Annotated in this window: 89 protein-coding genes and 2 tRNA genes (1 of these 91 only partly in view); 51 read left to right on the top strand and 40 right to left on the bottom strand. The window is 43.7% G+C overall.

The annotated features are described in order from the left end of the window. Positions 1-168: 168 nt before the first annotated feature. The gene (locus K339_RS0117895) at positions 169-648 is read right to left on the bottom strand and encodes a C40 family peptidase (protein ID WP_028524821.1); all 480 of its coding nucleotides are present in this window, start codon (positions 646-648) and stop codon (positions 169-171) included. 124 nt (positions 649-772) lie between these two features. Between K339_RS0117895 and K339_RS0117890 the strand changes: the two genes are divergently transcribed. Further along, positions 773-1,099 carry an ArsR/SmtB family transcription factor gene (locus tag K339_RS0117890; RefSeq protein ID WP_028524820.1) on the top strand — a complete coding sequence of 109 codons (327 nt, stop codon included), beginning with the start codon at positions 773-775 and terminating at the stop codon, positions 1,097-1,099. Between the two features lie 48 nt (positions 1,100-1,147). Next, positions 1,148-2,482 (top strand): arsenic resistance N-acetyltransferase ArsN2, encoded by a 1,335-nt coding sequence (gene arsN2 / locus K339_RS38070; RefSeq protein WP_157607642.1) that lies wholly within the window; start codon positions 1,148-1,150, stop codon positions 2,480-2,482. A 58-nt stretch (positions 2,483-2,540) separates the two neighbouring features. On the opposite strand, the gene K339_RS0117880 is transcribed toward arsN2, so the two are convergent. After that, entirely contained in the window at positions 2,541-4,052 is a 1,512-nt protein-coding gene (locus K339_RS0117880; protein ID WP_028524819.1) for a hypothetical protein, read from the bottom strand. Positions 4,053-4,199: 147 nt separating this feature from the next. Here K339_RS0117880 and K339_RS0117875 point away from each other — a divergent pair, with 147 nt between their 5' ends. Beyond that, positions 4,200-5,357, top strand: coding sequence for a hypothetical protein (locus tag K339_RS0117875; protein WP_028524818.1), 1,158 nt, complete (start codon positions 4,200-4,202; stop codon positions 5,355-5,357). Positions 5,358-5,368: 11 nt separating this feature from the next. Here the strand turns inward: K339_RS0117875 and K339_RS0117870 are convergent, their stop codons facing one another. The 4 genes from K339_RS0117870 to K339_RS0117855 all read right to left on the bottom strand — a co-directional run bounded on the left by K339_RS0117870 (position 5,369) and on the right by K339_RS0117855 (position 8,538). Continuing rightward, positions 5,369-5,773, bottom strand: a complete 405-nt coding sequence (locus K339_RS0117870; protein WP_028524817.1) for a YqhG/Tai3 family protein — start codon at positions 5,771-5,773, stop codon at positions 5,369-5,371. Positions 5,774-5,796: 23 nt separating this feature from the next. Then, the gene (locus K339_RS0117865; RefSeq protein ID WP_028524816.1) at positions 5,797-6,705 is read right to left on the bottom strand and encodes an SH3 domain-containing protein; all 909 of its coding nucleotides are present in this window, start codon (positions 6,703-6,705) and stop codon (positions 5,797-5,799) included. Between the two features lie 7 nt (positions 6,706-6,712). Further along, entirely contained in the window at positions 6,713-7,390 is a 678-nt protein-coding gene (locus K339_RS36075; RefSeq protein WP_028524815.1) for a hypothetical protein, read from the bottom strand. Positions 7,391-7,893: 503 nt separating this feature from the next. Continuing rightward, positions 7,894-8,538 (bottom strand): hypothetical protein, encoded by a 645-nt coding sequence (locus K339_RS0117855; RefSeq protein ID WP_028524814.1) that lies wholly within the window; start codon positions 8,536-8,538, stop codon positions 7,894-7,896. Between the two features lie 359 nt (positions 8,539-8,897). Between K339_RS0117855 and K339_RS0117850 the strand changes: the two genes are divergently transcribed. The 7 genes from K339_RS0117850 (at position 8,898) to K339_RS0117820 (ending at position 14,447) form a co-directional block, all read left to right on the top strand. After that, positions 8,898-9,746 (top strand): AAA family ATPase, encoded by an 849-nt coding sequence (locus K339_RS0117850; protein ID WP_028524813.1) that lies wholly within the window; start codon positions 8,898-8,900, stop codon positions 9,744-9,746. A gap of 45 nt (positions 9,747-9,791) precedes the next feature. After that, a complete protein-coding gene (locus tag K339_RS0117845; RefSeq protein ID WP_028524812.1) occupies positions 9,792-11,000 on the top strand; it encodes a vWA domain-containing protein in 1,209 nt (402 codons plus the stop codon). Between the two features lie 151 nt (positions 11,001-11,151). Further along, positions 11,152-11,859, top strand: a complete 708-nt coding sequence (locus tag K339_RS0117840; RefSeq protein ID WP_028524811.1) for a 16S rRNA (uracil(1498)-N(3))-methyltransferase — start codon at positions 11,152-11,154, stop codon at positions 11,857-11,859. Between the two features lie 58 nt (positions 11,860-11,917). Continuing rightward, positions 11,918-12,376, top strand: a complete 459-nt coding sequence (locus tag K339_RS0117835) for a LytR/AlgR family response regulator transcription factor (RefSeq protein WP_157607641.1) — start codon at positions 11,918-11,920, stop codon at positions 12,374-12,376. 15 nt (positions 12,377-12,391) lie between these two features. Then, entirely contained in the window at positions 12,392-12,820 is a 429-nt protein-coding gene (gene yiaA, locus K339_RS0117830; RefSeq protein ID WP_028524809.1) for an inner membrane protein YiaA, read from the top strand. 76 nt (positions 12,821-12,896) lie between these two features. Beyond that, entirely contained in the window at positions 12,897-13,568 is a 672-nt protein-coding gene (locus tag K339_RS0117825) for a DUF4159 domain-containing protein (RefSeq protein WP_028524808.1), read from the top strand. A gap of 90 nt (positions 13,569-13,658) precedes the next feature. Continuing rightward, complete coding sequence (locus K339_RS0117820) at positions 13,659-14,447, top strand: acyl-CoA desaturase (RefSeq protein ID WP_028524807.1); 789 nt, start codon at positions 13,659-13,661, stop codon at positions 14,445-14,447. Positions 14,448-14,532: 85 nt separating this feature from the next. On the opposite strand, the gene K339_RS0117815 is transcribed toward K339_RS0117820, so the two are convergent. Continuing rightward, entirely contained in the window at positions 14,533-15,063 is a 531-nt protein-coding gene (locus K339_RS0117815) for a 5' nucleotidase, NT5C type (protein ID WP_028524806.1), read from the bottom strand. 209 nt (positions 15,064-15,272) lie between these two features. Further along, the gene (gene porX / locus K339_RS0117810; RefSeq protein WP_028524805.1) at positions 15,273-16,835 is read right to left on the bottom strand and encodes a T9SS response regulator signal transducer PorX; all 1,563 of its coding nucleotides are present in this window, start codon (positions 16,833-16,835) and stop codon (positions 15,273-15,275) included. Positions 16,836-17,028: 193 nt separating this feature from the next. On the opposite strand from porX, the gene K339_RS0117805 reads away from it, so the two are divergent. The 4 genes from K339_RS0117805 (at position 17,029) to K339_RS0117790 (ending at position 20,392) form a co-directional block, all read left to right on the top strand. Then, positions 17,029-17,841: a universal stress protein gene (locus K339_RS0117805; RefSeq protein ID WP_028524804.1), complete on the top strand. Its 813-nt coding sequence runs from the start codon at positions 17,029-17,031 to the stop codon at positions 17,839-17,841. 183 nt (positions 17,842-18,024) lie between these two features. Continuing rightward, positions 18,025-18,666 (top strand): orotate phosphoribosyltransferase, encoded by a 642-nt coding sequence (gene pyrE, locus K339_RS0117800; RefSeq protein WP_037300879.1) that lies wholly within the window; start codon positions 18,025-18,027, stop codon positions 18,664-18,666. A gap of 51 nt (positions 18,667-18,717) precedes the next feature. Beyond that, positions 18,718-19,464, top strand: a complete 747-nt coding sequence (gene pgeF / locus K339_RS0117795) for a peptidoglycan editing factor PgeF (protein WP_028524802.1) — start codon at positions 18,718-18,720, stop codon at positions 19,462-19,464. Positions 19,465-19,483: 19 nt separating this feature from the next. Beyond that, positions 19,484-20,392, top strand: coding sequence for an EamA family transporter (locus tag K339_RS0117790; RefSeq protein WP_028524801.1), 909 nt, complete (start codon positions 19,484-19,486; stop codon positions 20,390-20,392). A gap of 114 nt (positions 20,393-20,506) precedes the next feature. On the opposite strand, the gene K339_RS0117785 is transcribed toward K339_RS0117790, so the two are convergent. Further along, positions 20,507-21,307 (bottom strand): ferritin-like domain-containing protein, encoded by an 801-nt coding sequence (locus K339_RS0117785; protein WP_028524800.1) that lies wholly within the window; start codon positions 21,305-21,307, stop codon positions 20,507-20,509. A 15-nt stretch (positions 21,308-21,322) separates the two neighbouring features. Next, a complete protein-coding gene (locus K339_RS0117780) occupies positions 21,323-22,087 on the bottom strand; it encodes a ferritin-like domain-containing protein (protein WP_028524799.1) in 765 nt (254 codons plus the stop codon). Between the two features lie 266 nt (positions 22,088-22,353). Here K339_RS0117780 and K339_RS0117775 point away from each other — a divergent pair, with 266 nt between their 5' ends. From K339_RS0117775 to K339_RS0117745, 6 genes are all read left to right on the top strand, one after another. Then, complete coding sequence (locus K339_RS0117775; RefSeq protein WP_028524798.1) at positions 22,354-22,968, top strand: DJ-1/PfpI family protein; 615 nt, start codon at positions 22,354-22,356, stop codon at positions 22,966-22,968. Between the two features lie 116 nt (positions 22,969-23,084). Further along, on the top strand, positions 23,085-23,579 hold the full coding sequence (locus K339_RS0117765; protein WP_028524797.1) for a hypothetical protein: 495 nt from the start codon (positions 23,085-23,087) through the stop codon (positions 23,577-23,579). Positions 23,580-23,672: 93 nt separating this feature from the next. Beyond that, entirely contained in the window at positions 23,673-26,213 is a 2,541-nt protein-coding gene (locus K339_RS0117760; protein ID WP_028524796.1) for a putative Ig domain-containing protein, read from the top strand. A gap of 74 nt (positions 26,214-26,287) precedes the next feature. Next, a complete protein-coding gene (locus K339_RS0117755) occupies positions 26,288-29,347 on the top strand; it encodes a putative Ig domain-containing protein (protein WP_169731873.1) in 3,060 nt (1,019 codons plus the stop codon). Between the two features lie 69 nt (positions 29,348-29,416). Next, on the top strand, positions 29,417-30,421 hold the full coding sequence (locus K339_RS0117750) for a M28 family peptidase (protein WP_028524794.1): 1,005 nt from the start codon (positions 29,417-29,419) through the stop codon (positions 30,419-30,421). 225 nt (positions 30,422-30,646) lie between these two features. Beyond that, entirely contained in the window at positions 30,647-31,039 is a 393-nt protein-coding gene (locus tag K339_RS0117745) for a hypothetical protein (protein ID WP_229598763.1), read from the top strand. 8 nt (positions 31,040-31,047) lie between these two features. Here K339_RS0117745 and K339_RS0117740 read toward each other — a convergent pair whose 3' ends face one another. Continuing rightward, entirely contained in the window at positions 31,048-31,785 is a 738-nt protein-coding gene (locus K339_RS0117740) for an alpha/beta hydrolase (protein ID WP_028524792.1), read from the bottom strand. Positions 31,786-32,029: 244 nt separating this feature from the next. On the opposite strand from K339_RS0117740, the gene hppD reads away from it, so the two are divergent. From hppD to K339_RS0117715, 5 genes are all read left to right on the top strand, one after another. Further along, positions 32,030-33,163: a 4-hydroxyphenylpyruvate dioxygenase gene (gene hppD, locus K339_RS0117735; protein ID WP_028524791.1), complete on the top strand. Its 1,134-nt coding sequence runs from the start codon at positions 32,030-32,032 to the stop codon at positions 33,161-33,163. A gap of 18 nt (positions 33,164-33,181) precedes the next feature. Further along, a complete protein-coding gene (phhA, locus tag K339_RS0117730; protein WP_028524790.1) occupies positions 33,182-33,907 on the top strand; it encodes a phenylalanine 4-monooxygenase in 726 nt (241 codons plus the stop codon). 114 nt (positions 33,908-34,021) lie between these two features. After that, a tRNA-Ser gene (locus K339_RS0117725) sits at positions 34,022-34,108 on the top strand. 21 nt (positions 34,109-34,129) lie between these two features. Further along, positions 34,130-34,204 (top strand) — tRNA-Pro (locus tag K339_RS0117720). Positions 34,205-34,584: 380 nt separating this feature from the next. Further along, positions 34,585-35,139 carry a fasciclin domain-containing protein gene (locus tag K339_RS0117715; protein WP_028524789.1) on the top strand — a complete coding sequence of 185 codons (555 nt, stop codon included), beginning with the start codon at positions 34,585-34,587 and terminating at the stop codon, positions 35,137-35,139. Between the two features lie 77 nt (positions 35,140-35,216). On the opposite strand, the gene K339_RS0117710 is transcribed toward K339_RS0117715, so the two are convergent. Next, on the bottom strand, positions 35,217-35,693 hold the full coding sequence (locus tag K339_RS0117710; protein WP_028524788.1) for a methylated-DNA--[protein]-cysteine S-methyltransferase: 477 nt from the start codon (positions 35,691-35,693) through the stop codon (positions 35,217-35,219). A gap of 88 nt (positions 35,694-35,781) precedes the next feature. Here K339_RS0117710 and K339_RS0117705 point away from each other — a divergent pair, with 88 nt between their 5' ends. Further along, on the top strand, positions 35,782-36,999 hold the full coding sequence (locus tag K339_RS0117705; protein WP_028524787.1) for a pyridoxal phosphate-dependent aminotransferase: 1,218 nt from the start codon (positions 35,782-35,784) through the stop codon (positions 36,997-36,999). Between the two features lie 127 nt (positions 37,000-37,126). Here the strand turns inward: K339_RS0117705 and K339_RS0117700 are convergent, their stop codons facing one another. The 4 genes from K339_RS0117700 to K339_RS0117685 all read right to left on the bottom strand — a co-directional run bounded on the left by K339_RS0117700 (position 37,127) and on the right by K339_RS0117685 (position 40,656). Then, complete coding sequence (locus K339_RS0117700; protein ID WP_028524786.1) at positions 37,127-37,591, bottom strand: hypothetical protein; 465 nt, start codon at positions 37,589-37,591, stop codon at positions 37,127-37,129. A gap of 66 nt (positions 37,592-37,657) precedes the next feature. After that, the gene (locus K339_RS0117695; protein ID WP_169731872.1) at positions 37,658-38,527 is read right to left on the bottom strand and encodes an AraC family transcriptional regulator; all 870 of its coding nucleotides are present in this window, start codon (positions 38,525-38,527) and stop codon (positions 37,658-37,660) included. 52 nt (positions 38,528-38,579) lie between these two features. Further along, entirely contained in the window at positions 38,580-39,497 is a 918-nt protein-coding gene (locus tag K339_RS0117690) for a serine hydrolase (protein WP_028524784.1), read from the bottom strand. 169 nt (positions 39,498-39,666) lie between these two features. Then, complete coding sequence (locus K339_RS0117685; protein WP_028524783.1) at positions 39,667-40,656, bottom strand: 2-hydroxyacid dehydrogenase; 990 nt, start codon at positions 40,654-40,656, stop codon at positions 39,667-39,669. Between the two features lie 120 nt (positions 40,657-40,776). Here K339_RS0117685 and lysM point away from each other — a divergent pair, with 120 nt between their 5' ends. Then, positions 40,777-41,238 carry a peptidoglycan-binding protein LysM gene (gene lysM, locus K339_RS0117680; RefSeq protein ID WP_028524782.1) on the top strand — a complete coding sequence of 154 codons (462 nt, stop codon included), beginning with the start codon at positions 40,777-40,779 and terminating at the stop codon, positions 41,236-41,238. Positions 41,239-41,461: 223 nt separating this feature from the next. After that, positions 41,462-42,406: a polyphosphate kinase 2 gene (gene ppk2, locus K339_RS0117670; RefSeq protein WP_084332247.1), complete on the top strand. Its 945-nt coding sequence runs from the start codon at positions 41,462-41,464 to the stop codon at positions 42,404-42,406. Between the two features lie 51 nt (positions 42,407-42,457). On the opposite strand, the gene K339_RS0117665 is transcribed toward ppk2, so the two are convergent. Continuing rightward, positions 42,458-43,423 (bottom strand): GNAT family N-acetyltransferase, encoded by a 966-nt coding sequence (locus tag K339_RS0117665; RefSeq protein WP_157607639.1) that lies wholly within the window; start codon positions 43,421-43,423, stop codon positions 42,458-42,460. Further along, the gene (gene dnaA / locus K339_RS0117660; RefSeq protein ID WP_028524779.1) at positions 43,416-44,843 is read right to left on the bottom strand and encodes a chromosomal replication initiator protein DnaA; all 1,428 of its coding nucleotides are present in this window, start codon (positions 44,841-44,843) and stop codon (positions 43,416-43,418) included. The genes K339_RS0117665 and dnaA overlap by 8 nt, the downstream gene beginning before the upstream one ends. A gap of 238 nt (positions 44,844-45,081) precedes the next feature. Here dnaA and K339_RS0117655 point away from each other — a divergent pair, with 238 nt between their 5' ends. The 13 genes from K339_RS0117655 to K339_RS0117595 all read left to right on the top strand — a co-directional run bounded on the left by K339_RS0117655 (position 45,082) and on the right by K339_RS0117595 (position 66,550). Then, positions 45,082-46,452, top strand: coding sequence for a methylmalonyl-CoA mutase subunit beta (locus K339_RS0117655; protein ID WP_028524778.1), 1,371 nt, complete (start codon positions 45,082-45,084; stop codon positions 46,450-46,452). Between the two features lie 12 nt (positions 46,453-46,464). Next, on the top strand, positions 46,465-47,499 hold the full coding sequence (locus K339_RS34045) for an AI-2E family transporter (protein ID WP_037300873.1): 1,035 nt from the start codon (positions 46,465-46,467) through the stop codon (positions 47,497-47,499). Positions 47,500-47,760: 261 nt separating this feature from the next. After that, positions 47,761-49,914: a methylmalonyl-CoA mutase gene (scpA, locus tag K339_RS0117645; protein WP_028524777.1), complete on the top strand. Its 2,154-nt coding sequence runs from the start codon at positions 47,761-47,763 to the stop codon at positions 49,912-49,914. 179 nt (positions 49,915-50,093) lie between these two features. Continuing rightward, positions 50,094-50,693: a hypothetical protein gene (locus K339_RS0117640; RefSeq protein ID WP_157607638.1), complete on the top strand. Its 600-nt coding sequence runs from the start codon at positions 50,094-50,096 to the stop codon at positions 50,691-50,693. A gap of 84 nt (positions 50,694-50,777) precedes the next feature. After that, positions 50,778-52,088 (top strand): AAA family ATPase, encoded by a 1,311-nt coding sequence (locus K339_RS0117635; RefSeq protein WP_028524775.1) that lies wholly within the window; start codon positions 50,778-50,780, stop codon positions 52,086-52,088. Next, complete coding sequence (locus tag K339_RS0117630) at positions 52,085-52,699, top strand: HNH endonuclease family protein (RefSeq protein ID WP_028524774.1); 615 nt, start codon at positions 52,085-52,087, stop codon at positions 52,697-52,699. Before K339_RS0117635 ends, K339_RS0117630 begins: the two co-directional genes overlap by 4 nt. 11 nt (positions 52,700-52,710) lie before the next feature. Beyond that, entirely contained in the window at positions 52,711-53,505 is a 795-nt protein-coding gene (locus K339_RS0117625; protein ID WP_028524773.1) for a thymidylate synthase, read from the top strand. A 142-nt stretch (positions 53,506-53,647) separates the two neighbouring features. Beyond that, entirely contained in the window at positions 53,648-55,543 is a 1,896-nt protein-coding gene (locus K339_RS0117620) for a helix-turn-helix domain-containing protein (RefSeq protein ID WP_028524772.1), read from the top strand. Between the two features lie 189 nt (positions 55,544-55,732). Then, positions 55,733-58,762, top strand: a complete 3,030-nt coding sequence (locus K339_RS0117615; RefSeq protein WP_229598762.1) for a SusC/RagA family TonB-linked outer membrane protein — start codon at positions 55,733-55,735, stop codon at positions 58,760-58,762. 17 nt (positions 58,763-58,779) lie between these two features. Further along, entirely contained in the window at positions 58,780-60,375 is a 1,596-nt protein-coding gene (locus tag K339_RS0117610) for a RagB/SusD family nutrient uptake outer membrane protein (protein ID WP_051398084.1), read from the top strand. 121 nt (positions 60,376-60,496) lie between these two features. Then, the gene (locus K339_RS0117605; RefSeq protein WP_028524769.1) at positions 60,497-61,807 is read left to right on the top strand and encodes a SusE domain-containing protein; all 1,311 of its coding nucleotides are present in this window, start codon (positions 60,497-60,499) and stop codon (positions 61,805-61,807) included. Positions 61,808-61,910: 103 nt separating this feature from the next. Further along, complete coding sequence (locus tag K339_RS0117600; RefSeq protein WP_028524768.1) at positions 61,911-63,746, top strand: glycoside hydrolase family 13 protein; 1,836 nt, start codon at positions 61,911-61,913, stop codon at positions 63,744-63,746. A gap of 20 nt (positions 63,747-63,766) precedes the next feature. Beyond that, positions 63,767-66,550, top strand: coding sequence for an alpha-amylase family glycosyl hydrolase (locus K339_RS0117595; protein WP_028524767.1), 2,784 nt, complete (start codon positions 63,767-63,769; stop codon positions 66,548-66,550). A gap of 1 nt (position 66,551) precedes the next feature. On the opposite strand, the gene K339_RS0117590 is transcribed toward K339_RS0117595, so the two are convergent. The 3 genes from K339_RS0117590 to K339_RS0117580 are packed head-to-tail and all read right to left on the bottom strand — an operon-like array spanning position 66,552 to position 69,554. Next, positions 66,552-68,540, bottom strand: coding sequence for a hypothetical protein (locus K339_RS0117590; protein ID WP_028524766.1), 1,989 nt, complete (start codon positions 68,538-68,540; stop codon positions 66,552-66,554). A 5-nt stretch (positions 68,541-68,545) separates the two neighbouring features. Continuing rightward, on the bottom strand, positions 68,546-68,920 hold the full coding sequence (locus tag K339_RS0117585) for a MerR family transcriptional regulator (RefSeq protein ID WP_051398082.1): 375 nt from the start codon (positions 68,918-68,920) through the stop codon (positions 68,546-68,548). Continuing rightward, positions 68,907-69,554, bottom strand: a complete 648-nt coding sequence (locus K339_RS0117580; protein ID WP_028524764.1) for a hypothetical protein — start codon at positions 69,552-69,554, stop codon at positions 68,907-68,909. Before K339_RS0117580 ends, K339_RS0117585 begins: the two co-directional genes overlap by 14 nt. 177 nt (positions 69,555-69,731) lie before the next feature. On the opposite strand from K339_RS0117580, the gene K339_RS0117570 reads away from it, so the two are divergent. From K339_RS0117570 to K339_RS0117540, 7 genes are all read left to right on the top strand, one after another. Beyond that, positions 69,732-72,092: a TonB-dependent receptor gene (locus K339_RS0117570; RefSeq protein WP_028524763.1), complete on the top strand. Its 2,361-nt coding sequence runs from the start codon at positions 69,732-69,734 to the stop codon at positions 72,090-72,092. A gap of 11 nt (positions 72,093-72,103) precedes the next feature. Continuing rightward, positions 72,104-72,862: a type III pantothenate kinase gene (locus tag K339_RS0117565; RefSeq protein ID WP_028524762.1), complete on the top strand. Its 759-nt coding sequence runs from the start codon at positions 72,104-72,106 to the stop codon at positions 72,860-72,862. Further along, a complete protein-coding gene (gene bamG, locus K339_RS0117560) occupies positions 72,855-74,123 on the top strand; it encodes a BamG family beta-barrel-assembly machinery protein (protein WP_051398081.1) in 1,269 nt (422 codons plus the stop codon). The genes K339_RS0117565 and bamG overlap by 8 nt, the downstream gene beginning before the upstream one ends. Before the next feature lie 272 nt (positions 74,124-74,395). Continuing rightward, positions 74,396-74,953: an LPS export ABC transporter periplasmic protein LptC gene (lptC, locus tag K339_RS0117555; RefSeq protein ID WP_051398090.1), complete on the top strand. Its 558-nt coding sequence runs from the start codon at positions 74,396-74,398 to the stop codon at positions 74,951-74,953. An 88-nt stretch (positions 74,954-75,041) separates the two neighbouring features. Continuing rightward, positions 75,042-76,748 carry a hypothetical protein gene (locus K339_RS0117550; RefSeq protein WP_028524759.1) on the top strand — a complete coding sequence of 569 codons (1,707 nt, stop codon included), beginning with the start codon at positions 75,042-75,044 and terminating at the stop codon, positions 76,746-76,748. Positions 76,749-76,785: 37 nt separating this feature from the next. Then, the gene (locus K339_RS0117545) at positions 76,786-78,105 is read left to right on the top strand and encodes a Gfo/Idh/MocA family protein (RefSeq protein WP_028524758.1); all 1,320 of its coding nucleotides are present in this window, start codon (positions 76,786-76,788) and stop codon (positions 78,103-78,105) included. 68 nt (positions 78,106-78,173) lie between these two features. Continuing rightward, complete coding sequence (locus K339_RS0117540; RefSeq protein ID WP_028524757.1) at positions 78,174-78,944, top strand: MerR family transcriptional regulator; 771 nt, start codon at positions 78,174-78,176, stop codon at positions 78,942-78,944. Between the two features lie 33 nt (positions 78,945-78,977). Here K339_RS0117540 and K339_RS0117535 read toward each other — a convergent pair whose 3' ends face one another. The 17 genes from K339_RS0117535 to K339_RS0117450 all read right to left on the bottom strand — a co-directional run bounded on the left by K339_RS0117535 (position 78,978) and on the right by K339_RS0117450 (position 96,820). After that, the gene (locus tag K339_RS0117535; protein WP_028524756.1) at positions 78,978-79,391 is read right to left on the bottom strand and encodes a c-type cytochrome; all 414 of its coding nucleotides are present in this window, start codon (positions 79,389-79,391) and stop codon (positions 78,978-78,980) included. 7 nt (positions 79,392-79,398) lie between these two features. Further along, complete coding sequence (locus K339_RS0117530; protein WP_037300868.1) at positions 79,399-80,043, bottom strand: SCO family protein; 645 nt, start codon at positions 80,041-80,043, stop codon at positions 79,399-79,401. Further along, positions 80,040-80,471: a hypothetical protein gene (locus K339_RS0117525; protein WP_028524754.1), complete on the bottom strand. Its 432-nt coding sequence runs from the start codon at positions 80,469-80,471 to the stop codon at positions 80,040-80,042. The genes K339_RS0117530 and K339_RS0117525 overlap by 4 nt, the downstream gene beginning before the upstream one ends. A gap of 6 nt (positions 80,472-80,477) precedes the next feature. Continuing rightward, positions 80,478-82,190: an ATP-dependent nuclease gene (locus tag K339_RS0117520; protein ID WP_028524753.1), complete on the bottom strand. Its 1,713-nt coding sequence runs from the start codon at positions 82,188-82,190 to the stop codon at positions 80,478-80,480. Positions 82,191-82,194: 4 nt separating this feature from the next. Further along, on the bottom strand, positions 82,195-83,871 hold the full coding sequence (gene recN / locus K339_RS0117515) for a DNA repair protein RecN (protein WP_028524752.1): 1,677 nt from the start codon (positions 83,869-83,871) through the stop codon (positions 82,195-82,197). Between the two features lie 77 nt (positions 83,872-83,948). Further along, complete coding sequence (locus K339_RS0117510; RefSeq protein WP_028524751.1) at positions 83,949-84,176, bottom strand: hypothetical protein; 228 nt, start codon at positions 84,174-84,176, stop codon at positions 83,949-83,951. Beyond that, entirely contained in the window at positions 84,176-85,108 is a 933-nt protein-coding gene (porD, locus tag K339_RS0117505) for a type IX secretion system protein PorD (RefSeq protein WP_064750989.1), read from the bottom strand. Before porD ends, K339_RS0117510 begins: the two co-directional genes overlap by 1 nt. A gap of 52 nt (positions 85,109-85,160) precedes the next feature. Beyond that, the gene (gene coaBC, locus K339_RS0117500) at positions 85,161-86,369 is read right to left on the bottom strand and encodes a bifunctional phosphopantothenoylcysteine decarboxylase/phosphopantothenate--cysteine ligase CoaBC (RefSeq protein ID WP_028524749.1); all 1,209 of its coding nucleotides are present in this window, start codon (positions 86,367-86,369) and stop codon (positions 85,161-85,163) included. Positions 86,370-86,451: 82 nt separating this feature from the next. Next, complete coding sequence (locus K339_RS0117495) at positions 86,452-86,766, bottom strand: DNA-directed RNA polymerase subunit omega (RefSeq protein WP_028524748.1); 315 nt, start codon at positions 86,764-86,766, stop codon at positions 86,452-86,454. 23 nt (positions 86,767-86,789) lie between these two features. Next, positions 86,790-87,710, bottom strand: coding sequence for an outer membrane protein assembly factor BamD (locus K339_RS0117490; RefSeq protein WP_037300866.1), 921 nt, complete (start codon positions 87,708-87,710; stop codon positions 86,790-86,792). Positions 87,711-87,795: 85 nt separating this feature from the next. Further along, positions 87,796-88,419: a T9SS type A sorting domain-containing protein gene (locus tag K339_RS0117485; protein ID WP_028524746.1), complete on the bottom strand. Its 624-nt coding sequence runs from the start codon at positions 88,417-88,419 to the stop codon at positions 87,796-87,798. 164 nt (positions 88,420-88,583) lie between these two features. Then, on the bottom strand, positions 88,584-90,281 hold the full coding sequence (locus tag K339_RS0117475; RefSeq protein ID WP_051398080.1) for an OstA-like protein: 1,698 nt from the start codon (positions 90,279-90,281) through the stop codon (positions 88,584-88,586). 234 nt (positions 90,282-90,515) lie between these two features. Further along, a complete protein-coding gene (gene argC, locus K339_RS0117470; protein ID WP_028524744.1) occupies positions 90,516-91,493 on the bottom strand; it encodes an N-acetyl-gamma-glutamyl-phosphate reductase in 978 nt (325 codons plus the stop codon). Positions 91,494-91,525: 32 nt separating this feature from the next. Then, positions 91,526-91,867, bottom strand: coding sequence for a gliding motility protein GldC (gene gldC, locus K339_RS0117465; RefSeq protein ID WP_028524743.1), 342 nt, complete (start codon positions 91,865-91,867; stop codon positions 91,526-91,528). Positions 91,868-91,981: 114 nt separating this feature from the next. Continuing rightward, positions 91,982-94,474, bottom strand: coding sequence for an endopeptidase La (lon, locus tag K339_RS0117460; RefSeq protein ID WP_028524742.1), 2,493 nt, complete (start codon positions 94,472-94,474; stop codon positions 91,982-91,984). 312 nt (positions 94,475-94,786) lie between these two features. Next, positions 94,787-96,427, bottom strand: coding sequence for a chaperonin GroEL (gene groL, locus K339_RS0117455; RefSeq protein ID WP_028524741.1), 1,641 nt, complete (start codon positions 96,425-96,427; stop codon positions 94,787-94,789). A 114-nt stretch (positions 96,428-96,541) separates the two neighbouring features. Beyond that, positions 96,542-96,820: a co-chaperone GroES gene (locus K339_RS0117450; RefSeq protein WP_157607636.1), complete on the bottom strand. Its 279-nt coding sequence runs from the start codon at positions 96,818-96,820 to the stop codon at positions 96,542-96,544. Positions 96,821-97,150: 330 nt separating this feature from the next. On the opposite strand from K339_RS0117450, the gene K339_RS0117445 reads away from it, so the two are divergent. Further along, the gene (locus K339_RS0117445) at positions 97,151-97,867 is read left to right on the top strand and encodes a hypothetical protein (protein ID WP_028524739.1); all 717 of its coding nucleotides are present in this window, start codon (positions 97,151-97,153) and stop codon (positions 97,865-97,867) included. On the opposite strand, the gene K339_RS0117440 is transcribed toward K339_RS0117445, so the two are convergent. Together K339_RS0117440 and K339_RS0117435 are read right to left on the bottom strand one after the other, a co-directional pair. After that, positions 97,864-98,460: a TetR/AcrR family transcriptional regulator gene (locus tag K339_RS0117440; protein ID WP_028524738.1), complete on the bottom strand. Its 597-nt coding sequence runs from the start codon at positions 98,458-98,460 to the stop codon at positions 97,864-97,866. The genes K339_RS0117445 and K339_RS0117440 overlap by 4 nt on opposite strands. A gap of 162 nt (positions 98,461-98,622) precedes the next feature. Then, positions 98,623-99,090: a redoxin domain-containing protein gene (locus K339_RS0117435; protein ID WP_028524737.1), complete on the bottom strand. Its 468-nt coding sequence runs from the start codon at positions 99,088-99,090 to the stop codon at positions 98,623-98,625. A 126-nt stretch (positions 99,091-99,216) separates the two neighbouring features. On the opposite strand from K339_RS0117435, the gene K339_RS0117430 reads away from it, so the two are divergent. Together K339_RS0117430 and K339_RS0117425 are read left to right on the top strand one after the other, a co-directional pair. Next, entirely contained in the window at positions 99,217-100,143 is a 927-nt protein-coding gene (locus K339_RS0117430; RefSeq protein WP_028524736.1) for an ROK family protein, read from the top strand. Between the two features lie 50 nt (positions 100,144-100,193). Further along, positions 100,194-100,505 carry the 5' portion of an EVE domain-containing protein gene (locus K339_RS0117425; protein ID WP_028524735.1) on the top strand. It continues 105 nt past the right edge of the window, so the window shows 312 of its 417 coding nt (coding positions 1-312); it begins with the start codon at positions 100,194-100,196; the stop codon falls past the right edge of the window.

Genomic DNA, 100,505 nt, shown 5'->3' with positions numbered 1-100,505 from the left:
GGGTTGTGAGCAACCCTTTGCACAAGGGTCGGGTTTTGAGAAACCCTCAGCACAAGCACTCAGTACATTGCGCAGAGAGGTCGGGTTGTGAGCAATCCTTTGCACAAGGGGCGGGTTTTGAGAAACCCTCAGCACGGTTATTCGACCCTCTGCATTCGACCCTCGACACTACTTAATCACTCTCCTCACCCCCACAAATCTCTTCCTATAATAATCGGCATGAAGGACGTCGTAACGGATGCCGCCTTTCCAGGCTGAGTGGATGAATTTGACGTAGCCATCACTGACTGCGACAATCATTCCGACGTGGCCAATACGGGCGCTTTTTGAGTTGCTTCCTTTGAAGAAAATTAAATCACCTGGACGTGCTTCGCCAAGGGCGATTTCTACCCCGTGAGAGATTTGGGCGGCGCTAGAATGGGGGAGGAGCATCCCAAATTTAGAAAAACAATATCGTACAAAACCTGAGCAGTCAAAACCTTTGGGGGAACTCCCACCTGAGCGGTAGCGGTAGCTAAGGTGTTTTTTTGCAAATGACAGAATATCAGTTGTTAACGAAGTGTTTTGGGTCGAATCGACAGCCGTTTTTTGGGCAAAAGAAAAGGTCGATAAAAGGCATAATCCTAGAACAAAAATCCACTTTTTCATCAGTTAGGTACTTTTTTATAGGGTTGAACGCTTCCCCAAGTAAGGAAAAAAAGTTTTTTTTACCAAATTTTTGGAATTAAAATATTTATCGTAATATTGCGATGAATTAGTGTTTTATACCAAAATGGGAACAACAAAATCGGAAGTTTTTACCGAAGAAGAAAATCGAATTTCGGACTTAGCTAAGGCGTTTGCGCATCCTGCAAGGGTCGCAATTTTGCGGCTTTTGGCGGAGAAAAAAGCCTGCGTTTGTGGTGATTTGGTGGATGAATTGCCGCTTTCTCAAGCTACGGTTTCGCAACATTTGAAAGAGTTGAAACGCATCGGAATCATCAAAGGAGACATCGCTCCGCCGCGCGTTTGTTACTGTATCGACGAAGTCGTTTGGAACGAAGCAATGCAGTCGTTCGGATTGTTGTTTTCGTCGTACCTTAAAAATGGTTGCTGTTAAAATTTTTTGCTTATATTTATCGTAATATTACAATTAAAAATGCTTACAATGATGACAACAGACGAATCGCTCAAAAACTTGGTGCGCGAAAAATACACCGAGGTGGCTAATCAATCGAAGGACTTCAACGCGGCTTCGTGCTGCGGCTGTGGCCCAAGTTGTGAAACTGATGGAGAATTTTTGGGAATCATGGCCGAAGATTATACAAAATTAAGCGGCTACGTGGCTGATGCTGATTTAGGGTTGGGCTGCGGTCTTCCGACTCAATTTGCTCAAATCAAAGAGGGAGATACCGTCATTGATTTAGGCAGCGGGGCTGGTAATGATGCGTTTGTGGCACGGGCGGCTACTGGCATTACGGGCAAGGTAATTGGCGTGGACTTTACCGAAGCGATGATTACCAAAGCGCGGGCAAACGCTGAAAAATTGGGGTTCAATAACGTGGAATTTCGTCAAGGGGATATTGAAGCGATGCCCGTTAGTGATAATGTCGCCGACGTGGTTGTGAGCAATTGCGTATTGAACTTAGTGCCGAACAAAGCCAAGGTTTTCAAAGAAATTTACCGTACATTAAAACCTGGAGGGCATTTTAGCATTTCGGATATTGTGTTAGAAGGCGAACTGCCTGCGGGACTGCAACATGCCGCCGAAATGTACGCGGGATGCGTGTCGGGGGCCATTCAGAAATCAGACTATTTGGGGTTGATTGAAAAAACTGGGTTTGTAAACATCACACTTCAGAAAGATCGTGAAATTGTCCTTCCAGATTCGATTTTGGCTGAATATATTTCCGTTGAAGAAATTGAGGCGTACCGCAAAGGAAATTTGGGAATTTACAGCATTACAGTTTACGCCGACAAACCGTCGCCTGCTACCGCAGAAATCCAAATTCGTAGCGCAAAACCAGCTGACAAAGACGCGGTTGTTGGATTTTTGCAGTCGGTGGGCTTGCCTACGGAAGATTTGAACCCTGAGTTAGCTAATTTCTTGCTTGCGTTTGTGGATGGTCAGTTGGTAGGTACGGCAGGTGTAGAGATAACGGGTGAAATCGGTTTGTTGCGTTCGGTAGCGGTAAAGGAGTCGTTTCGGAACTTTAAAATTGCGCAACGCTTGGTCAATGATGTAACCAAACAAATGCGTTTGCAGTGGGTAAAAGAATTGTATTTGATCACAACGACGGCCGAAGACTATTTTGCGAAACAGGGTTTTGAAAAAGTGGAACGAGACTCTGTCCCTGCTGAAATTGCACAATCGCAGCAGTTTAGCGGCCTATGTCCGAGTTCGGCCACGGTGATGAAGAAGTCGGTAGAGAAAACCAAAATCAAGCTGTTGGATTTAGAGCAAGCATCCGATTGCTGTACGCCAGGCTCGGGCTGTTGTTAGGGTGTGGTTGCAAACACGGGTTGAATAGATTAAACGGGTTTTTGTGGATAAAATCCGTTTAATCAAAATCGGTTTGATAGACCATTTTTCCTGAGTAAGAGTTGGATATTTTGACCCAATCTACCGAACCCGTTCCTTTAAACGTAAAACGAATATCGGTTAGGTTGTGAAAGTTTTCTCGGCCTTCATACTCGCCCCGAAATACCGAAATTCCATTGACATACACTTCGACTTGTTGGCCCTTCAATTGGAGTTTAAAGGTATTCCATTCGTTGTGGTTTATCCCAAAATTATCTAAATCTATATTTTTGCCCTGTTGGAGGTTACCTTTCCTAAAAATCGTTTTACCTACCATCAATTTGGCATAATCGGAGCAGCCTTTCATTGTAAATTCAGCCTCTGCACTGTTGAGATGATTATCAGTCAGGACAATATCTGTGTTAAAACAGCTTTCGCCGCCCTCGCTTTCGGGATTTTTCAGGCGGGCTTCTAAGGTCACACTGTCAAGGTGAACGCCGAAATCTTGCGTGAGTGCATACACAGAGTGGCGATAATCGTCTTCTCCTTTTATTTCGTTGGGCAATTCGCGCGGGTCCAAGTGAAGTACCCCTTCGTTGATGTAGTTTTTAATAGTGCTGATATTGGTCGTCCAATTTTTTTCGTACGCTACCCCAAAACCCCAAGCTGCCCATTGATTTGGATAAGAAAAGACTGTATGGTAGTCGGTTTTGATGTTGTGTTTATTGACCAATAAATTGAGACGATAGACCCCAGGGTAAAAATACGTTTGAGAAACTGTGTCACAGGGCTTGGCACTGCTTGTGATGTAACTGACGTAATTATTTGCGGATACAATTCTCCCAACCCCCAAAATCAATGCTATGTCTCGAACGCGTTTAAGCGACTGCACATCGTACATAATACGAACCGATTGAGGGTATTTTCCCACCGTTTTGATGACTTTGAACTGTACTTCTTTGACTTCTTCAGATGAAAAAGGACGGCTTTGCCACCAATCCAAACTAAAATAAATAAGCGCCGACACGGCCACGATTCCCAATAAAATGGGCACAAATCTTGGGAGAGTGAACTTTGGTTGTATGATTTGAAACGACGTATGAGCCTCATCAGAGAGTGGAATTATCTGAGTTTTACGAAGCGCGGGCAAGAGAGATTCTTCGATGTTGACGTAGCTAATGTGGATATTGTGACGGTCGAGGTCGTTGTTTTTTTGTTGAAAGTCATCCCAATCGGTATAGCCTAAATAGACTGCAACGACGTTGCGGAAGCGGGTTTGGATACGAACTTCTTTGATGCCGTACTCAAAAATAAAGCGGCGTAGAAAATCCTTACTGAAGAGCTCGGTTGGGGTTTCGATGCTGCGTTTCTGGTGCAAAACCTCCTCAATATCAGCAAGTAGGGCTTCCAAAAACGCATTTCTACTTTTTAGCGCCTCAAAACTGCTGAACTCCTCAAAGTCTTTTTGCCATTTGGTAGGCCATTCATTGATAAGCTGTTGCAAGAATTGTTCGCGAAGCTCGTGTAAATAAATTTTGTCTTTAAGGAGCATAAACCAGTGAGTAATAGGGTAAAGGTGAATAAATATACCTTTTGCAAAATCTTTTGCAAAAATAAATTCTTGGCAAACCTGATTTTGCTAAGGAAATTTTCGGAGGTGGTTTTTACTTCATGTTTTAAAACCTTACACAATCTTCCCATGAAAAAAACAGCTACTTCCCTCTCTATTCTAATTTTATCCGCTTTTACGGTTTTGGGGCAAAGTGTGACACTAACCCCTACCACGGATAAGCAGCTTACCTTGACTGCGGCTGGAGTAACAGTACCCAACATTACTGGACAACGATCGAATGGAACCTCGAATGCGCCCACTGCTTTGCCCAGTGGCGCGTGGATGATGAGTATCTATGGACGAGGCTATAATGGTAGTGGATATTCTAATAACTATAGCGCTGCCATTAATTTTGGCGCGGCTCAAAACTTTACCCCCACGGCAAACGGCTCCAATATTCAATTTTATACTACCTCTCTGAATACGCTCTCTACACTGGAAAGAATGAGGATTGACCACAATGGCAATGTAGGTATTGGGACAACTACGCCTGAAACAAAGCTACAGGTTGGAGATTATAATACCTTAAATAATCAATCTATTACTGTGGCAACAGCCGGTGGCAATCAATTTGTTTCTGAATTAAAACTTAGGCATTTTAATCAGAATTATGGTTGGTCAATCCAAAGCGATGAAAGGCTCGTTAATGGGGGGCAGGCTGCACTGTTGTTCAGAAGCCATTTTAATAATGCTGATGGAGATATTAGGCTTGCAATACATCAATTCAGTGGCAGTGTAGGTATTGGTACCACTTCATTCTCAACGGGAGAAAAATTTGCGGTTAGAAATGGCACAACGCAGTTTGGAATATTTCCGGGGTATTTTGGTAATATCCCCGACGCCAACTGGACTACTTTCAATAGCACGGGCTTGAGGATTTCCAGTGAAATTTCGGTGACTGGTAATATAGCCACCAATAGTGCAGTAGATGTAGGTGGATTTTCAAAATTAGGCGCTGATGCCCCTTTCATCAAAGTGAAGAAATTGACGGGTACTACCGGAGCAGCCCAAGGAGAGATAATTCCTGTTCCTCACGGGCTTACGAGTACAAAAATACTGTCAATCACCGTTTTGGTTCAATTTGAATTAAATGGACAGTATGTTCCTCATTCTTATACGAATACGAATGGGTATCAATTCGATTTTTATTCAGACGCAACTAATATTCAGATCCGAAACCACCCCACAAACAGTGGTCAAATTTTATCAAAACCTATTAAGGTTATGATTACGTATGAGCAGTGATATAAAAGGGGTTATTGAACCCCTTTTATATCATCAATCAGCCATTGATTGGCCACATTGTTGAGTGTGACGGTTGCGGCTTTTCCGCCAAACATCCACAACTCAAAAATCGCTTTGGTAGTCGTACTTGAAACGGGTTTGATTTTAAATTGATCATCAAAATCTTGCGCCTGAACGATGGGGTCGTAGCCGCCTTCGTTGTCTTTTTCCATTTTTTGGTAAAATACGGTCAAACGTTTTCGAAAAGCAGGACTAAATTCAGGTCGTTTGAGCACCTGACGCCATTCGAGCATGGCACCTTTGGCGGTGTACCATTTATAAAAGTCCTGAACCGTTTGAGCGGCGGTTTTGATTTGCCCATAAGAGGTGTTGACAAAGTACCCCAAAACGAAAAATAATACAAGAATTCTGCGCATTGTGAATAAACAAAAGGATAAAGTTAAAACTTGTTTAAAATTGCAATAAGTTGCTTTTTGTCAGCACTATCGGCGGTTTTACTAAGAATATTTTTCCAATCATTTGCCGATTTTTTTACCATTTTTTTATCAGCGGCATCGTACGTTTTGGTTTCTGCTGGGTCTGAGTACTTAAACTCTTCGAGAACAGACTGAACCAGCGCGTTGGCATTTTTCCCTTTTGGATGTCGTTTTAGGTATTCACCTGACTTGGACAAAGCACGGTCTAACACACAGACCCAATAGCCTTCACATTCGCCACCCGTTTCGAGTTGGCTTGCTTCGTAGGCGATTCGTTCTTTGAGTGGGTCGGTGGCAGGGACAGTCGCTTCCAGTTTCCATAAAAGGTCTTGTTGTAAAAAATGCCCTGCGTTCCCATAGTCGCTGTAATAAACCTCTTTTTTGTGGCTATCGGTCCATGCTTTCAGTTGATTGGTACCAAACGGAATGCTGCGAGCAATGCGCTGAATCGTCACTAAACGGAAGAATTCAACCTCCGCGGATTCAATAGGAGTTAGCGTTTTGTCCGCTTTTAGCGCTTTCAGCCAGTTTTCTACTTCGACGTTGGCCGTGCCACTTTCGCTCGGTTTGGCATTGTAACTTCTTGCTACGGCCAACGCTACTTCTTTGGTCGTAGGTTTGTTGAGGGGAACAGCTTGAGTAGAAGTTATCCAACCCGTCGCGCCTTTGTCTTGGCTAACTTTGTAAAACTTTCCATTTGCCGATTTTTCGACCAGCTTTACTTGAGAGCCAATTTTGTAAGAACCCGCGCTAGGACCCGAAGCGGCCGCGTTTTTGTACGAAGTTACTTTGGGGCTGGCAATCATTAAATCTTGGGCGTGCAGCAAAGAAATACTACAAACCGTGAGGAGTGAAGAGAAGAGGGTTTTCATAGGAAGTTTAAAGGTAAATGTCTTTGTAAATCGCGTACTGAACAGGTTTAAAAGTTTTGAGTTTCAAGAGAGGCTTCTTGCCAATGTTGAGCTTCGTAACTTTGTCTTTTGGCGTATTTCCTTTTTCGTCTTCACCTGCTCCTTTTGAAATTTCGGTAGTGCCTGTGATGAGGTTAAAGTCGTATTTTTCGTAAGAACCATCATGGGTTGAGCTTGCCGTGTAGGTAGCGCCAATCAAAAACCAGTCGTTGTTTTGAAATCGCCAGCGGTAGGCGTAGTTCCAGCGACTGGAGCTACCGCCATAAAAACGTACCAAAAGGGTGCCTCTTTCAACCGAAAGCCCCTCCCACGGGTCACCAAAAACACCGCCTTCGTTGGACAGCATGATTGATTCGTTGGATTGAATCGAAAGTTTATAACTTCCATCGGCTTGTTTGAAAGCGACGAAAAGTAGGCGAGGGGTCTGTTCGTTGTCTGCCTCTTTTAGATTTTTGACGGGTTTGTCGGCCTCAATAACTGCCGCAAGGTCGGGAAGGTTATCTTTGTTAAGGTCGCCTTCGGCTTTTTCGTGGATGTGCCAGCCTTTAGGCACAAACGACTCGACTTTGGTACCCGAAGCGGGTAAAATGGGGTACTTGTAGGATTGAAAAAATAGAGTAACTGAGAGTAAAGTGGTTAGGAGCATTTCTAATAAGTTTTGCCCAAAAGTAAACAAGTTTTGACGCTTTTAAAATGGTATTTGTAACTTAGCCCACTTAGGGAGGAGTTGCCACATTTAGCGACGAAAACAACAGTGCTTGATGGTACGAAAAGTCTTTTTCCGAACTGCTGTAGGAGGGTATGGTTAGTTGAATTTTAGTGAACTTTTAGGCAATAGCCTACTTTGATCTGTTTCATAACACAGTTGGGTCTAAAATTGTTGACCCAAAAGTAGAATGAGCGCTACAAGGACTAAAAAGTAATGAAGTGAGCCAGGAAAATGGTGTAGTGAAGCCAAAAGTTTAAAACATCGCTGTGAAACTTGAGTAGTAAATGTTTGGGATGATAGCTGAGTTTTGGCTTCGCTAAAAATAGAAGTGATAGAGTCAAAAAGTGCTAAATTGTGACTCAAAAAACTTTAAAAATGGATATATTGTAATTTTTTATGGCAATTATTTTACTAAAAATAACTGCCATAAAAAAGGAAATCTAAAAGAAATAAGTACCTTTAATTGAAGCGTAGCTTCGACCTCTATATTCTCCAGAGTCACCCCACCAGCTTCTAAATTTCCCATGTTCATTATTTTCCCATAGTGGGTTTACTTCGGCCATAAAAGAAAACTTAGAAGAAGCTAACCCAGCTCTAAAGAGAAGTCCAGAACATGTGCCTAATGCCACTTCCTTATTGTTGTAGGCCATTAGCTGTCCTTGTCCTCGATAAAATGTACCTATTCCAGCACCAACAAATGGAGCGAAAGTTTTCAGGTCATTCTTAAAGTGTTTCTCAATGGTTAATGCCCAAGAAAATAATGAGTTAGCTTTGATTTGCCCATACTCATTGCTCGTTTTTGCATCAATTGTATAAGTAGCTCGGTAGTTCTTTAAGAAAGAGTTTTCTAGCCGTAATCCTACGTATAGGCCCTTTGAAATCCTATATTGAGGCTCTACATGAATTGAAGGAGCCATTTTTGCTAACCAAAGCCCCCCGTATCGATAGGTGGAGCCGATGCCTAAACCAATACCTAGTCTCAGCTTTCTGGGTGTAGAAGCGCTTTCTTCCTTTTTTAAATCGTTCTGGGATATTGCCGTTAGTGAAATGGCAATAAATGCAAAAAAAAGTGGTAACTTTTTCATAATAATTGATTGTTTTTGTTTTTTAGTATAGAATAAATGTTCTTAAAAATTATCTTTTTTGGTATGAGTTTTGTTGCCTTTAAAACACTTATTCTATACTGAGACGGCCATTTTATAAAAAGTAACACAATTTTTATTTTATAATAATTAATGATATATTAAAAGTGTAAAAATGAAAATAATAGTATCTAATTTTTTGAAAAATTTCTCGTTTGCTTGTGTTGTTAGTTTTAATGGCGCTGTCAACATTGGGTATGCGTAAAAAGAGACAGGCGTGATTGGTAGTTGAATAGGTTTATGGAATTTCTCAAAAAAACGTAATTTGCGTTGGTAAAAGAAAACTAGGAACCCCTACACACATGACGCCTCAATTTGAAGGAACCGAAAAGTACGTCGCAACGCGTGAGTTGGCTGTGGCCGTGAATGCCTCGGTGAGTTTGCAAAAACCGCTGCTGCTCAAGGGCGAACCTGGTACGGGCAAAACCATGCTTGCCTATGAAGTAGCGAAAGCATTGGGAAAACGACTTATTACGTGGCACATCAAATCAACAACGCAAGCGCATCAAGGTTTGTACGAATACGATGCTGTTTCGCGATTGCGAGACTCACAACTCGGCGACCAACGCGTGTATGAGGTTGAAAATTACATCAAAAAAGGGAAACTGTGGGAGGCGTTTGAGGCGGAAGAGCAGGTGGTTTTGTTGATTGATGAAATCGACAAAGCCGATATTGAGTTTCCCAATGACTTGTTGCAAGAACTCGACCGAATGGAGTTTTTTTGTTATGAATTGAATCGAACCGTTGCGGCAAAAAATCGTCCGATTGTCATCATTACATCCAACAACGAAAAGGAATTGCCCGATGCGTTTTTGCGGCGTTGCTTTTTCCATTTTATTCGTTTTCCTGATCGGGAAACGATGCTTCAAATTGTCAATGTTCACTATCCTGACCTTGATAAAGAATTGTTGGAACGGTCGTTGAAAATGTTTTTTGCCGTGCGTGACGTAAAAGCGTTAAAGAAAAAACCCTCCACCAGCGAATTGATTGACTGGATTAAGCTGTTGCTTTGGGCAAAAGTGTCGGCAGATGATCTAAAAGACCTTGAATCTATGCCCGAAGTGCCGCCGTTTTTGGGGGCATTGCTCAAAAATGAACAAGATAACGACTTGTACGCGGCCTTACGTTCCAAAGGTTTTCGGCCTTATTAAGCGCTTGTGATTATCCACTAACTCTTTACTCTGTCGCTCACAAAGATGTTTTTAGACTTCTTTTTATTGCTCAAAAAACACGCACTTCCTGTATCAGTGGGGGAGTATTTGAACTTATTAGAAGGACTCAAGCAGCAGGTCATTCAGATGAGTGTGGAAGAGTTTTATTACTTCAGTCGGACGGTATTGATTAAGAATGAAATGCACTACGATTTATTCGACCGACTGTTTGCAGAGTATTTTAAAAACGCCGAAACCGTCGAAGCCAAATTATTAGAAGTCAATGTTCCACCCGATTGGTTTGAAGACGCACTCAAACGAGAATTGACCGAGGAAGAAAAAGAATTGATTGAAAAAATGGGTGGTTTGGAGAAACTCTTTGAGCGTTTTCAACAATTACTGCGTGAGCAAAACGAGCGCCATTCGGGAGGAAATACGTGGATTGGGTCGGGGGGGACGTCGCCTTTTGGCAATAATGGTTACAATCCTGAGGGATTTCGGGTGAAAGGCCCTTCGGCAGGAAACCGAACGGCGTTGAAAGTGTGGGAGCAACGCGAGTATAAGAACTACGATGAAGACGTTGAATTGAATACCCGGAATATGAAAATGGCACTTCGGCGGTTACGAATCCTGACGCGCGAGGGAACCGACGAAGAGCTAGACATGAACGCCACCATCGAAGGCACAAGCCGAAATGGTGGGATTTTGGATATTCATTTGCACCCGTCGCGAAAAAATAACGTAAAGGTGCTGTTGCTACTCGACGTCGGAGGTTCGATGGACGACCACATTGATTTATGTTCGCAGTTGTTTACGGCGGCTAAATACCAGTTTAAGCATATTGAGTACTTTTATTTCCACAATTGTATTTATGAAACTCTTTGGCGGGATAACAGTCGGCGTGCGAGCCGAGTGCCGACGCTGGAGGTCTTACATAAGTATAACAAAGACTACAAAGTGATTTTTGTGGGGGATGCTTCCATGGCGTCCTACGAAATTACCCATCCCAAAGGGAGTGTGGAACATTATAATGAAGAAGCGGGAATTACGTGGTTGAATCGTTTTAAAGAACAATACCCTCATTTTGTGTGGTTAAATCCGATTGCGGTAGCAGACTACTGGAAATATACCCATAGTATCAGTATTATTCGAGAATGGTCCGAAAATAGGATGTTTCCACTTACCCTAAATGGATTGACGCAAGCCATGAAATGTTTGAAAAATCCTAAAATCAAATTTGAAACTAGCGGATAATGCCAACTATTTTAAAATACATAGCGCATAATAGAATGAACACATAGAAAACATAAGTATCCGTGTTCATCTGCGACATTAAATCTGGGCTCATTTGTGTGAAAAATTTTAGATAGTTTAAAGGCATTACAGCAAAATTCAACTCCAATATATGCATTTATTTTTCCAGCCTAATTTCTCTTCTATTTCGGCCCTTACCGACGACGAGGCATTCCACGCCGCCAAAGTGTTACGCCTTCGCGAAGGAGAAGTGGTGCAAGTAACCGATGGTCAAGGAAGTTGGTACGATGCCCAAGTGCGTCAGAGTACGCCCAAGCGTTGTGATTTACAGATACTAAAACAAACTACCTACGAGCCACGTCCCTATTCGATTGAAATTGCTTTAGCCCCTACCAAAAACATCGACCGCATTGAATGGTTTGTCGAAAAAGCGACCGAAATGGGAATTGATAAAATCTCTTTTTTCTATACCAAACACTCAGAACGACGTACGATTAAACTAGACCGCTTGCAAAAAATAGCCGTTTCGGCCATGAAACAGTCGTTACAAGCTTACCTGCCTCAATTAGAAGAAGTGGGCGATTTTGAAAAATGGTTGCCCAAAGCGTCGGAAGTAACTTCGCAAAAATTTATTGCCCATTTACCCGACGATGCTCTTCCGCCGCATTTGTTGAAAAGTGCTCTTCCAAAACAAAGCTACCTCGTGTTAATTGGCCCTGAGGGGGATTTTACGACCAAAGAAATCGAATTGACGCAACAACTTGGGTTTCAAATGGCGGTGTTGGGCAATACCCGCTTGCGGACTGAAACCGCAGCGTTGGTGGCGTGTCAGACCTTGCATCTCGTAAACATACCATAAAGCAACACGGTTTAGGTCGTGTTTGCTACGGTTTACTTACTTAATATCCCGATTCACTGTGACATTTTTTTTAATGGTGGCTACTTTCCTGAATTTTGGAATGTTGATTTTAACCCTTAAAAATGCTACATCCATTATGTCACAGGCATCGTACTTTTCGCTCCCTCCGTTAAAAGAAAGCCGTTTATCGCATATATTTGTGCATGTGGGCGGTATTCCTAGACCTATCGACAAATTTCAAATCATCTATATGCAGTCGGAGGTAAACTATACTCGTTTTTTTCTGAGAAATGGGAAGTCTTATTTGGAGTCAAAAACCTTGAAGCATTTCAATGAAGTCTTGGGAAACGTTGATTTTGTACGTATTCATAAGTCGTATCTCGTCAATGCCAAACATATCGTAACGATGACTCCTGACAATGTGCTGTTACTCAACGGCGAAGAATTGCCCATTTCGCGGCGCAAACGTAGGGCTTTAAAAAAAGATAATGCACTGACAAAATTTTGGGAAAATTAGTAAACCAGACAAATCATGAATCAAAAACCATCTTCGGCATTTATTGGCGCTTCTTGGGTCGCATTGGGCGCAGGCATGGCAGGTTACATTATTGGACTTTGGAGGGCCGAACTCCCACTTAATGAAAAGGGATATTATTTTACGGTTTTAATGTACGGGCTATTCGCTGTTGTGTCAGTACAAAAAAGCGTGCGCGACCGTTTGGAAGGTATTCCAGTGACGGATGTGTATTATGGAATCAGTTGGTTTTCAACTATTTTGTCCATTTCTCTTTTGGCCATTGGATTGTGGAATGCAACCATGCTTCCAAGCGAAAAAGGATTCTATGCTTTTGCGTTTCTGTTGGCACTATTTGGAGCGATTGCCGTTCAAAAAAATACCAGAGATAGCCAAGACGGCTCTTCTTCTAAAACTGGTACTAAATTTGATAAGGATTCGTTGTAATTGGTGTACAAACTTGCGTGATTGAATCGTTTACGTTAAGTTCGTGCAACGGTTCATTCATCAAGACACCCCCATTATGCGCCTCCTTCAAAAGCTGTTTCTATCCCTGTTGCTTAGTGCCTTTATATTGACCACCGCTTCGGCCCAATATTCTTATAAAATCGCAAAACTCAAGTACGGTGGTGGGGGCGACTGGTACGCCAACAAAACATCGGTACCCAATCTCATTAAGTTCTGCAATCAGAACTTACGCATGAATATTTTTCCCGAGGAAGACATTGTAGAGCCAGGAAGCCCCGATTTATTTTCGTACCCTTTTGTTCACCTGACAGGGCATGGAAACGTTCTTTTTTCTGATTCGGAAGCCCGAAATCTTCGTAAATACCTTATTGCAGGAGGTTTTCTTCATCTTGACGACAACTATGGGCTGGATAAGTTTATTCGTCGGGAGATGAAAAAAGTCTTTCCCGAACTGGAGTTTGTCGAGGTACCTTTTAATCATCCTGTTTATCACCAAAAATTCAATTTCACCAACGGACTTCCCAAAGTTCACGAACACGACTCTAAACCTCCCCAAGGTTTTGGACTGTTTTGGCAAGGACGTTTGGTATGTTATTACAGCTACGAATGCGACTTGGGCAACGGCTGGGAAGACCAAAGTGTCTATAACGACCCCGAAGAACTCCGCCTACAAGCCTTGCGTATGGGAGCGAATTTGGTTCAGTACGCACTTACTGTCAACCAGTAAGCGGAAATTCGCTTGAAAAGGTTGTTTGTCAGCAAAGCTTTTCTTAGTTTTGTACAAGTTTATAATAAGTTTAAATAATCCATTTGCTTCATGTACGCAGTTTTGGTTGCCTTTTTTGGACATTGGTATCTTTCATTGTTTTGTCAAACATTCTTTTTGCACCGTTACTCTGCCCATAAGATGTTCACTATGAACAAGTTTTGGGAGAAGTTCTTCTACGCCTTGACTTACATTTCGCAGGGATCTTCGTACTTGAGTCCACGTGCTTACGCCATTTTACACCGTATGCACCACGCTTTTAGCGACACGGAAAAAGACCCACATTCGCCGCATCATACCGAAAACGTGTTTACGATGATGTGGAAAACCAAAGATATTTACAATGCAGTTGTGCAGCGTAAAATGAAAGTAGAAGCGCGTTTTGACCGTGATTATCCATATTGGGAAAAACTTGAAAAATTGGGTGATTCATGGATTTCACGCGTTGGTTGGGGAGTATCATACTTAGTTTTCTACATTTTTGCTTTTATCTATTTGGATATGCACTGGGCGTTTTTCTTGTTGTTGCCTATCCACTTTTTGATGGGGCCTGTTCATGGTGCTATCGTCAACTGGAGTGGCCACAAGTACGGTTACCAAAACTTTGACAACCGCGATGAGTCAAAAAACTCATTAATTTTTGATTTGTTGATGATGGGCGAATTGTTCCAAAACAACCACCACAAATTACCAAATCGTGCCAACTTTGGTACTAAATGGTTTGAATTTGACCCAACGTATCCAGTTATTAAACTCTTGAGTTGGACCAAAATCATCAAACTTCGTGAATCGAAAGTGGGTGTTGAGGTACCAGCTCCAGCGCACGAAAGAGAGGCATAAGAAGCTAACGATATTTCCAATAAAAAAGCGGGCTAGTTGAAACTAACCCGCTTTTTTATTGGTGAAAATCGTCAAATTAATAAACTTACAAGAGACGTTTTAAAATTTCTTCCCAGTTCATGACGCGCTCAAATTCCGTTTCTTTGAGGTTATGAGGTGCGTTGAAAAGTAATCCTTTACCTTTGAATGTCTTTAGGTTGCGGGGCATATCGTCAATGAGGTAATCGCCATTTAGGATACTTTTATCGCCACAAAAAACGATGTTTGACCAAGAAATAAACCCAAAATGACGGTGAAGCCAATCGTACTTTTCGCGAAAGGAATTGGGAAATTCCATCGCAGCCGTTGCCACAAAAATTTCGTATTTTTTACTCAATTCCAACACGGCTTCTTGGGCATTCGGAATGAGTGGAATATCTGCAAAAAAGCCAGGTTCGTGGAGGATTTTGTAAAGCCGCTTTTGGTCGGCTTGCGACAGGGTTTCGTAAAAAGAATCTTGGTGAAGTTCTTCCGAAGTTAATTGAGTGTCAAATTCACGAAGAACGATGTCTGCAAGTTTGCCATGGGTATCGGCCAATACGTCGTCTTGGTCTAAAATGAGGCGGGGTTTTGTCATATTTTTAAATAAAGGCGATTATAAAAAGTCAACTCCGATTTCAACAGAAAAATTCAGATAATTAGAAAGGTAATTAATGGAACTGGTCATTGAATAGACGTAAAAGCAGAGGTAATTTGTTGATAATCACTGGAAAAAAGAGGGTGAAGAATGCTTAAAAACATCCTTCACCCTCTTGCAGTTCGACATTTTACATTCGACATTCCCGCTTATCCTTTCGGCTTCAAAAACACAAAAGGAATAATCATTTCTTCGATAGAGACGCCTCCGTGTTGGAACGTATCACGGTACATATTTACGTATTGATTGAAGTTGTTGGGATAGGCAAAAAAGTAATCGCCAAGGGTGAAAACGTAGGCAGTTGAGACGTTGAGTTTGGGTAAAAACAAGCGCTCAGGACGGCGGCATACGTAAAGGTGGTTATCGTCAAAACCAAGGTTTTTACCCTGTTTATAGCGTAAATTGGTATTCGTTTCGCGGTAGCCGACGATTTTTACTGGTTTTTTTACGCGCGTCATGCCATGGTCAGTGGTGATGATGATGCGGCCTTTTTTCTCCGCAATTTTCTGAATCAAATCCATGATGGGCGAGTGCTGAAACCACGACTTGGTAATGGAGCGATAGGCAGCTTCGTCAGGTGCTAATTCTTTGATCATCATCATGTCGGTTCGGGCGTGGGAGAGCATGTCCACGAAGTTATATACGATGACGTTCAAGTGGTTTTTCCAGAGATTAGGAAGGTTATCAACCAAGTTTTTGCCCTGATTTTGGTTGATGATTTTGTTGTACGAAAACCGTACTTGCATACGATTACGCTCAAATTGCTTCCGCAACAAATCTTCTTCGTGCTTATTTAACCCTTCTTCGCCTTCGGGGGTGTTTTCGTCGTTTACCCACCAATTTGGGTATTGTTTTTCGATTTCACTGGGCATCAATCCCGCAAAAATAGAGTTACGTGAAAAACCCGTCGTTGTAGGTAGTATTGAATAATAAGAGCCTTCTTCTTCAATGGTAAAGTATTCATTCAGAAGAGGTTCTACTACTTTCCATTGGTCAAAGCGGAAGTTATCGATGAGAATAAAAAAGAGCGGCTCACTGGGTTTCATCAACGGAAATACTTTCCGTTTCATTAATTGGTGCGACAGAATAGGTTTGTCGGAATGCGGGTCGTTGAGCCAGTCTTCGTAATTGTCAATGATAAACTTGCAAAAGTTGTTGTTTGCTTCTTCTTTTTGGGTGTAAAACACCTCTTCCATGCTTTTGTCTTTGCTTTGCTCAAGCTCTAACTCCCAGTATATGAGCTTTTTGTAAAGTTCTACCCACTCAGAGTGGCCGATGCGGTCTTGATATTGCATCGCCAACTGGCGGAACTCCTGCATGTAGCTGTGGTTGGTTTTTTCGCTGACAAGGCGCTTGTTATCCAAAATCTTTTTGACCGACAATAAAATCTGATTCGGATTCAGCGGCTTGATAAGGTAATCGGCAATTTTAGAACCAATGGCTTCCTCCATGATACGCTCTTCTTCGCTTTTGGTAATCATAACCACGGGAAGGTTTGGGCGACTTTGCTTAATTTGAGCTAAGGTTTCAAGCCCCGTGAGCCCAGGCATATTTTCGTCTAAAAAAACGACATCAAAACGCTCTTGCTCTACTTTTTCGAGGGCGTCTGCGCCGCTATTGACAGGAGTAATGTTGTAACCTTTGCCCGTTAAGAATAAAATATGGGGTTTAAGTAAGTCTATTTCATCGTCTGCCCAGAGGATATTTGCCATAGTGAATTGTGTTGAATTGATACAAAGGAGTTGGTGAGTACAAGAGTTCTTGAAACTTGACTTTTCTAACGTGCGAAGGTGCGAATAATTGTAGAGAAGTGACAATTATCAGCCAAGATAAATGCGTTTTATCATATTTTTTAGTGGGTTGAATAAAGAAATTTGACCTGTTCACCAACTAATTCTCCCTAAAATGAAAACGATCCTTGTCCCCACCGACCTGAGCGATGTCTCTGAATATGCGCTTGATGTAGCCGTAGAAATTGCAAAAAAACAAGGAGCAACGGTGTATCTGTTGAAGAAAATTGTTTTTCCAACGCTCGAATACACCATGATTGACAACGAGTTTTATGAGTCGAAAGATGAATTTTATAAGTACCTAACGCAAGACTCGAAAGATCGCCTCAAAGACATGGTGGACAAGCCAAAGTATGATGGGGTGAAGTTTCGTTTCAAAATCATGCGGGATACTGATACGCTGGCGTCGATTGTGGCGCAGCAAAACGTTGACCTTATTGTGATGGGTTCTACGGGTGCAACGGGCTGGAAAGAGTGGACGAAAGGTTCTAATGCAGAGCAAGTTGTGCGATATGCTCATTGTCCAGTGTTGGTGGTAAAAGCGCCTACTGTGGCGTTTAAACGCGTCGTAGTAGCCATTGATTTTGAAAATATTGGATTTATTAAAACGTCATTGGCCTTGTTGGATACCGCGCAAATTGAACCATACTTTGTGTATGTTGATAACGGAATGGCAAAATTTGACGGGCCGCAGTTGAAAAATGAGATGGGAAAACTGGCACTTGAGTTAGGCTTAACAAATTACGAGTTTACCATTTTTAATGATGATACCGTTGAGCAAGGAATTTTGGATTATGCCAAGGAAGTGGAAGCAGATATTATAGTGATGTACACGCACGGCCGCAAGGGCTTTGATCACTTTATCAATGGAAGTATTGCCGAAGACGTTGTCAATCACGCGGATATACCAGTCTTGGTGAGTCATTAACATACCGTCAGACGATAGTCAGACAGCATTATGCCAAACAACTGTCTGACTATCGTCTGACAGGGACATATAAAATCAGAAAAGAATGGTGCGCGGGGCGTGCCATTCTTTTTTTATGCGTAATTTTGCCCCACAAAATAGCGTATCTAGTAACTTCAAACTCGTGCATTTGCACGCATTTTCATGCAAAACCACTCGGATGTATCGCGTCAGATTGCGGCGCACTTACTCAATATCGAGGCCATTCGTCTTCGTCCCGACCAACCTTTCAAATGGAGCTCGGGCTGGAATTCACCCATTTATTGTGATAATCGCCTTTCACTTTCGTACCCCGAAGTACGGACTTACATCAAAAATGCCCTTGCAGATGCCATTCGAGTTGCTTTTCCCGCAGCCGAACTGATTGCAGGAGTAGCAACGGCAGGAATTGCTCAAGGAGCGCTTGTTGCAGATGTACTTCATATGCCTTATGCGTATGTACGTCCAGAACCCAAAAAGCACGGCATGGGCAATCAAATCGAGGGGCGTATTTTGCCAGGCCAAAAAGTAGTGGTTTTGGAAGATTTGATTTCGACGGGCGGTAGTTCATTGAAAGTCGTGGATGTATTACGTGAGGCAGGAGCTGAGGTGTTGGGAATGGCGGCAATTTTTACCTATGGTTTTGCGCTAGCCGATGAAAACTTTAGCCAAAAAGGAGTAGAGCTCATGTGTTTAAGCAATTACGATAGCTTATTACAGGAAGCTTTAAAATTGGATTATGTAACTGAAGGTCAATTAGAAACGTTGGCTCAGTGGCGTAAAGACCCAGGAAGCTGGGGCGTATAACAAATTTGTCTCGCCTCGGCATTTTGTCGAGGCGTTTTTAATTCTTCTCGTATGAGCTCTGTGATTATCCCATCTATATTCTCTCCATTTAGTCACCTAATTGCGGCCGAAAGCACCCGCCTTGGCGGAGTAAGTAGCCCGCCGTTTTCGTCGCTGAATTTGGGAATTAATACCCAAGATGCTGTTGAAAATATTCAGGCTAATCGAGCTATTTTTTTTCAACAATTAGGCATTGAAGAAACTCAGTTTGCGTCGTCATTTCAGGTACATGGTGCTGAAGTGCAAATTGTTGAAAAAGGTGGCCGTGCCGAAGGGTACGACGCACTGGTGACCAATGAACCAAATGTATTTGTGGGAGTGACGGTGGCAGATTGTACCCCGATTTTGATTTTTGATTCAAAACAGTTGGCCGTAGGGGCTGTTCACGCGGGTTGGCGTGGAACTGTCGCTGAGATTGTTCGCAAAACCTTGACAACCATGGCCGAAACTTACGGGACACAAGCCAAAGATTGTTTCGCCTACGTGGGAACCTGCATCGACGAGTGTTCGTTTGAAGTAGGAGAGGAAGTAGCTGAACAATTTGAGACCGAATTCAAACGCTTTGATACAGGGCTTAACAAATACTTAGTCGATTTAAAACGTGCCAATGCTGCTCAATTAGTAGCTTTTGGTATTCCAAAAAATCAAATAGAGATTTCCTCATTTTCAACCATTACGCACAACGAGACCTTTTTCTCGTATCGACTAGAAAAGGGGCAAACAGGCCGAATGTTGGCAGTTATTGGGCGAAAAGAGTAAACTAGAGAATTATTCTACAATGCAACATTCTTCATCTTCGTTAAAACTTTGGGTTAATCTTCTGTTGGTGTACGTGATTTGGGGCTCTACTTTTTTAGGTGTTCGCTATGCCCTCGAAACGTTACCGCCTTTGCTGACCAATACCATTCGATTTTTAGTGGGCGGTGTCCTTTTATTTGCCTTTACCTTGCTCAGAGGATATGGCATTCCTTCGCTTAAACAATGGTTATCAGCGGCTTGGGTAGGCGTTTTGTTGAGCGGCATCGGAAACTGCGCCGTGGCGTATGCCATTGGTTATATGCCGTCGGGGTTAGTGGCTTTGTTGGTGGCAACTTTGCCAGGCTGGATGGTGGGTTTGGATTATTACTTCTTTGCTCGCCAAAAACCCTCATGGACAACTGTATTGGGTCTAGGTGTTGGGTTGGTTGGAATGTATATTTTGCTAAACCCTTTTGGGCAAGAACACACCCGTGAAATCCCTCTTTGGCCAGCATTTATGGTATTTATTGGGTCAATCACTTGGGCGTGGGGTTCGTTACAATCCCCTTATTTGGACATGCCACCGCGTATGCAAACTACTGCCATTCAGATGCTGGGGGGGGGCGTTTTTTCGCTGATAATGAGTTTGGCATTAGAGCCAAAAATGAGTGAGTCCTTGTCGCACATGACAACCCAAACCTATTTTTCTCTGGCCTACCTTATCGTTATGGGGTCGTTTGTGGGGTATTCGGCTTATGTGTGGCTGCTGCACCATGCGCCCCCAACCTTGACCGCTACCTATGCTTATGTCAATCCTGTTGTTGCCATCATATTGGGAGCATTGTTTATTCACGAAGTGCCAAGTAGCCGATCTTTAGTAGCCTCGGCGGTGGTGTTGGCGGGAGTGGTTTTGATTACGTTGGGGCGTCGCTTTTCGGTGAAAAGTTAGGTGGCTTTCTTATTAAATTACATTAGCCTTAGTCTCGACGCCATTGCATTAAAATGCTTAGGCGTCAAGGCTAAGGCTGAAAAAGAATCCCACGCGCGTTTTTGATTCAAACGCTTATTTTATAAACGGCCCAGCAATGGCCAATACTTCTTCTTTTGTCAAAGGCTCATCAAACGAATCTTGCGCAAACTTCATAGCTCTCATTTGAGAAGCACTATTTTGGAACAGCAATTTTGGCTGAGATAGCGCCACAATGTCAACCCCTGCTACGTGGGTTGTGTTGTTTTCACGCGCATAGATAGCGGCAGGAACCCCACCCGTGTTCATTTCACTGGCATAGGCCGACATACTACGAATGATTCTAATTTCCCCAGCGTGACGAGCTTCTACGGAGTGAATACGAAGCGCTGCCTCTAAAATATCTCGGTTGCTTGCCAAATTGGGAGCTTGTCCCTTGTAAGCACGAACCCCTGTGTCTTCAAAAGCTTGTGCTAGGGTAAGAAATACAGGATAGTTGGTGTAAGGGTTGGGGAAAGCACCTTTTGCAGTAAAATCAAACTCAGGTTTTGCTACTGCACTAGCTCCCAATGCACTTTTAAGAAAGGCGACGTGTTGGGCTTCGTGCTTCGCAATTTCGTTGATGAGTCCTCGGTCAGGGCCAAAATTGAGGCTTGATTGCATCCCTTTCATGTAAAACTCTGCTTCGAGGTATTCGAGCACAAGTGCAAAGTTCAATACGTCGGTTATTGTGTTACTTTGCCCATAGGCTTTATTTAGTACACCTGCAAAAAAAAGGCTACTTGTTGCCGCTGCAACAGAGGTTGTCTTTAACATTTTGCGGCGAGAGTGATTGAACTTTTCGGTGGCATCACCGTCAATTTTTTCAATGTCAGAAAGAATATTGAAGATATTCATGGTTTTGCTATGATTTTAGGCGTTGGTGGTTGGTAAATTGGCTCCGCTTAGTTTTTGTTTGATAAACCCTTGCGCTACAGGAAGTACTTCCGATGGCTTATATACGATATCCAAACCATTTGAATCAGTCGTACCGAATCCGAAAGAGTAAGTAGAACCAGGCAATGGCAAGTACATGTGCCCTGTAACTGAAGCGTGGCGGGCTTCTACCGAAACAATTTTACCCGCAATTCCTATAATATCCGCGTTTTTGATATAACGTGCCGCGCCATTATAAGCGCCCACTCCAGTACTTTCGAGGATGTTAGCAACTTGAAAAACGTTGTTACGGTCGTTGAAATTAACCCCCGAAAAGTCAAAGTCTAGGTCAGGAATGGCATTTGCCCCCAATACTGCTCTGAAAAATTCGCGGTGTACTAATTCATGCTCTCTAATTTCCTGCAAGATTTGAAGTTCATTAAAGGTTAGCCCTGCCGTTTTTTCCTGAGCAACGGTGTAAAAAGCGGTTTCGAGTTGTTCCAAAGCATAAGCATAGTTGAGAATGCCAATGTCGCCTGCTCCCAAATCAATAGAGCCATCAGCATTTATCCTTGCCCCAGAATGGGCCACCGAGCCACCAGTAGGTGTAAGGTCGAGGCTTTTCGAACAAGCCATCAAAAACGAAGTAGTAGATGCGGCAAAGATGCCTAAGTGGCGCAAAAATAATCTTCGCTCTGCAGAAGGAATGCTAGGAACTGTTGGTCCTTTGGCTTTTGTTTCTGAAATAGTTGATTTTTCCATAGAAATAAGGCATTGTAACGTTTAATTGCATTTGGAAATCAAATACATCCGTATGTACGGTTGGCTTTTATGTGACGGATTTAGGAGAAAAAAAACAGCAGAAAAAGAAGAGAATATAAAAAATATTGCAAATGAAATTTTTAAAAGAATACTGTGTACTTACACGCAGATAACCAGGTTGTTATATTAATTCGAGTTGTGTTTTTGTTGTATTAAAAACATATAAAAAATAATTATTTTTTGTTGAAAATCTTTAAAATAAAAAAATGATGACACGAAGCGTAGCCATTTTTCTCTTTGACGAGGTCGAAGTGCTTGATTTTGCAGGGCCTTATGAGGTCTTTAGTGTAGCAGGTTTACGGACGCTCCCGCAGAAACCTTTTGATGTATTTACGGTGGCCGAAAAATCTTCCATTGTAGCAAGAAACGGCCTGAAAGTTACTCCTGACTATACCTTTGATACCATGCCCAAAGCCGACATCGTACTGATTCCTGGTGGAGGAGGTTATACATCTGATGGGATAGCCTTTGGTAGCCGACGTGAAATGAATAACCCCGTAGTGTTGGAGTGGGTTAAAAAACAGGCGACACAAGTAGAACTCCTTTTGTCGGTTTGTACGGGGGCGTTGATTCTGGGACAAGCGGGTTTACTAAATGGCTTAAAAGCAACCACTCATTTTATGGCGCTTGATTCGTTGCGGGCTATTTCTACTGAGATTGAGGTAGTCGAGAAAGTTCGGTACGTGGATAATGGAACCGTAATTTTATCGGCGGGAGTTTCGGCGGGCATTGACATGTCCTATTACGTAGTTAGCAAGTTGCTAGGGGCAGAAATTGCCACCGAAGCTGCCCGCTATGCACAATACGACTATTGGCCTTGAGCAGAGATATACCAAAACAAAAATGCCCTTATTTGTAATTTTTCCAAAGATTTAATACTTTGCCTAAGAATTCCCAGTTATACATAGAAAAAAGCCACTTTAACATTTCAATCACCATGAAAAAATACCTTTACGCATCTCTCTTTTTCGCAGTAGCACTTTTGGCAGGCTGCTCGAAAACGGAACCAGAACCAGAACCTGCCGAACAGGTGATTGGAACATACAATGTTGACAAAATAACAGAGTCAATCAAATATGCTACTGCGACGTCTGAAATTTCTGAAACCATTTCTTTACCAATCAAAGGCAACGGTTATGAACTAACGGCCGTATTGGACGTTGCCAAAAAAGCGTCGAACATTGTTACAATTGCCTTTGTTCAAACCGTAAAATATACCAACGGTCAAACTGAAAAAGACAGCGATGCGTTTGACAGTATTGAATTGAAAAAAGTTGAAGGTACATCTGAATACGAAATGTTGGATACTGGCGTGAAGATTGGTACAATTGGAAACAATACCATCACTTTCGAGAACGTCTCAAATGAAAAAGATAGCTTGGGCAGAGCTTACACTTATACTTTCCGTATGACGGGTAAAAAGTCGATTTAAGTAACCTTTTAATATTTTTGAAGGTTAGGAAGTTAGGAAAACGTTGCTTTTCTTTACTTTCTAACCTTTTTTCATTTTAATAATCCACATCTTATGAAGCGTCAATGGTGTTTGTGGTGGTTGGGGATGATGTTGATGGTTTCGGGAGTATATGCCAACGACCAGCAACGGTATTTGGCTTATCTTCAACTCAATTTGAGTCGGGCGGCGGATGCTGAACTCGATATGATGGAAGAGGCCGTAAAGGCAGGCTGTAATGCAGTTCACTTAACGATACATTGGGATTATGTGTATCCTTCGGCCACCTCTCAGCCCGATTGGAAAAAATACGATAGCCAAATTGCCTTGGCCCAAAAATTGGGCGTAAAAGTCGCGTTGCGTATTTATTTGGGCCGCAATGAGGGCAGAATTGCAGGCTTTATGTCCAATGAAGAACGGCAGCGCGACCAGCAAGGCCGTGCGTTGGTATCGGGTTATGCGAGTACGTATTTTAGCTTTGCAAGTCAGCCAGCGGTTGATAAAGGCAATAGTTTTATCAAAGAAGTATGCGAGCGATATAAAACTGCGCAAGAGCAAGGCATTATTTCTTGGGTATCGGTCTGTTTAACTCCTACGCAAGAAACGGGTTATTTCTTCGAAAATTCGTCGGAAGGGTATCCTCACCCCACTGTGTTTGATTATTCGCCCGCCATGAAGCGAGAGTTCCGAATTTGGTTAAGTAGAAAATATACCAAAATTGTCCGTCTCAATGTCTTTTGGCAAACCGAATACAAGGATTTTCAGGAAGTAGAACCACCTACGGCTTTGGCCAACCGCGACCAAGTGTTTTGGGGGCAGGCGGGAAAAGATTGGTACGTGTTTCGGCACGCTATTTTTAAGCAGTTTATTGAACAAACAACCCGCACCATCAAAAATGTGCATTCGGGCTACCGCGTTATTACCGATTTTGGTTCAGTCTTTGACCAACTCAGCGCGGTTTGTGGCAGTGTTGCGTTCAGAGATTTAAACTCAGGAACGGATGGGGTTAAAATCAACAACGACGTTCGCTATGACCACCGTTTTTCGATGGATATTTTGCGAAGCAATGTATTGCCAAATCAGTGGATTTTGAATGAAGTTTTTCCTGATTTTAAGGCACAAAAAGCGAGTGATCTTATTACCAAACAGTTTGACGAAAGCTACGCCCACGGCGCACGCTGGATTAGTGTGGTGCTCGGTACAAAAGAAGTATTAGAGCAAGCCAAACCTATTCTAAAAAGTACAGCTACTAAGTGGTTATCAGCTCCTTTTGTCGATGTTTTGCCCAAGGATTACATGACCTACAATCTTTCTCGTGTGTTAGAGTTTGGCTATTTTAGTGGAGGGGTTTATGGGGAATGGGCCAATCGCGCAGGGCCAGAGTCAAACCGAAGTCCAGTGAATATTCGGATGGTCGAAGATATTTTGGCTGATTCGCTGCAAGGAGCGATTAACCGCCCGCCTTATGTCAAAAACGCACTACCTACCAAGACCATTAAAGTAAACTCTCCCTTTTCTTATCGCTTGAGCTCAGAGGTATTTGTGGATGTCGATGGTGCCATAAGCAGTGTCGTATTGCAAGGACAACCGTCGTGGCTTAGGTTTTCTAATGGTATTTTTTCAGGAACGCCTACCCAAATGGGAATTTATACTTTTACCGTTCGAGCCACCGACGACGACGGGGCGACGGTTGAAACAACTTTTACGATTATCGTCGATAATTTAGGCCGTTTTAATCAGGCACCGACGCTTCGCAAACGTATCTCCAATGCTGTAGGGTTGTACAAGCAACCCTTTATTTTTTCAATTTCAGACAGCACGTTTGTTGATTCAGATGGCTTTATTAGCCGAATGGAAGTCATTGGCTTGCCCGAATGGGCACAGTACCGCAAAGGTGAAATTCGTGGTTTGGCGGATACTGTTGGTGTGTATTCGTTGCGGGTAAGGGGGTATGACGACGAAGATGCAGTTGTTGAAACAGCTTTTACCATTACCATCAATTACCCCACGGTTTCCTTTGATTTAATCCAAGCGGGAAAACCTGGACAGCGATTTTTGATCAAACGGTTGCAGCCCAAAGAGCAATTGCTGCAACATCAGTTGCCAACGGCGGTCAATGTGTATGCCAATTGCGATGCCGTTTTTGATGCTTTTGATTTGGAAATTACGGGTGCGCAGTACCAAAAAACGTACACAACAAGCTCTCCCTTTTCGCTTTATGAAGGAGACGCTGGCCTTCCAGTGACGGCAGGGAAGTATTTTTTGAGAGGTAAGGCTTATTTTCGTAAACAACTGATTGCGTCAACAGAATATGAATTGGAATTTTTGCCCTCAGATCCAGCCTCAAAACAACCTATTTCGGTAGAAGATTGGTCGGTATTCCCAAATCCAGCCACTGATTTTGTCCATCTCAAACACCCCTTGGGCAAACTATCATCGCCTCGTTTTGTGACGCTTTTGGGCCAAGAAATCACTGTGCCTGAAGAAACAATGTACCGCTCAGGGACGCAGATTTCGTTCAATTTGCGGCAGTTGCGACTTGGGGCAGGCATTTATTTCTTAAAATTACAACTCGAAGATGCCACATGGAAAGTGTTTCGAGTCGTCAAGTATTAATCAAGTGTAGCGGGTTACTCTCAACCCGCTTATCAGGTGTAAAGGGTTATAAGCAACCCACTTATTATTCCAAAATGATAAAAATAGTAGGTATTTGGTTAGGAGTGATTTGGGCTACGATGGCGGTTGCACAGCAGGGAGCGCAACAGCGATACGTAGGTTTGCAGTTGTTGAATCTAAATGCCGAACCAGATTATGGTGCCGACATCATTGAGCAGTCGGTGGGGGCGGGAGCCAATTTGGTCGTACTGACGATTTATTGGGATGAAGTGTATAAAACGGCAACCTCACAACCCGACTGGCGGCAGTCTGACCGCCAAATGGAACAAATTGCGCGGCTGGGTGTGAAAGCGGGAATCCGAATCATGCTTGGACGGAAAGCGGAACGCCTTCAAGGTTTTTGGACGTCGAATGAAACCATGAATGACGATTTGGGCAGACAACTTTGGGGTGTATATGGGCGAACCTGCTTTAGCTTTTCCCACGCTCCAACGGTGGCCAAAGCCCAAGGTTTTTTAAAAGAAGTATGTCAACGTTATAATGCCTACCAGTCGCAAGGAAATATCTTGTATGTGACTTTTGTCAATACCCCAACTCAAGAACTTGGCTACCACTATGAAACAGAATTAAACGGCGATTATAAACAAGCATACCCTACGGGTTTTGATTATTCGTCGCCCTCTTTGGAGGTATTTAAAAGTTGGATTACCCAGCAGTATAAGCGCATCAATAAGGTCAATTACATCTGGGGAACCAAATTTACATCACTAAACGACATTCGACCTCCAACTACCGCTTATCGCCCTTTACCTGCATACCGAACCCGCGCGGGGAAAGATTGGTATTTGTTTTCTCACCTCCAGCTCAAAAACTTTATTGATCAAAGTATTCGTACCATTAAACAGGTGAATCCGTCGTATAAAGTGGTCAATGAATACGGCGCGGTCATTGATGTACAAGCGGCTGTTCGGGGTACGATTGCCTTTAAAAATTTGGACGAAAACGCCGACGGAACCAAGGTGCATAACGACCTTTATTGGAATCATCGTTTTATCACGGACGTGGTTCGGTCTAATCGTCCAGGAAAATGGATAATGAACGAAACGTTCTTCTCTGATGCTTATTCAAATGATTTACTCATCAAACACTTTGATGAATGTTTTGAAAACGGCTGTAATGTCGTGACCATGGTGGCAAGTACAAAAGATGCCCGCTTGTCGTCCATTTTTGGCCCAGTGGCAGCACGATGGAAAAATAACCCTTGGGGGGAGGTGAGGAGCAATGCGAGCATGAGTTATAAGGTGACAGAAGTCCTTGACTCGACTTCCGTAATAGTAGAGAAAGCGTGGAGAGCCAAGGCGCAGCCATCGCCTATTGATGTGAAATTAGAAGAAGATATTTTGGGCGAAGAATATTGGCGAATTTTGGCGGCCAATGTCTATCCAGTCGTGGCAAATCCAATCATTGACCGCGCTACGAAACCTAAAAAGACGTATTCTTACACCTTACCCAAAGACGTTTTTTTAGACCCTGATGGTGAAATCGTGACCATCGAAGCGCTTGAAAAACCGCAGTGGTTGGCTTTCTCAAATGGTACATTTACGGGTACAGTGCCCGATCAACTTGGAGAGTCAAAAATTACTTTGCGAGCAATCGACGATGAAGGAGCAACGGTGCAAACGAGTTTTTTGCTTAAAATAGTGAATGTCAATCAAAAACCCGTCGTGAAGCGAACTCTTCCCGATTTTGAATCGTCACTCAATCAAACCATTTCGTACCCAATTCAGGGCGATATTTTTGATGATCCCGACGGTGTGATTGTTCGCACTCAAGCCATTGGTTTACGCCCCTGGATGTCGTTCAATTCAAAAGAGTTTTCGGCTTATCCACAAGAACAAGGGACGTTTACGATAACGTTGCGCGGCATTGACGATGACAGTGCTTTTGCCGAAACCTCCTTTAAAGTCAAAATTTTGAACCGTCCACCGATTGTCAAACAATTGTTGCCCGAAAAAACAATTGCCCAAAATAAAGCCTTTCGTTTCAGAGTCCCGACTTCTATTTTCACCGATCCTGATGGACAAATCATAAAAGTAAAAGCCGTAGGACTTCCTTCTTGGCTTACCTACGATGCCGTTACAAGCACGTTGAATGGAACGCCCACGCAATTGGGAACCTATAAATTAGGAATACGTGCTTACGACAATGGGGGCGATTCGGTCGAGACGGCTTTTGTTATCAAGGTTGATTTGTACGGAACTCAAAATGTGCCTCCTGTGCTCAGATACACGCCTCCCAACGCTCAATTGTACGTAACCCAGCGTTTTTCATACAAAGTTTCTGACTCACTTTTTTATGATACCAATGGGTACGTCGATCGAATCGAAGCGCCGAATTTGCCGTCTTGGCTCACCTTTAAAAACAACGAAATTTCGGGAATAGCGAACGCCGCAGGGATATTTTCTGTGACATTACGGGCAGTGGACGATGACGAAACTTCAACTACAACTACCTTTAACATAGAAGTAAAGCAGGCTCAGTTGAGTTTTGAGCTGATTCAAGCAGGAAAAGCGGGGTTGCGAAAAAGCTTGGGGATTTTGAAAAATGACGATGTTTTAACAGAAGCTACGCTGCCCCCAAGCATTACCGTGTATGCCAATAGTGAAGCCCCCGCGACCAAAGTGAATTTTGTACTTCGAGGGCCATATTCAAAAAATTATACAGCAACGCGCTTCCCTTTTACCCTTTTTGATGAAGAAATTGGTTTTGTACCAATCGCAGGTCGGTATGTTTTAGAGGCAGTTGCTTTTAATGATTCGGCCAACGTGAGTGCAGCCACTATCCAATTTACGGTAAAATCAGGCCAAACATTGCAAGATTGGGAAGCTTATCCAAACCCGTTTGATCGAGTATGTAATGTGAAACTGCCCAAAGATTTGGAATTGTCATCGGTCGAGTACCAACTGGTGACGGCTGCGGGAAGTAGTTTTTCGTTGAACAAGTCAACCATTACAGTGGTAGAAGAGACAGCCTATATTGACATGATGTCATTGGCTTTGCCCAAAGGAACCTATTTTCTCAAAATCTTAGAAAGTGGTTCTCTTAAAAAAATCATTAAAATCCTCAAACTGTAGCAAAAGTGAGCATTTACATGCCAAACTTGCCTTACTTTTGTACTTTCAAAAAAATAGAAAATCAACTCCATGTTTAAATCAACCAAGTGGGTGGTAGCTGCAATGGCGTCAATAACGCTTTGGAATTGTGGCACCAGTACAGATTCATCGACTTCAGAACAAACAACCGCATCTTCGACGGCCAGCCTTGTAAAAGCTCCTGCGTTTAACGGAGATTCGGCCTATAAATACATTGACAATCAGGTAAAGTTTGGGCCAAGAGTGCCTAATTCGTCGGCCCACGTGAAGTGCGGAGATTACTTGGTTGCGGAGTTAAAACGACTTGGGTGTACGGTGACCGAGCAAAAATTTACGGCAACGCATTACGATGGCTCAAAGCTCAACGCTCGCAATATCATTGGAAGTATCAATCCGCAAGCCACCAAGCGAATTTTATTGGCGTCGCATTGGGACAGCCGCCCAGTGGCCGATGAAGACCCGACTAACAAAAAAGGAGCCATCGACGGTGCCAACGATGGCGCTAGTGGCGTAGGAGTACTAATTGAACTAGCTAGGGTGATTCAGCAAGCAGCTCAAAAGCCATCGGTGGGGGTTGATATTATGTTTTTTGACGTAGAAGACGGTGGCAATGCTGAAGTTGCCAAAGATAAATTTACGGGTTTTTGCCTAGGCTCGCAGTATTGGGCGGCCAACAAACACGTTCCGAACTATACAGCATATTACGGGGTATTGCTAGACATGGTGGGGGCAAAAGGTGCAACGTTTCCTAAAGAAGCATTTTCAAATCAATATGCGGGAGAAATCACGCGGAATATTTGGAACATCGCAGGCCAGCTTGGGTACAGTGCGTATTTTATTCAAGAAGATGGGGCGGCCATTACTGACGACCATTTACCAGTGAACGAAACGGCTAAAATTCCAATGGTGGATATTATTCATTTGCAAATGAATAACCCTACTAAAACCTTTTTTGACGCCTGGCATACCCACACAGACGACATGCGGAACATCGACCCAACAACGCTCAAAGCCGTCGGGCAAACCTTAGTGCAAGTGCTGTACCAAGAACAATAAAACCAATGTGCTTTCGGTTGCTCACAACCGAAACCGTGGTTACTCTTTGTTTATTAATACAGTTCATAACCACGAAAACCAAGAAAACATAGTTTAATCAGGTTGAACGCATTAAAATATAGAGTGGCTATTGATTGCCTTTACCCCTTTTTTCTACTAAGATTTAGCCTCGCTGAGGCTACTTTTTTAATGCGTTTAACCTGTAGTTTAATTCAAAAAATACCAATGAAAATCAATAATAATAGCTTTTGGGCGGGAGTGTTGTTTGTGTGTGTAATAGGATGTACCTCGGCCCCTGACCGAATTGGCGATTTAGACCTAAAAAAATGGCGCAGCGACCGTGGAGGTTGTGAAGAAATTCGTAAAAACCAGCTTGCAGATTTCAAAAAAATTGAGTCACAACTCCTAAATAAGCACATAGATGAAGTAGGTCAGCTATTGGGGCGTCCTGATATTCATCAGCTAGGAGGTCGTGATCAAAAATTTTACGTCTATTTTTTTGAAAAAGGTACTCATTGTAACGACATCACCAAAAAGTCGGAAGGGCCTAAAGTGATACTTCGCTTTAATGCCATCGGCTACTTAGCCGAAGTAACACACCAGACGAAACCGTTGTAGAATGACGGTTACTCCTTCAAAAAGCTCAACACGTAAGCAATGATTTCTTTTCGTTGGCTTTCATTGGCGCTGTCATCCATGTTATTGTGGATGGTATTGGGAAGTTTTACTACCGTTATTCCGAAGGCTGCCTGTTCCTCAAGAGTGGGCAGTACCCCATCATCGGCAGGCTGGTCACTCGAACGCAAGGAGTAGATTTGTGGGTGACGAGTGCGTGGAAATGGCATTCGTCGATTATCCAATGAAATTACTTTGGAAATTAACGTGGGGTGTTGGTGAGCAAATAACATGGACATGTCGCCCCCGTTTGAATGTCCAATCAACGTTACATGTCGGTAATCAGCCTGAGGAAGGCGTTTTTTGAGCTCGCTTATTACAAAAAGAATGTTGGTAGCACCTCGCTCCCAATTAGGACGTCGTACCACTTGAGGTACCCCCGTCAGAGGTAATAAATCATCCGTAGGAAGCTCATGCTGGATGCTAGCAACTAGGTAGCCAGAGGCAGCCAAAGCCTCGGTTAAATAAGAATAGGCTCGATTATCTCCCCCTTTATTGAAGCCATATCCGTGGCTAACAATGACCACTTTCGCTTTTTTTTCCTTGCTAGGCACGTAGAGTTCGACAGGAATGGCGCGGTTTCTAGTTGCGTCAAAAAATACGACACTGTCTTGCTTAAAAGGAGTGGATTGGGCGAAAGCAGCAACTGAGAGGACAATAACACTTAGAAGTGAAACAAAATATCGCATGGAACAAATGAGCAAATGACTGTTTTGGGGCGAAGATAGCATTTGCTGAAATTCAGTGAAAGTTGATGAATTGGTTTTACCAAAATTTAATGCGTAGGTCAATTAAAAAGCACTAGACATTTGCAAATGTTAATAATTGTCTATAAAATTGTAAGCAAAATAATAATTAGTAAAACAAATAAATATTTTGCACTTCATCAACAAACGTAAATTTTGTATTCAATAGTCTAAAAATCAGAAAGATATGAACAGTGTAGCAGCAGATTTTGAACAAGCAGTAAAACCAACCACCGATTTTTTGCCCCTCAATGGCACTGATTATGTGGAGCTGTATGTCGGAAATTCGAAGCAAGCAGCCCATTTTTTTCAAACGGCTTTTGGCTTTCAACCGCTTGCGTACGCTGGTTTGGAAACAGGCCTTCGCGACCGTGAGTCGTACGTGTTGGTTCAGGACAAGATTCGATTGGTGCTGACTTCACCCTTGAAAGGTGACACCGAAATTGGAAGACACATCGACAAGCACGGCGATGGTATCAAAGTGGTCGCTTTGTGGGTGGACGATGCCCAATATTCGTTTGAAGAAACCGTCCGTCGTGGAGCAAAACCCTATTTTGAGCCCGTGGTGGAAGAAGATGCATTTGGAAAAGTAGTACGTTCGGGTATTCATACGTATGGAGATACCGTTCATATTTTTGTAGAAAGAAGCCAATACAAAGGCGTTTTCTTGCCAGGTTTTAAATCATGGAATCCTGCCTATCGTCCCGCCGAAATTGGGCTAAAGTACGTGGATCACATGGTCGGCAATGTGGGCTGGAACGAAATGCTACCTTGGGTGAATTTTTATGCCAACGTGATGGGATTCAATCAGTTGGTGTCATTTGATGACAAAGATATTTCGACCGATTATACTGCGCTGATGAGCAAAGTGATGAGCAACGGAAACGGACGAATCAAATTTCCCATCAACGAGCCAGCCGAAGGAAAGAAAAAATCGCAGATAGAAGAATACCTAGATTTTTACGGTGGAGCAGGGGTGCAGCACATTGCGGTAGCTACTGACAATATCATTGAAACGGTGACCGAATTACAAAACCGTGGCATTGAATTTCTGCGAGTGCCTTCTACGTACTACGATGATTTGCTGTCGCGCGTGGGGCATATTGATGAAGACCTAGCACCTTTACGCAAGTTAGGAATCTTGGTGGATCGCGACGACGAGGGGTATTTACTCCAAATTTTCACCAAACCCATCATGCCTCGCCCGACCCTGTTTTTTGAAATCATTCAGCGCAAAGGAGCGAAGTCGTTTGGTAAAGGAAATTTTAAGGCACTGTTTGAAGCCATCGAACGTGAGCAAGAATTAAGAGGAACGTTGTAGCACCTAACAGGTAAAACAATGCAGCAGGATTTTAATAACTATTCGCCCAGCGACCACCACGTATGGAGGACGTTGTTTGAGCGGCAGATGGAACAATTGCCGCTTATGGCGAGCAAAACATACCTAAAAGGAATCAAAAGAGTGGGCTTTGTCGCCGACCGTATCCCTAATTTTGAAACCGAAACCAACCCACGCCTGCGCGCGCTGACGGGTTGGGAGGTGGAGCCTGTGACGGGCTTGATTCCCAAACGTGATTTTTTTGAATTATTGGCCAACCAAAAATTTCCAGCTTCAACTTGGTTACGAACACCCGAGCAATTGGATTATTTGGAAGAGCCCGATATGTTTCACGATACATTTGGACACGTGCCACTGTTGGCGCACCAGCCGTTTTGTGATTTTATGTCGGAGTTAAGTAAAGTGGCGTTGCGGTGGCTGGACGTCCCCGAAGCCATTGAGCAAATCGGGAGCTTATACTGGTACACGGTGGAGTTTGGGTTGATTCAAGAAGAAAACCGACTCAAAATTTATGGGGGAGGTATTTTGTCCTCGATTGGCGAAAGTACCTATTGCCTCCGCGCGGATGTTCCCAAAATTCGTTTTGACGTCAGAGAGCTTTTAGCTGCTTCTTATCATATTGACCGATTTCAGGACCATTATTTTGTCATAAATTCTTTTGAAGAATTGTATCGTTCAGTGCCTGATATTGAGGCTGTTTTAACGGAAACGCACTTTTTGGTGTAAAAAAAAGTAAGTTTTTTTGTGAAAAATTTGTTTTAAACATTTCAGAACCGCTATATTTGCGCCTCGATAAACAACAAACCAACGCGGTTTTAACTTATCGTTCAGCCTTTAAACGGAGAGATGGGTGAGTGGCTGAAACCAGCAGTTTGCTAAACTGCCGTACTCGCAAGGGTACCGAGGGTTCGAATCCCTCTCCCTCCGCTTGCTTGAAATAGCAGGAATCGGGATGTAGCGTAGTCCGGTCATCGCGCCTGGTTTGGGACCAGGAGGTCGCAAGTTCGAATCTTGCCATCCCGACAAAAAAGCCTTCCAAATTGGAAGGCTTTTTTATTTTCTGACTTCTTCTAAATAGTTTCATTTTTTATCCGCAGAAGCCGCTGACTAATACAAAGGCAAATTTTCGCTGAAAAAGGGCTTCGTAAAGCGATTCATCTGCGGAAATCTGCGACATTAAATCTGTGATAATCTGCGGGGAAAATTTTAAAGAAACGCAATCAACGCTCTACTCGTTTATTTTTTTTGATTAATAAAATACTGATAATCAATATTTTGAAAAATAATTTCAAAGAAACTTCAAGAAAAATAATCCTCTTCAAATCTAAGCGCTGACCAATGGCCGTAAGTCTGTTTGTAATTCACATTTGAACAATCCATAAAAAAACCAAATTACAAACAGAATGAAAAAGCTAGTAATGTTGCTCGTGTCAGCGTTTATTTTCAACGCATCTTTTGCACAAGAAAAAACAGTTGAAGTAGGTGGAGCTCCGATGTATCCGTCGAAAAACATCGTGCAAAATGCAGTTAATTCTAAAGATCATACGACGCTAGTCGCAGCCGTGAAAGCCGCTGGGTTGGTAGAAACTTTGCAAAGTGCAGGTCCATTTACGGTTTTTGCTCCTACGAATGCCGCTTTTGACAAATTGCCTGCGGGAACAGTTGAGACGTTGGTAAAGCCAGAAAACAAAGGTACACTTACTACGATTTTGACGTATCACGTAGTGGCGGGTAAAATGGACTCAAAAGCCATCGCAGATGCCATCAAAGCTGGTGGCGGAACGGCCACTTTCAAAACTGTACAAGGGGGCTCACTCAAAGCAATGATGAAGGGTAAAAAATTGGTACTTACCGACGAGAAAGGCGGAATGTCAATGGTTACTATTAAGGACGTATATCAAAGTAACGGCGTCATTCACGTGATAGACACTGTGGTTATGCCAGGTGCAGGTTCGTAGTAGAAAGGTAGGCTCGCTTACAGTTAGGCTTTACAAGTTTCAATGGCTTGTAAAGCCTATTTTTTTATGAGAGGAGGTTAGAACAGGCTTCCCTGCAATCCTCCTTTTTCAAACTCAATGAGCCATTTTTTTCGCCAAAGTCCACCTGCGTAGCCCGTAAGGCTACCGTCGGAGCCAATGATGCGGTGGCAGGGTACAATGAGCCAAATGGGATTTTTGCCATTGGCGGCGGCCACGGCACGGATGGCTTTTTCATCGCCTAGTCGCCTCGAAAGTTCTAAGTAAGAGTTGGTACGACCAAAAGGAACAAGCACTAGTTCTTGCCAAACCCGTCGTTGAAATTCGGTTCCTTTGGGGTTTAGTTTTAAGTCAAAGACTTGGCGTTTCCCCTCAAAATATTCTTTTAATTGGGCTACACAGCTTTGAACTACCTCACAGATTGGGGCTTCGACGGAAGGGAAGGCGTCGTTGGTAATGGTTACTTTTTGGATGCCTTCGTCGTCACCTTCAATGTGAGCTACTCCGAGGGGCGTTTGCAAATACGCAATAGACATGGGTTGTAGTTGATAAAATTGAAATAAAAATAGGTTTTTTTTGCATATAATCGTAATTTTGCGCGCAAATTTTTTAAAACAACTTACTATGTCTGCTGTTGTAGAAACGGCCAGTGTTTTGGCCGACCGCATTAACGCGTTAGAAGAGTCTTCTACGTTGGGAATGACCAAAAAAGCGCGCGAACTAGCCGCACAAGGTCATAAAGTGATTAGCTTGAGCGTTGGTGAGCCCGACTTCAAGACCCCCAAGCACATCTGCGAAGCTGCAAAGCAAGCCATCGACGAAGGCTATCACGGCTATTCGCCAGTGGCAGGTTATGCCGATTTGCGCAAAGCCATTGCTGATAAGTTCAATAACGAAAATAACATAAATTGGAAACCTGAAAATATTGTGGTTTCAACGGGTGCAAAACATTCGTTGGCTAACGTGATTCAGGTATTGGTAAACCCAGGCGACGAAGTGCTGATTTTGTCACCTTACTGGGTGAGCTATTCCGAAATGGTGAAGTTGGCCGAAGGAAAATCGGTGATTGTGGATGGTAGCTTTGAAAATGATTTTAAAGTAACACCTGAGCAACTGGAAGCGGCTATCACGAGCCGTACCAAAGTAGTAATGTTTGCTTCTCCTAACAACCCAACGGGTTCGGTATATAGCGAAGAAGAACTCCGTGCATTGGCAGCGGTGATTGCCAAATACGAAAATGTATATGTGTTGGCCGACGAAATCTACGAATACATCAACTTTACACCACAAGGCCACTTTAGTATTGGTTCGGTAGCCGAAATCCACGACCGTGTGGTTACGGTTAACGGAGTAGCGAAAGGCTATGCCATGACAGGATGGCGTATCGGTTACATCGGTGCCGCTAAATGGATTGCCGATGGGGTAGAAAAATTGCAAGGCCAAGTAACTTCAGGAACGGGTTCAATTTCACAGCGTGCTGCTTTGGCTGCCATCACAGGTCCTAAAGATGCCGCCAAAGAAATGTGCGAGGCTTACGACCGTCGCCGTCATTTGGTGGTTGGTTTGTTGAAAGAAATCCCAGGCTTTAAAGTAAATATGCCACAAGGAGCGTTTTACGCTTTCCCTGACATTAGCTACTATTTTGGCAAAACTGACGGTAAAACAGCCATCAACGATTCAGATGATTTCTGTATGTGGTTGTTAAACGAAGCGTTTGTTGCAACGGTAGCTGGTTCGGGCTTCGGTGCTCCTAACTGTATGCGTATTTCTACGGCTGCTTCGGATGAGAATTTAACAGAAGCTTGTCGTCGTATCGCAGAAGCCGTAGCGAAGTTGTATTAATCAACGGCGTTAACGAATATATTTTTACCCCGAAAAGGCTCAACAGTTTTTTCGGGGTATTTTTTTGTCTAACAAGCCGTAGCCGACCTACCGAGGTCGTAATGAATGATTTCATACATAATTAGGGTTAGAATGTTCTGAATAAAGGCCGAGAAGAAAGCGGTGAAAATGGCCAAGGGATGGCAACAAAAATGAGTAGGAGGGTGAGCGCAAACCAAAACAGCATGGTTCTAAATTTCTCTCTATCGCTTTGTTTACGTTTGGTTAGGGCTGAACCTATCGTCACAACTACAACGGCCGCGAACATCAGCAAAGGATGAATCAATCCAAAAAAAGATACATCCAGCGAGCTGAAACTGGCTTTTACATGCTTCAAAAAGTAGGTACCAATCGGACTTTCGCTGTAAAGCCATAGCCCGAGCATCAATTGAATATGAGCGGTAGTAGCTGTCCAGTGGCGAAGCGCATTGTCGGTTTTGGTGAATACTTGCAAGTGCCTAAGCCCTAAAATGGCTCGAATGATGGAAAATACTAAGGTTAGAACAACCAGCCAACGAATGGCCGAATGTAAAAAAAGGAGTGATGAATACATACGTCATTTATTTTTGGCAAAGGTCGTTTAAACGTTCCTCGGAAAGTAGGACGAGCTCGTTTAGAACTAGGATAAATCAATCATTTGCCGAAAAGAAGCGGGAGAGGTTCCTACGTACTTTTTAAATAATCGGCTAAAATAGGAAGCATCGTAAATACCAAGCTCCGCGCTAATCTCGCTTATGGAATATTTACTCTGAAATAGCAATACTTTCGCCTCCAACACGAGGGTTTCGTCAATCCACTTAGAGGGCGATTTGGACGTAACTTCTTTCACTATTTTGTTGAGGTGATTGGGGGTAACGTGGAGCAGATGTGCATAATCACTCACGCGGTGTTTACTTCGAATGTGTTGATAGAGCAATGCTTTAAATCCGTTGGTTAACTGAATGGCAGAGCTGCTTTTTCCTTGAGCGAGAGGTTGATAGGCTGTATTAAGTTCACACAATATCGAAGTGAAAAACGGCTGAATAAGTGGGCTTAGTAAGCCATTTTGCTGATATTCTTTCAAAATCCGTTCAAACAATAGGCGAAGGAGAGGGGCACTTTCGGAGCTAGGCTTAATCTTAGGGTTGCCCCACAGCGTAAGAAATTCAAACTGTTCTATCAGCTCTTTACTGCCGATTTTTCCAATCAAGAAGTCGGTGCTAAAAACGGTGATAAATCCTTCATTAACTTCATATTGCTCAAACGAAAATACTTGTCCTGCGGGCACAACGAGGCATTGATTAGCTTCAATTTGAACCTCATGAAGACCGATTTTCATGGTGGCAACCCCCGAGGTAAGATAAATAAGAATGTGGGTAGTGGAGCGTGAGGGAGGTACGGGAAGTTTGGATAACTTGATTAACTCTTGTACCTCCATACTAAAAAAAATGCCGTACTCTGGGCGCTTCATTACTTGGAGTTCGGGTTCAGGAACGAAAAACCTGTCCATAAACTCATGGGTAGAAAACGTTTTTATTTTCTTCGATACAATCATTTTGTATTTATTCAACGGCCTCTTGGTACCATTTTTCAAAATTCAAAGGAGGAGTCCAATTGTACTTAGGTTCGTAATACGTCCAAAGCGCTTTTGCTACTTTTCGAAGTAAAACATAGCCTGCGTTGTTGGACGTCCAGCTCTCGTCTTTGTTGTTTTTGGTAATGACGCAGTAAACGTATTCACCGTGCGGCGCGTGAACCAACACCGCCTCAGAACGCGAACGGTTGACGGCTCCATTTTTACAAGCGGTTTTGATTTCGGGAGGAAGTTGAGAGAGGCCTTCCCCATCCCAGTACTGACGAGTAAGGTTGCGGTACATTCGGTCGGAGGCGTCGGGGCTGACGGCTTTTCCCGCGCGAATCATCGCGATAAGTTCCGCCATTTCGCGTGGACTGGTTTGCCCCCAACCGTAGCGCGTACGATTGGCTTCGCGGCCAGGCGTGCGCGAATTGACACGGGTGGCCGTGAAGCCATTTTTGTCCAACCATTCGTTGATACTTTTTCCGCCTCCCGCTAAAGCTTGGCACCAAAGGCTGCCCGTATTGTCGCTGACGGTTTCCATAAGCATTACCACTTCGCTTAACGGAATTTTTGCGCCGTCTTTGAGTGAGCCAACGATCCCATCATCGTAGTGTAACGAATCTTTGTAGGTAAGAATGGCGTTGTATTTTAATTCACCTTTACTGATTTTGTCAAACAGTCCGCACTGAATAGGTACTTTAATCATGCTGGCCGTTGGAAAAAGGGTATCGGCGTTGATTTCGACGATTTTGTTGGTTTTTAAGTTCCGAACATAGACTCCCACGTTCCCCTCGTGGCCTTTGATTGCTTGTTGCAAGAGGGCCGTAAGTTTTTTGTCAATTTTGGTATTGGGAACGTTGGGTTGAGCTGAAGCTAGGTGGTAACAAGTTAGCAACAACATAAGAGTAGCGATAAGAAAGTAGCGAGGGTTGGTTGATGAAAACATGGGTTGAGGTATTGGGAATTAAGAATGGGGAATTAGGAACGTGCAGGTCGGGTAACGTGTGGGTCGGGTTACTCCTAACCCGACCGCTGACGAGCGAATGGGGTTACTCCTAACCCCGAACAGATTAACTCACTAAAGTCGTTGTTTCATTGAGTTGACCCTGTTCAAAATCCGCTAGATTTTGCAACGTCACTTGAGCGATTTGGGTGAGGGCTTCTTCGGTAAAAAAGCCTTGGTGCGCCGTAATCAGCACATTTGGGAAACTCATTAGCCGCATCAGCATGTCGTCTTGGATGATGCTTTCCGAAAAATCATTAAAAAACAAATCGGCTTCTTGTTCATAGACATCAATGCCCAAATAGCCCAATTTGCCATTTTTCAATGCATTAATAACCGCTTTGGTGTCGATAAGCCCGCCGCGACTTGTATTGATGAGCATGGTATTGGGTTTCATTTTTTCGAGCGACTCGCTGTTAATGAGGCGATTGGTTTGGGGCGTAAGCGGGCAGTGGAGTGAAATAATATCCGATTGGGCAAATAGCTTGTCTAATTCCACAAATTGAATTCCTGCATTGATAAGGACAGGGTTGGGATGAATGTCATAAGCCAGTACTTTGCACCCAAACCCTTTCATAATAAAGGCAAAAGCCTCGCCAATTTTTCCCGTTCCGACGACACCGACGGTTTTTCCGTACAAATCAAAACCTGTGAGGCGTTCCAACGAAAAATTGCCTTCGCGGACGCGGTTGTAAGCTTTGTGCGTTTTACGATTAAGCGTCATGATGAGCGCCACGGCGTGTTCGGCCACGGCGTGAGGTGAGTAGGCAGGGACACGAACGACAGCAATGCCGTGTTTTTGAGCGGCTTGCAAGTCCACGTTGTTGAAACCCGCACAGCGTAGGGCGATGATTTTGATGTTTCGCGCGGCGAGTTGTGCAATGACTTCGGCGTTGAGTTGGTCATTGACAAAGACGCATACCCCGTCGTAGCCGTTGGTCAAATCAACACTTTCGGCATTGAGGGGATTTTCAAAGTATTTTAACTCATGGTATGTATTGTAGCGGTTAAAATAGATTTTATCGTAGATTTTTGAACTGAAAAATGCAATTTTCATACCTTTTGTGTGACTTAAAACTAAAATAACGGTCTAACGATTTGCAAGGACTTAAAAAACACTTAGATTTGAGCCTTGTGAATCAAATATAGTATAAACCAAACAAAATCTTTTTCAACCATGGGACTCATGTCATTTTTTAAGGGTGTTGGAGAAAAAATCTTCGGCAAAGACGAACCAGCAGCAGCACCTGAAAAAGTTGCGGAACTCAAAGCAGGCGCGTTGTTACAACACGTAAAAACGTTGGGCTTGCCTTACAATAAACTTATTGTAAAAGTAGCGGGTCACACCGTTATTATCGAAGGTGAAGTTGCGAAACAAGAAGACGCCGAAAAAATCGCGTTGGCAGTAGGAAACGTTGAAGGCGTGGAAGCTGTTGACAACAAGATGGAAGTGGCAGAACCAGCACCAGAGGCTCAGTATCACACAGTTGTAGAAGGCGATTGGCTTTCTAAAATCTCGGCTAAGTACTACGGAGACCCAATGAAGTACGAAATTATCTTTGAAGCAAACAAGCCAATGTTGACTCACCCTGACAAAATTTACCCAGGTCAGGTGTTGCGCATTCCACCGCTTTCATAATTCAACATTCCGAACGTTTCAACCCAACCTCCCAAAAATTTTGAACTTTCGGGAGGTTATCCTCAAGCCCTTCTCAGAATCATTTCTGAGAAGGGCTTTATTGTTGTTACCACCCCCAAAAAATGAAACTGATTTTTGTCATGGTTTGGGTTAACAAAAAGTCATAGGAGGTCAGTGAAAAAGTGATTGTTTTGAAAACAAACATTTTAACCATCGTCGCACTATGACAAAACGTATTTCTTCCTCGACACCCATTGCTGCCCCAAACCCAGCGCCAGAGCCTGTAGCTGCTAGTTCTTCTGTTGATGTAAACGAAGTGGATGCTTCCATTCTATTGTCTGAACTGCGAAACCTTCGCACTAAAAAAGACTTGTCCGATTTATTTAAACGCAACAATTCAGACCCACGTAAAGTGCTGGAAACCATTCGCTACGAAGAGGAATTGGAGAAATTACAAATCGAATTAGTAAAACTTCAACGTTGGGTACAGGCAAAGGGAAAACGGATTGCAATTTTGTTTGAAGGGCGCGATGCGGCTGGAAAAGGAGGAACCATTCGGCGATTTACGGAACACCTCAATCCCCGTGCGATGCGGGTTGTGGCCCTACCCAAACCGACCGAGGAAGAAAAAGGCCAATGGTATTTTCAACGCTATGCCAAGCAACTTCCTAATCGGGGTGAAATTGTGTTTTTTGACCGAAGTTGGTACAACCGCGCGGTGGTTGAACCAGTCAATAACTTCTGTACGGAGGGGCAATACGATATTTTTATGCAGCAAGTGCCTGAATTTGAGCACATGTTGTACGAAGACGGACTTATCATCATCAAGTTTTGGTTTTCGATTTCGAAGGAAGAACAGTTGAATCGGTTTAAATCACGCAAAGCTAATCCGCTGAAACAGTGGAAATTGAGCCCCGTAGATATGCAAGCACAAGAAAAATGGACGACCTACACGAAGTTCAAAGAACAGATGTTTAGCAAAACGCACACCTCGTTTAGTCCGTGGATTATTGTGAAGGCTAATAACAAACAAAAAGCGCGTTTAGAAAGTATTCGGTACGTATTGTCCATTATTCCTTACGAAGGAAAAGACAAAAGCGGTGTTTCGCTCTATCCCAATCCTAATATCATTACGCGTTTTCACCGAAATGCTATGACGGTGGATTAACGCCTGGCTCTCCTTCCCGAAAGTTCAAAACTTTCGGGAAGGTATTATGTTTCAAACTTTCGGAAATGATTTTTTTCTACGATACGCCTGCCATTGTTTGAGCGGAAAAGGCAACGCATTGTAATGAAGTACCCAATATTCCTCGGACTGCGCACCGAAGGAGGCATAAAAAGACGCAATGGACTCCTTTTCGGGGCTTTCAAAATCAAATACATAGCCCGAGTTGGCGAAGTCTTGAAAACATTGGTCAATCAACAACGTGCGGGCGTTGCCTTTACGTCCGACGGCAGAAGCGGCGTTGAATAAATAGACAATGCGTTGGTCATAGGTGGCAAACAGCGCCCCCGCTTCTATCTTTCCGTCTTTGTGCGCGTACACGATGCGAGCGGCGTTGCGGTGCTGCAAGGCTTCCACCACTTTTCGCAGCAATTCGTAAGCCGTTTCGGCCACGCCCCCTTGAATGTTGGCCGCGTGGTTTTCCTGAAACAATTGGAGCATCGGTTTAATGTCTTCGCTCTCGGCGATTTCCCACCCAAAACGAAACGCACGCCCCAAGTTGATGCGGCGGTCGGTGGAGTACCGTTGGTGGAGTTGTTCGTAAGGAACGTCGAGGGGGAAGAGGTGGGTAAAACACCGTTTCGCCTCCCACGGCGCAGGAAAAAGGTCTTCGCCAAAACGCCCCGAATAGCTCGACACGTACCGAAAATGCGTAGAAAGCGCTTCTACAAAAGCAGTTTGTACCGAAGCAAGTTCGACCGAAGGTGTCGTAAAAATCCCTAAAAACTGACAAAAAAACGGCTGTTGGACTACGTTTAACCTCCATTTTTGCTGCGTAGGTAGAGGCATCACGGCCTTCCAAATCCCTTCTTCTTCCAGCACCAACGCCTGCCATTGCGGCGAAACCACGTCCAAATACCACGAGTAAGCATAAATTACCCGCTGCGAGGAAGCCGCAATAAAAGTATCCCAACGGCTATGGGAAAAAGATGTATGTGGGAGGAGGAGTAATTTACCCAAAATTACTCCGAATTTTTTGGAGTGCTTCTTTTACTGCTTCGTCTTGTTCCATCAAGTCGCTGATGGTCTGTACGGCGTGGATGACCGTGCTGTGGTCGCGGCCGCCAAAGTGATACCCAATGGATTTTAACGACAAGTCGGTGAGTTCTTTGGCAAAATACATCGCTACCTGACGCGGGAATACCAGCTCTTTTTTACGGCTCTTGCTTTTTAAATCGGCAATGGTCACGTCGTAAAAATCCGACACAATGTCCTGAATGGTGTCGATGTTGACTTCCTTTTCTTCGGTTGAAACAATGTTTTTTAACACGTTTTTGGCCAATTCGAGGTCAATATCGCGACGTACGAGCGATGCCTGCGCCATGAGCGAAATAATAACTCCCTCAAGTTCGCGAACGTTGGTGTTGACACTATGCGCCACGTACTCAATCACACTTGCTTCGATGTAAATCCCTTCGGCTTGCAGTTTGCGTTGAATGATGGCAATCCGCGTTTCGAAGTCGGGTTGTTGGAGATCAGCCGTGAGTCCCCACTTAAAGCGGGAAAGCAAACGGTCTTGAAGACCTTGCAATTCACTCGGACGGCGGTCGGAGGTCATGATGATTTGACGTCCCGACTGGTGCAAGTGATTAAAGATATGGAAGAAGGTATCTTGCGTTTTTTCTTTGCCCGACAAAAACTGCACGTCGTCCAAAATCAACGTATCCACCCGCATGTAAAAATCGGTGAAATCTTGCAGGGTGTTGTTTTTGATGGCGTTGATAAACTGATTCGTAAATTTCTCCGAAGAAACATACAGCACCGATTTATCGCCAAAATGCCCTTTAATGTGGTTGCCGATGGCTTGTACCAAGTGCGTTTTGCCTAAACCAACTCCGCCATAAATCAGCAGCGGGTTGAACGACGTCACCCCCGGGCGCTGTGCCACGGCCATACCTGCCGAGCGGGCCAAACGGTTACAATCTCCCTCAATGTAGTTGTCAAAACTGTAATTGGTATTGAGAAACAAATCCAGTTCTGAGGTATCGATGCCTCTAACGGGCGGTGGAGCAGGCTTTCGGGGTTCAGAGGCTGCTTTCTGACGGGCCTCGGCCGCTACGGGCGAGTTGGTCGTCGGAACGTGTACCTTAATCGGCGGTTGACGGTCGGTGCCAGTGTCAACAATGATAGAGTATTCGAGTTGTCCTTCGCGGCCAATGGCGAAATCGAGTGCGCGTCGAAGAACGTGAATGTAGTTTTCTTCGAGCCACTCATAAAAAAACTGACTAGGTACTTGTATGGTCAAAGTTTTCCCATCAAGCCGAAAGGGGACAATCGGCTCAAACCAGGTTTTAAAACTTTGTTCGGAGATATTTGCCTTGATGACTTGCAGGCATTTCTCCCATACCTCATCGACTTCGCGGCGTAATTGATAGTTCACTCAACTCTATTTTTTGGACAAAGGGCTGCAAAATTAGGGAAAACTTACGCATAAACAACAAGCTATAGGTGCTGATTTTTGTCAGAAATGCAGTTTTTTTGCAAAAAATCATGGGTTTTTTGCGCATCTATATCTATATAGCAGCAAATCCAGCACAAGGCTTGAAACGGAAAGTTATTCCCTCTATTTTTACCCCATCGTTATAAAATTATTTTTTCTTTAAAAAGTACAAGACTTCATGAACTTACCTCTTTTCTCCGAATTTTCCCCCGCCTCCAAAGAAATTTGGAAACAACAGACCCTCAAAGACTTAAAGGGAAAGGGTTTTGAGGCAACCCTGTTGTGGAATACAGCTGAAGGGATTGTGGTCGAACCTTACTATGCGGCGGAAGACCTTGTGGATGAGCGTTTTGTGAAAATACAGACCTGCCAAGTCAAAAATATTGGGTGGCTCAATCAGCCACAAGTAGAAGTAGAGGAAGAAAAAGTAACCAATGCACAACTCAAGGCATTACTTCAAAAAGGAGTGGATGCGTTGATGCTGGATTTGACAAAAAATAAAAAAATAGAACTGACAAAATTGCTCGACGGGATAAAGTTGAGTGAAACGCCCGTTTTTTTTCAAACTGGAGGACGAGAAGAGGCCACCGTTTCGGAATTACTCCGATTTATTCCTTACCAAATGAAAGGCGGTTTGGCCGACGACGGTTTGGCGCGTTGGGTGCAAACGGGAGAACTATCTGCCACGTATTTTAAAGAATTAGCCAACTGTATTCGACAAACTCAAACATCGCCGCAGTTTCGGACGGTGTGCGTCAGTAGTCATGCGTTTCATAATGCAGGGGCAAATATTGCGCAAGAATTGGCCTTTACGCTCTCGTCGGCAGTGACCTACTTAGATAAACTTACCGATGAAGGACTTACGGTCGAAGATATTTTGCCTAAAGTATATTTCTCGTTTTCTATTGGTACAAATTATTTTCTGGAAATCGCAAAACTGCGGGCACTGAGGTACTTGTGGCAGAAGGTGAGCGGGGAGTTTTTGGCGGGGTATCACAATTGCTACATCCATGCCCAGACATCAACATTTTATGATGCCGCCACCACGCCCAACACTAACATGTTGCGTGCCACAACCGAGGCGATGAGTGCCGTTATGGGTGGATGTGATGCGTTGACAGTTCACGCGTACGATGTCGCTTTTCAGCCTTCGGATGATTTTTCGGAGCGTATTGCCCGAAATATTTCTGTTTTGTTGAAGGGGGAAAGTTATTTAGATAAAACCGTTGACCCAGCGGCGGGAAGTTATTACCTTGAAAACTTAACGCTACAATTGGTTGATGCGGCGTGGGCATTATTTCTTGCCATCGAAGAAAAAGGTGGTTTTATGGAAGCCATCGCTCAAAATTTTATTCAAGAGGCCATTGAAGAAAATTACCAACAAACGCTCCGTGCGTTACAAGAGGGGAAACGTGTGATGGTGGGCGTCAATAAATTTAGGTTTGACGAAGCTGACTTTGTAACACCTCCCACCATTGATGAAAAGCCCATTCAATCAGCGTTTAAATTACTTGCCAACCGTCGAATTGCCCAATCTTTTGAAGCATAAAAATAGGATAGGATGACTACATCAGATAAAGTAAGTCGGTATTTGCAAATCCTGCTGATGGGAGCAGTGATTATGTATTTCACCAAAGTGATTAGTATTCCGATGATGTTTGGGTTACTGATTGCGATGGTGTTGTACCCTTTATGCCGATGGCTCGAACGTCGGCGCTGGCCACGAAGTGCCGCGATTGCTGCCTGTTTGGCCATTGTGTTGGTGATTGGCGCGGGCTTGGTTGGAATTATGGTGTGGCAGGTGGTTGAGTTACGGCAGGAGCTACCGCGATTGACGCTGAAAAGTGACAAAATATTGGTTGATTTTCAACAGTGGCTCACGACGCAATGGCATATTTCGCTTGATATGCAAATCAATTGGCTACGACAAACGGCTAATAATTTGGGCAGTCGATTGGGGGCAGTGTTGTTAGGAACGGTCAATGCCACGGCAAGTTTACTGTTCAATTTGGTGATGATACCGCTTTTTACGGCCTTGTTTTTAAGTTACCGAGAACTATTGATGCGGGGCTTATATGAACTCTTTGGCGATGCTAATCGCGACCGAGTAAGGGTGGTAGCGATGCAAACAGTAGATACCTATTATAACTATATCAAAGGATTGCTCTTGGTATATTTGATTGTAGGCATTCTCAACAGTGTGGGCTTGGCCATTGTGGGGTTGAACCAAGCAATTTTGTTTGGTTTTATTGCGTCGATTTTGACCATTATTCCCTACGTAGGAATTGCAATTGGAGCATTGTTGCCAATTTCGGTCGCATGGATGCTGCACGATTCTATTTGGTATCCGTTGGGAGTGGTGGCGGTTTTTGGGATTGTTCAGTACTTAGAGGCCAATGTCATTTTTCCGTGGGTGGTAGGCGTCCAATTAAAGGTAAACATGTTGGCGTCGGTGGTGGCGTTGTTTTTGGGCGGGGTCATTTGGGGAGTATCGGGCATGGTGTTGTTTCTGCCTTTTGTGGCAATCTTAAAACTCATTGCCGATAATGTGGACGAGTGGAAGCCCTTAGCGACGTTTTTGGGGCCTGATAAATGAACACTCATCTGTGCACATCTGCGAGAAAAAAGGCTTTTCACAGAAATCCACAGATGCAAATCTCAGATGTTCGCAGAGGTTATCCGTGTTTTCTGCGTGGACTTAATCTGTACTCATCTGCGAGAAAAAAGGTTTTTCACAGAAATTCACAGATGCAAATCTCAGATGTTCGCAGAGGTTATCCGTGTTTTCTGCGTGGACTTAATCTGTACTCATCTGCGAGAAAAAAATACTTTGAATTAAAATTTTGAGATATAAATTATGAAACCCAACTTCCTCAACATAAAAAAAGAACTAGATGTCTCCTTGCGTCAGTATGATAAACTGTGGGAGGGAGCGAAACCCTTCGTAACCGCCGAAGGCATTAAAGTAAAGACGACGTTTACCAAAGCAGACGTAGCCGATGCCGAGCACTTGGGGTTTGCGGCGGGGATTCCTCCCTTTTTGCGAGGGCCTTACAGCACCATGTACGTGATGCAACCTTGGACCGTACGGCAGTACGCTGGTTTTTCAACGGCGGAGGAGTCCAACGCCTTTTACCGTAGAAACTTAGCCGCAGGCCAGAAAGGACTTTCCGTGGCGTTTGATTTAGCAACGCACCGTGGGTACGATTCCGACCATCCGAGGGTAGTGGGTGACGTAGGCAAAGCAGGGGTGGCCATTGACAGTGTCGAGGATATGAAAATTCTTTTCGACCAGATTCCCCTTGACCAAATGTCGGTTTCGATGACCATGAACGGGGCTGTGGTTCCGATTATGGCCTTTTATATTTTAGCGGCGGAAGAACAAGGCGTTTCTCCCGAACAGTTGGCGGGGACGATTCAGAACGATATTTTGAAAGAGTTTATGGTGCGCAATACCTACATCTATCCGCCAGCGCCTAGTATGCGCATTATCGGGGATATTTTTGCGTACGCAAGCCGTTTTATGCCCAAATTCAACAGCATCAGTATCAGTGGCTACCACATGCACGAAGCGGGCGCACCAGCTCACATTGAACTTGCCTACACGTTGGCCGATGGGATGGAATACATTCGGACGGGATTGGCGGCGGGTATGGACATTGATGATTTTGCGCCGCGTTTGTCGTTCTTTTGGGGGATTGGCATGAATCATTTTATGGAAATTGCCAAAATGCGCGCAGGGCGGTTGTTGTGGGCAAAAATTGTGAATCAATTTTCTCCCAAAAACAAAAAATCGCTGGCATTGCGTACCCACTGCCAAACCTCAGGCTGGTCGCTGACCGAACAAGACCCGTTCAATAACGTCGCGCGTACGGCGATTGAAGCGATGGCGGCGGCCTTGGGGCATACCCAAAGTTTGCACACCAATTCGCTCGACGAGGCGATTGCCCTCCCTACCGATTTTTCGGCGCGGATTGCTCGGAATACTCAATTGTATCTTCAAAACGAAACGGATATTTGTCGCGTGGTGGATCCGTGGGGGGGAAGTTATTATGTCGAATATTTGACCAAAGAACTGACGGAAAAGGCGTGGGCGTTGATAGAAGAAGTGGAGCAAATGGGTGGCATGACCAAGGCGATTGAGGCAGGTTTGCCCAAAATGCGCATCGAAGAAGCGGCAGCCCGCAAACAAGCCCGCATCGACAGCGGAAAAGACATCATTGTGGGCGTTAATAAATTTAAACCTGATTCCGAAAAAGCCCTTGATATTTTGGAGGTGGATAATCAGGCGGTTCGAGAGTCGCAAATTGCGAGGTTGAATCGCCTAAAAGCCGAGCGTGACCCCGAAAAAGTAAGGGAGGCATTGGAGGCCATTACGGAGGCGTGCCACAAGCAAGGAGGAACGGATTTTGACTCTAATTTGCTCAGTTTGGCGGTAAAAGCAGCGCGTTTGCGCGCCACGTTGGGAGAGATTTCGGAGGCAATGGAAAAAGTTTTTGGAAGATATAAAGCCGTGATACGTTCAATTTCAGGAGTATATAGTGCGGAGGTTTCGGATGATGAAAACTTCCGCGTGGCCCGCGAAATGGCTGACCGTTTTGCCGAACTTGAAGGGCGTCGTCCGCGCTTGATGGTGGCTAAAATGGGACAAGACGGCCACGACCGTGGTGCCAAAGTAATTGCAACCAGCTTTGCCGATTTGGGTTTTGACGTGGACATGGGGCCACTGTTCCAAACCCCCGAGGAGACAGCGCGCCAAGCGGTGGAAAACGACGTACACGTGGTGGGTGCGTCTAGTTTGGCGGCAGGTCACAAAACCCTCGTTCCGCAACTAATTGAGGAACTAAGAAAGTTAGGCCGCGAAGATATTATGGTGATTGCGGGCGGCGTGATTCCTCCTCAAGATTATGATTTCTTGTATAAAGCAGGGGTAAAAGGCGTTTTTGGCCCAGGGACAATTATTTCCATTGCTGCTCAGAAAATCTTGAAGGAGTTGATGGGGGAGGGATAACGCTTTTGTAAACACTGAGGTGTGAATCAAAACTAACCCATTGTTTTCTGTACTAAAAATATAAGTTACTCGTTCGTAGAATAGGTTACCTATCGCGGACGAGTTTTTTTGTTTAACCTTATCTCCTGCAAGCAATGCAAAGTAAATGGATGCCTCTAGTTTTGACATTGTGTTTAGCGATGGTATTAATATTTCTTGTCTCAAAATTTAAGAACTGGAAGTCGAGAGAAAATTTCGGGGCTGGATATAACGACGAACGAGAAGGTTTGGGGATTCCTCCCATTGGCCGTAAATGGTATTTTTCAACAGATACTGTAAAAGTCCATAATATCATCAACTTACATTGGTTTAAATATGAAGACCAAGAGAAGGTAATTTATAATTCTACCATACTACCCCAGCATATCAGTAAAACAGTAGTACTCACCAACGGCAAACGTTCGTTGGAACGCGACACTTACTATTTCAAAAGCAATGGGGTGTTTCAAACGTTGACTTTGAGTTATGATTTAGACGAAAAAAAATGGAGTAGTTCGCTCGAAGTAGATTACAACGCGGATATTTTGATGGAGATGAATATTGAATTAGAAGAAAAATTATTTGAAGCTTCATCCAATGGCGAAATTAGCGTTGAAACCAGAAACCGTGTGATGGACGAAGTGTCCAAAAGATACCAACCCCAAATGAAAGCACCTTCCAACACGTATTTTGAAGCAAATGCCTTACAAAAAGCCGATAGTATCTTGGCTAGTTGGAAGCTGCGGCGGGTTGAAGGTTAAACTATGCAACTCTCAAAACCCGAGCCCTGCTAGCAATAGCGGGGCATTTTTTGTTATTTTGAGACAGATTTAATCGCAAAAACTATGGAAAACTTTCGGATTGAGAGTTTAGAAATAAACGAAATTGGGCCTTTTAAGCATCTTAAATTAGATTTTCCACTAAAAAAAGACGTTGATAGAGCCGAAATTCATATTCTGACGGGGGAAAATGGGACGGGTAAAAGTACAATACTTGAAGCTTTAGCCGAACCAACTAATATTTCTTTTCAAGTATACAATTTACTTAAAAAATTTTGGAAAGTTGATGAGATAAGTAAGTCTTCTTTTAAGATAAAGTATTCTGAATCTATATATCCTATTACTTGGGTTTTGGGAGGTCAGCCTTATGCTCAAACTGGAGATTATTTGCCAGCAGCTTTGGATGAATATGTTAGAGCCGCACCTTTACCAAATCTATTTATAAGTGATATGTATTTTGGGCTTGCATTTTTTGGTTATTCAGGCTACAGGAGGGTATCAAATATTAAAATAAAAGGAATTAATGAAATTGAAGAATCACCTATAAAAAATGCTACAGACTTTAATGCTTCTATTAATCCACAGAATCTTATTCAATGGTTAGTAAATATTCAAACTCGTGAACTGATAGCCAAAGGAAAGGGAGATTATAGGAGAGCAAAGCAGTATCGTTCAACTATTGAAACTTTAGAAAATACTCTGAGTGAAATTACAGAATCAGAAATTAACTTTGACTTAGAGGAAGAACTATTAAGAGTTAAAATTACAATAGATGGCCAAACCTTGAATTTCGACCAACTCCCCGACGGCCTGAAATCTATGGTAAGTTGGATGGGGGATTTGTTGATGCGGATGGATCGGCTAAAATGGGTCAATGATACTCCCGTTTTGGAACGAAATTTTATCTTGCTACTGGACGAAATCGAAGTCCATCTGCATCCCGCATGGCAGCGAAAAATTTTACCTGTTGTCCAAAAACTATTCAAAAACGCTCAAATATTTATTTCAACTCATTCTCCTTTTGTAGTGGGTTCGGTGGATGGCGCTTGGGTGCATCGTTTTGAGAAAAAAGATGGCTACAGCGTGTTGGCAGGGCCGCCTATCTTGTCGGAAGACGCCAAAAGTTATGATTATATTTTGGAGGAAATATTTGGAGTAAAAGAACGATTTGGGGTTGAAGTAGAAAGGAAATTACAGGATTTTCAGGCGTTAAAAACGTCTTTTTTGGCTGAACAGCGCCAAGATGACGCTCTTCGATTGCATCAACTGGTGAAAGAACTTTTAGGACAAAGTACAGAGTTAGACAGTATCGTGGGAATGGAACTTCGTCAGTTAAAGCGCCTTACGAATCAGGATTTTTCGTTTACTGAAGTATGAGAAAGTTTGAAGGTAAAGAAGTGCCAGAAGTGTTGTCAAAAACCGTCGAAGGAAAGCCTCGGTGGGAATGGTTTGGGGAACGCTACGCTCAAAATCGGGCTCAAAACCCTTCTTTCACGTTTCAATGGCCACAAATCGAAGGTAAAAAGCTGAATCAGCATCTTTTGTCTGATTTGATGGAAATGACTGATAAACATTGTTCTTATTGTGACGGTTTTCCGTTAAAAAGAGGGGATGATACCATTGACCATTTTCATCCCAAAACACATCCAGCGTATTATCAGGAAGTTTGTAAATGGGAAAACTTATACATTGCTTGTAAACACTGCCAAGACTCCAAAGGAAGTCAATTTGAAATAGTCCTTTTAAGACCTGATGCAATTGACTATGAATTTTATCGGTTCTTCGTTTACGACTATAACAGTCATATTCTAATACCCAATCCTCAAGCCTCAGAGGAGGAAAAAGCCAGTGCAGAGGCTACCATTCGGATATTTGATTTGAATCACCCTAGTATGTGTGTCAGTCGTCGTCATGCCTTTGAGCGTTTTAGAAAAGATGAAGAACCATTTTTGTCGGATTACAATTTTAGATTTATGTTTGACGATTAATTAAACCAACAATGCAACAATACCACGACTTACTTCGCCATATTTTAGCCAACGGAACCCGCAAAACCGACCGCACAGGGACAGGCACTATTAGTGTATTTGGTTACCAAATGCGTTTTGATTTACAAAAAGGTTTTCCATTGGTTACGACCAAAAAAGTGCATACCAAATCAATCATCCATGAATTACTTTGGTTTTTAAAAGGCGATACCAACATCAAATACCTCAAAGACAACGGCGTAAGTATCTGGGACGAATGGGCCGACGCCGACGGTAATTTAGGCCCCGTCTATGGAAAACAATGGCGTAGCTGGGAAGCCCCTAACGGACAGGTGATTGACCAGTTTATGGATGTCTTGAAACAACTCAAAAACAGCCCCGATTCGCGTCGGATTATCGTTTCGGCTTGGAATCCTGCGGATTTGTCAAAAATGGCACTCAGCCCTTGCCATGCTTTGTTTCAGTTTTATGTGGCCGATAATAAACTTTCTTGTCAGCTATACCAACGGAGTGCCGATGTGTTTTTGGGCGTGCCCTTCAACATCGCTAGTTATGCGTTGTTAACGATGATGATTGCCCAAGAATGCGGCTTTGAGTACGGTGATTTTATTTGGACAGGCGGAGATACCCACATTTATCTTAACCATTTGGAACAAGTTGAGTTACAACTTAGTCGAGCGCCTAGAGAGCTGCCAAATATGAAGCTCAATCCCGACGTGAAGAGTGTATTTGACTTTACATTTGAGGATTTTACCCTCGAAAATTATAATCCATGGCCAGCTATTAAAGCTCCCGTGGCTGTTTAATTGGACTTAAGTACTTACGCAGAATTAGACGAGACTTTGCGGTCCGCCGCCGCGGCAAGTTTATAATTCTCCTGATTGTCAATAGTATAAGCCTAAAACTTGGAAAGTCTATTTTTGCATTATTACTTAATACTAAATCGTGATGAAGAATTGGTGGCGCTGTTTGATGGGTATCTTGTTTCCTTTGTTTGTCGTGGGACAAGTAAGGATTGAAGTGCTACGTCATGCGCCGTTCAAAACCGCGAACCAGCGCCTTTTTCTCGCAACTGATTTTAATAATTGGCAACCAGGAGATTTAGCGTATGAGCTAAAGCGCTCGGAATCAGGTGTATATTATATTGATTTGCCCGATACCCTCACCGTTTTTAAATACAAAATTACCCAAGGGAATTGGGGACTGGTGGAAGGGGACGATAAAGGAGGAAGTCGGGCAGATAGGGTATATTATCGTTTTAAAGAAAAGAATCCGAAACTGGTTCAGCTTACCGTTGACGGGTGGGAGGCAAGGGCGACTTATCATTTTGTGGTAACCCAAATCCCCGAAAATACCCCCAAAGATGCCAGTTTGTTTATTGTGGGAAATTTTAACAATTGGCACGCTGGCGATGAAGATTTTCGTCTTAGAAAGCAAGTCGATGGTACGTACCGCGTGACGGTAGCTTCTGACTTACCGAGACTTGAATATAAGTTTACCCGAGGAGATTGGAACAGCGTTGAAGGACAAGAATACGGAAAAACCCGTCCCAATCGCCTGCTTTATCGTGGTAAAGTGCTTAACAATGAGAATATTGAAGCAGAAATTCAGTCTTGGGAAGATCTTTCGGGGACGTTTCGTTCCATTTCTATTTATGATCTTCTGCTGTTGTTTTCGGCTTTTCAAAGCATTTTATTAATCATTGCCATTACTTCTATGCAGGACTACAACCGACACGCCAATCGTTGGTTGGTGGTTTCGCTGGCGTTTATGGCTGTGGTAGTGGCTATCAAAGTGGTCAGTGCATACCGTGAAGTAGCGCAAGAATATACTAAGATGCTACTTATACCCGATTTCGCGCTGTTTTTGTACGCCCCACTTTTCTATTTTTACATTCAAAAACTGCTTTTCAAAATCCCCAAATTTCCGCGACACTGGTGGGGGCATTTTTTATTGCCAGTGGTTCAGTTGCTGGTCTATCTTCCTTTCTTTTTTATGGAAGAAAAGCGCCTTCAAATCAAAATTGTCAACCGTGAAATCGACATCGTTTGGTTGTTTTGGGGAACAGGAACGCTGGCACTTTTGACCAATTTGTACTACTGGATGGTGTGTTATCGTGCCATTCGTTCGTATCGGGCATTGGCTGCCAATCAATCTTCTTCTGAGTACAACCTTCAATACCTTTCGACGGTTTTGGGCCTACAATTGGTGTGTTTGGTGCTTTGGCTTTTTTCAGGCTTGTTATTTGGCGTGGGGTATTTTTTCAAAATTGAAACGGTTTCGATTGTCCAGAAAAGCATTGACACGATTTGGTTAGCGTTTTCGACTATTCCCTACTTTCTGGGGTATTTTGCCATTCACCAACCCGAAATTTTTAAAATTCAAGCCAAACCTCAACCTTTCCTAAAACCTACCGAAGAGCCTACCGTTACGATTGCTTTGCAAGATGCTTTGACTCCCGTTTTAGAAAAAGAGGCGGACACGCTCGAAAATTTGGGTGGGTACAAAAGCAAATTGGAAACCTACATGCAGCAACATAAGCCTTATACCAACCCTGGATTGACGCTCAATGAATTGGCCCAGAAATTAAAACTTGCGCCTCATTTATTGTCAAAAATTATCAATGAAGGCTACAACAAAAACTTTTTTGACTTTGTCAATGAGTACCGAATCGAAGAATTTAAACAACGTTTTGAAGACCCACGCAACAAACACTTTACCCTTTTGGCCATTGCCTTTGAAGTAGGGTTTAATTCAAAAACGGCTTTCAACCGCGCTTTCAAAAAAATGACGCAACAAACCCCGCGAGAATATTTCTTTGAGGCCAGGATTGAGGAAGAATAAACAGAGTTAGCATCATAAATGTGTGCCATTTTAATGGTTAGGACGTGCCACCTTCTAAAAGTGGTACGTTCTTTTTTTTGTAATATTCTGATAAATAGTTGTTTATAAAAAATAACTGCCAGAATCTTCCATTTTAAAAAGTGGGACGACAGGGGGAGATAAGTATGGTACTTTTGCAAGAAGAAATTGATGAAACGCCGTGTTCACTCCATTTCAATCTTTCCAATTATCCAATTTAATTTACATCAAACCCCTATGATGATTTCGATGTACAAGGTTTTTGGCCGAACGAATGTTCGTCTAAATTTGATGATGTTGCTGTGGGCTTGTGTGTCCATAACGACCATGGCGCAGGATATTACTGTGTCAGGCAAAGTTCAAGAGTCCAACGGTTCGGTGCTGCCAGGCGTGAGCGTGTTGGTGAAAGGAACCACGCGCGGAACGCAAACCGATGCCGATGGTAACTTTAAAATTGCGGCACCAAGCAGCGCAACGTTGGTGTTTAGTTTTGTGGGTATGACTTCGCAGGAGGTTGCTATCAACAACCGCACGCAGCTTTCGGTGACGTTGCAAAACGATAACAAGCAACTCGCCGAAGTAGTCGTGATTGGTTACGGTACGCAACGTAAAAAAGATTTGACGGGTTCTATCGCGTCCATCACTACGGCTGACTTTAATAAAGGGAACATTGCCACGCCCGACCAACTCGTAGCGGGTAAAGTAGCTGGAGTGCAAATTACGCCCAACGGCGGTGCGCCAGGCGCGGGAAGTACGATTCGTATTCGTGGTGGGGCTTCGTTGAATGCCAGCAATGACCCACTCATTGTCATCGACGGCGTGCCTTTGGATAATACCATCATCAACGGTGCCGCAAACCCTTTGAGCTTGATTAACCCCAACGACATTGAATCATTTAATATCCTTAAAGATGCTTCGGCAACCGCTATCTATGGTTCACGAGCTTCTAACGGGGTTATTATGATTACGACCAAAAAAGGGAAAAAAGGCGATGTGATGCGCGTAAACTTGAGTACGCAAGCGTCAGTTGGTCTTAAAACAGGTTTGGTGGACGTACTTTCGGGCGATGATTTTCGCGCGTTGGTCAATAAATACGGTACGGCAACGCAAAAATCGTTGTTAGGTAAAGCAAATACCGATTGGCAAAATGAAATCTATCGTGCAGCAGTAAGTACGGACAATAATTTGAGTATCACAGGTGCGTTCAAAAATACGCCGTATCGTGTATCGGTAGGTTACACCAACCAAAGCGGTATTTTGAAAACCTCCAACATGGGTCGTACTTCAGCCTCGGTAGGATTGACGCCAATGCTGTTGGATAACCACCTTAAAATTGACATCAACGTCAAAGCGGCTTCGATTAAAAATAAGTTTGCCAACCAAGGGGCTATCGGGGCAGCGGCCTCTTTCGACCCAACCCAACCCGTGTATTCTGGAACGGAAGCGTACGGCGGTTATTATGAGTGGGTAAATGCCGATGGAAAACCTAATACAATTGCCACACGCAATCCATTGGGTTTGTTGAATTTGACCGACGACCGTGCAACGGTAAACCGTAGCATCGGAAATGCGCAGTTTGATTATAAATTCCATTTCCTTCCTGAACTACATGCTAACCTGAACGTCGGTTATGACGTGTCGAGAAGCGATGGCAAGAAGGTTATTCCTGCCTTGGCAGCTTCTAACTTTAGTAACGGTGGAGAAAAGACGGTTTATACCCAAGACCGCACCAACAAGTTGTTGGATTTCTACCTCAACTACGTCAAAGACTTGACAAAAGACACCCGTATCGACCTGATGGCGGGCTATTCGTACCAAGATTTCATGAATTCGACCACGACCATAACCAAGGACGAAGCCGAAACCAAAACCCTCAACGACAGTCCGTACAAGACGCAAAACACCTTGGTGTCGTTTTTTGGTCGGGCCAATTTGAACGTGCAAGACCGTTATTTATTGACATTTACGCTTCGTCGCGACGGTTCTTCTCGCTTTGCCAAAGAAAACCGTTGGGGAACGTTTCCGTCGGCGGCTTTTGCTTGGAAAATCAGCGAAATGGATTTCTTGAAAAGTTCTAGTGTGATTTCAGACTTGAAATTGCGCGTCGGATACGGGGTAACAGGTCAGCAAGATGTAGGTCAAAACTTCGCTTATTTGGCACGTTATACGCCAAGTACGGCCACTGCTCAACAGCTTTTGGGAACAACTTACTACAACACACTCCGTGCCGAAGGATACAATGCGAACATCAAATGGGAGCAAACGGTTACGCAAAACGTTGGTTTAGACTTTGCCTTCAAAAAAGCACGTTTGTCGGGTAGCATCGACTACTACATGAAAAATACGTCTGACTTGTTGAACGTCGTTCCAGTGGCAGCAGGTACCAACCTGACCAACGAAATCCTATCGAACGTTGGTTCTATCGAAAACAAAGGTTTAGAGTTGTTGTTGAACCATAACACCATCAGTCGCGAAGATTTTACGCTTGATTTAGGCTTCAACGCGACTTACAACGAAAACAAAATCACCAAATTAACATCGGCCAATGACCCCAATTATAAAGGTGTATTGGTGGGTGGAATTTCAGGTGGGGTAGGAAGTACCATTCAAATCCACTCGGTTGGTTATCCTGCTTCTTCGTTTTTTGTAGCCCAACAAGTTTATGACGCTTCAGGCAAACCTGTAGAAGGCGTGTATGTGGACCGCAACGGCGATGGAAAAATCACGGTGGACGACTATTATCACTACAAATCTCCCGCTCCGCGCGTATTTATTGGCTTCAATGCCCAAGCGACGTACAAAAAATTGAGCGCAGGTTTTGTCCTCCGTGGCAATTTTGGCAACTACGTCTATAACAATATTCTTTCAACGAATGGCGTGCTGCAAGCCTTCCAAGGTGCTAATAATTCACTGGGTAACGTGGTGCCAAACGTCCTTACTACTTTGTTTGCGACGCCTCAGTATTTCTCCGACTATTACATGCAAAATGGTTCATTTGTTCGCATGGACAACGCATTTGCAGGCTATGATTTAGGGAAAATATTTGGTGGGAAATCGACAGCACGCCTTTCAGCAACGGTTCAGAACGTCTTTGTAATTACAAAATACACGGGACTCAACCCTGAAGTGAGCGGAGGAATTGATAATAACATTTATCCCATTCCACGTACGTTTACCCTTGGCTTAAACATCGGATTCTAATCGAAACTTGAAAAAAAATGAAACATTTCATTTCTAAAAATACAGTATTGGGAGGACTCGTACTCACGTTGTCAATGTCCTCTTGTATCAAAGACCTAGACCGTCAGCCGTTCAATGAAGTTACTTCAGCAACGGTTTATAACGACCCTGCGGCCTACAAGCAAGTAGCGGCCAAATTGTACGCAGGAATGATGCTAACGGGGCAGCAAGGCCCTGCGGGCGACGACCGCACGAAGGACATCAAAGGGATGGACGAAGGGTTTTCGAGCTATCTGCGTAATTATTGGTACTTACAAGTCTTGCCGACTGATGAGGCCGTGATTGCGTGGAGTGACGCAGGTTTGCCCGAAATTAATTACATGAAGTGGTCGTCGAATAACGCATTCATTCGCGGTTTTTACAACCGTGTTTTTTACCAAATCGCTTCTTGCAATGAATTTATTCGCGAGACCAGCGATGCCAAATTAAACGAAAGAGGTGTTTCGGGGACTATTTTGACCGAAACAAAAGCCCTTAGGGCGGAGGCGCGTTTCTTACGGGCATTGAGCTACTGGCACGCGTTGGATTTGTTCGGAGGAAATGTGCCTTTTGTAACCGAGAATGACGCTGTAGGTTCTGCTCCGCCCAAACAAACGAATGCAAAAAGCTTGTTTGAATACATCGAATCAGAATTGAAAGCGATTGATGGAGAGTTAGTTGATGCTCGTAAAAACGAATATGCCCGCGCCGATAAAGCGGCAGCGTGGATGTTGTTGGCGAAATTGTACCTCAATGCCGAAGCCCAAGGTCAAGGGAATCGCTACGCAGACGCGGCTACCTACGCCAAAAAAGTGATTGACGCGGGGTATTCTTTGCAAACCAAATACGAAGACTTGTTCAAAGCAGACAATAACACTTCAACAGAAGTTATTTGGGCGCTTGCGGCCGACGGAACGCGTAGCCAAACCTGGGGAGGAATGACCTTCTTGTGTCATGCGCCAGTAGGTGGTTCGATGCCTGCTTCTGCTTACGGAATCGACGGTGGTTGGGGTGGTGTCCGTGTGACTCCGTCGTTTGTGAAACTTTTTGCTGACCCAACGGGCAAAACCGACAAACGCGCAATGTTTTATACGGATGGCCAAAAATTGGAAATCAACGAATTGAGCACGTTTACGGATGGATATGCCATGCCTAAGTTTAAAAACGTGACCTCGGCGGGTAAAGTAGGAAGTAACCTCACGCATCCTGATACCGATTTCCCGATGTTCCGTTTGGCTGATGCGTACTTGATTTATGCTGAAGCTGCCGCCCGTGGCGCTGGCGACAAAGCATTGGCGTTGGATTATGTCAATAAAATCCGCGTGCGTGCCTATGGCAGTGCCGCTGGAAACATCACTTCGTCTGAGTTGACGCCTGATTTTGTGTTGGCCGAACGTGCTCGCGAGTTGTCGTGGGAAGGAAGCCGTCGTACTGACTTGATTCGCTATGGTAAATTTACGGGAGCGTCCTATTTGTGGGCTTGGAAAGGTGGTGTTAAAGATGGTGCGGGGGTTCAAGATTACTTGAAAATTTTCCCACTCCCTTCTACTGACCTAACGGCGAATCCAAACTTGGTTCAAAACACTGGATACTAACCCACAGTGTCTCAGGTTGCTCACAACCTGAGGAAAGTACCAAGTGTTTTTGGTTGCTCACAACCAGAAAAAGCGCAAGACATTTCATGGACATTAGTCAATAAAAAATTTAGAAAAACAAATGAAAAAGTGGTTTCATAAATGCTTATTCGCGGTCGTTGCAACGACGATGCTGGCCTCATGCGAAAAAGACGAAATAAAGGCCGTCCTCAATTCGGGGGCAGTTCCTGTGGTCGCAGTTTCTTCACAGACTGTCGTATTGACAAAAGAAAATGCGGACAAAGAGGCGTTGACGGTATCATGGGCAAAACCTGATTATGGTTTTGATGCGCCTGCCAACTATACCATTTTGATTGACAAAAAAGGAGGTGATTTCTCCAATGCAGCGTCGATTGTGACGGGAACGGAGTTGAAAAAGACGTTCAAAGCGTCTGAATTGAACCCGATTTTGTTGAAACTCGGCTTAAAAGCCGCAACCGCTGGCGACATCGACATCAAAGTTCAGTCGTTTTTGGGTGGAAGTACCACGCTGGCTTCGACGGTGATGTCCGTAAAAGCAACGCCATATTTGGACAAACTTGACCTTTCTACCAATTGGGGAATTGTGGGAAGTGCGACGGTAAACGGCTGGAATGGCCCTGATATGACCTTCTACAAATCGGATAAAGCCAATGTGTATGTAGCGTACGTAGCGTTGGTGGACGGTGAAATTAAATTCCGCCAAGACAACAAATGGGATGTTAATATGGGTGATAATGGCGCTGATGGTACACTCGAAGCAGGTGGTGCCAACATCGTAGTCAAACAAGGTAATTATAAAATTACGTTTGATGCAAGTGCTCTAAAATATACCATTGATAAATTCTCTTGGGGAGTTGTAGGTAGTGCAGCCCCAAGTGGCTGGAACGCACCTGATGCACCGTTTTTCTATGACCCCGCCACCGATCAGTGGCGTGCCATTGTGACGTTGAAAGACGGTGAAATCAAAATTCGTCAGAACGAAGATTGGGCCGTCAACTACGGCGACAAGGGAGCGGATGGTACGCTCGAAGCAGGTGGTGATAACATCGTGGTAAAGGCAGGTTTGTATTTGATTACGGTTGATTTCAAGTCACTGAAATACACGATTGTTCCTTTCAAAGTATGGGGGATTGTGGGAAGTGGCGCACCAAATGGCTGGAATGGCCCTGATGCGAAATTTACGCCTGATTTTGGTAATGAGGGAATTTGGACATTGAGCGGCATTAAATTGGTGGACGGAGAAATCAAATTCCGCCAAAACGATGATTGGGGAGTCAACTACGGTGATGACAAAGCCGACGGTGTGATGGAACCTGGTGGTGCAAACATTGCCGTAAAAGCAGGAACGTACGACATTGTCCTCGACTTTACGGTGGCGGCAAAGCCAACGTATAAATTGACAAAGAAATAACAATTGCATAAGTAACAAACTGAAAACTAATAGGTTGAACTGCAAAGCACCGATGAATTTTTGTCGGTGCTTTTTTCTAATACATAACTCCTGTACAACCATCATGAAAAAATGTAGCTTGTTTTTGTTCTTTATCGCAGCGGTATTGCCGCTTTATGCCCAACGCGTTGAGCCTGCTTTTTGGTGGGTAGGGATGAAAGAACCGCGTTTGCAATTGCTCATCCACCAAAATGACATTGGAGCCACCGAGCCTCAAGTGACGTATGCAGGGGTCAAATTGACCAAAGTGACGCGTGTGAAAAGCCCCAATTATCTCTTTTTGGATTTAACCATTGCAGCCACTACCAAAGCAGGAAGCTTTCCAATCACGTTCAAAAAAGACGGCAAAACGGTGGCGACCTATTCGTACGAATTAAAAAATAGAGAACCCAATTCGGCTAATCGTCAAGGGTTTACCTCGGCCGATGCCATGTATTTGGTAACTCCAGACCGTTTTGCCAATGCGAATCCCGCCAATGATAACGTGGCTGGAATGGTAGATTTGTTGGATAGAACTGGCAAAGACAAACGGCACGGAGGTGATATTCAGGGAATTATTGAACATTTGGACTATATTCAACAATTAGGTTTTTCGGCGCTTTGGATTTGCCCGCTTCAAGAAAATAATCAAAATATGGGGTCGTACCACGGCTATGCCATGACTGATTTGTACAAAATCGATGCTCGTTTTGGGAGCAATGAAGAGTACCGAAAGTTATCGAAAGAAGCCCAAAAAAGAGGTATAAAGTTGGTGATTGATTTGGTTCCTAATCACTGTGGTTCAGAACATTGGTGGATGAAAGATTTGCCAACAGACGACTGGGTGAATTTTCAGAGAAATCCTAAAATAACCCACCACGCCCGCGAAAGTATTCAAGATCCACACGCGAGCGAATACGACAAAGAACTACACGCCAGCGGTTGGTTTGTTCCAAGTATGCCCGATTTGAATCAGCGTAATCCGTTGATGGCCAATTATTTGATTCAAAATACAATCTGGTGGATTGAGTACGCCGATTTGCACGGAATTCGGGTCGATACGTATCCTTATTCTGATAAAGACTTTATGAGTCGCTGGTCACAACGCATCATGCGTGAGTACCCCCGTTTTAGCATGGTCGGGGAGGAGTGGTCGGTCAATCCTTCGATTGTAGCATTTTGGCAAAAAGGCAATAAAAATACCAATGGATACGTGTCAGAAATGTCAAGTATGTTTGATTTCCCGCTGCAAAATGCCTTGACTGAAGCTTTGAATGAAGACGATCGAATTTACAACCGTGGTTTGGTGAAAATATACCAAACGCTGTCGCAGGATTTTTTATACGCGGCGCCAAATGATTTGGTTATTATGCCAGATAACCACGACATGAGCCGTTTTTACACCCAAATCCACGAAAATTTTGCCCTTTGGAAAATGGGAATTTCGTTTTTGCTGACGACGAGGGGCACACCACAAATATATTACGGAACAGAAGTGCTGATGACCAATCCGAAAAGTGATTCGCACGACGAAATTCGGGGAGAAATGCCAGGTGGATGGGCTGACCATACCGTGAGTGCATTTACGGAAAAAGGCTTGAGGCCTCAGCAGTTGGAGGCAAAGCAATTTATGACAAAAATGCTGCAATGGCGTAAAACCAACGCGGCTGTTCAAACGGGGAAATTGAAACACTTCACCGCCCGCGATGGCCTGTATGTGTATTTTAGGTATAACGATGCCCAAAAAGTAATGGTGGTGATGAACAAAAATAAAGAACCCTTGAAACTTGATTTGGGCAAATACTTAGAACTACTAAAAGGGGCTTCGACGGCCAAAAATGTACTGACAGGAGAGACTGGGGCACTGGCAAATGGCATTACTGTTAATGGGACGTCGGCTTTGGTATTTGAAATAAAATAAAGTCAGAAAATATCCGACACATGAAAAAACTCATTTCTATTTTTCTTGGATTGTTGCTGAGTCAGTGGAGCTGGGGACAAGCTTTGGTCTTGAAACCAGAATTTCCGACCGCTGATGGCGAAGTAACGTTGACCTTTGATTTGACGCAAGCGAAAGATAGCCGCAAAGCCGCCTTGATGAATCAAGCCTCGGGGTTGTATATTTGGGCCTGGGGCGGCTCGGATGTGTCAAATCGCACGTCCGAATTTGGCCCTGCGGGGCAAAGCAGTTTTTCACAAGCCTACGCGCCTGGACTGTTGACGCGGGTAAGTGATAACGTTTGGACGATTAAAATTACGCCTTCAAAATACCTGAGCGTTCCTGCGGGAAAAACGCTTCGGTGGATGGGGGTATTGGTAAAAAACGCCAACGGCTCAGGTCAAACCGAAGACTTTTTGTTCAACTTTTATGCTTCAAATCAGTTGTTTGTACGATTTTCGACTCCGACCGAGAAAACCCTTTTTGTCGATGCCAATGCTTCGTTGCGCGTTCGGGCAAGTGCTTCTACGAGTTCACAGCTCACACTGACACTTGATGGAGTGGCTGTCGCGTCAGCTAAAGATACGGCCATTTCGACTTCGATTTCGGTGGGGAATACGCCCAATCAGCGTCGGACAGTGAAAGTCACGGCAAGTGCTAATAACCAAGAAGTCATGGATGAGTTTTCGTTTACGGTGAGTCCTACCCCAAAAGTGGCAGCACTACCTTCGGGGTTGCGAAACGGTATCAATTACACTTCGGCGACGACGGCGACACTGGTGCTATTTGCCCCCAACAAGAAGTTTATTTACGTTACGGGTGATTTTAATAATTGGGAAACGCGTACCGATTATTTGATGAATCGAACGCCCGACGGGCAAACGTATTGGTTAGAAATCAAGGACTTAATACCTCAAAAAGAATATGCGTTTCAGTATTTGGTGGATGGCGTAACGCCCATCAGCGATCCGTATAGCGAGAAAGTTTTGGATGCGGCCAACGATAAATTTATTCCAGCCACGAACTATCCAAATTTGATGGCTTTCCCTGCGAAAGCATTGGGTAATAGCGCGTCGGTACTCCAAACGGCTCAAGTACCTTACGTTTGGAAAACCACCAATTTTAAACGCCCTGCCAACGAAGATTTGGTGATTTATGAGCTACTCGTGCGCGATTTTGTGGATAGTCGTTGGTACAAAACCGTCGGTGATTCGCTTAATTACCTTAAAAAATTGGGCGTTAATGCCATTGAATTAATGCCCGTTATGGAGTTTTCGGGCAACGATTCGTGGGGCTACAATCCCATCTTCCACGCGGCACCTGACAAGGCATACGGTACGCCCGATGATTTGAAGGCGTTTATCGACAAGTGCCATGCCAACGGCATTGCGGTGATTTTGGATATGGTGCTCAATCAAGCTGATTATGAGTTTCCGTACGTAAAAATGTACTGGGATGGCAACCGACCGTCGGCCGATAATCCCATGTTCAACATTCAGGCTACGCACCCGTTTAGCGTATTTTTTGATTTTAACCACGAATCAGCCGCAACCAAATCGTACGTGGAGCGGGTCAATGAGTTTTGGTTGAAAGAATACCGCTTTGATGGCTATCGTTTTGACTTGTCCAAAGGATTTACGCAGGTTAATTCGGGAAATGACGTGGCTTTTTGGGGGCGATATGATGCCAGTCGAATAGCGATTTGGAAACGAATTTATGACCAAATCCGCAAAACTGACCCCACTGCCTACGTAATTTTGGAACATTTTGCCGACGATAACGAAGAGGCTGAGTTGACCAATTATGGAATGATGGTGTGGGACAATCAAAACGGGGCCGTACGCGAGGCAGTAAAAACGGGGAAAGGAAATTTTAATCGATTGTCGTGGAAAAATCACGCGGGTTTTCAAAAACCAGCGGCTATCGGTTACATGGAAAGCCACGACGAAGAGCGAATTGTATATGACGCCATCACCAACGGCAGTGCTGAGGTGAAAAGTGTAGCCACAGTCATCGAACGCATAAAGGCGGCCGCAGCGTTGTTTTTCCTAACGCCAGGCCCAAAACTGATTTGGCAATTTGGCGAATTGGGCTATGACGTGTCGATTGACCAAAACGGTCGGACAGGGGCAAAACCCATTCGTTGGGAGTATTTGCGGGACAATAAACGTCTTCAACTCTACAACGTCTTTTCGGAGCTTATTCGTTTTAAAACGACTCAAGCCGTCACCAAAACGACGGATTTTACGCTGCAAACGACAGAAACGCTTAAACAATTGATTCTGAATACGCCGACGATGAAAGTGCAGGTCATTGCCAACCTTGGACTTACTGACCAAGTCGTAGCATTGCCCGTAGGCCGTTGGTACGACTTTTTCTCGGGCGATGAAATAAACGTTACTTCGTCAAACCCTCAATACGCGTTTCAGGCGGGGCAGTTTCACATTTTGACTTCTGAAAAAGTAGCAGTAACGTCGCAAAATACAGTTTCGTGGAAAATTCAAACGATTACATCGGCGGAGCCTTTGCCAAAAGAGACAGCACTGCAATTGTCGCCTAATCCTACCCAAGATTGGTTAAATGTGGAGTGGGAGAGTGCCTACCGTGGGGAAGTAAGAATGGAAATCGTGGACATGACAGGACGGGCGCTGCGCTATTTTTTACCCCAAAAATCAACCAACCGAATGCAGCAGCGCATTTCGGTGAAAGAAGTGCCAGCGGGTACTTATTTCTTGAAAATAGGGGAAGGAGCAGCATCACAAACCCAACGCTGGGTAAAACAATAGGTTAAAAAGCTTCGATGTACAGCGCATTGCCGTCGGTGGTGCGCTGTATTTTTTTGCCGTTGATAGTCACCGTAAACTGTACTGGTTCAAAGGCTTCGGCGAATGTGTCTTGGAACAATAGCAACCGTTTGCCCGTTTTTGGGTTTCGCCACACCTGCAACCACGGTTGGTTAAACTTAAATGCCCGGACAAATTCGCCCGTATCGTTTTGCCAAGTTGCCTTTTGGGTTTTTTGAGTAGAACGTTGGTATTCAAAAGCATAACTTTCGCGTACTTGACTGCCGTCCAAAATGAGTTGATGCTTCGCAAAAAGCTCGTGCGCTTGTACCATCGCAGCTACGCCGAGGGCATCTTTCCCCATATAATCTTCGGCCACCGTGGGGCAAGCGGGCTGGTCGGGGCCTTGGTAATCATAAACAAAATAGCCGCCCGTATTTTGCGAAACACAAGACAAATTGCCGTTGATTTTGGCATAACGAAGGGCTTGGTACGGGTCGTACGATTGGCCAAAAATCCAGTAGTTGGTATAAAAAACGCGGGGATTGCACAAGTGAACAAAAACCGCATCGCGCACCAAATTCATGGGGTACATCACCCGATTGTCTAGTTGCCGAATGTAGCCCTTTGACCCACGTCCCACTTTAAAACGTCGGGTGTGGCTTCGGCGCGCATCGGAAGGTTTGTCTTCGTACGGCCAAAAAAAGTTGATAAACTTCACCGTTGGAGGAGCCGTTATCGACTTGATATTCAGCATATCGAGGGTACGCAAGTACCAGTTGACGGGTGCTTTCCAAACGTGAGCAGGTTGGTCAGTGGCGTCGTTGGTGTTGACAGTGCTACTGGTATATCCAAAACCCGTCATAAGCACCACGGGCGAAGGAAGCTGTACTTGCTGTATGTCTTTGGGATGTGCGTGAAGTGCTAAGTAATCATCTATTTTTTTCTTATCCGCACTCCAATTGTCATTGGCGTAGCCATCAAGTTTGAAATTTTTACCTTGAAATGTGAATGTCAGCGGATCGCCAATCCACGAAAAAAAGAGCTTTCCGTGTTTTTTGTAGATTCTATCCGACAAATCGTACATGGTTTTCCGAAAAGAAGGGTCGCTCATGTCCCATTGCCAACCGTCGGCAGCGGGGTTAGCAGGCTCAAAATCGACGGCAAAAGTGGACGAAGGCAGTCGTTTGGCCAACCAGTCAGCGGCTTGGTCAAGCTGACGGGCGTCAAATCGGGTAATACCTCGGCGGTTTTGGGCACGACTGTGGTTCATGAGTTCGAGTACTTCGCCCGCGTACAAAAGTTTGAAACGGTCTTCGCTGATGTTCCAGCCTACTTTTCGCAAATTAGCCACGGGTTCGTCAAGCGGTTTAGATTCCGAACCGTATTTTTTTTGAGAAGAGAGTGAAAAAGAGGGGGTTTGTTTGAAAATCTTACTATCTCCCACGGAGCCGTTGTTTGGCCAAAGTGGTTGGGTATAACCAAGTTCAGTAGTCGATTTTTGTAAGGAATCCCGTACCCAAAACATCACTTCTGATACGGACGAATATTTGGTCTGTCCCGCCACGGTATTCGTTTCTGACGTGAGCCATGCTTCTGAATTGATGTTGTTGATTTCGGCAGTATATTTTACCAAATGAATCCAACGAGAAGGCTGAATCGGCAAGTCGCTGAGGCGTCGGGCGTCGGTGGCGTTGACACTACCGTTGAGGGCATAATAGGTAATTCTTCCTTGTTCGGACTTGGCATCATCGACGAGGTAGAGTCGTTGGTCACTTCGCCGAACTACCCGTAGTTGAAGCTGCTGGTCTTCGTAGCTTTTTGGGTCGGGCTCGTGCTCAAAATAAACGATGGTAGCTTGCGAACGCGGCACTTCGGGCAGGAGCGGAGCGGGGGACGTAATGACAGGTTCGGGAGAACTAAATAGGTTATTCCGTTGATAATAAACCACTAAGCTTACAATCGCCGCGAGTGTAATCCCTATTTTAACCATACGTTTCACGTTAATACCTCTTTCAAGTTTTCTAAATACGCCTTTACTGTTTCTAACTGTTCGATGGCCCGATTTATTTTATTCCGCTGACTTCTGCCCGATTCTATCAACTGACGGGCAGCGGCCAATTGATGGCCTTTGTACTCGACTAAATACACGATTTCGTCCAAAAGTTCGATGTCACCGCGGTTATAAATGCGATCACCCCCGCGTTTTTCGGGGCGTAACATGGGGAATTGAGTTTCCCAATAACGCAATTTAGACGTATTTTCAAACCCATAACGCGCCGCTACGTCGTTGATGTCAGAAATTAATTTGGGTTCGGGGTAAATGGGTCTTTCGCCCTTGTGGGGTAGTTTTTTTGCCTTAGTTATTGCCATAATATTGCAAATAAGTGACCAATCGCTCAAAATTACTAAGCTCAGTTTCATTGGCAAATTTCGTGAGGTAATTTTGGTAAGTGGTGGCAATTTGGGCGTACCGTGGGTTGTCGTTGAGTTTGGCCGCAATCAGTCCTTTGTAGCAGCGATGAACCTGATTATAAAGGTATTTTGAAGGTTTATGCGCCTGACCGTTCAAGATTTGGTCGATGTCGCTGAGTTTAGTGACAGAGTTTAAAAAGCTAAATCCTGAGAGATTCATAAATTCCATGATGGAATCACAGGCATCGTTGAGGTCTTCATCGTTCTGGATTTTATACCGAAAGTACTTTACGTTGTTATAGTTACCCGTCGAAATGATGAGGGTATTGACATCGGCCCGAAAATCAATGAGGTTTGCATTCAAAAATTGTTGGGCAATCTGCTCAATCTGGTCATTACGGCATCCCACGTGTACTTCTACCCAAGCGTCGGTGTCTTTTTGGTATTCCGATACTGAAAAAATGACATTGACAAACCCCGAAGGTGTATTTCTCCTAAACTGTTTTTTGTCCATCAACAAATGAAATTCTGCTGATTCAAAAAAATCGTAGAGGGCATAATACAACTTAGCTTCGGTGGTTTTAATGCTCATAGATAGAATAGTTTAAACGATAACCATTTCCTCACGGAACAAGTTTACGTTTTTGTTAAAACTATCCAAACGCGTTTTATACACCGAAATTACAACGACCGCACATTTTTTGAAGTTAGCCACTAAAAAAATGGCATTAATCAAGACCGATGCTGTACTTTTGCGAAAAAATAGACGATGAATTCCACCTTAAAATCCATTATTTTTCTTTGTGCTTTTTCTTTGGGTTTGACTATCAACGGGTTTGCCCAAAATACCCTTACCCAAACCCTCCGAGGCCAAGTGGTAGATGCTGATAATAACCAGCGACTGAGCGGCGTAAGTGTCAAGCTCGTTGGGACTGAAAAAGGCACATTATCAGATACATTGGGGCAGTTTCGACTGATTTCAGTACCCATTGGCCGTTATGCGTTACAAATAAGCCGAGTCGGTTACGAAACGTTGGTCTTACCCGAAATTCTGGTGGAAGCTGGAAAAGAAAAAGTGGTAGCAATTTCGTTGAAAGAAACCACGCAACAGCTTTCAGAAACGGTGGTACGGTCGTCTCGGCCATCGTCCCAAACCAGCCTTCAAACGATTACCATTGAACAAACTCTGCGTTTTGCGGGGACGTTTTTTGACCCAGCCCGTTTGGCTACTTCTTTTCCTGGAGTGTCAGCGGCCAACGATCAAGCCAACGGCTTGGTCATTCGAGGAAACTCACCGACAGGTACGCAATGGCGTTTGGAAGGGGTCGAAATTGTCAATCCTAACCACCTCAGCAACGCGGGAACATTCAGCGACCGACCCACGCAAACGGGCGGTGGAACCAATATATTGAGTGCGCAACTCATGGAGCGTGCCGATTTTATGACGGGCGCCTTTCCCGCCGATTATGGCAATGTACTGGGCGGAGTGATGGATGTACATTTGCGAAAAGGAAATGACCAAAAACACGAATTTACGGGTCAAGTGGGTTTGATTGGGGTCGATTTTGCCGCCGAAGGGCCGCTTTCACGCCAAAACAAATCTTCCTATTTGGTCAACTACCGCTATTCGTTCACGGGTTTGTTGGCCATGATGGGGGTTAAATTTGGAGGAGAAGACATTCGTTTTCAAGATATAGCCTTCAATCTATCGTTTCCCACCAAAAAAGCGGGACACTTTACCGTCTTCGGAATGGCAGGAGCGAGCAGTAATGTTTTCCAAGCCGAACGCGATACTACCCTGTGGAAATTCCAGAAAGACGGATACGACATCGAATTTAAAAATCGAATGGGGGCAATGGGCGTTACTCATTCCCTGAATTTGTCCCGAAATACCCTTTGGAAAACTACCTTGGCGGTGTCGGGTCTGGAGACGCGCCGCGAAGGGTACCAATTGAACAAAGCTAATTTTGCCCGTACCTTGACCCAAGTAGATGCGTTTCGGAAAACCCGCTATTCGCTTTCAACGTCACTGACGCACAAAATCACGCCTAAAGTTCAGTGGAAAGAAGGCGTGATTATTACGTACCAACAAGATTCGGTGCAAATCAGCAACGGCGGCGTATCCAAAGGGAAATTAGAAGGGTTGATTCTTGAACCGTACGTTGCTCTGTCGGGGACGTTGGCAATGCGACTTACTTTCCAAGCGGGCTTGCATTATTTGAATTACACATACAACCAAACGCAATCGCTCGAACCCCGCATTTCTTTCCGCTACAGCGCTACGGGGCGGACGGCCTTCACGGCGTCGTATGGTTTGCACAGCCAACTCCAACTGCCACAGACGTATTTGTCGCTTTTTAACTCGGATGCGCAATTGAATTTATTCCCCAACAAAAAATTGGGCTTTACCAAAGCGCACCATTATGTGTTGGGATGGGAACAGCAATTGACGGCGTTACCGAAACAATCGTCTTTGAAAGTGGAAGCTTATTATCAGTCGTTGTTCAATGTACCCATTGCCCAAGCCAACAGCCAAATTGCAGGCACTAACTCATTTTCGGCGCTGAATCTCATTGAAGGATTTACCAATGTGGGTTTAGAAAACAAAGGAACTGGACGTAATTACGGGGTGGAAGCAACCTATCAGCAGTTTTTGAGCAAAGATTTTTATGCCTTACTCACGGCTTCGCTCTATAATTCTACTTACAAAGGTCAAGATGGAATCGAACGAAATACGCGTTTTAACGGTAACCATACGTTTAGCTTGGCGGCTGGAAAAGAGTTTCACAAACGGGTCAATCGTACCTTTGGCGTGAACGTTCGTGTGTTATGGCTAGGAGGCTACCGCGACACACCGATTGACGCAGATGCCTCTAAATTAGCAGGAAGAACCATTTACAAAGCATCGGAGCTTTATACGATTAAAGTAAAAGATTATTTCCGTCCTGATGTTCGTATTTTCTGGAAACGCAATAAACCTAACTACACCCGTACGTGGTCAATTGATATTCAGAATTTGACCAATACTGAAAACGAAGCGTACAGCTACTACGATACCTATCAGCGTCAGATTGTCCAGCAATTCCAGTTGGGGATGGTGCCTGTGATCAACTACCGTGTAGAGTTTTAGAAAGTAGCACTATGTCTAAGACCAAACGCAATGCCGCCGTCGATGTCGGGAATACCTTCGCCAAAATTGGGTGGTTTGAGGGAGAGAATTTGACGGAAGCGGTGTCAAAAATCCCCATAGATACGCTGGGGGAGCACCTGTGTGACAATCCGCCAGCGTATGCAATATTTTCATCAACAAGCCAAGATACCACAAAATACACCGACCAACTGCGTGCATTGGGCGTAATTTCGTTTCAGTTGACCCCCACGTTGGCGTTGCCTATCGAAAAGAATTATGACACCCCCAACACCCTTGGCGCCGACCGAGTGGCGGCGGCGGTTGGTGCCAAAGTGCTTTTTCCCAACGACCATTGTTTGGTCATTGACATGGGTACTTGTGTCACCTATGATTGGGTAAGTGCAACGGGAGTTTTTGAAGGAGGAATAATTTCTCCAGGCTTTCGTATGCGATTTCAGGCCATGAACGCGTTTACTAAAAGGTTGCCTTTGATAGAAATCAATTCAGCCGACTTTCAGCTACCAAGTTTAGTGGGTAAAAGCACCCGTACAGCTATGGAAAGCGGCGCATTTAATGGCCTTTTGGCCGAAATACAAGGGTTTATCGAACGCTATCGTTCCGAACGAGGTGAATGTCAGGTGCTTTTATGCGGAGGCGATGCACCTTTGTTTGAAAATAGCCTCAAAAATCGCATCTTTGCGGCACCAAATGTAGTCTTAACGGGTTTAAATCGAATTTTACAATATAATATCAATTTACAAAATGCGTAAGCTTTTCCAGTGGAGTTGGGTCGTAGGGGTTTTATTTATTCAATCAAATGTATTAGCGCAAGGGTTAGGTAATGCTCCTTATTCTGCCATCGGAGCAGGTGAGTTAATGAGCCCTGGCTATGCTCCAAACAATGGAATGGGGGACGCTGGCGTGAGTACTGCAAACCCGTTGTATATCAATTCGCTCAATCCAGCTCTTTTGGTAACAAACCGCTTTACCATGTTTGACGTTGGGGTAGTAGGGCAGTATAAAGGACTCCGTGATGCTAGACAAGCGCAACGCGATTTTGGCGGAAACATCAGCTATTTGGCCTTATCATTTCCTGTGGCACCAAAATGGTCGGTTGGTATAAGTCTCAAACCTTATAGTTTTATCAACTATCAACAAAATTCGTATTCGCGTATTGGTACTTCTATTTATGAAGCCCAGTACGTTTATTCAGGAAAAGGCGGGCTCAACCAAATCAACTTCTCTAACGGGGTTCAGATTACAAAAAACTTGAGTTTGGGGGTAGATGCTTTTTACTTGTTTGGAAACTACAACAAGAGTGTTACTTCGCAAGTGCGTATTGGCGATAGCCGTGACTATATCGTTAGCCGCGACGACCGTATTAATATGAAAGATTTGAATTTTAAAGGTGGTTTGGCTTGGAAACAAAAATTGAAAAAAGACCACTACCTCAACTTTGGCGCAACCTATAAACTAGGCTCAACAGCATCGGCCATTCGTAATACCACGATTGAGGTGCAAAGTAGTAGCAACTCGCCTGTGACAAATCCCGATACAATAACTCAGTCAGACCTGAAAGTAACCATGCCGTCTGCTTGGCGGGTGGGTATCAGCTACGAGTATTTGTATCGCTTGACGGTTTCGGCCGACTATGAGCGTCAAAACTGGGCCAACTTTGTAGGAACATCAGGTACGAATGAAAACATGAGAAATGGCCAAAGTTATCATTTTGGAATAGAGTACATGCCTAAATTCAATTCAACGAAATACATGGATTTGGTGTTTTACCGTGCAGGTTTCACCTTTAATCAAACTCCTGTGGTGATTGGCACAAAACCTATTGACGACATGAGTGTTTCCTTGGGGGTGTCGCTGCCAGTAGGGCGTAACTTTGTCAACTTGATTAACCTTTCGGTTGTAGGAGGGCAGCGAGGCAGTATTTCTTCCCAAGCTTTCCGAGAACGATACGCCCGCTTTGTGATTGGATTCTCACTGAAAGATACCTGGTTCCAAAAATTCAAAGTCGATTAACAACATTCAATGCTCTTTCCGAAGAGCATTTTTTTTCGTCTATCGTTTCGAGTTTTGAAAAAAAATTAAAAATGAGAGACAAAATGAAAATATTTTTTCAGGCATAAACGCTTTATTATCAGTATATTCGTATGCTTGCATACAAATTTGCGCTAAAAAAAATGAAAAAAAATCTGATAAAAAAACAATTGCTTTTGGAAAGTCTTCCAAAAAAGGCTAATTTTACCGCCAAGATGTTAAGGTGGGTTAATACAACATCTGCAAAGATGCAAATGGGAGATAAACTTTTATCTCCTATTTGTTTTATATTACTTCTCACTTTTGGGATGGCTTGCCAAGAAGAAAAAAAAGCAACCAAATTTATTCCCTACAAAGGTCCCCTCGAAGAAGCAGAAAAAATAGAAGTGCTCTACAGCGAAGAAGGTTTGCTGAAAGTGCGGGTGAAAACTGCCAAACAAATCAAGTCAGGGTTAGACGATAAAATTTTCCCAAAACAAATTTTTGTGGACTTTTTCGGACCAAACGGCCAAGTACTTACAACCCTTGTGTCGGACTCGGGTAGGTACGATTCCCGAACGGGTATGTATCGCGTCATCGGAAACGTAAAAGTGGTCAATACCGTGAAGCAAGAGCGATTGCTAACCGATGAGCTTACGTGGAACCCGAATACCAAAAAGATATATACCGAAAAACCTGTCACGGTCGAAAACCAATTATCAGGGGAGCAATTAAAAGGAATTGGGTTAGATGCAAATCAGGATTTTACCCAATACAGTATTCGCCGACCGACGGGCTTTTTCAACGCTCCAGCGGGAATGGCGCCGAATTAATCTATTTGAGAAAGAATATTGAAGAGAAGCGAGGAAAAATCATACTTTCCTCGCTTTTTCTATGTAATTCCATCCTTCCGTTTCTCAAATGAAAAGACGAATTTTTATTCAAAATGGGGCAACTGCTTTGGCAGCTTTGCCTTTGGTTTCTTTTGGTTCAACTACCAATCAAACGGCCGATAAACCCGCTTGGCTCGTTGAATGGATTAAAATTTACGATGAGTCAATTGCGAATTACCATGCTTTAAAAGTCACTGATGCCAACCATGTGTATGCGGGAGGCTACAAAGACGATACCGACATTCCCAATCCGCACACTACCTGCGGTTTTCTCATAACAGCATCTATGCTGATGTCTTGTCCAGAATCCAAGCATTATCAATCGCCAGCGCTTTTAAAAGAAATCGAAGCCGCTGCACAGTGTATGTTGAAAATGCAGCATTCGGACGGCACGATTGATTTACTTTCGACGAATTTTCACTCAACGCCCGATACGGCTTTCGTATTGGAAAACATGGTGCCTACTTACCGCTATTTGAAAAAAATGTCGCTCAAAGGCCGTGAAAAATCCATTGAGTTGGTTACAAAATTCTTGAAAAATGCGGGAGAGGCGTTGATTGTTGGAGGTATCCATACGCCCAATCACCGCTGGGTGGTTTCGGCGGCATTGACCAAACTCAATGAACTTTTTCCAGATGTTCGTTATGTAAAACGGATTGACCAATGGTTGGCCGAACACATCGACATCGATCCCGACGGCCAGTACAATGAAAAGAGCACAAATACGTATTCGCCGATTGTCAATCGGTCGTTGATTATCATGGCGAAAGGGCTGCGTAAACCCGAATTGTTAGAGCCTGTTCGCCGCAATTTAGTGATGACGACCTACTTTGTTCATCCAAACGGCGAAGTAGTGACTGAGGCCTCAAATCGGCAAGATAAAGGGACCATTGGTAATATGTCGCGTTACTATTATTGTTACCGTTATATGGCTTTACATGACAAAGATGGCCTGATGGCAGCCATGTGTCGTCAGATTGAACAAACCAGCACCAAAGCGCAGTTGGCGGGTTATTTGGACTATTTTCTTGAAGACCCAAGCCTTTGGGACGAACTTCCCGCCAGCAAACCGCTTCCTACCAGCTATGCCAAAGCCTTTCCATATTCGGGCGTAGTGCGGATTCGTCGGGAGAATTGGGATGCAACCATTTTGGCAAAAAATGCCGCTTGGTTGACCTTCCACAAAGGAAATTCGGTGCTTCAGGCGATGCGAGTAGCGGCTTCTTTTTTTGGGAAAGGCCAATTTCAAACCGAAAAAATTGAACAAGAAGGAGATACTTGGGTGATGACACAAACGTTGGACGGGCCTTATTACCAGCCATTGGCGGCAGACAAAATTGCGCCCGACGGAGATTGGGACAAAATGCCGCGCGCTGATAGACCCCAAAGCGAGGTACAAAAGCTGACATCAACAGTACGTATTAAAGAAGTAGCAGGTGGCCTTGACGTTCAAGTAGAACTGACAGGAACGGAGGGAGTGCCTGTGTCGTTAGAATTGATTTTTAGGGCTGGAGGGGAGTTGTCGGGGGTAGTGCCGTATGCTAAACGTGCAAACGCGTATTTGTTGGAAGGAGAGCAAGGTACTTACACGTTGAACGGCGATGTCATTCGTTTTGGAAAAGGACGAGCCGAACACAAAGGCGTTGTTCTGCGCGGTGCGCTCCCTCCGATGGAAGCCCCAACGGTTTATTTGACGGGTTTTACCCCGTTTACGCATACCCTTAGGTTAGGATAATTGAAGTAATTTCTATCATACTAAACGCTTACACCGAATGAACAAAGAATCAACCGTTTCTAGGAGGGAGTTTGTTGGCAAAGCAGCTTCCGTTTTGGCGGGTTTTACGATTGTCCCTCGTTTTGTTTTGGGAGGAACTCGCCCTGATGGCACCAAATACATTGCACCAAGTGATATCATCTCGTTGGGTTTTATTGGCACTGGAAAACAAGGCCGTGGCCTTACGACCTCTTTCTTGGGGACAAATGAAGCAAGAATTGTGGCCTTGAGTGAAGTGTATAAAGCAAAAGCCCAGCTAACCCTTGATCGAATTAAGGCGCATTATGAAAAAAATACCCAGTTGGGCGCTTATTCGGATATTCCTGTCTATGTCGATTTTCGGGAGTTACTGGCCCGTAAAGACATCGACGCCGTGGTGATTGCTACGCCTGACCACTGGCACGCAGCCATGTCGGTGAAAGCGGCTGAAGCGGGAAAAGATATTTATTGTGAAAAACCCCTCGCCTTGACCATACGGGAAGGGCGTGCGATGGTGAATGCCGCCCGTAAGTACAACCGAGTGTTCCAGACGGGAAGTATGCAACGTTCATGGCCAGAGTTTCGTCAAACCGCCGAATTGGTGCGTAATGGTTACATTGGCGAAATCAAAAGCATTAAAGTAAACGTAGGTCCACCGCCAAAAGCCTACGATTTGTCGGCTGAAACCATTCCCGAAGGCTTGGATTGGGACAAGTGGCTAGGGCCAAACAGCCCCGTGGCGTTTAATTCGGAATTGGCACCTCCCATTTCTAGGGATGTCTTCCCCAACTGGCGAAACTACAAAGAGTTTGGTGGAGGGATGGTGACCGACTGGGGCGCTCACATGTTTGATATTGTACAATGGGCGCTGGATATGGACAACAGCGGCCCCGTAGAAATCATTGCTCCCGATGGAAAAGACCACCCGTTTTTGACCTACCGCTACGCAAACGGAATTACGATGACCCACGAGAAATGGGATTGGAGCAACGCCATTCATTTTGTGGGAACGGAAGGCGAAATAAAGGTTCAGCGTAAAAAACTAGAAACGACTCCTGCATCGCTCAAAGACAAAGTGATTGGCGAAACCGAAAAACACGTTTACAAGAGCGAAAATCATTATAAAGATTTCTTGGATGCCATGCGCAAACGTAGCAAGCCGATTTGTGACGTTGAAATTGGACATCGCACTTCTTCGGTTTGCAACTTGGGCAACATCGCTTACGAACTGAAGCGCCCTTTGCAATGGAATCCTAAAAAAGAACAGTTTAAAAATGACAAAGAAGCCAACGAACTCTTGGGGCGTTCGATGCGATCTGAGTGGGGAATAAAAATTTAGAAAATTTTACTTGACTCTTACCTTACGTGATAGCCTACATTTGTGCAGTCAGTCAAAATGAAGGCATTATGATACGTTATTCGGTTAAAAAATTGGCAAAATTGGCAGGTGTGAGCGTGCGCACGCTCCACCTGTACGATGAAATTGGGCTTTTAAAACCAGCCATCCGTACAGAGGCCAAGTATCGGATGTATGGCGAAAATGAGCTGTTGCGCTTGCAGCAAATTCTTTTTTACAAAGAACTGGATTTTCCATTGCAAGAAATTGGGCGGATTCTTGATGCGCCTGGTTTTGATTTACTTACTGCATTGGGAAACCACAAAAAAGCCCTTGAAGCCAAACAAAGCCGAATTGAGACATTGCTTTTGACGATTGACAAAACAATGTTTAATCTAAAAGAAGGTATTATGTTGAAGCACGAAGAATTGTATGAAGGATTGTCGCAAGAAACTGCCGACGCCTATCGGAAGGAAGCCATCGGTGCGTATGGCACTGAAACCGTAGAAATAGCCGAAAAATCGTTGCGGTCGTTGACCAAAGCAGATTTTGAGGCGCTAAAAAGGGAAAGTTTAGAAATTAGCAGTGGGCTGGCTTCTATGACGGGCAACGACCCGACGAGTGAGGTAGTTCAACGCCAAATCGCCCGACACTATGATGTAATTCGCAAGTTTTGGGGAACATCAGGTTCGACTGACCCACAAGCAGAGGCGTATAAAGGATTAGGAGATTTGTACGTCAACGATGAGCGTTTCACTCAAACAGATGGTCAACCCAATCCTACTTTTGCGCTATTCATGCAAAAGGCGATGGCCTATTTTGCAGAAACGCAACTGGTATAAAGCAAAAAAACGGCGGGGTTCCCGCCGTTTTTCTTATTTTGGAGGACATTTTTCTAAAGCAGCTTTGACAGTTTCTACGGTCGTAATTTCCGTTTCTTTTCCCCAAGTAGCATAGACGTAGGTCATAATTTCGGCAATTTCTAACTCTTTTAAACCAGGGTTTGCAGGCATAGCTCGATTATAGCTTTTACCGTTGACGGTCATTGGTTGATGAACCCCATTTTTAGTCCAGCAAATTACCTGATTTTTGTCTTTGAGGTAGTCAGTAGAGAGGGCAGGGTAGAGGTTTTCCAATCCTTTCCCGTCGCGTTGGTGGCAATTGGCACAATGCGTTTGAAACAACGTAAACCCTTCGGCTACATATTGCTCGTGTTTTATGGCGCTTCCACCTTGGCACGCGAGTATCAAAACCACAAGAAAACTAGCCAATAGAAGACTTAATTTCATATCAATTCTATTGTTTTTCATCTTTGTACTCTTTACGAAGGCGCTCAATATCAGCAATTAAGCGTTGCGTGCCCGCTTCGTCGGTACCATTGTACATACCTCTAACGCGTTTTTGTTTGTCAACCAGCACAAACGCGCCACTGTGAATATATCCCCCTGGCGCAGTTGAATCGGCTCCTGCTACAACCAAATATTGCTTTTCGCCGATTTCGTAGATTTTTTCACGATTGCCCGTCACAAACATCCACTGCGTTCCAGATACGCCCAAATCCTTGGCATATTCTTTCAAAACTGCGGGCGTATCGTGATCAGGATCAATGGTGTGTGACAAAATGGCTACTTCGTTTTCCCCTTTAAATTTCTCATAGACTTTCTTCATTTGCTTTTTCATGACTGGGCAAATGGTGGGGCAGGTGGTAAAAAAGAAATCTGCCACGTAAATTTTGTCGTTGAAATTTTGAGCGCTAACGGTATCGCCTTCTTGATTGACAAATTTAAAATCGGGGATGGTATGGTAAACCGTATCAACGATTTCTTTCCCATCCACCATTTTTTTCACTGTGTCGCGTTCTCCCAAAATTGGTAAACGTTCGGACGACCCACTGCAACTCCAAAGCGAAAACAGTGCTAGTACTATGATTAATTTGTTCATTTTCCTAAGAAGGTCTTGGCTTTGTCCATTCCTTCGCGCATTTTGTCGCGGACAGTGTTGATTTTTGTTTTTTCGGCACTCATGGCTTTGATGGCTTCTTCGCTGTCCAAGGCTTTGAGCGAATCGCCACGGTAATCGTGCATCCAATCCATCATCCCTTTATCGGCTTCTTGGAGCGTAGTGCTGATGGCCAAGGCTTCGTCTTTACGTTTTTGAAGGCTATCGTTTGACTTGATTTTCAGGAGGCTATCCAATTTGGTAATTTCGACCGACAGGCCATTTTTGTATTCCATGAGTTGCGACATTTGGGGCATGATTTCGTCATGAACCGCAAATACTTCTTTTTCAGCGTTTTCAACGGCGGCTTTGTCTTGGCCGCAAGCGAAAACTAATGCACATAACGACAAAGAAAGAGTGATTTTTTTCATTTTATTTTACTTGATTGTTTCGGAAAGTATATCCAGTTTTTCTGTAATTTCTGGGTCAATTTCGTTAGGTTCTAGCAGCTTTATCAGTTCAAAATAATCCCTTTTATTATTCTTGTACCTATTTTCTGAGAAACCCAATTGTCTATAAAACTCAGGAAATATTAGGTCTAGCCATTCACTGCTAAGTTTGGCTGTATTCCACCAATTATTCGTTTCATCTTTCAAATAGGCTGGTATGGTGAAATCGGCGATTGCATCGGTCATCGCTTTCTCCAATTGCTGAGGAGTAAGATGCGGATATTTAGCGTTCAGTCGTTGGGCGTATCTTTGTAATACAACTGGTTTGGCAAAATAGTTTTCCAGCTCTCGTTTCTGCCAACAGATGACTTGCAGGGCTTTAATATCTTGGAGGTTTTTCTCTATTTTGTCAAATAAAGCAATTCCTTTTAATGCGGGGAAAATAGCTTTTAAAGCCTCATACCGTTTAATCGCCGTACTAGGAACGTTGTCGTCGGTATAATCAATATTAGCTAATCGTAAGGCAGCTTCAACGGGATGCTGCAATTTTTGGGCAAATGCCAATAACATTTCTCGGTCAGTGCTGCCTTCCAAAAATAGGATGTGGCGTTTTGCTCTGGCTAAAAAGTATTTTTCCCAACCAATTTCAGTGAGCGATTTTAATAGATGCTTTTTGTTGTCTGGATTTAATTCAATTGCCTGATTTTCAATTAGTGCAATCACTTTAGCTGACTGTGAAGCTTCATTGAGAACAACCTCGGAATGTGATGCAATGATAATCTGAGTATTTTTTTCTAGGGCAACTTTATTTATTTGCTGAAAAACTTCCCGTTGCCTAATTACTTCAAGGTGTGCATCTGGTTCGTCCAAGAGTAAAACAGTATTTGGGTTGGCAAACATGTAGGCAAACAACAGTAAAGTTTGTTGAAAACCGCGTCCTCCTGACGACACATCGTATCGGATATTATTTTCGATGTATTCTAATTGGATAAGGCCAGTTGCCCTGATGAGTTCTGGTTTTTGTAACTCAGCTCCAAATAATCGTTTTACAATGGTGCATAACTGTTCCCATTGCTTTTCATTATCGACTAAGAAAGACTTTCGTAGTTCTGGTTGAAGGATATCAAAACAAATATTTCGTAAAACTTCAGCGGTTTTCCCTTCTCCTAATTTTCGCTTAATTGAACCTGCTGTGAGTTTATCTTCGCTGGTACTAATGCCCGACATCGGTTGTAAAAAGCCAAAATGGATGCCTTTACTTTTGTCGTAGCATTGCGCCATGTACTCCAACCCAGATACTATTCTACAGCTAAATGATTCTTCATTGTAATAGTCGAACTCCGCTTTGCAAGACCAGAAATAGCCGTCGTCTTCACCTTCTATGTTGATCTCCAGTGTGGTGGCTTGGGGTTTACCGTTCTCATTGGAGGTGACTTTTTGGTCTTTCCATAAAAAACGTACATTGGCAATAGGGCTATTCGTTAAAACTTGACGGTTGAGGGTAACTGCGCCGTTTTTGTTTAATTGGTTGGTTTTGTAAGCTGCTATAAAGTGAGTAACACCAATTTCCCAAAGACATAACGCCTGAAAAATCGTTGATTTTCCAGAGTTGTTAGGCCCTATGATAACAACTGCTTGCGAAAACGGGAGTGAAATTCGTCCCAATTTTTTGAAGTTGTCGATGGTAATATGAGTGATCATCAATCTAGCCTTTTTGGCGTTGAGTTACTTGGGCTTGAAGCATTTCGCGCGCGTTTTGAACGATGGCTTCGCTTGGTTTTAGTCCCCCAATCATCTGAGCAATTTCTTGAACGCGTTCCTCAAAGGTTAATTTTTTGATTCGACTGACGGTTTTTTCGGCTGAATTATCTTTATAAACAAAATAATGGGCATTGCCATAAGTGGCTATTTGGTGCAAATGAGAAATAGCAATCACTTGGTGATTTTGGGCAATATCATTCATCATTTGACCCATTTTAATGGCAATTTCGCCCGAAACCCCCGTGTCAATTTCGTCAAAAATAATGGTAGGGAGTTTGCGTTTGGTGGCCAAAATATACTTGATAACCATCATCAAACGCGAAAATTCCCCTCCAGACGCCACATTTTTGAGTTGCTGTGGTTTAATCCCTTTGTTGGCACTGAACAAGAAATCAACATCGTCAATGCCATCTTCGGTCGGCTCGATGAGGGTCTGTTGGATGTTCAACGTGGCGTTTGGCATTCCGAGGTCAAGCAGGTATTTTTTTACCTCTTTTTCAACGGGTGCAATGGCCACTTTACGCGAATTCGAAAGTTTATCGGCACTTTTTTGGAGCTTTACTTTGGTCTTCTCCACTGCTGTATGGGCTTTTGCAATGTCTTCGTCAAGGTTGAGAACGCGGCTCACTTTTACCTCCAATTCGTCCCGAATCAGGATGAGTTCCGCCAAGGTTTTTACTTGGTGTTTTTGCTGAAGATGATAAAACAGATTTAGGCGCTCACGTACATCTTCGGCACGCGCATCGTCAATCTCAACGTTATCTTGTTCGTCACTAATTTCAGAGGCCAAGTCTTTTAGCTCAATGTACGCACTTTGCGTCCGTTCGCGAAGCTGTTCGTATTGAGGCGCAAATTTACTGATGGAGTTTAGGCTACTAACTGCGTTTTTGAGCAGTGAAAGGGCCGATTGTTCGGGATTATCGAGGTAATCATTAGCCAATTGAAGGCGTTCTTTTACGTCGGCTGCATTTTCAAGAATGGTTAATTCTTGCTCCAGTTGCTCTTGTTCTTCCGCTTGAAGCTGGGCTTTGTCCAACTCATCAAACAAAAATTGATTGTAATCAGACTCTTTACGAAGCTGTGCTGCTTCTGATTTGAGCCGTTCGAGGACTTGCGTCGCTTTGCGGTATGCCTGAAAATCAGTGTGATACTGACGAAGGATGGACTCGTTTTGGGCGTAGGTATCAACGATTTGCAATTGAAACTCATTCGAGCCCAACAGTAAAGTATCGTGTTGCGAATGAATGTCCATCAATTGCCCCGTAATTCGGCGGAGCGTTTCTAAGTTGACGGGGGTATCATTGATAAATGCCCGAGACTTTCCCGACGGGCTTATTTCCCGTCGAACGAGGCAAGTGGTCGAAAAATCAAGCTCTTCTTCTTCAAACAGATGCTCAATAAAGTACCCATTTAAGTCGAAAGTACCTTCAATAACACATTTTAGGGAAGGGTTGTACAGCACTTTGGTATCAGCACGGCTACCGAGCAACAAACCAATGGCTCCCAACATGATTGATTTTCCTGCTCCTGTTTCCCCCGTAATAATATTGAGTTGGGAATCAGGAGTCAGTTCCAGATGTTCAATTAAGGCGTAATTTTTAATCAGCAAATGAGCAAGCATACAGCATATCTCGGTTGAACCGCCGCGAAGTTAGTCAACTATTCAACAAAAAGGAATGCCTTTGGGTTTGGAACTACTCAAAAAGTAGCTGATTTATCATAAATCACTGATTCGATTTGTGTAAAAGCCAGTTGGTGAGCGTGTTTTCGGAAATCACGTAACACAAAGCAGGTGTTTTCGATGCGTTCACATTGCCCATAAAATGTCTGATTGCTTTTTAAAACAACATTGACCGTTTTTCCGATGAGCTCGTTGGCGTGAGCGGGCAGATCATTCAGCGGAATTTTAACCAATCGTTTGCTCATTAGCGCATCAATTTACGGTACATCTCGGTTTTGGCAGGGTCGAGTTGCGAAAGAATTGCAAATGCTTTCTGTCGGTCTTCTTTGCTGGCTTCTGCCATGATTTTATAAATCTCTTCGCCTTTGGCATCGAAGAGTGTGTTGATATAGACTGCGCCTGGCATTCCTTTGCTTGCTTGTTGGACAGCATTCAACAAGTTCATCACTTGTTGACGAGCGGCAATAGGATTTTCGGTAAATTTATCCAATCCTGTTCGATGATAAGCGTACATAGATTCGCGGACAGGAAGCATGATTTGATTATTAAAATTATCTATTAACCAATACCGATTCCGTCGGTCACCTCCTGTAGAATTCCAGCCTGCGGGTGCGCCTGCGGGGCTAACTCCTGCGGCTAGGTTTGCGGTTTGTAGGGCTTTTTGTAGGTAAGGATTTCCGCCAAGTTTACTAAAAGAATCATAGTCAACGGCTAAAATTAGGTACGCATAAAATGCCAATGTCTGGGTTAATTCATCACTGTAGGTGTTTTCATTATAGTACATTGGGTTGCTTGGTAAGTAGCTAAAATTAAAGTTACGATCAATGAAATTTAAAATAACACTTTCGTAATTAGTACCATACACGGGACGGGTTGCTACCACTTGGGCGGTGCCTTCGTATATACCTTGGGCGGGTGATCGAACAAGGTTTATGTTGATTTTGCAGTTAATGCGTTCCTCTGGGTTGTAGTTATCGTTGGTCCAACGGCGGGCATTGATAAAATCAGCAATCACCGAACGAAGCTGATTGAGGTTGCTATTATCGGTATTTTGCTGAGAAACAAGTTGATTGAAATTAAGCGTTACAGTACAGTTAAGTTCTTGTGCTTCTGCTGATTGTGTAGGTATAAATGGGCATAAAGCAACCAAAAGTAACCAGCTATATTTCTTAATCATATTCATAAAGGCTATCATCAATGTTTAAATCACTGAAATTTCGAGTACTAAATTAGGACAACAATTTTGATACCACAAGTGCTAAAATATCTTGGGCCACTTCATTTTTAGACTTTAGCTCAAATTGATGCACCGTGGCATTTGATTCAATAACGGTTATTTTATTGGTATCGTATGCAAAGCCTGCTCCTTTGTCGTTGAGGGAGTTGAGTACAATCAGGTCAAGATTTTTGGACGCTAATTTGCCAAGTGCATTTTCAAACTCGTTGTCGGTTTCTAGGGCAAAACCGACAACGAGTTGATGGCCTCCTTTTTGACGACCAAGTGTAGCGGCAATGTCAACAGTTTTGGTTAGTTCAATCGAAAAATGAGTTTCCTTTTTCTTGATTTTTCTATCGGCAGGCTGGGCAGGTGTGTAATCTGCAACCGCAGCAGACAAAATGATAATATCGGCCGTTGGGAACTGACCAGCCGTTGCTTCGTACATTTCTTGGGCTGATTTAACCCGAATAACATTGATAGACGAATCGGCCAAGGTTTGATTGGTGGGGCCACTCACCAAAGTAACTTCTGCCCCCGCAAACGCAAACGCCTGGGCAATGGAATATCCCATTTTCCCCGTTGAATGGTTGCTTATGTAACGTACGGGATCGATGGGCTCTTGGGTAGGGCCAGCGGTAATAAGTACTTTTTTTCCCTTTAAAACGGGCTGTAACGAAAAATGCTTTTCAAGAGCAGTGATAATATGTTCTGGTTCAGCCATCCTGCCAGTACCAACAAGTCCACTGGCTAACTCACCATGTTCGGCGTGGATAAGATGGTTACCGAACGCTTGCAGGGTTTCAAGGTTCTTTTGAGTAGAGCCATGCTGATACATATCCAAATCCATGGCAGGAGCGAAAAAAACGGGACAGCGTGCTGATAAATAAACGGCCGTAAGGAGATCGTCACATAGTCCAGTGGCGCATTTTGAAAGGGTATGAGCGGTGGCTGGAGCAATGATCATGGCGTCGGCCCAAAGCCCTAAATCGACGTGGTTGTTCCATTCGCCTGCCTCATTTTGCACAAATTCACTCAGCGCGGGTCGTTTGGACAACGTGGCTAAGGTAAGAGAGGTAATAAATGATTGGGCGGCGTTGGTCATGATTACTTGGACTTCGGCTCCTGCTTTAATCAGCAACCGAACAAGCACCACGCTTTTGTAAGCTGCAATACTACCCGTAACCCCAACGATAATTTTTTTGTTTTGTAAGATGGACATAGAGGCTGTTGAGAATAACAAAGAAAGCCGCACAAATCTAAGGATTGGTGCGGCTTTTTACTACGTATTTTTCAGATGTTTGTTATTTTGCGTCGTCTTCGTCGTTTGCACGCCAGTACAACTTATCTTCCATGAACTCTTCGATGGCGATGCTCGTAGGTTTTGGCTGACGCTCATAAAACTTAGAGATTTCGATTTGCTCACGGTTTTCAAACACTTCTTCAAGGTTGTCGATGCCAGATGCAAACTCAGCCAATTTGTTGTTGAGTTCTTCTTTTGTTTTAGAAGCAATCTGACGCGCACGACGAGAAATAATCGATACCGACTCGTACAAGTTGCCAGTTTTGGCGGCAAGTTTATCGGAGTCGCGTGTTATGATAGAAGGTGAAGCTGCCATATATATTAATTGTTACAGATGAATTACTTGTTTTGAGGTGTCGTTGACGACGGAGTTGAAAGCTTTCCAGTGTTGGATGGGGCTGCATTTTTAGCAGCCTCTTTTGCCGCTTTTTCTGCATCTAAGACTGCCGCCAATTCCTTTTGGGTACTTTCGTAGAAGCGTTCTGCCTGACGTACAAACTTACTTTTGGGATACTTATCAAGGAAAGCAAGGTAGTATTTGTTTACATCTTGGTAGCGTTCCTTTTGTTTTTCAGCAAAACTCAATTTGGCAAGTTTGTACTGCGCATCAACCCGTAGGTAAGAAAGTTCTTCGTTGTATTTAGAATCTGGAAATTCTTTTTGGTAATTGTTGATTGTCACAACTGCCGAACGGAAGTTAGCGATATTGGCTTCACTTGTTTGGTAGTAAAGCTTTGCTTTTTCGTAGGCTTTTTTCTCCAACTTATCCCGAAGCTCTAAGATAAGCCCCGTACATTCTTCACGAAAAGCACTTTCAGGGTAAGTATTGATAAAATCCTGAAGGGCCGCAATTGCCGTCAAAGTACTCGTCTGGTCTAAGTTGAAGTTAGGAGAGTCTTTGTAAAGCGAGTAAGCGTGCATGTACAATGACTCTTGGGCGTATTCGCTTCGTTGGAATGTCTCATAAAAGTTTTTGAACAAAAACTGAGACATATTATAATTGGCTTGCTTAAAATTACAATACGCATTGTAAAACTGAGCAAGTTCAGCTTGTCTGGCATCTTTCCCATTAAGCAGGGGAGTGATCTCTTCAAAAAGAAGACCAGCATGATAATAATCCGCCTTTTTATAATATTGGAGAGCGGCCTCGTATTTTTGTTCGAGGGTTCCTTCTTTTTGAAGTTTTGAAAACTTACTGCACGAACCCAAAACGAGGGTAGTTAAGAAGAGCAGTGTATATCCGAATAGGGTCTTACGCATAGCAGGCACAAAAATACAAAAATAGCTTTATATCTCCCAACGAAATATAAAGCTATAAAAGTATGCTTTTGTATAGAATTCGATACTAATGGCGAATCAATAATTTTTTTGTTGCAGTTGCTTTTCCTTCGAGAAGTAAGCGGTAGAAATAAACGCCCGTTGGCATTTCACGCGTTGAGATACGAAGCTGACGGTCGTTTTTGTCTAACTCGTATTCTGCTACGCTGTTACCGATTACGTTGAAAAGCGTAATTTTAGCGGTACCTGTCAAGCCCGAAATTTGATAATCAATTTCAGTATAATCGTTGGCAGGATTAGGATACGCATTCAAAACACGAATTTTATCACTCAAAAAAAGCAAATCTTCTGACTTCGTTTCATCAAGTGAAGGACGCGAATCGGTTGCGATAAAGCTTGCAGACTCCTTGGTTGTACGGTTTTTATTAACAGTTGCGCTGCCAGCTGCTGCGGGTGTATTAAGCATTACCGAACGATAATACGCGTTTATGGCCGCACTTGGGCGTAACTTGATACTTCTATCGAGCGAACTTGGAATCTTCGTTAAAGTTGCCGCAGTACTTTCTGCGGGCTTTTTACCAATATTCAATCGGCTTTTGTTTCGATTGGCATCGGTTTGGGCGAATACATTACTAAGCGTCAGTAAACTGAAGCAAGTGAGCAATGTATATGTAAGTATAGTTTTCTTCATAGCTGATCTTGGACGAAATGAGCATAGTGTCGGCTCTAATGGTTGGACAAAAATATATTGAAATTAATTGAAAATCAAAAAATGGAACTTAAAATGTTGTTAAAAATTATTTTGCGGTTGTACAATATATACGACGAAAAAACGTAAAAAAGTTTCACTCTTTTCTAAAGTTTTTTTGACTTTGTTTTGACTTTCGGTTTGACCCCTCCTTTGTTTACCGTTGTCTTGGGTTTTTCGGGGGCTTTTTCTATTGCTTTGACAACCGTGGGCGGGTTAGGTTTAAAGTTAGCCCTAGAAAAAATTTCTTCTTTTGTTGGTTTTTCTTTGTCGCGCCAGCTAAAGCCTTCGAGTTGTTTTTCGTCGCCTTTTATGTTTTGTGGTGGAATAAATCGCCCTTCAGGCTGCCCAACAAATTGTATTCGCTTTACTTGATTTTGTCTGAAATTGAGGGTCATTTTGGCGCACTCTACGCGGTTCATGCCCATGGGTTTCATGGCATCATCGGCGACAAAATAGACACTTTCACCGTTGCCCTCTACAAACACTTTTTGTAAACGGGTACTGTCATCAAAAGAAGCGGTAATTCGTCTTCCTTTGACCTGGTTATAATTTAGCAAAGTATCCCGCGCAATGACAAACGATTTTGCCTTCAAATACATCGTTCTCAGCTTTTGGTCAACCAGCTGTGCAATGATGGAGTCAGCCTCCATTTGGTATTGTTTAGACCAAATAATTGGTTTCTTTAAAAATGTGATATTTGAGTCTAATGAGTTGTAAATCAAAGAGTCACACTTGCTTTGTAAATCTTTTTTGTACAACAAAACATTTTTGTAACCAATCAATTGCCGTGGCTTTTGTTCGTTTGTCGAATCGCTTTCAACGTTTTTTTGTCGTAGGTTCTGCCGCTTTGATTTTTGTGTAAGCGAGTCAGACTTAATTTCAATCGAATACAGCGTGTCGGCGGTCATAAACAAAGTATCTTTGGAGATAACGGTACGCGTGAGGGCGTGCCCCCATACCTTCGACTTGCCAAGTTTTCCATCGTATTGCCCAAAGTCACCGTTCAAAATGGTTTCGTCGTTTTTGGCCACTAACTCTACTTTGCCTTTGGCAAAACCCCGTTTGTTAAGGTTATCAAACGTCAATGAGTCACCAGTGAGGGTGTAGTCAGGATTGTTGATGGTTGTTCTTGTTCGGAAAATCGACGCGCCTGTCTCTGTATTGTAAGAACCATTTTTGGCAACAACTGTTCCGTCTTTGCTCACAACTTTTGTCAAACTTCTAAAGTCAGCAATTTTTGTTAGTGAGTTGTAAACAAGCGTATCGGTGGTAAGGGTATATTTTTTGTTGACCAGCTTCACGTCTCGGTAATAGGTCGAGATTTTTGTTCTGGTGTCGTAATACCCCTGCTTACTCGTTAACGTATTTTCGGCATCTACTGTTTTTCCACGATTAGGATAAAACGCAATGCCACTTGCCATGTCATATTCAATTCGATTGGACGTAAGGGTACGTTTTTGATCTTTAAGCGTTACTGTTTTCCCCGAAACTTTGGCCAAACGGCTATTACCATAGTAAAACAAGGTATCTCCCGTGACAGTTACGGTGTCGCCTTGTACAATTTTTACATTGCCGTAAGCTTCAAGGGCATTTGATAACACATTGTGAATGGCCAAATTACAGTGCATGATAGCCCCTTTGTGCTGAAAAGTTACTTTGCCCGTTACCCGACGGATTTCACTTCCATCGGGAAGTTTGCTAATGGTAATGCTATCGGCACCTAATAAAAATACCTTTTCTTCACCTGCAACTGTTGGAGTTGGGCGCTGGGCGTTGGTTTGTAAGGTAAAAAGTAAACCCATGAGAACTACGAGGTATTTTACTCGTAATACGCACAAAAGCCCTTGAGGGTTGCAATGGGTATGGCTAAATCGTAAAAAAATCATTGAGCGCGAAATAACATGATTAATTTCTGCTACAAAATTAGCTAAAAACGCTTGGGACTGTCATTCTTAACATACATTAACGAATACAAAGAAGCCAATAGCCGTTCTGAAAATACGACCATTGGCTTCTGGTGAGGGCGTGGAAACAGGCTAAAACGAAGGTGCTTTTAAACGTAAACCTGCGTCTTCGGCAAGGCCAAAAAGCAAGTTCATGTTTTGGACGGCTTGTCCTGATGCTCCTTTGGTAAGGTTGTCTATTTCGCTCGTTATCAGTAGGTTATTTCCGTGTTTTTGCAATTGAATCAAACACTTATTGGTATTTACTACTTGCTTCAAATCAATGTCTTGGGTCGTTACGTGTGTAAATGGATGAGACGCGTAAAACGATTGATAAAGACCAAGGGCTTCCTCTAGTGTACCTGTAAAATGTGTGTAAACATTGGCCATGATACCACGCGTAAAATCGCCACGGTAAGGAATAAAATTGACATCTTTGTCAAAACCTTCTTGCAAACTCGCCAAACTCATTTTGATTTCTTTGAGGTGCTGGTGCGTAAAGGCTTTGTAAATAGAAATGTTGTTGTTGCGCCAAGAAAAATGGGTAGTAGCGCTCAATGACTGTCCAGCGCCTGTAGAACCTGTGATGGCGCTTACGTGGATGTCGTTTGTAAGCAGCCCCGCCGCTGCCAGTGGAAGCAGAGCAAGCTCAATACTTGTTGCAAAACAACCTGGGTTAGCGATTTTGGTGGCAGTTTTGATTTGTTCCCGCTGCAACTCAGGCAAACCATAAACAAACCCTTCCGATTGATCACGGAAGTCGGTGCTGAGGTCAATGATTTTGACAGTTGCTGGAACTGCATATTCTGCCAAAAACTTCCTTGATTCGTTGTGTCCAGAACAAAGAAAAATAACATTTAGTCCTTCGAGTTGGAGCAAACTGGCAATGTCTTCGCCCGAAAAAGTTAATTCGGTGTCACCCAATAAATCGGTATGGGTAGCATAAACGGGCTTGCCCGCTTGGCTTTTAGAATGTGCCCAGCGAATATCTGCGTGGGGGTGATTGACTAAAATACGGAGCAGTTCGCCGCCTGTATAGCCTGCCGCCCCGACGATTCCTATTTGTATCATTGGTGGATGGTGAGTTTGAACTTCATCGAACATTACTTCGCTGCTTGCATTTCCTTTTGGAGCCGTTTGGTAAGGGTCAAGCCTACTTCATCGATTTGGGCAGCCATGATTTCATCGCCAGTGGCATTGCGCAACGTATCAGCTACACAGCCAAGCATTTCAATACAAAAACGTTTCATTTCAAACACTTCCATTTCTTTGGTCCAAAGAGGAATGAATAACGTGCCTTTGTGGAATTGATCCCACACACCTACTGCAATGGCTTTGGTTTCTTCTAACCCTTCGTTGGGGTTGTCGGTTGCCTCCCAATATATTTTTTCTGGGATTCTTTCTGCGTCTTGTTCAATGGTGAACCTAATTTCTTTTTGTGACATGCGGAGGATGAACTTATTTTGGGGGCGTAAAATTACGTAAAATTGGTAAAGAAAAGGTGCTGATAGTTGCCTACCAACACCTTTGGGAACGAAAAAACGTTCATTTAGATTCCTTTAATTGACCGATAAGGATGTACTTTCCTTTTTTTCTTCGGGCAAAATAAACTGCATTGGATTTTTAACCTTCTCGGGCAACAAAGCAATTGCCAATACATCTTGAACCGTGTCCACGTAATGGAACGTCAGGTTTTTGATGTAACTAGCATTTATCTCTTCGACATCTTTGCGGTTTTTTGAACACATAATAATGTCTTTGATGCCCGCGCGGCCAGCGGCCAATATTTTTTCTTTGATACCTCCAACGGGCAATACTTTGCCACGAAGGGTGATTTCGCCCGTCATGGCCAAGTGTGGCTTGATGCGACGCTGGGTGAAAATCGAGGCTATCGACGTCAGCATTGTGATACCCGCCGAAGGGCCATCTTTGGGCACGGCTCCCGCAGGAATGTGGATGTGGAGGTCGTAATTATGGAAAATACGGTAGTCGATGGCCAAGTCGTCCGAATGGGCTTTGAGGTAAGAAAGCGCCGTAACGGCCGATTCTTTCATAACATCGCCGAGTTGTCCAGAAAGGGTTAATCCTCCTTTTCCTCGGCTCAAACTTGATTCGATAAACAAGATTTCGCCCCCAACCGACGTCCACGCCAAGCCCGTCACGATACCTGCGGTGTCATTGCCTTGGTAAGAATCTTTGTCAAATATTTCGGCACCTAACCATTTTTCAATGTGCTCGGCCTTGATTGTTTTAGGATATTCTTCTTCAAGTGCAATCGACTTGGCAATCTTACGAACGAGCGTACCAATTTTTTGTTCGAGGTTACGTACGCCCGATTCACGGGTATAGTTTTCGATTACTTTCACCAATGCCTTGTCGTCAACCGAAAACGATTTGTTTTCTAAACCGTGGTCTTTTCGTTGTTTTGGAACAAGGTATTTTTTTGCAATCTGCAATTTTTCTTCCACCGTATAGCCCGTCAACTCAATGATTTCCATGCGGTCGCGCAGGGCAGGGTGAATGCTTTCCAAGGAGTTAGCAGTAGCAACAAACATCACCCGCGACAAGTCATATTCTACCTCTAAGTAGTTGTCGCTGAAGGCGTTGTTTTGTTCGGGGTCGAGTACTTCAAGCAAAGCAGAAGCAGGGTCGCCACGGAAATTAGAGCTTACTTTGTCTATTTCGTCCAAGATAAAAACGGGGTTGGAAGAACCCGATTTTTTGATATTTTGGATGATTTTGCCTGGCATTGCTCCGATGTATGTTTTACGGTGCCCACGGATTTCGGCTTCGTCGTGCAAACCACCCAATGCCATACGGATGTACTTACGTCCGAGGGCTTTGGCGACTGATTTTCCTAACGACGTTTTTCCTACCCCTGGAGGGCCGTACAAACACAAAATAGGTGCTTTGAGGCTATTTTTAAGTTTAAGAACGGCAAGGTATTCGATGATACGCTCTTTGACCTTTTCTAGTCCAAAGTGGTCAGCATCAAGGATTTTTTGTGCTCTTTTTAAGTCAAAATTGTCTTTTGTATATTCGCCCCATGGCAAATCAACCATCAATTCGAGGTAGTTGAGTGTCACTGGGTAATCAGGCGCCATTGGGTTGATACGCTGGAGCTTTTGTGCTTCTTTGTCAAAGTGTTTTTTGGCATTTTCTGGCCATTTTTTCTTTGAGGCGCGAAAGCGGATGTCTTCTAGCTCGCGTTCGGGCGTTTCCATGCCTAGCTCATCTTGCAATACCTTGATTTGCTGACGCAAGAAATAGTCGCGCTGTTGTTGGTCAATGTCCGAACTAGCCTTCGACTGAATGTCGCGTTTTAGTTCGAGCATTTGAATCTCACGCATCATCAGCTCAAGCAATTTGACGGCTTGTTCAGAGATGGTAGCTTTTTCAAGCAAGTCTTGTTTTTCGGCTACTTCGGCATTGAGATTTGACGACAAGAAGTGGGTCAAAAACGTTGGACTTTCTATGTTGTCCAAAGCGATACGCGCTTCTTGAGGAATATCTGGATTGAGACGAAGAATTCTATGAGCTGAGTCGCGGAGCGACTGAATGAGGGCTTTTGACTCCTTTTTGTTTTGATTGGGAAAGTAATCTTCGATGGGAGATACTTTAGCAATCATATAAGGTTCTTCGCGAACGTAATCACTAACTCTAAAACGTTGGCGTCCTTGTAAAATAATCGTAGTGTTACCGTCGGGAAGGGTAATCATTTTGATGATGTAGCCCATCGTCCCGATGTCGTACAAATCAGTACTAACGGGTTCGGCTTTATCCTGATTTTTTTGGGCAATTACCCCAATAATTCGGTCGCCTTTGTACGCCTTTTTAACCAAACGAATGGATTTTTGGCGTCCGACTGTCACAGGGATGACCATGCCAGGGAACAAAACGGTATTCCTAAGGGGAAGAATGGCTAGTTCATCGGGCATTTCAATCGGCTCATCGTCGCCTTCGGGACCTCCAAGGGGAAGTATTTCGAGGTTATCAATGTCCGATTCCGCCAACATGAGTCGAGTATATAGTTCGTTTGGGTCAATTTTCATGATTGGGCTGTCATTTTGACAGTGCTTATTTAAAAACTTAAAATAACAAAATTTTAACGATTTTTTAGCTATGCTAAGGGCAGGAGAAATGAAATCAATTGTTTGTTAGACGGAAACTAATAAAAATGTATTGGTGTAAAGTGAAAAATTTTGTTATTCTAACTACTTAAGCAAGTACGGATACTGAGTATTTTCTACACAAACTACTTAAATGTTTTCAGGCGTAATTAACTGTGCGAAAGTATTGGTCGAAATAAAAGCCCCCGGAAGTCCGAGGGCTTTCGTTGTATGCTACTATGAGGAAGCTCCTGATTACATCATGCCACCCATGCCACCACCGTGGCCATGAGCACCTGCACCTGCGCCAGCGCTTTCTTCTGGTTCGTCAGCAATCATACACTCAGTTGTCAACAACAAACCTGCGATAGACGCCGCGTTTTCGAGTGCCAAACGAGTTACTTTCTTAGGGTCGATGATACCTGCTGCGAAAAGATCTTCGTAAGTGTCGTTTTTGGCGTTGTAACCAAAACCACCTTTTTCATCTTTGATTCGGTTGATTACCACTGAACCTTCGCCACCTGCGTTGGCAACGATTGTACGAAGTGGAGACTCCAACGCTTGACGAATGATGTTGATACCTGTGATTTCGTCGTCGTTAGCACCTTGAACGGCATCCAACGCAGAGATTGCACGGATAAGAGCAACACCACCACCAGTTACGATACCTTCTTCAACCGCAGCGCGAGTTGCGTGAAGGGCGTCATCTACGCGGTCTTTTTTCTCTTTCATTTCAACTTCCGTAGCAGCACCGATATAAAGGATAGCTACGCCACCTGACAATTTCGCCAAACGCTCTTGCAATTTTTCGCGATCGTAGTCAGAAGTTGTATTTTCGATTTGTGATTTAATTTGGTTTACACGGGCCTTGATTTGCTCTTGGTCACCCGAACCGTTCACAATCGTTGAGTTGTCTTTGTCGATGATGATTTTTTCGCAGTGACCTAGGTAAGAAAGGTCAGCGTTTTCCAATTTGAAACCACGCTCTTCGGCGATAACAGTACCACCAGTCAAGATTGCGATGTCTTCCAACATGGCTTTACGACGGTCACCGAAACCTGGCGCTTTTACCGCACACACTTTCAATGCACCACGGATTTTGTTTACTACCAATGTTGCAAGCGCTTCGCCATCTACATCTTCAGCGATGATCAACAATGGACGGCCAGTTTGAGCAACACCTTCCAATACAGGCAACAATTCTTTCATTGAAGATACTTTCTTCTCAGAAATCAAGATGAAAGGTTTCTCCAATTCGGCTTCCATTTTTTCCGCGTTTGTCACGAAATATGGTGACAAATAACCACGGTCAAACTGCATACCTTCTACTGTTTTTACTTCAGTTTCAGTACCGCGAGCTTCTTCTACAGTGATTACACCTTCAGTACCTACTTTTTTCATGGCGTCAGCAATCATGTTACCGATTTCTTCGTCATGGTTAGCTGAGATAGTAGCTACTTGAGCGATTTTGCTGAAGTCGTCGCCTACTGTTTGAGCTTGAGAAGCAAGGTTGGCAGTTACGGCCAAAACAGCTTTGTCGATACCACGCTTCAAATCCATTGGGTTTGCACCAGCGGCTACGTTTTTAGAACCGATAGCATAAATCGCTTGTGCCAATACAGTCGCAGTAGTAGTTCCGTCACCAGCAGCATCGGCTGTTTTAGAAGCAACTTCTTTCACGAGTTGAGCACCCATGTTTTCCATAGCATCTTTCAATTCGATTTCTTTCGCTACAGTTACACCGTCTTTGGTGATAGCTGGTGAGCCGAATTTTTTGTCGATGATAACGTTACGGCCTTTAGGTCCGAGGGTTACTTTTACTGCGTTTGCAAGCGTATCAACACCTTTTTTGATTTTGTCGCGTGCTTCTGTATCGAAGAATATTTTCTTTGCCATTGTTTTTTTAAATTGAAAATTTTAGAATTTGGAAATAAAACAATTGAAAGTTTGGGTCGGTAGCTGATTGATAATTACCGAATTTTCAAATTGTCACATTTGCATTAGAAAACATTAGATAATAGCGAAAATGTCAGATTCGCGCATGATGAGGTACTCTTGGCCTTCAACGGCGATTTCAGTGCCCGCATATTTACCGTACAAAATAGTATCTCCTACTTTTACTGTTAGGGGCTCGTCTTTTTTACCTGGGCCTACTGCTACTACAGTACCACGTTGTGGTTTTTCTTTTGCAGTGTCTGGAATGATGATACCAAATGCAGTTTTTTCTTCGGCAGGTGCAGTTTGCACTAGAACGCGATCAGCTAATGGTTTAACTTTTACTTCTGACATGATTATCAGGGGTTTTGATGGTTTTACAACTATTGGAACTTATTACTAAGTTTTGTCGTCTCTTTTTAACTCATTTTCTATGCCAGCTCAAAAATTGAATTATAGTCTGACATTTTTTCAGTTTTTGTAGTAAAGACTTGGGAAAGTCTGACATTATCAAAATAATCATTGGGAATTTGTAAAAATACCTTTGATATTATTTGGTTGTGCTGCTTTTTTTTGTAATTTGGGACAGTCGAAGGAAGAGGTGGTAGATTAGATGCAAAGACCATTTTTCCCCTTGATATGCACAGGTTTCCGAATGTTTTCAACCACTGAAAGTTTTAAGACATGAGAAAATTGAATCATAACTGGCTCACGGAAGGATTGATAGACTTTGAGTACAAAAAATACGTGTTAAAGGCTTATTTACAGGGAGTTAATTCGCAGTTTGATGAGTATAAACTGTACCCAGATTTGCCTGAGGTTGAAAAACATTTTAAACTTTCTGCGCAGTTGAGGCAGTCAAAAAAGCAATTTTTGGCCTCTTTCCGAAAGCGTATTGTGGGTGTAGATGTACAAAAAATGGAATTTTTGTATGAACAAGTGGCACAGAGTGAAGAAATGACCGAAATTGACAGCATTCTGGAGTATTCTCTGCCACTTTTTCAGAAAACGCTGACACGCGGACAAGACCAATCCGAAGACATCGCCTCGAAATTGGTATTTACTCCTGTAGGTATCATGCCCTTGTATTTGAAAGAAGGGTATCTGTTTATTTACCGAACAACCCAGAAAGCAACCGATATTTTTCAGTACAACGTACGTTTGTTTGAGAGCAGTGAGGAGCAGACCATCAAAACTAAGTACATTGAGTCGGTGCCAAAGAACATGGCAAATACTTTTGAAAATCTCAAGCTGACTCTTATCCGCAAGCGCCGTGAATTGCCCAATCCTGCCACTTATTTGATCGAATCACCCATTGATTACCCCGTGCAGGAAACGCTTTTGCCTTTGGCCAAACAAATGGTGTATCGGGTCGTGTGCCAGTCAGAAAAAACCGCTTAACTAAGCCCCCTTACAAACCGTCGGACTGATTCCATAAAAATAGGTTCGAGGTTGGGAAGTTGCGGACGAGGTTGCGTGACAATCGAAATGAGCAAGAAACCGTACGTCAAGCACCACCACTCGTAAAAAGTCTTAGAAACCGCATCGGCAGACCTCGGGCGAATCTGGGCTAGTGCTTCCCAAACGGGGTGGGTGTTGAGTTTGGCAAATTCTGCTTGATAGACCTGTTTTGAAAGACAGTTGGCGCCGTCTATGTTAAACATAACCTGAAACACCTCCGTTTGTTCTAAAGCAAAACGCCACTGGATTTGGGCAAACTCCGTTAGTAGTTTTTCGGGACTTCGGTAGAGGGTTTTTAGTTTCTGCAATTCTTCGTGCAGCGCCGCAAAGCCATCGTTGCGGATGGTTTCTAGAATTTTATCCTTGTTGTCGAAATATTCGTAGAGCATCGGTGGGCTGTATTCAATCACATCGGCGATTTTACGGATAGAGACTGCCGCCCAACTTTCTTCACGCGCAATGTCCTTGGCGGTTTTTAAGATATCAGCGCGTAATTGCTTTTTCATGCGCTCACGACGTTCCACAATTCCCATTTTGACCTTAGATTTCTATTAGAATTTTCGCAGTTGGAACACTTTACAGTGTTAAATATTCTACAATTAATAACTTCGGGAATGGAAATCCAAATCAATGGGCGTAAAAAAAGCCTCGTAATGGCTTGATTACGAGGCTTAATATGTCGAATATGGTCGCAGTTAAAGCGATTCGAGGGTGGCTTTGATGGCACCGAAATCAGGCAAGTTACCCGCACTTTCGAGGACTTCGGCGTATTGGATGGTGCCCTCTTTGTCGATGACAAAAGCAGCGCGTTTTGCGACGCCATTCATGCCAAACACAAAGTTTTCGCAGAAAACACCGTAGTCCTGAATCATTTTTTTGTTGAAGTCCGACAACAAATCGAAGGTGTAATTTTGCTCAGAACGGAATTTGCCCAAGCTAAAAATGGAGTCAATAGACACACCCAAAACCTCGGCATTGAGGCGTGTATAGTACTCAATGTTGTCGCGCATGGTGCAGAGTTGGGTAGTACAAACCCCCGTGAAAGCCAATGGGAAAAAATGAATAATGAGGTTTTTACCTTTAAAATCGTCGAGCGAAACCTCTTTTTTCTCCGTATTGAAAAGTTTAAAATCGGGTGCTTTGTCGCCTTTTTGTAATGACATGGTGATATATTTTTTGATTTGTTTCGGCAAAAATAGAAATACCCTTTGAAAACTTGACAAATGCGTAAATGTTCGTAATTATGCCAAAAAATTAGCTTTATACTAAACACCAACCATTTACAAAAAATGCAGACCATTTGGGGAATAGACCTTGGCGGAACAAAAATCGAAGGCGTTGTATTGTCATCACCTTCTCCCGACTCAGTTGTGATTCGCAAACGTATTGATACAGAAGCATATAAAGGGTATGCTCACATCGCTAGTCAGATTGTTAGGCTTGTCAGAGAACTGGAAGCCGAGACGGGTTTTAAGGCGGAAAAAATAGGCGTAGGTACGCCAGGGACGGTTGAGCCTTCGACAGGATTAATGAAAAATTGCAACACAACTTGTTTGAATGACATGCCTTTGTGCAGTGATTTGATGAGCATGTTGGGCATACCTGTGGAGATAGCCAACGATGCCAATTGTTTTGCGCTTGCTGAGGCGGTCATGGGGATTGTTCCTGATGTCGTTCCAACTTTTAACTGTGTTTTTGGCGTCATCATGGGAACAGGCGTTGGTGGTGGTGTGGTTTTGAAGGGAAAAGATGGCCAAGCGTTTGTGCTCAACGGTGTCCAAGGAATAGGAGGAGAGTGGGGGCATAATGAGTTAGAACCCAACGGCGACGACTGTTATTGCGGCAAAAAAGGGTGCGTAGAACAAGTGCTTTCGGGGCCTGCGTTGCAGCGTTTTTATGCTAAAATTAGTGGTGAACAAATCACAATGAAAGAGATTATGAAACGCTACGAAGCAGGAAATGACCCTTACGCTGCCCAGACCATTGACCGAATGTTGGAGTACTTTGGCAAAGCCGTGTCGGTATTAATGAATATTTTGGATCCCGATGCGATTGTACTTGGTGGCGGCGTTGGAAACATTGATTTGTTATACACGGAAGGGGTTGAACGGGCTAAAAAATATATTTTCAACAGCGGAAGAGTCGAAACCAAAATACTTCGACCAAAGTTAGGAGATAGTGCGGGGGTATTTGGCGCGGCGATGCTCGTTAGCTAATTGCAACAACACTCTCAAAAATAGCGTAGTAGAAAAGTAAACAAAACAAGATGAATTATTGGTTGGTCAAATCAGAACCCTTTGTGTATAGTTGGAATGATTTTGTAACGGCAGGAAAAAGTGTGTGGGATGGCGTGCGTAATTATCAAGCCCGCAACAACCTCCAAGCCATGAAAGAAGGGGATTGGGTTCTGTTTTATCATAGCAATGAGGGCATGGAAGTGGTGGGCATTGCTCAGGTATTGAAAGAAGCATATCCTGACCCAACAATCGACGACCCGCGCTGGGTGGTAGTGGAGCTTGTGCCTGTGCAGCCCTTGGTACAACCCGTGACATTGAAGCAAATTAAAGCAGATAATAGA

Source organism: Runella limosa DSM 17973 (assembly GCF_000482465.1).
GTDB lineage: Bacteria > Bacteroidota > Bacteroidia > Cytophagales > Spirosomataceae > Runella > Runella limosa.
The sequence above is the reverse complement of the archived record's forward strand: the minus strand, read 5'-3'. Positions and strand labels throughout refer to the sequence as shown.

Excerpts from the sequence above, each read along its gene's own strand:
- K339_RS0117895 (WP_028524821.1), bottom strand. The coding sequence starts at position 648 with ATGAAAAAGTGGATTTTTGTTCTAGGATTATGCCTTTTATCGACCTTT.
- K339_RS0117890 (WP_028524820.1), top strand. The coding sequence starts at position 773 with ATGGGAACAACAAAATCGGAAGTTTTTACCGAAGAAGAAAATCGAATT.
- arsN2 (WP_157607642.1), top strand. The coding sequence starts at position 1,148 with ATGATGACAACAGACGAATCGCTCAAAAACTTGGTGCGCGAAAAATAC.
- K339_RS0117880 (WP_028524819.1), bottom strand. The coding sequence starts at position 4,052 with ATGCTCCTTAAAGACAAAATTTATTTACACGAGCTTCGCGAACAATTC.
- K339_RS0117875 (WP_028524818.1), top strand. The coding sequence starts at position 4,200 with ATGAAAAAAACAGCTACTTCCCTCTCTATTCTAATTTTATCCGCTTTT.
- K339_RS0117870 (WP_028524817.1), bottom strand. The coding sequence starts at position 5,773 with ATGCGCAGAATTCTTGTATTATTTTTCGTTTTGGGGTACTTTGTCAAC.
- K339_RS0117865 (WP_028524816.1), bottom strand. The coding sequence starts at position 6,705 with ATGAAAACCCTCTTCTCTTCACTCCTCACGGTTTGTAGTATTTCTTTG.
- K339_RS36075 (WP_028524815.1), bottom strand. The coding sequence starts at position 7,390 with ATGCTCCTAACCACTTTACTCTCAGTTACTCTATTTTTTCAATCCTAC.
- K339_RS0117855 (WP_028524814.1), bottom strand. The coding sequence starts at position 8,538 with ATGAAAAAGTTACCACTTTTTTTTGCATTTATTGCCATTTCACTAACG.
- K339_RS0117850 (WP_028524813.1), top strand. The coding sequence starts at position 8,898 with ATGACGCCTCAATTTGAAGGAACCGAAAAGTACGTCGCAACGCGTGAG.
- K339_RS0117845 (WP_028524812.1), top strand. The coding sequence starts at position 9,792 with ATGTTTTTAGACTTCTTTTTATTGCTCAAAAAACACGCACTTCCTGTA.
- K339_RS0117840 (WP_028524811.1), top strand. The coding sequence starts at position 11,152 with ATGCATTTATTTTTCCAGCCTAATTTCTCTTCTATTTCGGCCCTTACC.
- yiaA (WP_028524809.1), top strand. The coding sequence starts at position 12,392 with ATGAATCAAAAACCATCTTCGGCATTTATTGGCGCTTCTTGGGTCGCA.
- K339_RS0117825 (WP_028524808.1), top strand. The coding sequence starts at position 12,897 with ATGCGCCTCCTTCAAAAGCTGTTTCTATCCCTGTTGCTTAGTGCCTTT.
- K339_RS0117820 (WP_028524807.1), top strand. The coding sequence starts at position 13,659 with ATGTACGCAGTTTTGGTTGCCTTTTTTGGACATTGGTATCTTTCATTG.
- K339_RS0117815 (WP_028524806.1), bottom strand. The coding sequence starts at position 15,063 with ATGACAAAACCCCGCCTCATTTTAGACCAAGACGACGTATTGGCCGAT.
- porX (WP_028524805.1), bottom strand. The coding sequence starts at position 16,835 with ATGGCAAATATCCTCTGGGCAGACGATGAAATAGACTTACTTAAACCC.
- K339_RS0117805 (WP_028524804.1), top strand. The coding sequence starts at position 17,029 with ATGAAAACGATCCTTGTCCCCACCGACCTGAGCGATGTCTCTGAATAT.
- pyrE (WP_037300879.1), top strand. The coding sequence starts at position 18,025 with ATGCAAAACCACTCGGATGTATCGCGTCAGATTGCGGCGCACTTACTC.
- pgeF (WP_028524802.1), top strand. The coding sequence starts at position 18,718 with ATGAGCTCTGTGATTATCCCATCTATATTCTCTCCATTTAGTCACCTA.
- K339_RS0117790 (WP_028524801.1), top strand. The coding sequence starts at position 19,484 with ATGCAACATTCTTCATCTTCGTTAAAACTTTGGGTTAATCTTCTGTTG.
- K339_RS0117785 (WP_028524800.1), bottom strand. The coding sequence starts at position 21,307 with ATGAATATCTTCAATATTCTTTCTGACATTGAAAAAATTGACGGTGAT.
- K339_RS0117780 (WP_028524799.1), bottom strand. The coding sequence starts at position 22,087 with ATGGAAAAATCAACTATTTCAGAAACAAAAGCCAAAGGACCAACAGTT.
- K339_RS0117775 (WP_028524798.1), top strand. The coding sequence starts at position 22,354 with ATGATGACACGAAGCGTAGCCATTTTTCTCTTTGACGAGGTCGAAGTG.
- K339_RS0117765 (WP_028524797.1), top strand. The coding sequence starts at position 23,085 with ATGAAAAAATACCTTTACGCATCTCTCTTTTTCGCAGTAGCACTTTTG.
- K339_RS0117760 (WP_028524796.1), top strand. The coding sequence starts at position 23,673 with ATGAAGCGTCAATGGTGTTTGTGGTGGTTGGGGATGATGTTGATGGTT.
- K339_RS0117755 (WP_169731873.1), top strand. The coding sequence starts at position 26,288 with ATGATAAAAATAGTAGGTATTTGGTTAGGAGTGATTTGGGCTACGATG.
- K339_RS0117750 (WP_028524794.1), top strand. The coding sequence starts at position 29,417 with ATGTTTAAATCAACCAAGTGGGTGGTAGCTGCAATGGCGTCAATAACG.
- K339_RS0117745 (WP_229598763.1), top strand. The coding sequence starts at position 30,647 with ATGAAAATCAATAATAATAGCTTTTGGGCGGGAGTGTTGTTTGTGTGT.
- K339_RS0117740 (WP_028524792.1), bottom strand. The coding sequence starts at position 31,785 with ATGCGATATTTTGTTTCACTTCTAAGTGTTATTGTCCTCTCAGTTGCT.
- hppD (WP_028524791.1), top strand. The coding sequence starts at position 32,030 with ATGAACAGTGTAGCAGCAGATTTTGAACAAGCAGTAAAACCAACCACC.
- phhA (WP_028524790.1), top strand. The coding sequence starts at position 33,182 with ATGCAGCAGGATTTTAATAACTATTCGCCCAGCGACCACCACGTATGG.
- K339_RS0117715 (WP_028524789.1), top strand. The coding sequence starts at position 34,585 with ATGAAAAAGCTAGTAATGTTGCTCGTGTCAGCGTTTATTTTCAACGCA.
- K339_RS0117710 (WP_028524788.1), bottom strand. The coding sequence starts at position 35,693 with ATGTCTATTGCGTATTTGCAAACGCCCCTCGGAGTAGCTCACATTGAA.
- K339_RS0117705 (WP_028524787.1), top strand. The coding sequence starts at position 35,782 with ATGTCTGCTGTTGTAGAAACGGCCAGTGTTTTGGCCGACCGCATTAAC.
- K339_RS0117700 (WP_028524786.1), bottom strand. The coding sequence starts at position 37,591 with ATGTATTCATCACTCCTTTTTTTACATTCGGCCATTCGTTGGCTGGTT.
- K339_RS0117695 (WP_169731872.1), bottom strand. The coding sequence starts at position 38,527 with ATGGACAGGTTTTTCGTTCCTGAACCCGAACTCCAAGTAATGAAGCGC.
- K339_RS0117690 (WP_028524784.1), bottom strand. The coding sequence starts at position 39,497 with ATGTTGTTGCTAACTTGTTACCACCTAGCTTCAGCTCAACCCAACGTT.
- K339_RS0117685 (WP_028524783.1), bottom strand. The coding sequence starts at position 40,656 with ATGAAAATTGCATTTTTCAGTTCAAAAATCTACGATAAAATCTATTTT.
- lysM (WP_028524782.1), top strand. The coding sequence starts at position 40,777 with ATGGGACTCATGTCATTTTTTAAGGGTGTTGGAGAAAAAATCTTCGGC.
- ppk2 (WP_084332247.1), top strand. The coding sequence starts at position 41,462 with ATGACAAAACGTATTTCTTCCTCGACACCCATTGCTGCCCCAAACCCA.
- K339_RS0117655 (WP_028524778.1), top strand. The coding sequence starts at position 45,082 with ATGAACTTACCTCTTTTCTCCGAATTTTCCCCCGCCTCCAAAGAAATT.
- K339_RS34045 (WP_037300873.1), top strand. The coding sequence starts at position 46,465 with ATGACTACATCAGATAAAGTAAGTCGGTATTTGCAAATCCTGCTGATG.
- scpA (WP_028524777.1), top strand. The coding sequence starts at position 47,761 with ATGAAACCCAACTTCCTCAACATAAAAAAAGAACTAGATGTCTCCTTG.
- K339_RS0117640 (WP_157607638.1), top strand. The coding sequence starts at position 50,094 with ATGGTATTAATATTTCTTGTCTCAAAATTTAAGAACTGGAAGTCGAGA.
- K339_RS0117635 (WP_028524775.1), top strand. The coding sequence starts at position 50,778 with ATGGAAAACTTTCGGATTGAGAGTTTAGAAATAAACGAAATTGGGCCT.
- K339_RS0117630 (WP_028524774.1), top strand. The coding sequence starts at position 52,085 with ATGAGAAAGTTTGAAGGTAAAGAAGTGCCAGAAGTGTTGTCAAAAACC.
- K339_RS0117625 (WP_028524773.1), top strand. The coding sequence starts at position 52,711 with ATGCAACAATACCACGACTTACTTCGCCATATTTTAGCCAACGGAACC.
- K339_RS0117620 (WP_028524772.1), top strand. The coding sequence starts at position 53,648 with ATGAAGAATTGGTGGCGCTGTTTGATGGGTATCTTGTTTCCTTTGTTT.
- K339_RS0117615 (WP_229598762.1), top strand. The coding sequence starts at position 55,733 with ATGAAACGCCGTGTTCACTCCATTTCAATCTTTCCAATTATCCAATTT.
- K339_RS0117610 (WP_051398084.1), top strand. The coding sequence starts at position 58,780 with ATGAAACATTTCATTTCTAAAAATACAGTATTGGGAGGACTCGTACTC.
- K339_RS0117605 (WP_028524769.1), top strand. The coding sequence starts at position 60,497 with ATGAAAAAGTGGTTTCATAAATGCTTATTCGCGGTCGTTGCAACGACG.
- K339_RS0117600 (WP_028524768.1), top strand. The coding sequence starts at position 61,911 with ATGAAAAAATGTAGCTTGTTTTTGTTCTTTATCGCAGCGGTATTGCCG.
- K339_RS0117595 (WP_028524767.1), top strand. The coding sequence starts at position 63,767 with ATGAAAAAACTCATTTCTATTTTTCTTGGATTGTTGCTGAGTCAGTGG.
- K339_RS0117590 (WP_028524766.1), bottom strand. The coding sequence starts at position 68,540 with ATGGTTAAAATAGGGATTACACTCGCGGCGATTGTAAGCTTAGTGGTT.
- K339_RS0117585 (WP_051398082.1), bottom strand. The coding sequence starts at position 68,920 with ATGGCAATAACTAAGGCAAAAAAACTACCCCACAAGGGCGAAAGACCC.
- K339_RS0117580 (WP_028524764.1), bottom strand. The coding sequence starts at position 69,554 with ATGAGCATTAAAACCACCGAAGCTAAGTTGTATTATGCCCTCTACGAT.
- K339_RS0117570 (WP_028524763.1), top strand. The coding sequence starts at position 69,732 with ATGAATTCCACCTTAAAATCCATTATTTTTCTTTGTGCTTTTTCTTTG.
- K339_RS0117565 (WP_028524762.1), top strand. The coding sequence starts at position 72,104 with ATGTCTAAGACCAAACGCAATGCCGCCGTCGATGTCGGGAATACCTTC.
- bamG (WP_051398081.1), top strand. The coding sequence starts at position 72,855 with ATGCGTAAGCTTTTCCAGTGGAGTTGGGTCGTAGGGGTTTTATTTATT.
- lptC (WP_051398090.1), top strand. The coding sequence starts at position 74,396 with ATGGGAGATAAACTTTTATCTCCTATTTGTTTTATATTACTTCTCACT.
- K339_RS0117550 (WP_028524759.1), top strand. The coding sequence starts at position 75,042 with ATGAAAAGACGAATTTTTATTCAAAATGGGGCAACTGCTTTGGCAGCT.
- K339_RS0117545 (WP_028524758.1), top strand. The coding sequence starts at position 76,786 with ATGAACAAAGAATCAACCGTTTCTAGGAGGGAGTTTGTTGGCAAAGCA.
- K339_RS0117540 (WP_028524757.1), top strand. The coding sequence starts at position 78,174 with ATGATACGTTATTCGGTTAAAAAATTGGCAAAATTGGCAGGTGTGAGC.
- K339_RS0117535 (WP_028524756.1), bottom strand. The coding sequence starts at position 79,391 with ATGAAATTAAGTCTTCTATTGGCTAGTTTTCTTGTGGTTTTGATACTC.
- K339_RS0117530 (WP_037300868.1), bottom strand. The coding sequence starts at position 80,043 with ATGAACAAATTAATCATAGTACTAGCACTGTTTTCGCTTTGGAGTTGC.
- K339_RS0117525 (WP_028524754.1), bottom strand. The coding sequence starts at position 80,471 with ATGAAAAAAATCACTCTTTCTTTGTCGTTATGTGCATTAGTTTTCGCT.
- K339_RS0117520 (WP_028524753.1), bottom strand. The coding sequence starts at position 82,190 with ATGATCACTCATATTACCATCGACAACTTCAAAAAATTGGGACGAATT.
- recN (WP_028524752.1), bottom strand. The coding sequence starts at position 83,871 with ATGCTTGCTCATTTGCTGATTAAAAATTACGCCTTAATTGAACATCTG.
- K339_RS0117510 (WP_028524751.1), bottom strand. The coding sequence starts at position 84,176 with ATGAGCAAACGATTGGTTAAAATTCCGCTGAATGATCTGCCCGCTCAC.
- porD (WP_064750989.1), bottom strand. The coding sequence starts at position 85,108 with ATGATTAAGAAATATAGCTGGTTACTTTTGGTTGCTTTATGCCCATTT.
- coaBC (WP_028524749.1), bottom strand. The coding sequence starts at position 86,369 with ATGTCCATCTTACAAAACAAAAAAATTATCGTTGGGGTTACGGGTAGT.
- K339_RS0117495 (WP_028524748.1), bottom strand. The coding sequence starts at position 86,766 with ATGGCAGCTTCACCTTCTATCATAACACGCGACTCCGATAAACTTGCC.
- K339_RS0117490 (WP_037300866.1), bottom strand. The coding sequence starts at position 87,710 with ATGCGTAAGACCCTATTCGGATATACACTGCTCTTCTTAACTACCCTC.
- K339_RS0117485 (WP_028524746.1), bottom strand. The coding sequence starts at position 88,419 with ATGAAGAAAACTATACTTACATATACATTGCTCACTTGCTTCAGTTTA.
- K339_RS0117475 (WP_051398080.1), bottom strand. The coding sequence starts at position 90,281 with ATGGGTTTACTTTTTACCTTACAAACCAACGCCCAGCGCCCAACTCCA.
- argC (WP_028524744.1), bottom strand. The coding sequence starts at position 91,493 with ATGATACAAATAGGAATCGTCGGGGCGGCAGGCTATACAGGCGGCGAA.
- gldC (WP_028524743.1), bottom strand. The coding sequence starts at position 91,867 with ATGTCACAAAAAGAAATTAGGTTCACCATTGAACAAGACGCAGAAAGA.
- lon (WP_028524742.1), bottom strand. The coding sequence starts at position 94,474 with ATGAAAATTGACCCAAACGAACTATATACTCGACTCATGTTGGCGGAA.
- groL (WP_028524741.1), bottom strand. The coding sequence starts at position 96,427 with ATGGCAAAGAAAATATTCTTCGATACAGAAGCACGCGACAAAATCAAA.
- K339_RS0117450 (WP_157607636.1), bottom strand. The coding sequence starts at position 96,820 with ATGTCAGAAGTAAAAGTTAAACCATTAGCTGATCGCGTTCTAGTGCAA.
- K339_RS0117445 (WP_028524739.1), top strand. The coding sequence starts at position 97,151 with ATGAGAAAATTGAATCATAACTGGCTCACGGAAGGATTGATAGACTTT.
- K339_RS0117440 (WP_028524738.1), bottom strand. The coding sequence starts at position 98,460 with ATGGGAATTGTGGAACGTCGTGAGCGCATGAAAAAGCAATTACGCGCT.
- K339_RS0117435 (WP_028524737.1), bottom strand. The coding sequence starts at position 99,090 with ATGTCATTACAAAAAGGCGACAAAGCACCCGATTTTAAACTTTTCAAT.
- K339_RS0117430 (WP_028524736.1), top strand. The coding sequence starts at position 99,217 with ATGCAGACCATTTGGGGAATAGACCTTGGCGGAACAAAAATCGAAGGC.